The sequence below is a fragment of the Kribbella sp. VKM Ac-2569 genome (genome assembly GCF_004216905.1).
Taxonomy (GTDB): Bacteria; Actinomycetota; Actinomycetes; order Propionibacteriales; family Kribbellaceae; genus Kribbella.
Map to the genome: position 1 here is coordinate 917,876 of NZ_SGXJ01000001.1, position 112,770 is coordinate 1,030,645.

General features: G+C 68.0%; 112 protein-coding genes, 2 tRNA genes and 1 riboswitch. Of the genes, 56 read left to right on the forward strand and 58 right to left on the reverse strand.

The genetic code is table 11. The annotated features are described in order from the left end of the window. Positions 1-89: 89 nt before the first annotated feature. The 5 genes from EV649_RS04140 to EV649_RS04160 all read left to right on the forward strand — a co-directional run bounded on the left by EV649_RS04140 (position 90) and on the right by EV649_RS04160 (position 3,179). The gene (locus EV649_RS04140) at positions 90-974 is read left to right on the forward strand and encodes a sigma-70 family RNA polymerase sigma factor (protein WP_130380655.1); all 885 of its coding nucleotides are present in this window, start codon (positions 90-92) and stop codon (positions 972-974) included. A 72-nt stretch (positions 975-1,046) separates the two neighbouring features. Then, the gene (locus EV649_RS04145; RefSeq protein ID WP_130380657.1) at positions 1,047-1,586 is read left to right on the forward strand and encodes a hypothetical protein; all 540 of its coding nucleotides are present in this window, start codon (positions 1,047-1,049) and stop codon (positions 1,584-1,586) included. A gap of 94 nt (positions 1,587-1,680) precedes the next feature. Next, a tRNA-Asn gene (locus EV649_RS04150) sits at positions 1,681-1,753 on the forward strand. Positions 1,754-1,833: 80 nt separating this feature from the next. Beyond that, positions 1,834-2,409: a DUF4232 domain-containing protein gene (locus EV649_RS04155; RefSeq protein ID WP_130380659.1), complete on the forward strand. Its 576-nt coding sequence runs from the start codon at positions 1,834-1,836 to the stop codon at positions 2,407-2,409. A gap of 107 nt (positions 2,410-2,516) precedes the next feature. Continuing rightward, positions 2,517-3,179: a hypothetical protein gene (locus EV649_RS04160; RefSeq protein WP_130380661.1), complete on the forward strand. Its 663-nt coding sequence runs from the start codon at positions 2,517-2,519 to the stop codon at positions 3,177-3,179. Positions 3,180-3,254: 75 nt separating this feature from the next. Here the strand turns inward: EV649_RS04160 and EV649_RS41055 are convergent, their stop codons facing one another. Then, positions 3,255-3,392 carry a hypothetical protein gene (locus tag EV649_RS41055; protein WP_165546613.1) on the reverse strand — a complete coding sequence of 46 codons (138 nt, stop codon included), beginning with the start codon at positions 3,390-3,392 and terminating at the stop codon, positions 3,255-3,257. Positions 3,393-3,523: 131 nt separating this feature from the next. Here EV649_RS41055 and EV649_RS04165 point away from each other — a divergent pair. After that, a tRNA-Ile gene (locus tag EV649_RS04165) sits at positions 3,524-3,597 on the forward strand. A gap of 114 nt (positions 3,598-3,711) precedes the next feature. Beyond that, positions 3,712-4,650: an aldo/keto reductase gene (locus EV649_RS04170; protein WP_130380663.1), complete on the forward strand. Its 939-nt coding sequence runs from the start codon at positions 3,712-3,714 to the stop codon at positions 4,648-4,650. A gap of 68 nt (positions 4,651-4,718) precedes the next feature. Here EV649_RS04170 and EV649_RS04175 read toward each other — a convergent pair whose 3' ends face one another. Continuing rightward, a complete protein-coding gene (locus tag EV649_RS04175; RefSeq protein ID WP_130380665.1) occupies positions 4,719-4,994 on the reverse strand; it encodes a YggT family protein in 276 nt (91 codons plus the stop codon). Between the two features lie 151 nt (positions 4,995-5,145). Then, complete coding sequence (locus tag EV649_RS04180; protein WP_241997699.1) at positions 5,146-6,819, reverse strand: S8 family serine peptidase; 1,674 nt, start codon at positions 6,817-6,819, stop codon at positions 5,146-5,148. A 220-nt stretch (positions 6,820-7,039) separates the two neighbouring features. On the opposite strand from EV649_RS04180, the gene EV649_RS04185 reads away from it, so the two are divergent. Further along, positions 7,040-7,522, forward strand: coding sequence for a DUF664 domain-containing protein (locus tag EV649_RS04185; RefSeq protein WP_206751577.1), 483 nt, complete (start codon positions 7,040-7,042; stop codon positions 7,520-7,522). Positions 7,523-7,577: 55 nt separating this feature from the next. Then, on the forward strand, positions 7,578-8,522 hold the full coding sequence (locus tag EV649_RS04190) for a phosphotransferase (protein WP_277875650.1): 945 nt from the start codon (positions 7,578-7,580) through the stop codon (positions 8,520-8,522). On the opposite strand, the gene EV649_RS04195 is transcribed toward EV649_RS04190, so the two are convergent. Next, the gene (locus EV649_RS04195) at positions 8,506-9,618 is read right to left on the reverse strand and encodes an NAD(P)/FAD-dependent oxidoreductase (protein WP_130380673.1); all 1,113 of its coding nucleotides are present in this window, start codon (positions 9,616-9,618) and stop codon (positions 8,506-8,508) included. The two genes, EV649_RS04190 and EV649_RS04195, sit on opposite strands and share 17 nt — an antisense overlap. 91 nt (positions 9,619-9,709) lie before the next feature. Here EV649_RS04195 and EV649_RS04200 point away from each other — a divergent pair, with 91 nt between their 5' ends. Continuing rightward, on the forward strand, positions 9,710-10,318 hold the full coding sequence (locus EV649_RS04200) for a TetR family transcriptional regulator (protein ID WP_241997700.1): 609 nt from the start codon (positions 9,710-9,712) through the stop codon (positions 10,316-10,318). On the opposite strand, the gene dnaG is transcribed toward EV649_RS04200, so the two are convergent. Beyond that, complete coding sequence (gene dnaG, locus EV649_RS04205; RefSeq protein ID WP_130380677.1) at positions 10,315-12,216, reverse strand: DNA primase; 1,902 nt, start codon at positions 12,214-12,216, stop codon at positions 10,315-10,317. The two genes, EV649_RS04200 and dnaG, sit on opposite strands and share 4 nt — an antisense overlap. Before the next feature lie 40 nt (positions 12,217-12,256). Between dnaG and EV649_RS04210 the strand changes: the two genes are divergently transcribed. Continuing rightward, entirely contained in the window at positions 12,257-13,105 is an 849-nt protein-coding gene (locus tag EV649_RS04210) for a PD40 domain-containing protein (RefSeq protein ID WP_130380679.1), read from the forward strand. On the opposite strand, the gene EV649_RS04215 is transcribed toward EV649_RS04210, so the two are convergent. After that, positions 13,102-14,343: an FAD/NAD(P)-binding oxidoreductase gene (locus EV649_RS04215; RefSeq protein ID WP_130380681.1), complete on the reverse strand. Its 1,242-nt coding sequence runs from the start codon at positions 14,341-14,343 to the stop codon at positions 13,102-13,104. The genes EV649_RS04210 and EV649_RS04215 overlap by 4 nt on opposite strands. A gap of 98 nt (positions 14,344-14,441) precedes the next feature. Between EV649_RS04215 and EV649_RS04220 the strand changes: the two genes are divergently transcribed. Continuing rightward, a complete protein-coding gene (locus EV649_RS04220; RefSeq protein WP_198682293.1) occupies positions 14,442-16,331 on the forward strand; it encodes a sialidase family protein in 1,890 nt (629 codons plus the stop codon). On the opposite strand, the gene EV649_RS04225 is transcribed toward EV649_RS04220, so the two are convergent. Further along, entirely contained in the window at positions 16,287-17,522 is a 1,236-nt protein-coding gene (locus EV649_RS04225; protein ID WP_130380683.1) for a deoxyguanosinetriphosphate triphosphohydrolase, read from the reverse strand. The genes EV649_RS04220 and EV649_RS04225 overlap by 45 nt on opposite strands. Positions 17,523-17,565: 43 nt before the next feature. Further along, positions 17,566-18,162 carry a dihydrofolate reductase family protein gene (locus tag EV649_RS04230; RefSeq protein WP_130380685.1) on the reverse strand — a complete coding sequence of 199 codons (597 nt, stop codon included), beginning with the start codon at positions 18,160-18,162 and terminating at the stop codon, positions 17,566-17,568. Positions 18,163-18,234: 72 nt separating this feature from the next. Here EV649_RS04230 and EV649_RS04235 point away from each other — a divergent pair, with 72 nt between their 5' ends. Both EV649_RS04235 and EV649_RS04240 read left to right on the forward strand, forming a co-directional pair. Then, positions 18,235-18,777 (forward strand): winged helix-turn-helix domain-containing protein, encoded by a 543-nt coding sequence (locus EV649_RS04235; protein ID WP_130380687.1) that lies wholly within the window; start codon positions 18,235-18,237, stop codon positions 18,775-18,777. Then, positions 18,774-20,027, forward strand: coding sequence for an MFS transporter (locus EV649_RS04240; protein WP_130380689.1), 1,254 nt, complete (start codon positions 18,774-18,776; stop codon positions 20,025-20,027). The genes EV649_RS04235 and EV649_RS04240 overlap by 4 nt, the downstream gene beginning before the upstream one ends. Here EV649_RS04240 and EV649_RS04245 read toward each other — a convergent pair. Continuing rightward, positions 19,967-20,593 (reverse strand): TetR/AcrR family transcriptional regulator, encoded by a 627-nt coding sequence (locus tag EV649_RS04245; protein ID WP_241997701.1) that lies wholly within the window; start codon positions 20,591-20,593, stop codon positions 19,967-19,969. The two genes, EV649_RS04240 and EV649_RS04245, sit on opposite strands and share 61 nt — an antisense overlap. An 85-nt stretch (positions 20,594-20,678) precedes the next feature. On the opposite strand from EV649_RS04245, the gene EV649_RS04250 reads away from it, so the two are divergent. Beyond that, complete coding sequence (locus tag EV649_RS04250) at positions 20,679-21,542, forward strand: alpha/beta hydrolase (RefSeq protein WP_130380693.1); 864 nt, start codon at positions 20,679-20,681, stop codon at positions 21,540-21,542. On the opposite strand, the gene EV649_RS04255 is transcribed toward EV649_RS04250, so the two are convergent. Then, positions 21,507-23,033, reverse strand: coding sequence for a UDP-N-acetylglucosamine 1-carboxyvinyltransferase (locus EV649_RS04255; protein ID WP_130380695.1), 1,527 nt, complete (start codon positions 23,031-23,033; stop codon positions 21,507-21,509). The two genes, EV649_RS04250 and EV649_RS04255, sit on opposite strands and share 36 nt — an antisense overlap. A 173-nt stretch (positions 23,034-23,206) precedes the next feature. On the opposite strand from EV649_RS04255, the gene EV649_RS04260 reads away from it, so the two are divergent. Continuing rightward, positions 23,207-24,427, forward strand: a complete 1,221-nt coding sequence (locus tag EV649_RS04260; RefSeq protein WP_130380697.1) for a hypothetical protein — start codon at positions 23,207-23,209, stop codon at positions 24,425-24,427. 3 nt (positions 24,428-24,430) lie between these two features. Here EV649_RS04260 and EV649_RS04265 read toward each other — a convergent pair whose 3' ends face one another. From EV649_RS04265 to ppdK, 3 genes are all read right to left on the reverse strand, one after another. After that, entirely contained in the window at positions 24,431-24,709 is a 279-nt protein-coding gene (locus tag EV649_RS04265) for a muconolactone Delta-isomerase family protein (protein ID WP_130380699.1), read from the reverse strand. A 149-nt stretch (positions 24,710-24,858) separates the two neighbouring features. Next, positions 24,859-25,638, reverse strand: a complete 780-nt coding sequence (locus EV649_RS04270) for a class I SAM-dependent methyltransferase (RefSeq protein ID WP_198682294.1) — start codon at positions 25,636-25,638, stop codon at positions 24,859-24,861. Further along, positions 25,635-28,292, reverse strand: coding sequence for a pyruvate, phosphate dikinase (gene ppdK / locus EV649_RS04275; protein ID WP_130380703.1), 2,658 nt, complete (start codon positions 28,290-28,292; stop codon positions 25,635-25,637). Before ppdK ends, EV649_RS04270 begins: the two co-directional genes overlap by 4 nt. A gap of 287 nt (positions 28,293-28,579) precedes the next feature. Between ppdK and EV649_RS04280 the strand changes: the two genes are divergently transcribed. Both EV649_RS04280 and metE read left to right on the forward strand, forming a co-directional pair. Beyond that, on the forward strand, positions 28,580-29,434 hold the full coding sequence (locus EV649_RS04280; RefSeq protein ID WP_130380705.1) for a cobalamin-binding protein: 855 nt from the start codon (positions 28,580-28,582) through the stop codon (positions 29,432-29,434). 43 nt (positions 29,435-29,477) lie between these two features. Beyond that, a riboswitch (cobalamin riboswitch) is annotated at positions 29,478-29,707 on the forward strand. Positions 29,708-29,830: 123 nt separating this feature from the next. Then, positions 29,831-32,065, forward strand: a complete 2,235-nt coding sequence (metE, locus tag EV649_RS04285; protein WP_130380707.1) for a 5-methyltetrahydropteroyltriglutamate--homocysteine S-methyltransferase — start codon at positions 29,831-29,833, stop codon at positions 32,063-32,065. Between the two features lie 55 nt (positions 32,066-32,120). On the opposite strand, the gene EV649_RS04290 is transcribed toward metE, so the two are convergent. The 4 genes from EV649_RS04290 to EV649_RS04305 are packed head-to-tail and all read right to left on the reverse strand — an operon-like array spanning position 32,121 to position 37,527. Continuing rightward, positions 32,121-34,079 carry a VWA domain-containing protein gene (locus EV649_RS04290; protein WP_130380709.1) on the reverse strand — a complete coding sequence of 653 codons (1,959 nt, stop codon included), beginning with the start codon at positions 34,077-34,079 and terminating at the stop codon, positions 32,121-32,123. Position 34,080: 1 nt separating this feature from the next. Next, entirely contained in the window at positions 34,081-35,478 is a 1,398-nt protein-coding gene (locus EV649_RS04295; RefSeq protein WP_130380711.1) for an ATP-binding protein, read from the reverse strand. 45 nt (positions 35,479-35,523) lie between these two features. Further along, complete coding sequence (locus EV649_RS04300) at positions 35,524-36,801, reverse strand: serine hydrolase domain-containing protein (RefSeq protein ID WP_130380713.1); 1,278 nt, start codon at positions 36,799-36,801, stop codon at positions 35,524-35,526. A 9-nt stretch (positions 36,802-36,810) separates the two neighbouring features. Beyond that, positions 36,811-37,527 carry a Clp protease N-terminal domain-containing protein gene (locus EV649_RS04305; RefSeq protein ID WP_130380715.1) on the reverse strand — a complete coding sequence of 239 codons (717 nt, stop codon included), beginning with the start codon at positions 37,525-37,527 and terminating at the stop codon, positions 36,811-36,813. Positions 37,528-37,601: 74 nt separating this feature from the next. Between EV649_RS04305 and mug the strand changes: the two genes are divergently transcribed. Genes mug through EV649_RS04320 form a run of 3 tightly spaced genes read left to right on the forward strand, consistent with a single transcriptional unit; the run spans position 37,602 to position 41,955 of the window. After that, positions 37,602-38,108, forward strand: a complete 507-nt coding sequence (gene mug / locus EV649_RS04310; protein WP_198682295.1) for a G/U mismatch-specific DNA glycosylase — start codon at positions 37,602-37,604, stop codon at positions 38,106-38,108. A gap of 41 nt (positions 38,109-38,149) precedes the next feature. Next, positions 38,150-38,641 (forward strand): AAA family ATPase, encoded by a 492-nt coding sequence (locus tag EV649_RS04315; protein ID WP_130380717.1) that lies wholly within the window; start codon positions 38,150-38,152, stop codon positions 38,639-38,641. A 26-nt stretch (positions 38,642-38,667) separates the two neighbouring features. Next, on the forward strand, positions 38,668-41,955 hold the full coding sequence (locus EV649_RS04320) for a hypothetical protein (protein ID WP_130380719.1): 3,288 nt from the start codon (positions 38,668-38,670) through the stop codon (positions 41,953-41,955). 3 nt (positions 41,956-41,958) lie between these two features. On the opposite strand, the gene ligD is transcribed toward EV649_RS04320, so the two are convergent. The 9 genes from ligD to EV649_RS04365 all read right to left on the reverse strand — a co-directional run bounded on the left by ligD (position 41,959) and on the right by EV649_RS04365 (position 51,591). Next, the gene (gene ligD / locus EV649_RS04325) at positions 41,959-42,936 is read right to left on the reverse strand and encodes a non-homologous end-joining DNA ligase (protein WP_130380721.1); all 978 of its coding nucleotides are present in this window, start codon (positions 42,934-42,936) and stop codon (positions 41,959-41,961) included. A gap of 302 nt (positions 42,937-43,238) precedes the next feature. Continuing rightward, a complete protein-coding gene (locus EV649_RS04330) occupies positions 43,239-44,297 on the reverse strand; it encodes an aminotransferase class V-fold PLP-dependent enzyme (RefSeq protein ID WP_130380723.1) in 1,059 nt (352 codons plus the stop codon). After that, entirely contained in the window at positions 44,294-45,139 is an 846-nt protein-coding gene (locus EV649_RS04335) for an acetylxylan esterase (protein WP_130380725.1), read from the reverse strand. The genes EV649_RS04330 and EV649_RS04335 overlap by 4 nt, the downstream gene beginning before the upstream one ends. Before the next feature lie 4 nt (positions 45,140-45,143). Continuing rightward, positions 45,144-46,070, reverse strand: a complete 927-nt coding sequence (locus EV649_RS04340; protein ID WP_130380727.1) for an acetylxylan esterase — start codon at positions 46,068-46,070, stop codon at positions 45,144-45,146. Next, on the reverse strand, positions 46,067-47,164 hold the full coding sequence (locus EV649_RS04345) for an ABC transporter ATP-binding protein (protein WP_130380729.1): 1,098 nt from the start codon (positions 47,162-47,164) through the stop codon (positions 46,067-46,069). Before EV649_RS04345 ends, EV649_RS04340 begins: the two co-directional genes overlap by 4 nt. 5 nt (positions 47,165-47,169) lie before the next feature. Then, positions 47,170-48,063, reverse strand: a complete 894-nt coding sequence (locus EV649_RS04350; RefSeq protein WP_130380731.1) for a carbohydrate ABC transporter permease — start codon at positions 48,061-48,063, stop codon at positions 47,170-47,172. Further along, complete coding sequence (locus tag EV649_RS04355; protein ID WP_130380733.1) at positions 48,060-48,965, reverse strand: sugar ABC transporter permease; 906 nt, start codon at positions 48,963-48,965, stop codon at positions 48,060-48,062. The genes EV649_RS04350 and EV649_RS04355 overlap by 4 nt, the downstream gene beginning before the upstream one ends. 2 nt (positions 48,966-48,967) lie before the next feature. Next, positions 48,968-50,293 carry an extracellular solute-binding protein gene (locus EV649_RS04360; RefSeq protein ID WP_130380735.1) on the reverse strand — a complete coding sequence of 442 codons (1,326 nt, stop codon included), beginning with the start codon at positions 50,291-50,293 and terminating at the stop codon, positions 48,968-48,970. Then, a complete protein-coding gene (locus EV649_RS04365; protein ID WP_198682296.1) occupies positions 50,260-51,591 on the reverse strand; it encodes a hypothetical protein in 1,332 nt (443 codons plus the stop codon). Before EV649_RS04365 ends, EV649_RS04360 begins: the two co-directional genes overlap by 34 nt. A 141-nt stretch (positions 51,592-51,732) precedes the next feature. On the opposite strand from EV649_RS04365, the gene EV649_RS04370 reads away from it, so the two are divergent. Beyond that, the gene (locus EV649_RS04370; protein WP_130380737.1) at positions 51,733-52,614 is read left to right on the forward strand and encodes an NAD(P)-dependent oxidoreductase; all 882 of its coding nucleotides are present in this window, start codon (positions 51,733-51,735) and stop codon (positions 52,612-52,614) included. A gap of 13 nt (positions 52,615-52,627) precedes the next feature. Continuing rightward, entirely contained in the window at positions 52,628-53,146 is a 519-nt protein-coding gene (locus EV649_RS04375; protein ID WP_241997702.1) for an ATP-binding protein, read from the forward strand. A 12-nt stretch (positions 53,147-53,158) separates the two neighbouring features. Here the strand turns inward: EV649_RS04375 and dusB are convergent, their stop codons facing one another. From dusB to EV649_RS04395, 4 genes are all read right to left on the reverse strand, one after another. After that, positions 53,159-54,280, reverse strand: a complete 1,122-nt coding sequence (gene dusB, locus EV649_RS04380) for a tRNA dihydrouridine synthase DusB (RefSeq protein ID WP_130380739.1) — start codon at positions 54,278-54,280, stop codon at positions 53,159-53,161. A 2-nt stretch (positions 54,281-54,282) separates the two neighbouring features. After that, positions 54,283-54,963 carry a hypothetical protein gene (locus tag EV649_RS04385; protein WP_241997703.1) on the reverse strand — a complete coding sequence of 227 codons (681 nt, stop codon included), beginning with the start codon at positions 54,961-54,963 and terminating at the stop codon, positions 54,283-54,285. Between the two features lie 2 nt (positions 54,964-54,965). Then, on the reverse strand, positions 54,966-56,351 hold the full coding sequence (locus tag EV649_RS04390; RefSeq protein WP_130380741.1) for a glycine--tRNA ligase: 1,386 nt from the start codon (positions 56,349-56,351) through the stop codon (positions 54,966-54,968). A gap of 104 nt (positions 56,352-56,455) precedes the next feature. Continuing rightward, positions 56,456-56,737 (reverse strand): antibiotic biosynthesis monooxygenase, encoded by a 282-nt coding sequence (locus EV649_RS04395; RefSeq protein WP_198682298.1) that lies wholly within the window; start codon positions 56,735-56,737, stop codon positions 56,456-56,458. Between EV649_RS04395 and EV649_RS04400 the strand changes: the two genes are divergently transcribed. Then, the gene (locus EV649_RS04400) at positions 56,696-57,067 is read left to right on the forward strand and encodes a DUF6703 family protein (RefSeq protein WP_347233130.1); all 372 of its coding nucleotides are present in this window, start codon (positions 56,696-56,698) and stop codon (positions 57,065-57,067) included. The genes EV649_RS04395 and EV649_RS04400 overlap by 42 nt on opposite strands. Here EV649_RS04400 and EV649_RS04405 read toward each other — a convergent pair whose 3' ends face one another. Then, positions 57,068-57,610, reverse strand: a complete 543-nt coding sequence (locus EV649_RS04405) for a TetR/AcrR family transcriptional regulator (RefSeq protein ID WP_130380747.1) — start codon at positions 57,608-57,610, stop codon at positions 57,068-57,070. Positions 57,611-57,708: 98 nt separating this feature from the next. Between EV649_RS04405 and EV649_RS04410 the strand changes: the two genes are divergently transcribed. After that, positions 57,709-58,944, forward strand: a complete 1,236-nt coding sequence (locus EV649_RS04410; RefSeq protein WP_130380749.1) for an FAD-dependent monooxygenase — start codon at positions 57,709-57,711, stop codon at positions 58,942-58,944. On the opposite strand, the gene eboE is transcribed toward EV649_RS04410, so the two are convergent. Then, entirely contained in the window at positions 58,903-60,051 is a 1,149-nt protein-coding gene (eboE, locus tag EV649_RS04415) for a metabolite traffic protein EboE (protein ID WP_130380751.1), read from the reverse strand. The two genes, EV649_RS04410 and eboE, sit on opposite strands and share 42 nt — an antisense overlap. A 272-nt stretch (positions 60,052-60,323) precedes the next feature. Beyond that, a complete protein-coding gene (locus EV649_RS04420; protein WP_130380753.1) occupies positions 60,324-61,607 on the reverse strand; it encodes a YibE/F family protein in 1,284 nt (427 codons plus the stop codon). A 51-nt stretch (positions 61,608-61,658) separates the two neighbouring features. Between EV649_RS04420 and EV649_RS04425 the strand changes: the two genes are divergently transcribed. Genes EV649_RS04425 through EV649_RS04440 form a run of 4 tightly spaced genes read left to right on the forward strand, consistent with a single transcriptional unit; the run spans position 61,659 to position 64,807 of the window. Further along, positions 61,659-62,603 carry a metal ABC transporter substrate-binding protein gene (locus EV649_RS04425; RefSeq protein ID WP_130380755.1) on the forward strand — a complete coding sequence of 315 codons (945 nt, stop codon included), beginning with the start codon at positions 61,659-61,661 and terminating at the stop codon, positions 62,601-62,603. Next, positions 62,600-63,358, forward strand: coding sequence for a metal ABC transporter ATP-binding protein (locus tag EV649_RS04430; RefSeq protein WP_130380757.1), 759 nt, complete (start codon positions 62,600-62,602; stop codon positions 63,356-63,358). The genes EV649_RS04425 and EV649_RS04430 overlap by 4 nt, the downstream gene beginning before the upstream one ends. Then, entirely contained in the window at positions 63,355-64,359 is a 1,005-nt protein-coding gene (locus EV649_RS04435; RefSeq protein ID WP_130380759.1) for a metal ABC transporter permease, read from the forward strand. The genes EV649_RS04430 and EV649_RS04435 overlap by 4 nt, the downstream gene beginning before the upstream one ends. Positions 64,360-64,411: 52 nt before the next feature. After that, positions 64,412-64,807 carry a Fur family transcriptional regulator gene (locus EV649_RS04440; protein ID WP_277875613.1) on the forward strand — a complete coding sequence of 132 codons (396 nt, stop codon included), beginning with the start codon at positions 64,412-64,414 and terminating at the stop codon, positions 64,805-64,807. Here the strand turns inward: EV649_RS04440 and EV649_RS04445 are convergent. Further along, positions 64,804-65,460, reverse strand: coding sequence for a hemerythrin domain-containing protein (locus tag EV649_RS04445; RefSeq protein WP_130380763.1), 657 nt, complete (start codon positions 65,458-65,460; stop codon positions 64,804-64,806). The genes EV649_RS04440 and EV649_RS04445 overlap by 4 nt on opposite strands. Before the next feature lie 60 nt (positions 65,461-65,520). On the opposite strand from EV649_RS04445, the gene EV649_RS04450 reads away from it, so the two are divergent. From EV649_RS04450 to EV649_RS04465, 4 genes are all read left to right on the forward strand, one after another. Further along, the gene (locus tag EV649_RS04450) at positions 65,521-66,147 is read left to right on the forward strand and encodes a TetR/AcrR family transcriptional regulator (RefSeq protein ID WP_130380765.1); all 627 of its coding nucleotides are present in this window, start codon (positions 65,521-65,523) and stop codon (positions 66,145-66,147) included. Positions 66,148-66,203: 56 nt separating this feature from the next. Next, positions 66,204-66,683: a MerR family transcriptional regulator gene (locus EV649_RS04455; protein WP_130380767.1), complete on the forward strand. Its 480-nt coding sequence runs from the start codon at positions 66,204-66,206 to the stop codon at positions 66,681-66,683. A 74-nt stretch (positions 66,684-66,757) separates the two neighbouring features. Further along, positions 66,758-67,732, forward strand: a complete 975-nt coding sequence (locus tag EV649_RS04460; RefSeq protein ID WP_130380769.1) for an aldo/keto reductase — start codon at positions 66,758-66,760, stop codon at positions 67,730-67,732. 84 nt (positions 67,733-67,816) lie between these two features. After that, on the forward strand, positions 67,817-68,311 hold the full coding sequence (locus EV649_RS04465) for a GNAT family N-acetyltransferase (RefSeq protein WP_130380771.1): 495 nt from the start codon (positions 67,817-67,819) through the stop codon (positions 68,309-68,311). Here EV649_RS04465 and EV649_RS04470 read toward each other — a convergent pair. Further along, on the reverse strand, positions 68,297-69,238 hold the full coding sequence (locus tag EV649_RS04470; protein WP_130380773.1) for a sigma-70 family RNA polymerase sigma factor: 942 nt from the start codon (positions 69,236-69,238) through the stop codon (positions 68,297-68,299). The two genes, EV649_RS04465 and EV649_RS04470, sit on opposite strands and share 15 nt — an antisense overlap. Positions 69,239-69,375: 137 nt before the next feature. Between EV649_RS04470 and EV649_RS04475 the strand changes: the two genes are divergently transcribed. Continuing rightward, positions 69,376-70,755, forward strand: coding sequence for an MFS transporter (locus tag EV649_RS04475; protein ID WP_130380775.1), 1,380 nt, complete (start codon positions 69,376-69,378; stop codon positions 70,753-70,755). Here the strand turns inward: EV649_RS04475 and EV649_RS04480 are convergent. Further along, positions 70,706-71,800, reverse strand: coding sequence for an S-(hydroxymethyl)mycothiol dehydrogenase (locus tag EV649_RS04480; protein WP_130380777.1), 1,095 nt, complete (start codon positions 71,798-71,800; stop codon positions 70,706-70,708). The genes EV649_RS04475 and EV649_RS04480 overlap by 50 nt on opposite strands. A gap of 237 nt (positions 71,801-72,037) precedes the next feature. Here EV649_RS04480 and EV649_RS04485 point away from each other — a divergent pair, with 237 nt between their 5' ends. The 4 genes from EV649_RS04485 to EV649_RS04500 all read left to right on the forward strand — a co-directional run bounded on the left by EV649_RS04485 (position 72,038) and on the right by EV649_RS04500 (position 75,709). Then, entirely contained in the window at positions 72,038-72,925 is an 888-nt protein-coding gene (locus EV649_RS04485; RefSeq protein ID WP_130380779.1) for an ABC transporter ATP-binding protein, read from the forward strand. Continuing rightward, positions 72,925-73,743, forward strand: coding sequence for an ABC transporter permease (locus EV649_RS04490; protein ID WP_130380781.1), 819 nt, complete (start codon positions 72,925-72,927; stop codon positions 73,741-73,743). The genes EV649_RS04485 and EV649_RS04490 overlap by 1 nt, the downstream gene beginning before the upstream one ends. A 146-nt stretch (positions 73,744-73,889) precedes the next feature. Further along, positions 73,890-75,071 carry a sensor histidine kinase gene (locus tag EV649_RS04495; RefSeq protein WP_241997704.1) on the forward strand — a complete coding sequence of 394 codons (1,182 nt, stop codon included), beginning with the start codon at positions 73,890-73,892 and terminating at the stop codon, positions 75,069-75,071. Further along, positions 75,068-75,709 (forward strand): response regulator transcription factor, encoded by a 642-nt coding sequence (locus tag EV649_RS04500; RefSeq protein ID WP_130380783.1) that lies wholly within the window; start codon positions 75,068-75,070, stop codon positions 75,707-75,709. The genes EV649_RS04495 and EV649_RS04500 overlap by 4 nt, the downstream gene beginning before the upstream one ends. A 4-nt stretch (positions 75,710-75,713) precedes the next feature. On the opposite strand, the gene EV649_RS04505 is transcribed toward EV649_RS04500, so the two are convergent. Both EV649_RS04505 and EV649_RS04510 read right to left on the reverse strand, forming a co-directional pair. Beyond that, positions 75,714-76,607: a hypothetical protein gene (locus EV649_RS04505; RefSeq protein WP_130380785.1), complete on the reverse strand. Its 894-nt coding sequence runs from the start codon at positions 76,605-76,607 to the stop codon at positions 75,714-75,716. A 128-nt stretch (positions 76,608-76,735) separates the two neighbouring features. Next, positions 76,736-77,575, reverse strand: a complete 840-nt coding sequence (locus EV649_RS04510) for an isoprenyl transferase (RefSeq protein WP_277875615.1) — start codon at positions 77,573-77,575, stop codon at positions 76,736-76,738. 248 nt (positions 77,576-77,823) lie between these two features. Between EV649_RS04510 and EV649_RS04515 the strand changes: the two genes are divergently transcribed. The 10 genes from EV649_RS04515 to EV649_RS04560 all read left to right on the forward strand — a co-directional run bounded on the left by EV649_RS04515 (position 77,824) and on the right by EV649_RS04560 (position 85,265). Further along, on the forward strand, positions 77,824-78,435 hold the full coding sequence (locus EV649_RS04515) for a hypothetical protein (RefSeq protein WP_130380787.1): 612 nt from the start codon (positions 77,824-77,826) through the stop codon (positions 78,433-78,435). Beyond that, entirely contained in the window at positions 78,429-79,421 is a 993-nt protein-coding gene (locus EV649_RS04520; RefSeq protein ID WP_130380789.1) for a hypothetical protein, read from the forward strand. Before EV649_RS04515 ends, EV649_RS04520 begins: the two co-directional genes overlap by 7 nt. A gap of 330 nt (positions 79,422-79,751) precedes the next feature. Beyond that, complete coding sequence (locus EV649_RS04525; protein ID WP_130380791.1) at positions 79,752-80,168, forward strand: hypothetical protein; 417 nt, start codon at positions 79,752-79,754, stop codon at positions 80,166-80,168. Next, the gene (locus tag EV649_RS04530) at positions 80,165-80,929 is read left to right on the forward strand and encodes a PIN domain-containing protein (protein ID WP_130380793.1); all 765 of its coding nucleotides are present in this window, start codon (positions 80,165-80,167) and stop codon (positions 80,927-80,929) included. Before EV649_RS04525 ends, EV649_RS04530 begins: the two co-directional genes overlap by 4 nt. A gap of 107 nt (positions 80,930-81,036) precedes the next feature. Then, on the forward strand, positions 81,037-81,438 hold the full coding sequence (locus EV649_RS04535; protein ID WP_130380795.1) for an excisionase: 402 nt from the start codon (positions 81,037-81,039) through the stop codon (positions 81,436-81,438). A gap of 5 nt (positions 81,439-81,443) precedes the next feature. Next, positions 81,444-82,211, forward strand: coding sequence for a PIN domain-containing protein (locus tag EV649_RS04540; protein ID WP_130380797.1), 768 nt, complete (start codon positions 81,444-81,446; stop codon positions 82,209-82,211). 106 nt (positions 82,212-82,317) lie between these two features. Beyond that, entirely contained in the window at positions 82,318-82,731 is a 414-nt protein-coding gene (locus EV649_RS04545) for a hypothetical protein (RefSeq protein ID WP_130380799.1), read from the forward strand. Positions 82,732-82,736: 5 nt separating this feature from the next. Further along, positions 82,737-83,501 (forward strand): PIN domain-containing protein, encoded by a 765-nt coding sequence (locus EV649_RS04550; protein ID WP_130380801.1) that lies wholly within the window; start codon positions 82,737-82,739, stop codon positions 83,499-83,501. 656 nt (positions 83,502-84,157) lie between these two features. Beyond that, positions 84,158-84,544 carry a hypothetical protein gene (locus tag EV649_RS04555; RefSeq protein ID WP_130380803.1) on the forward strand — a complete coding sequence of 129 codons (387 nt, stop codon included), beginning with the start codon at positions 84,158-84,160 and terminating at the stop codon, positions 84,542-84,544. Further along, a complete protein-coding gene (locus EV649_RS04560) occupies positions 84,534-85,265 on the forward strand; it encodes a hypothetical protein (protein ID WP_130380805.1) in 732 nt (243 codons plus the stop codon). Before EV649_RS04555 ends, EV649_RS04560 begins: the two co-directional genes overlap by 11 nt. 4 nt (positions 85,266-85,269) lie before the next feature. Here the strand turns inward: EV649_RS04560 and recO are convergent, their stop codons facing one another. The 11 genes from recO to leuA form a co-directional block, all read right to left on the reverse strand. Then, complete coding sequence (gene recO, locus EV649_RS04565; protein WP_130380807.1) at positions 85,270-86,022, reverse strand: DNA repair protein RecO; 753 nt, start codon at positions 86,020-86,022, stop codon at positions 85,270-85,272. A gap of 12 nt (positions 86,023-86,034) precedes the next feature. Next, entirely contained in the window at positions 86,035-86,856 is an 822-nt protein-coding gene (locus tag EV649_RS04570) for an SDR family oxidoreductase (protein WP_130380809.1), read from the reverse strand. Next, entirely contained in the window at positions 86,853-87,842 is a 990-nt protein-coding gene (locus EV649_RS04575) for an aldo/keto reductase (protein ID WP_130380811.1), read from the reverse strand. The genes EV649_RS04570 and EV649_RS04575 overlap by 4 nt, the downstream gene beginning before the upstream one ends. Positions 87,843-87,897: 55 nt before the next feature. After that, positions 87,898-89,355, reverse strand: coding sequence for a GNAT family N-acetyltransferase (locus EV649_RS04580; RefSeq protein WP_130380813.1), 1,458 nt, complete (start codon positions 89,353-89,355; stop codon positions 87,898-87,900). A gap of 58 nt (positions 89,356-89,413) precedes the next feature. Continuing rightward, positions 89,414-91,279, reverse strand: a complete 1,866-nt coding sequence (locus EV649_RS04585; RefSeq protein ID WP_130380815.1) for an ABC transporter substrate-binding protein — start codon at positions 91,277-91,279, stop codon at positions 89,414-89,416. A gap of 61 nt (positions 91,280-91,340) precedes the next feature. Then, a complete protein-coding gene (locus EV649_RS04590) occupies positions 91,341-91,547 on the reverse strand; it encodes a hypothetical protein (protein WP_130380817.1) in 207 nt (68 codons plus the stop codon). Next, positions 91,547-92,608 (reverse strand): ABC transporter ATP-binding protein, encoded by a 1,062-nt coding sequence (locus EV649_RS04595; RefSeq protein WP_130380819.1) that lies wholly within the window; start codon positions 92,606-92,608, stop codon positions 91,547-91,549. Before EV649_RS04595 ends, EV649_RS04590 begins: the two co-directional genes overlap by 1 nt. After that, positions 92,605-93,684, reverse strand: a complete 1,080-nt coding sequence (locus tag EV649_RS04600; RefSeq protein WP_238175189.1) for an ABC transporter ATP-binding protein — start codon at positions 93,682-93,684, stop codon at positions 92,605-92,607. Before EV649_RS04600 ends, EV649_RS04595 begins: the two co-directional genes overlap by 4 nt. 5 nt (positions 93,685-93,689) lie before the next feature. Further along, the gene (locus EV649_RS04605) at positions 93,690-94,586 is read right to left on the reverse strand and encodes an ABC transporter permease (protein WP_130380821.1); all 897 of its coding nucleotides are present in this window, start codon (positions 94,584-94,586) and stop codon (positions 93,690-93,692) included. Between the two features lie 6 nt (positions 94,587-94,592). Further along, entirely contained in the window at positions 94,593-95,693 is a 1,101-nt protein-coding gene (locus EV649_RS04610; RefSeq protein WP_198682300.1) for an ABC transporter permease, read from the reverse strand. Between the two features lie 247 nt (positions 95,694-95,940). Beyond that, complete coding sequence (gene leuA, locus EV649_RS04615; protein ID WP_198682445.1) at positions 95,941-97,614, reverse strand: 2-isopropylmalate synthase; 1,674 nt, start codon at positions 97,612-97,614, stop codon at positions 95,941-95,943. Positions 97,615-97,949: 335 nt separating this feature from the next. Here leuA and EV649_RS04620 point away from each other — a divergent pair, with 335 nt between their 5' ends. Then, positions 97,950-98,612: a response regulator transcription factor gene (locus EV649_RS04620; protein WP_130380825.1), complete on the forward strand. Its 663-nt coding sequence runs from the start codon at positions 97,950-97,952 to the stop codon at positions 98,610-98,612. Next, complete coding sequence (locus EV649_RS04625; RefSeq protein ID WP_130380827.1) at positions 98,609-99,913, forward strand: HAMP domain-containing sensor histidine kinase; 1,305 nt, start codon at positions 98,609-98,611, stop codon at positions 99,911-99,913. The genes EV649_RS04620 and EV649_RS04625 overlap by 4 nt, the downstream gene beginning before the upstream one ends. A 136-nt stretch (positions 99,914-100,049) precedes the next feature. Here EV649_RS04625 and EV649_RS04630 read toward each other — a convergent pair whose 3' ends face one another. Then, positions 100,050-101,300 carry a DUF1501 domain-containing protein gene (locus EV649_RS04630; RefSeq protein WP_130380829.1) on the reverse strand — a complete coding sequence of 417 codons (1,251 nt, stop codon included), beginning with the start codon at positions 101,298-101,300 and terminating at the stop codon, positions 100,050-100,052. A 7-nt stretch (positions 101,301-101,307) separates the two neighbouring features. Then, positions 101,308-102,735: a DUF1800 domain-containing protein gene (locus tag EV649_RS04635; RefSeq protein WP_241997706.1), complete on the reverse strand. Its 1,428-nt coding sequence runs from the start codon at positions 102,733-102,735 to the stop codon at positions 101,308-101,310. A 47-nt stretch (positions 102,736-102,782) separates the two neighbouring features. Between EV649_RS04635 and EV649_RS40720 the strand changes: the two genes are divergently transcribed. From EV649_RS40720 to EV649_RS04650, 4 genes are read left to right on the forward strand one after another with little or no spacing between them, the layout of a single operon-like run. Beyond that, a complete protein-coding gene (locus tag EV649_RS40720; protein WP_157996169.1) occupies positions 102,783-103,559 on the forward strand; it encodes a hypothetical protein in 777 nt (258 codons plus the stop codon). An 11-nt stretch (positions 103,560-103,570) separates the two neighbouring features. Further along, positions 103,571-104,230: an alpha/beta fold hydrolase gene (locus EV649_RS40725; protein ID WP_157996170.1), complete on the forward strand. Its 660-nt coding sequence runs from the start codon at positions 103,571-103,573 to the stop codon at positions 104,228-104,230. An 18-nt stretch (positions 104,231-104,248) separates the two neighbouring features. Next, positions 104,249-104,470, forward strand: coding sequence for a hypothetical protein (locus EV649_RS04645; protein ID WP_130380831.1), 222 nt, complete (start codon positions 104,249-104,251; stop codon positions 104,468-104,470). Next, positions 104,467-104,889: a PPOX class F420-dependent oxidoreductase gene (locus EV649_RS04650; protein ID WP_130380833.1), complete on the forward strand. Its 423-nt coding sequence runs from the start codon at positions 104,467-104,469 to the stop codon at positions 104,887-104,889. Before EV649_RS04645 ends, EV649_RS04650 begins: the two co-directional genes overlap by 4 nt. Here the strand turns inward: EV649_RS04650 and EV649_RS04655 are convergent. Then, positions 104,879-105,856, reverse strand: a complete 978-nt coding sequence (locus EV649_RS04655; RefSeq protein ID WP_198682301.1) for an AraC family transcriptional regulator — start codon at positions 105,854-105,856, stop codon at positions 104,879-104,881. The genes EV649_RS04650 and EV649_RS04655 overlap by 11 nt on opposite strands. 74 nt (positions 105,857-105,930) lie before the next feature. Between EV649_RS04655 and EV649_RS04660 the strand changes: the two genes are divergently transcribed. Both EV649_RS04660 and EV649_RS04665 read left to right on the forward strand, forming a co-directional pair. Continuing rightward, the gene (locus tag EV649_RS04660; RefSeq protein ID WP_130380837.1) at positions 105,931-106,914 is read left to right on the forward strand and encodes an oxidoreductase; all 984 of its coding nucleotides are present in this window, start codon (positions 105,931-105,933) and stop codon (positions 106,912-106,914) included. A 34-nt stretch (positions 106,915-106,948) separates the two neighbouring features. Then, entirely contained in the window at positions 106,949-107,950 is a 1,002-nt protein-coding gene (locus tag EV649_RS04665; RefSeq protein WP_241997707.1) for a GNAT family N-acetyltransferase, read from the forward strand. A 164-nt stretch (positions 107,951-108,114) separates the two neighbouring features. On the opposite strand, the gene EV649_RS04670 is transcribed toward EV649_RS04665, so the two are convergent. The 6 genes from EV649_RS04670 to EV649_RS04695 are packed head-to-tail and all read right to left on the reverse strand — an operon-like array spanning position 108,115 to position 112,749. Then, positions 108,115-108,783, reverse strand: coding sequence for a GNAT family N-acetyltransferase (locus EV649_RS04670; protein ID WP_130380839.1), 669 nt, complete (start codon positions 108,781-108,783; stop codon positions 108,115-108,117). Further along, positions 108,783-109,712 (reverse strand): GTPase Era, encoded by a 930-nt coding sequence (era, locus tag EV649_RS04675; RefSeq protein ID WP_130380841.1) that lies wholly within the window; start codon positions 109,710-109,712, stop codon positions 108,783-108,785. Before era ends, EV649_RS04670 begins: the two co-directional genes overlap by 1 nt. Beyond that, the gene (locus tag EV649_RS04680) at positions 109,696-110,031 is read right to left on the reverse strand and encodes a cytidine deaminase (RefSeq protein WP_130380843.1); all 336 of its coding nucleotides are present in this window, start codon (positions 110,029-110,031) and stop codon (positions 109,696-109,698) included. The genes era and EV649_RS04680 overlap by 17 nt, the downstream gene beginning before the upstream one ends. Positions 110,032-110,037: 6 nt before the next feature. After that, on the reverse strand, positions 110,038-111,342 hold the full coding sequence (locus EV649_RS04685) for a hemolysin family protein (RefSeq protein WP_130380845.1): 1,305 nt from the start codon (positions 111,340-111,342) through the stop codon (positions 110,038-110,040). Positions 111,343-111,349: 7 nt separating this feature from the next. After that, positions 111,350-111,826: an rRNA maturation RNase YbeY gene (gene ybeY / locus EV649_RS04690; protein WP_130380847.1), complete on the reverse strand. Its 477-nt coding sequence runs from the start codon at positions 111,824-111,826 to the stop codon at positions 111,350-111,352. Further along, the gene (locus EV649_RS04695; RefSeq protein WP_238155408.1) at positions 111,823-112,749 is read right to left on the reverse strand and encodes a PhoH family protein; all 927 of its coding nucleotides are present in this window, start codon (positions 112,747-112,749) and stop codon (positions 111,823-111,825) included. The genes ybeY and EV649_RS04695 overlap by 4 nt, the downstream gene beginning before the upstream one ends. Between the last annotated feature and the right edge of the window lie 21 nt (positions 112,750-112,770).

Below are 112,770 nucleotides of genomic sequence, written 5' to 3' on the forward strand. Positions count from 1 at the left end.
AGTTATCCACATACTCGAAGTCACCGGTCCGGCGTGGGTCGATTCGCGGCACTCTCTTTGGCAAGGAGATCGGCGGCGAAGGGTCCGGAATGGGAGATCTCGACTGTGAACCGGCGGACATCACCGCGCTGGTGGCGTATTTGCGCGACATCGGGCAGCACGAACTACTGACCTTGGAGGAGGTGAACGAGCACTCGTACTGGATCGAGGCCGGCCTTCTGGCGGCGGAGCGACTAGCTGGCGATCCCGGGCGGCACGATCCCGGCGACCTGCAGAAGGTGGTCGCGCTCGGGCGGCACTCGTGGCAGCGGATGATCGAGGGCAACCTGCGACTGGTCGTGTCCCTCGCCCGGCGGTACGGCGGGAAGGGCATCTCGCTGCTCGACCTGATTCAGGAGGGCAACATCGGGCTGATGCGGGCGGTCGAGCGGTTCGACCACCGGCTCGGGCACCGGTTCTCGACGTACGCGATCTGGTGGATCCGGCAGTCGATCGGACGCGCGATCTCGGACCGTTCCCGCCTGGTGCGGATGCCCGCCCAGGCGTACGCCGACGCGTCCCGGGTGGCGTCGGCGCGCCACGACCTGACCCAGGAGCTGGGACGTGAACCCGGTACGCCGGAACTCGCGCGGGCGACCGGGCTGAGCATCGCGCGGATCGAGCGGGCGCAGGCGTGGCGGATGCAACCCGAGACGCTCGATGTCGAGGACACCGACCCGGTGATCGACGACGACCCGATCGTCCTGCGGGCCGCGCTGCGCCGGGACCTTGCCCATCACCTCCAGTTTCTCGACGACCTGCACCAGACCGTGCTCCACCGCCGGTACGGACTGCACGGCCATATCCCGTCCACTGCTGAGGAGATCGCGATGCAACTCGGTCTGAACACGGCGAAGGTTCGCGCGCTGGAGCGCGAAGCCCTGCGGCAGCTCCGGCGCCGGGCGCTGCCGCAACTCCGCGACTACGTCGCCTGACCGGCCGCCTGATCGACGGCCCCTGGTCGGGTGCGCTGATCGGCTTCTTGGTGCGGCTGGGATGATGTGGGTGTGAGACTTCTGCGTAATCCCTGGCCGCGCGAGCTGGGCGAGGCCGTGTCGGCCGCCGCCCGCGAGTCGACCGGGAGCAAGGAAGACGTCCTGGCCGCCGTCGAGTTGACCAACGGCCGCTGGGTCGCCGGCACCCGCGCCGCCGTCTACCTGCCGTCGGACGCCGCAGACGCCGACCGCCGGGTCGGGTGGGAGAAGATCGAGCGCGCCAACTGGGATTCCGAGGTGTCGGTCCTGCACGTCTACGAGACCACCGACTTCGGCACCCCCCTGCGCGCTACCGAGCTCAAGGTCGAGGACCCGGGCCGCTTCGGCCAGCTCCTCCGCGAGCGCGTCGACGCGAGCATCGTCGTACAGCGTCATGTCCCGTTGTCCGGCAAGCGCGGCGTACGCATTGTCGGCCGCCGCAACCCGGCTGCCACCGACGCGGCCGTCACCTGGAACTTCGTTCTGGACAAGGGATTGGAGCCCACCCAGCCCGGCGTCGTGGACGCGGCTGAGGCAGCCCTCCGGCAGGTCCGCGACGAGTTCGGAATCTGACCCGGCAGCGGCCCGAATCCCGTTTTTGTAGTTCGCCGCCCGCCTGCTAACCTACTCAGGTCCTCGGGGATCGAGGGCTTGAGCATCACCACGATCCCGCGTAGCTCAATTGGCAGAGCAGCCGGCTGTTAACCGGCAGGTTACTGGTTCGAGTCCAGTCGCGGGAGCAACACACCAGCCGGGCCTCCACAGGAGCCCGGCTTCTGCATTTTCCAGGCCTCAACCGCGGGGCAGGTAGGTTCGGGGAATGCATCGCCGGGGGTGGGTGGGATTGGTCGGTGGGCTCGTACTGCTGACGGGCTGCGGAACCGAGGCAGCGGGCTCCGAGCCGGCTGGAGGGCCGACATCAGCGAGGGTGAGTACGCCGACAACTGTGGCACCTACGCCTACTCCTCCCCCGCCAACCTGTCCTGCGTCAGGCGCAATGATCACCGTCGGGCCCGTTGAGCCGGCGCTCGGCCATCGAGCCGTCGTACTGAAACTGACGAACTGCCGCACCGCTCCGATCACCCTCAACGGATACCCGGACGTTGCCGTACTCAACGCTCGCCGACGAACGATGAACGTGACGATCACGCACGGTACGTCGTACATGGCAAGGGACCCGGGCCCGACCCAGATCCGCCTACGTAAAGGGGAATCGGCGCTCGCCGCCGTCTCCTGGTCCAGCACCGTGGAAGTTGCCGAGGACAAGGCCTCCGGCACCTATCTCGCCGTCGCGCGCCACCGCGGCGACCGCCCGGCGGTCTGGCCGGTCGACACCGACCTCGGTACGACGGCCAAGGTCACGCTCACCGCCTGGTGCCTGAAGTTCCCGAATTGATTCGCCACGAATCTATTTTCGCGTAGCTATTGGCCTAGACCGGGAACTGGGCTACTTTCCTCTGAGTATCCCGAGGGGGGCCTCGGGGATGGAGGGGAAGGAACCCTGTGAACATCAAGAAGGTTTTCAACACCAAAGGTGGCCGACTGCTGGTGGCCGCCGTACTGGGGGCCGGCGTGCTGGTCGGTGTCACGGTCGCGGCGAACGGCGCCGTACGACCGGACTGCAAAACCCTGTCGTACCCGCTCTGCCCGCGCTCGGTCGCAGCGTCGCAGGTCGTCGACAACAGCATCCCGGCCAGCAAGCTCGTGCCGGGCGATCGCGCAGCGTTCCTCAAGAACACGGACGTGTACGGCAAGGCCGGCGTGTCCGCCGACTTCAAGGCCGTGACCATCGACAAGATCGGCGGGTCGTTCAAGACCAACAAGACCAAGGTGGGCGAGTTCAAGCTCGAGCCCGGCACCTGGCTGCTGAACTCGACCGCGTTCTTCGCCCGCACCACCGCCGGCGCAGAAGGCACCCGGCCGCAGCTCGCCCTCCGCGTCGGTGCCTCGGACACTGCGTTCGGCACTGACTACGGCACCATCCTCGGCGCCGAGATCTCGCCCGCGAAGGACCGCGAACTGACCGGCTCGACGGTCAAGGTCGTGACCGTCGACAAGGCGACCACGGTCGAGGTCTTCGCCTTCGGCTACAACGACGACGCCGGCTCCGCCGGAAGCGGCGAGATCGCCGCCTCCGCGTCCGTCGTAGCGGTCCTGGTCGGCTGACCAGCCACCCACTCATCAAGGAGGCCCTGACCGCAACCTGCGGTCAGGGTCTCTTCGTGCTTCGGGAGGAAGTGTCTACTTCCCCTTCTTCCGGTCGATCGCTCGCTGGATACGTTGCTGCGGCTGACCGAGGATCTTCGCGAGCAGCGGCACGCGGTACTTGTACGCCGCGATGGCGCCCACCACGATCACCAGGAAAATGAACCAGCCCATAGGGTTCCCTTCGTCCGGACCTGCTGCCTCCATCATGCCCGGTCAGCGGTAACCACCCCCTCAGTCGAACCCCTGACCCACCCCTGGTTTCGCACCACACCCCCACCCACCAGATACGATCTCCCGCACACGGGGCGGTAGCTCAGCTGGTTAGAGCAGGGGACTCATAATCCCTGGGCCGCGGGTTCGAGTCCCGCCCGCCCTACTTTGTGTCTGTGTGAGCCCGGGTCATCCTTCACAGGTTGGCTCGGGCTCTTGCCAGCCAGAACCGGCCCGCGCGGGTTGACCTGGAGCGCGCTTCAGCAACGAGGCTGGGGCCATGAACACACCCACGATGGCCCTCGGGGCGATGTACTTCGGCACCAGGGTGGACGAACGGACCGCCTTCTCGATGCTCGACCGGTACGCCGAACTTGGCGGGGCCTTCATCGATACCTCAGACAACTACAGCTTCTGGACCTCCGAGACTGGCTTCGGCGGCCAGAGCGAGGCGCTGCTGGGCCGCTGGCTGGCGTCCAATCCGGGGGTCCGCGTCCGCCTCAGTACCAAAGTCGGCGCCCAGCCCACGCGGGTCGGCGGGTTTCCCGACCATCTCGAAGGGCTGCGCGAGGACGTCGTGCGGGGAGCCATGGCAAAGAGCTTGGAGAGGCTGGGCGTGGACGGTGTGGACCTGTACTGGGCGCACGTCGAAGACCCGACCGTTCCGGTGGAGGATCTGGTCGAGACGTTCGGCGGCTTGGTCCGTGACGGCCTGACCGCCCGCTGGGGCGTGTCGAACCACCCGTCCTGGCTGCTCGAGCGGATCCGGGCCACCGCCGAACGCGCCGGCCACCCGCAACCAGCCGCGTACCAGGAGCGCTACTCCTACCTTCAGCCCGCCGGCGGCATGGCCGTGGAGGGCCAGCCGATCCCGCTGGGAATGCTGTCACCGGACGGCCTCGACTTCCTCCGACGCAACCCGTCGTTCGACGGCTGGGTCTACACCGCCACCCTCCAGGGCCGGTACGACCGGAACGACCGCCCCCTCGAGACCGAGTACCGCCACCCCGGCACAGAACGACGGCTGGCCGCGCTGACCCGCGTCGCCACTGCGCGCGGACTCCGACCGGGCCAGGTGGTGCTCGCGTGGCTGGCCTCCGGGAGCCCGGCGCTGACCCCGATCGTCGGAGCCAGCAGCGTCGAACAGGTCGAGCAGGCCGTGGTAGGCGCGTCCACCATCCTCACCGAGGATGAACTGGCAGCGCTGGACGGCGCATAGGCGACGCACGGACAGCCCTAATGACGGAGTGGGTCAGGACGTCGCATCCCCCGTCCGGCCCGGGCGGCCTACAGGCTGAAGGCTATTGAGCGCAGGATCAGGGCGGCGAGGAAGACTGCTGTGAAGGCCAGGTCCAGGGACAGGCCGCCTACGCGGACCGGTTTCAGGACTTGGCGTACTCGGCTGATTACTGGCTCTGTCCAGGCGTGGGTCAGGGCGCGGGCTCGGGTTGCCCATTGAGGGCCGTTTGCGAGGACGCCTGTCCAGTCCAGGACCATCCGGGCGATCAATACCAGGATGTACGCCGTCAGGATGTACCCGACGAGACCTCCGATGAGGCTCATGAATGGACTCCTCCGTGATCGCCATGCTGACCGTCTTGTCAGTATCAACGGTGCAGGGCACGGAGGAATGTCCTCCTGGCCGTCTTCTTAGCGGACTATCAGGTGGTTGGGTTGCCCCTCCGGAGTTCGGAGGGGCAACCTCAGCGTGCGGCTAGTGGCGGGTTACGGCGGCGTAGGCGTCTACGATGCCGTGGCCGTAGAAGCCGTTGAAGTCTCGCGTTCCCTCGCAGAGGGCGTTGAACTCTTCGGAGCGGCCTTCGTTGATGTAGGTCTGGAGTGGCGGGGTCGGGCAGGCTCGGGGCTGCGCTGTGTTCATGAGGATCTGGCCGACCTTGTCCGGGTCCATCCCGAAGTCGCCGTGGCTCTTCTTACCGAACTGGCTGACGATCAGCGCGGCGACGCCGGTGGCATGCGGTGACGCCATCGACGTGCCCTGGAGCACGAAGTAGTACCCACACTTGGTGAAGTCCGTGACACCGGCCGGACATTGCTTCTGCGCTCCGGCCGTGACGCCGGCAGGCGTGATGTTTCCGGCAGCGTCGACCAGTCCGCCGGCCTGCAGCGTGTTCACCGGGTACGTCGACAGGATCAGGTTCTCGTTCGTCCGGAACTGCGGCGTCCCGAAGTAGTCGCGGAACCATCCGCCGGGCGCGGAGACCTCGGTCTGCTCGACGCCGTAGTTGGAGTAGTCGGCCTTCGTCGTCGACGGACCGAGCGCTGACACACCGATCACGTGCGGGCCCTCCACCGGCAGGTCGACGCAGGTCGCGTTGTCGATCACGCGCGGGTACGCCGTGTTGAGCGGGAAGTCCGGGCTGCTGATGTCGGTCCGCGGCTTGCCGAGATCCTCGTGGTTGTTGCCGAGCGAGCCGACGAGCGTGACGCCGTGGTTGTGCGCGTAGTTCAACGCCCGGTTCATCGCGCGGATGATGGTGCGCTGCTCAGCCTGCGCCTCCGGGCTGTCGGCCGGGTTGGCGGTGCAGTTGTACAGCCAGGGGTCGACGTAGAAGGACATGTTGACGACATCGAGTCCGACATCACCGGCGTACGTCAGTGCGTCCGTGACCGGGCCGAGGAACAGGAAGCCGCTGTCCTGGCCGCCGCGAATCTCCACCAGCGTCACGTTCGGCGCGACACCGGAGACGCCGACGCCGTTGGCCGCGGCACCGATCGTGCCTGCCACGTGGGTGCCGTGACCGCTGTCGTCCCAGCCAACCGGGTCGACACAGCCGCGGAACTCACACACGCCGTCGATCTCCGGGATGTCCGGCGCGAAGTTGCGGGACAGGTTCCAGTCGAAGTTCGGCGCGATGTCCGGGTTGCGGGCATCGATCCCTGAGTCGAGTACGCCGACCTTGACCGACTTCTTGCCCGGCTGGACCATCCGCGCCAGATCGGAGCGAACCATCTTCAGGCCCCACAGTTGCGCGTCGAGCGGGTCCATCCCGACCGTCTTCGTGGCCTCCGCCGCACCGGCCTTGCTGGTCGCGCCGTTCTCACTCTCGACGGTGCGCGGCTTCTGCTGCGGCACGGTGCCGATCGGCCGGCTGCGGGCCGCACCCTCGACCGCGCTCGACGCGGACACGCGGCTGACGAACCCCGACGCGGCCGCGCGCACGGTCAGGGTGCCCAGGTGCGCGTTTTCCTTGACCACTTCACCGCCGGCGGCCTTGACCGCCGCGATGGCCTGGTTACGGTCCGCGCCCGCCTCGAGCAGGACCAGATACTCGGTGTCTCCCCCGGCAACGCTCGTAGCTCCAGCGCCGGCTGTGACCGGTGCCGCGAGCGTGGCGGCGACCAGGGCGATAGCCCCGGTCACTGCCATCAGATTTCTCCGGACGTCCCTCATTGGTGGATCCCCTCCCCTGGAGAATGTGGTGACGGGGCTCACAGTAAGTCGGAGTGCCGCACCCGAGAAGGGGACGACGTTGTCAGTTCCGAAACGGCATGCTGGGTCGGCCTCACGGATTGGCATCCACGAAGGGGTGGTCATGGACTGGAGAGATCTGCCGAAGGAGCACTGTCCGCGGGGTGATGAGGTGGAGATGCTGCAGTTTGCGATGGACCGGGTGCGGCAGCAGTTTGCGTGGAAGACCGGCGGGCTCACCGCCGAGCAACTCCGACAGACGCATCCACCGTCGACCATGACGCTGGCGGGGCTGATCAAGCACCTCGCGTTCGTGGAGGACGGCTTCACCGCGCGGGCAGCCGAACAGCCGCTCGCCCCGCCGTGGGACACGCGCAACTGGGTCGAGAACGATCGCTGGGGTTGGGAATCCGCAGTCACCGACGACCCGGACGAGCTTTACGCGCTCTGGTACGACGCTGCCGCGCGCTCCCGCGCCGCCTGGCAGCAACTGAGTGCGAACGGCGGCCTGAACGCCCTGGTCGAGGACCCGGACCCTGCCTGGACCTCGAACCGCCGGCGCATCGCGATCGACCTGCTCGAGGAGTACCTCAAGCACACCGGTCATGCCGATGTCCTGCGCGAGGCCGTCGACGGCGTGAGGGGAAACGATCCTGACTGACATCGCGGACGCCCTGCGGGATTCGTACGGCGTCCACACGGCCGAACTGCACCGGATCCCCGCCGGCACCAACACGATCAACTACCGCGTCGTCGCCGACAACGGCCGGCGGTGGTTCGCCAAGCTCTACCGTGGCGACCTCGAGTGCGAACGCGCGGCGATCGAACTGACGGAGTTCGCCCGTCAAGGTGAAGTCCCGGTGCCGGCAGTACGGCGGACTCTCGACGGCAACCTGATCTGCGAACGAATGCCGGTGTCGTTGTGGGAGTTCGTCGACGGCGAGACGGCCGAGGGTGGGCTCACCGGTGCTCGCTGGCAGGCGGTCGGCACCGTGCTGGGCCGACTGCATCGACGGTTGGCCGAACATCCGGCGGCGACGCCGACGAGGCAACCGGCTGTCGGCGTGCGCGATGTCAGCAAGGCGCCGCGATCCTTCGATCGGGTGATCGACGGGTATGCGAACCGCTCGGGCCTCAGCCCGTTCGAGCAGTGGGCCTGGGAGGCCGCCAAGGAGCGCCGGGGACTGCTCGACCGGGCCGGCGCGATCCTGGCGGAGCTGCCGGACCTGACGGTGCAGATCGTTCATGGTGATCTCGCCTCTCCGAATCTGATGCTGCGCGACGACGAGGTCGCCGCCGTGATCGACTTCCAGCCACCGAGCCCGCGGTTCACCGCGTGGGAGATCGCCCGGATCGGCTGCGACCCACGCACCGTGATGCTCGGCGACGACTGGATCGACGGGCTCGCCGAACTGCTGCTCGCCTACCGCGACGAACATCCCGCGGCGCACGTCGACGACCTCGTGTCCTCGGTCGCCACGGGGTGCGCCTACACGCTCGCGTCGACGTACCCGCTCGCCGAACCGCTCGACGATCCCGCTGCCGTCACCCCGTCGCTCGAGCTCTACGCCCGGGCGCGTCACGAGGCCGCGCTCGTGATGCTCGAGCGGCTGCCCGACGTACAGGAAAGGTTGCGGGAGCAGCTCACACCGAGACCTTGAACATGCGCTCGGCGTTGTGGAGGGACTCGGTCACGATGGGCTGGGAGTTGGCGATCACCTCCTGCTGGTACGTCACGAGGTCCTGGTCCGAGGTCAGTGCGCGCGTCAATCGCGCGGCGTCCCAGAGGGCCGTGTTGGCGCCGGCGCCAGCGGCTGGGGTCATCGGGTGTACGGCGTCGCCGAGCAGGGTCACGCGCAACGAGGACCACGACGGGACGGTGATGCAGGTCCGCAGCGTGATCGGGAAGGCCGCACCGGGCTCCCCCGCATCGACCAGCTCGCGGACCGTCGGATGCCAGTCGGCCACGGACCGCTCCACGACCGCCCACAGCTCGGCCGGGCTCATCGCGAACAGTTCCTCGTCCGACGCACCGAGCACCGCGTTCGTCCCGGTCAGCACCGCCATCAGATAGTCGCCGTACTCCGCCGGCGGCTCCCGGAACACCACTGGTGCGAACGCCGCGCCAAGACCGGCTCCGTCGCTCGCGAAGCAGAACCCGCGAAGGAAGGCTTCCGGCGCGGTCTCCCGGACGGCCGGAGTCAACGGCACCTTCCCGTAGATGCAGCGCACCCCGATGTCCAGCACGTCGAGCTCCGGCACCAGCTGACCCCGCACGCGCGAACCGACACCGTCCGCGCCGACCAGCACGTCGGCGACCGCGGAAGTGCCGTCCGCGAAGGCGATCTCGACCCCGTCGGGTGTCTCGACGTACGACGCGAACTGCTTGCCGAACTGCAGTACGTCGTCGAGCCCGGTCATCAACGCGCGGCGAAACGCATACCGATCCACCGAGGTCACGGCATCCGGACCGGCCACCGGGTATACCTGCTCGAACTGCTGGTTCAGCTGGGCGTCGAAGCCCGCCACCAGGTCACCGGGCTGCGTCGCCGTGGCGATCACCCGACGCCGCACCGCGTCCGGAAGCATCGCGGCCAGCGCCTCTTCGCCGACCGGGCTGATGTGGATCCGGTAGCCCTGCTTGCGGTACTGCGGGGAGGGATCGCGCTCGAACACCGTGACGTCCACACCCGTCTTGAGCAACCCCTGCGCCAGCGCCAGCCCACCGATCCCGGCACCCATGATCGCGACCTTCATCTCCGACTCCAATCATCCGCTTGGCAAACCTTGTCATCCGTCTGGTTGATTAAGTTAGCACGCCGGATGGAAGTCCGCTAGGATGATTTCCGTGCGGAGATCACCGGACCCTGAGCAGCGGCAACGCGACCCCGAGCGCAGCAAGCAGCAGTTGCTGGACGCGGCGGTGGTCGAGTTCGGCGCGCACGGGTTCAGCGGGGCGCGGGTGAGCGAGATCGCCGCCCGGGCAGGCGTCAACAAGCAACTGATCTCGTACTACTTCGGTGGCAAGGAGGGCCTGTACCGGGCGGTCGCCGAGCGCTGGCGGGCCGGCGAGCCGGAGCTCGCAGCGGACGCGGAGTCCCTCGGCGAGGTGGTCGGGGCGTATGCGAGTGCCGCGATCGCACAGCCGGACCTGCTCCGGCTGCTCGTCCGCGAGGCCGTCGAGCGGGACACCAGCAACCTGGATCGGGAGGGACAACGCGCCCGCTTCCGGGCGATGGTCGAGGACTTCAAGCGCCGTCAGGACGAGGGTGAGCTCGCGCCCGACCTGGATCCGCGGCACACCGCACTCGCACTGTTCGGCCTCGCGGCCGCGCCGGTGGTGTTCCCACAGATCGCCCAGGCGCTGGGCCTGGACGCTGGGAGTGAGGAGTTCGCCGCCGAGTACGCCGACCAGACGGCGAAGCTCGTCTCACACCTCAAAACGGACGAGAGCTAGATCGCCCCGGAGATGGCGCGGTTGCGGAGTTCGGACTTGTAGGCCTCGAGCGCGATGAGTTCGCCGAACATCCGGTTGTACTCGTCCGCGCGCTCGATCGGGTTCGTCCGCTGCAGCTTCGACTTCAGGTCCTGGATGCGGCGCGCGCACGTCAGCTCCTGCAGCCGCGCCAGCAACGCGAGCGCATACGGCTCGTCGGGCTCCCGCCCCAACCGCAGCGGATCCACAGCCAGCGCACCGACCACCGCGGCCGCCGGGTCGTTCCCGATGGCATCCCGTACGGCGACCACCCAGGCCTCGCCGGGTGGCGCGGCGGACGGCCCGCCGATCTTCGCCATCGCGGCCCGGATCGCGCCGAGCCACGGATGCGTGAAGTCGTGGTCGTCGAGCTCGTCGAACGCGACCCCGACCAGCGCTGGATGCTGCATCGCGACCTTCAGCACGTCCCACTCGATCACGAACCGCTGATCCCGCGGCGACGGGATATCCACCCGCGGCCGGGCGGGCTCAACGGTCCCAACCGTCTGCTGCTTGACGTGCACCTGTCCCGAAGTCGAAGGCTGCCGAGACGCCGCTTTGTACACCTCGGATCGGACCTGGTCCTCGTCCATCCCCAGATGCCCGGCGAGCTCGCGCGTGAAGGCGTCCACCTTCGACCGGTCACGGATGCTGATCACCAGCCGCGCCGCATCCCGCAGCGCGTCGATCCGGGTGTCGGCCCGGTCCAAGTCGTACTTCGACAGCACGTTCCCCAGCACGAACCGGTACAGCGGGACGCGCCGCCCGATCAGCTCGCGGACCGCGGCGTCCCCCTTCTGCAGCCGCAGGTCGCACGGGTCCAGCCCGTCCGGCTCGACCGCGACGTACGTCTGCGCGGCGAACGCCTGGTCGCCCTCGAAGGCCTTGACCGCCGCGCGCTGACCGGCTGCGTCGCCATCGAAGGTGAAGATCACCTCGCCGCGGAACTGGTCGTGGTCGAGCAGGAGCTGCCGCAGCACCCGCGCGTGGTCGTCGCCGAACGACGTACCGCAGGTGGCGACCGCGGTCTGCACGCCCGCGAGATGACACGCCATCACGTCGGTGTAGCCCTCGACGACCACGGCCTGCCGGCCCTTCGCGATCTCCCGGCGGGCGAGGTCCACGCCGTACAGGACCTTGGACTTCTTGTAGATCGGCGTCTCGGGGGTGTTCAGGTACTTCGCTTCGATCCGGTCGTCGTCGAACAGCCGGCGCGCGCCGAACCCGATCACGTCGGACGACGCGTCCCGGATCGGCCACATCAGCCGGCCGCGGAACCGGTCGTACAGCCCGCGCTGCCCGTCGGCGCACAGACCGGATGCGACCAGCTCGGCGTTCGTGAAGCCGCGGCCGCGGAGGTGGCTGGTGAGCGCCTCGCCGCCGCGCGGCGAGAACCCGACCCCGAAGTGCACCGCGGCGTCCTTGTCGAAGCCGCGCTTGTCCAGGAACTGCCGCCCGATCGAGGCCTCGGCCGCGCCGAACAGGTTGTCGACGTAGAACTCGGCCGCGACCTTGTGCGCCTCGACGAGCCGCGGCCGCTGGTTGCCCGGGCCGCGCTGCACCGGCGCTCCGGAGTCCTCGTACCGCAGCTGGATGCCGACCTTCGAGGCCAGCGTCTCGACCGCCTCGGAGAAGGTGATCTGGTCGACCTTCTGGATGAAGTCGATGACGTCGCCGCCCTCTTGGCAGCCGAAGCAGTAGAAGAAACCGCGGGACGGGGTGACGTTGAACGACGGCGACTTCTCGTCATGGAACGGGCAGAGGCCCTTCAGGTTGCCCCCGCCGGCGTTCTTCAAGGTCACGTACGAGCCGACGACGTCGTCGATCCGGGCGCGCTCGCGCACCAGCGCGATGTCCTCTTCCTTGATCCGGCCTGCCACCCCGCGAGTCTAGCCGGGCGGATCACGTAGGTTTGCGGGTATGCCACGTACTCTTCGCCCAGGTCAGCGGTCCGAGCTGTACGTCGTCGACGTCGCGACCAACACCCACCGGCTGGTGTTCAGCTCGGACGAGGTGCTGTTCGAGGCGCCGAACTGGCTCCCCGACGGCACTCTGGTTGTCAACGGCAACGGGCTGCTGTTCCGGGTGGCGGACGGACTCGAGGAGATCGAGCTCGGTGGCGTACCGGCGATCAACAACGACCACGTCGTGAGTCCGGACGGGCGGACGGTCTACGTGTCGGCGAACGACGGCCACGTGTACGCCGTACCGATCGAAGGCGGACCCGGCCGCCGGGTGACGAACGATCGCGGACCGGGCTTCCATCACTACCTGCACGGCGTTTCGCCCGACGGTACGACGCTCGCGTACATCGGGCTGGAGTGGGTCGGCGAGCAGCGGATCACCAACGTGTGGACGATCCCGACCGCGGGCGGCGCCGACGTACCGGTGACCGATGACAAGTTCGCAGACGACGGGTCGGAGTTCAGCCCGGACGGGCGGTGGATCTACTTCAACTCCGAGCGGTCCGGGCATGCCCAGCTGTTCCGGGTCATGGTCGAGGGCAGTGCGATCGAGCAGCTGACGAGCGACGAGCGGGTCAACTGGTTCCCGCACCCGGCGCCGGACTGGTCGGCGGTCGCGTACGTCAGCTTCCCGCCCGGCACCGAGGGGCATCCGGCCGACATCGAGGACGTCCGCCTGCGCCTCCTGACGAACGACGGTGAGATCCGCGAACTGACGAGCCTGTTCGGCGGCCAGGGCACGATGAACGTGCCGAGCTGGTCGCCGGACAGCGCGTCGTTCGCCTACGTCACCTACCCGCTCTAGACCTCGGCGAGGTCGATCGAGGTGTCGGCCAGGCGGGCCGGGTCGACCTCCTTGCCGGAGCGGATGAGGCTCTGGACCGCGTCGATGGCGCCCCACGTGTTGACGTGCATGCCGGCCAGGACGTGGTGGTCGTCGTCGAGCCAGAACGCCACGTAGGCCCCGGACTTCGGGTCGCCGCGGAGGACGACCTGGTACGACGTTCCGCGCGGGAGGTCCCCGGCGTACTCCATCCCGAGGTCGAACTGGTCGGTGAAGAAGAACGGGATCGCGTCGTGCGCCACGTCCTGCCCGAGCATCGCCTTCGCGGCCGAGGCGCCGGTGTCCTTCGCGTTCTGCCAGTGCTCGACTCGGACGAACCGCCCGAACAGCGGGTGGTCCCAGCGGACCACGTCACCGGCGGCGTACACGTCCGCGACCGAAGTCTGCAGGTCCGCACCCGCGACTATGCCCGAACCGTTCTCCCGTGTCGCGACCTCGATACCGGCCGCCTCGGCCAGCTCGGTGTTCGGCTGTACGCCGACTCCGACCACCACCAGACCCGCCGGAATCACCTCACCGCCGTTCACGCGCACCCCGGTGACCTTGTCCGTCCCCTCGAACCCTTCCACCCCGGTCCCGAACCGGAACTGAACCCCGTGCTGCCGGTGGAACTCCGCGAACAGCTCACCGATCTCTTCACCAAGTACGGCGGCCAGGGCAGTGGACTGCGGCTCGACGACCGTCACCTCGCACCCACGCTCGCGAGCAGCCGACGCCGCCTCGAGCCCGATCCATCCGGCGCCCACCACGACGACGCGCGGCTTCGCGGCGTACGCGTCGGTCAGCGCCTGCGCCTCCTCGGCCGTCCGCAGGTAGTGCACGCCCGGCAGATCTGCACCCGGTACGTCGAGCTTGCGGACGCGGCTGCCCGTCGCGATCAGGAGCTTGGCGTAGGACACCTGCGAGCCATCGTCGAGCGTGACCGAGTGCGCGGCCGGATCGAGCGCTGTGACCGTGGCACCGAGGCGCAGGTCGATGTTGTTGTCGTCGTACCACTGCTGATCGTGCAGCTGCGCCGATTCGGTTTGTTCCTTGCCGAGCAGGACGCCCTTCGACAGCGGAGGTCGCTCGTACGGCAGTGACTGCTCACTGCCGATCAGGACGATGCCACCGCTCCAGCCGTCCTTCCGAAGGGCCTCGGCCGCGGTCGCTCCCGCAAGACTCGCACCGACGATCACGATCTGCTCTGCATCAGCCATGACAGAACGATAGTCCTCCGCGACCCCTTGTCGCCGACCGCGCCGATGACTACGTTGTCGCAGGACATCAGACGTCCTATGTCCTTCCTGGGAGAGTCATGCGCGTACTCGCACCAGGCCGTCTAGCGGCCGCCGCCCTACTGGTCTTCACAACCCTCACCGCGCCGCCTGCCCAAGCCGGCCAAGACGACACAGCGCCCTTCGTCGACGACAGCGTGCTGTTCCAGCAGAAAACCGAGGGCTACTCGTGCTTCCGAATCCCAGCCGTCGTGCACGCGACGAACGGCGACGTACTCGCATTCGCCGAGGGCCGGGTCGCGGACTGCGGTGACGACGGCGACATCGACATCGTGCTGCGCCGATCGACCGACGGCGGCAAGACCTGGGGCCCGCTGCAGGTGGTGTCGGACGGCAACGGCAGTACGCACGGCAACCCGGTCCCAATCGTGGACCGGAAGACCGGGCGGATCGTGCTCGTCACGACGCACAACGGCCCGCAGCCGTGCACGAACGGCTGCGACCGTGACCCGTACGTCCAGACCAGCGACGACTTCGGCGCGACCTGGACCGCGCCCCGCGAGCTGATCGACGCGAAGCTGCCGAGCTGGAACTTCTGGTACGCGACCGGCCCGATGCACGGCATCCAGCTCGAACACGGACCGCACGCCGGCCGGCTGATCGTCGGCGCCAGCTTCGAGACGTACGACGGCGTCGGGCCGCACGTCTACGGCACGCATTTGCTGTACTCCGACGACGCGGGCGAGACGTGGCACATCGGCGCGACGACCTCGCGGGACGACGGTTCGGTGATCGCGCAGGAGGTCACCGTGGTCGAGCTGACCGACGGCCGGATCTACGCGCTGGCCCGCGAACGCGGCACCGATCCGGGCAATCGCGCGTACGCGATCAGCAGCGACGGCGGGGACAGCTTCGACGCGCCGTTCAGGACCATCCCGAAGTTGGTGATGCCCGACGTGCAGGGCTCGTTGCTACGGTTCAGTGCGCACAACGAGGGCGATCGGCGGAACCGGATTCTGTTCTCGGCGCCGGCACATCCGGCCGCGCGCGAGGTGATGACCGTGCGGTCGTCGTACGACGAGGCGCGATCGTTCGGCACGTGGCAGCAGGGGAAAGTCTTCTACTGGGGCCCGTCGGCGTACTCCGACATGGTCCGGCTGGATGGTGACGAGGCCGGGTTGCTGTACGAGGCAGGCGTCGCGAACCCGTACGAGTCGATCCGCTGGGCTCGGTTCAACGAGGCGTACCTCTCGTCGCCGAATGGGACGCCGCCGGGCATCCCCGGTCCGCCCGCGCCCGGGCCGCTGACGCCTGACGTCGGGCCGGCGCGCAATCCGGCGTACGTGCGGGGCGGGGTGACTGTTGCCGCAGGCAAGTTCGGGAACGGGCTCGCGCTGGACGGGGTCGACGATTACGTCGAGGTGCCGTACGACCGGTCGATCGATCTGGGCGCGGACGACTTCACGATGATGGCGTGGATCAGGTACGGCGCGACGACCGGGACGCACGCGATCCTGTGGGCGTACCGGACCGGTTCGGGCAGTACGCCGCAGGTGTGGTTGCGGGCGGAGCCGGAGAGCAAGCGGATCCGCGCGTTGTTGTCCGTCGACCGTTTCAACGTGACGGTCCAGTCGGCGTCGGCGTACAACGACGACCAGTGGCATCACGTCGTACTGCAGCGGGTCGGCGGGAAGTTGCGGCTGCTGGTCGACGGTGCCGAGGTCGGCTCGGCGACGGCGCCCGCCGGGTCGGTGACAGCGGGCAAGGAGTTCGGCGTGCAGGGCATCCACGTCGGCCAGCGCGTCGACGGCGTCAACCGTTTCCACGGTGCACTCGACGAGGTCCGCGTCTATCGCCGAGCACTCACCGACAGCGAACTGCAGCAGATCCGCGAGCAGAACAAGCCGATCACCGACAGGCTGGGCCTAGACCTGCCCTTCGACAAGGTGGGCGTGCCAGGCGAGGGCTGAGGGGTCGGTGAGGGAGGCGACTTGGTCGACGATGACGCGGAGTCGGGCGTTGTCGTCGGTCGCCTCCGCGAAGTCGGACCGGAACGGGACGTCCAGGTGCCGCGGGGCCGTTTTCCACAGGGCTTCCACGAGTTCGGTGAGGAGCTCGCGCTGGGTGGCCCGGCGGGCCTGGCGTTCCGGTGAGTTGAGGACGTGGAACATGCCGACGCCCTTGAGCAGCCCGATCTCGGTGCGGGTGCCGTCCGGAACGACCAGGTCGGCCTCGTACCGGATCAGGCGGGACCGGCCGAAGACGGCGTGCGTGGTCTGCTCGGCGGCGGTCGCGAACCGGCCGATGAGCTGGCTGGTGACGTCCTTGAGTGCGCCCAGTGCCTGCCTGCTGTCGTCGAACGCGGCACGCGGCCAGTAGTTCAGCGCCTTCAGCCGCGCCCAGCCCTCGTCCAGCTCGGCGTCGGTTGCCTCCGGCAAGTACATCTGCCGGACCGTCTCCCAGTACGGCGCCGGCTCGGCGTCGACCGCGGCGAGATCGATGTGGTGCGCGACGATCCCGTCCTCGACGTCGTGCACGGAGTACGCCACGTCGTCGGCGAAGTCCATCACCTGCGCCTCCAGGCAGCGACGCTCCCCCACGCCCTGGCGCAACCAGGTGAAGACTGCGAGATCGTCGTCGTACACGCCGAACTTGTTCTCGTCCGGCCGGCGGGGCCACGGGTACTTCGTCGCGGCGTCGAGTGTCGCGCGACTCAGATTGAGGCCGACGCTGCGCCCTTCGGCGTCGAACGTCTTCGACTCCAGCCGGGTCAGCAGCCGCAGCGTCTGCGCGTTCCCCTCGAAGCCGCCGATCTCCGCGGCGACCTGGTCCAGCGCGCGCTCGCCGTTGTGCCCGAACGGCGGATGCCCGAGATCGTGCGCCAGGCAGGCCGCGTCCACGATGTCCGGATCGCAGCCGAGCGTCGACGCCAGCTCGCGGCCGATCTGCGCGACCTCGAGGCTGTGCGTCAACCGGTTCCGCACGAAGTCGTCGCTACCGGCCGTCACGACCTGCGTCTTGGCCGCCAGCCGTCGCAACGCCGCACTGTGCAGCACGCGCGCACGATCACGAGCGAACGCGGTCCGCCCCGGCCGCTTGACCGGCTCGGCAACCCACCGCTCGGCGTCGTGCTCGTCGTACCACTCATGCTGCTTCCTCATCACCGCTCACACTAGCGGCGACCACCGACAGTTTGCGGGCCCTTCAGGAAACGCAGTACCGGATCCAGATGACGCCGTCCTTGAATACTTCGGTGCCGGCGTGCTGGAGGTTGAGGCGGTGGATGTCGTGCCATGGTTCGCCTCCGATGAGCACCGGGTGGACAAGGAGGGCCAACTCATCGACCAGGTCGAGGCTCAGACAGGTGCGGAGCACTGCGTGCGCATCGACGCGGACGGTCTGTACGCCGCGGCGGCCCAGGGCGTCGAGCACTTCGACGAGGTCGACCTGGTCGTAGCCGGTGATCAGCTCGCGGGTCGTCGCGTCCGGCGGGCGCTCCGGCGTCTGCTCGGCGTACAACGCGAGGACTCCGGACCAGTAGCCCAGCTCCCGCAACGAGTCCCAGCTGCGGACCCGCGCCCGCTCATCCACCACCGCGAGCAGCGGACCCTCCGCCCGCGGACCGCGCCGAGGAGCCGCGAGTACGGCGTTCTCTTGGGCGAGGATCGTGCCGGCGTCGATCAGCGTCACATCCTCCTGCCACAGCGACGCCAGCGCATAGAACCGCGCGAGGTCGACGTCGAATCCCGACGTCACCCCGTCCAGCGAGACCGCCAGCTGAGCCACCACATGAGGCCGCATGCCCCAAACCTAGGGACGGCCACCGACAAATCCTGGTTGCAGAGACTCCTTTGCAGAGACTACTCTGCATTCATGCGACGCATCGATGCCCGGAGTCTCCGCGGACTCGCCCACCCGCTCCGGATGCGCATTCTGGAGGCGATCGAGCTCGACGGACCCGCGACGTCGAGCACTCTGGCGACGCGGCTCGGCGAGAACACCGGGACGATCAGCTGGCACCTGCGGCTGCTCGCTGAGCACGGGTACCTCGAGGACGACACCGACCGCGGCACGAAGCGCGAGCGCTGGTGGCGGCTCCCCCACGGGCCGACCGTCCTCGACCCGGCCGAGTTCCTCGACGACCCGGAGACACGGCGGGCGCTCGACGTGTACCTGCGCGATCTCGTGGAGCGCTACTACGACCGCGTCCGGGCGTACGTCGACGAAGACTGGCCGGCCGACTGGCAACACGCGGCCGGGCTCTCGGACTGGCGCGACCTGCGGCTGACTCCGGAGCAGCTGCACAAGCTCAACGAGGAGCTCGCGGCCGTCATCGACCGCTATACCGGCAGCGAACCGGCCGAGGGGTCCGAGCGCGTGATCGTCCAACTGCAGTCGTTCCCTCGGCGCTCATGAGCCTGCTGCGGACGCACCGCGACTTCCGGCTGTTCTGGATCGGCGAGACGATCAACCGCTTCGGCAGTGCGACGTCGTCGGTGGCGCTCCCGCTGGTCGCGATTTCGATGCTCGACGCAACGACCTTCGAGGTCGGCCTGCTCACCGCGGCCGCCTGGGCACCATGGCTCCTGATCGGCCTGCCCACCGGCGCCTGGATCGATCGGGTACGTCGACGCCCGCTCATGCTCGCTTCCTCGGCAATTTCCGGCCTCCTGCTCGCCGTGGTTCCACTGGCCCGCGACCTGCTGACGATCGAGTTCTTGCTTGTCATCGCAGGTCTCGTCGGCGCCGCGTCGGTCGTCTTCCAGACGGCGTACACCGCTTATCTCCCGACTCTTCTGGACCCGTCCGATCACGCCGAGGGCAATGCGAAACTCCACGGCAGCGCGTCCGCTGCGCAGATCGCGGGACTCGGATGTGGTGGGCTCCTGGTCCAGTTCGCGGGCGCGGCCAATGCGCTGTTCGTCGACGCGGCCAGCTTCGTGGTCGCGCTCGGTTGTCTCGCCGCGATCCGCTTCCGGGAACGCCGTACGAACGCGCCTCGGCAGGCGGGTGCGATCCGGGAGGGCATCAGGCTGGTCGCGCACGACGTCTGGCTGCGTACGTTGACGATCTTCGGCGCGGTCTCGAACCTCGCCCTGATGGGCTATCAGGCGATCGTCGTCGTGTTTCTGGTCCGCGAGGCCGGGCTGACCGCCGGCACGGTCGGTGCCCTGATCGCGGCGGCCTCCAGCGGCGGTGTACTCGGCGCGCTCCTCGGCCGCAAGATGATGCGGTTCGGTACGGCGCGTGCGCTGCTGCTGTGCGAGCTCGGCCTGCCGACGCTGGCGTTGCTGATCCCGTTGGGTGGCGCGAGCCCGTGGTTCTACGTGGTCGGCGCGTTCGGCGTGAGCCTGGGAGTGGTCGGTGGAAATGTCGTGAAGGCGACGTTCCTCCAGTCCTACTGTCCACCTGACCTGTTCGGCCGGCTGACCGCGACGAACGCCTTCGTCAACTACGGCACCATCCCGCTCGGCGCGCTGCTCGGCGGAACGCTCGGCCAGACCCTGGGCCTCACTCCTGCCCTCTGGATCACGACGGCCGGCGTACCGCTGGCCGGTCTGGTCCTGCTCGCGTCACCGATCCGTGGGCGCCGCGACCTGCCGACTCACCAAGGCACCGGCGTACCTGGGACGACCGCCGACTCCAACCGGATCCGCACCGCCTGACGCGCGCGCTCGTACCCCGTCTCGTCGTTGTGCAGGATCGAGGCGAGGTTCGCGGCCTCGTAGTACGCGTTCAGGTCGAACGCGAGCTGCACCGGATCCGCCGCGAGCTCACCCCGTTCGACAGCCTCGGCGACCGCGGTCTCGATCAGGTCCATCCACTCGTGATGGACGGACGCGAGGTACTCGTGCACTGCGCCGCCACGCGCGGAGAACTCGTGCGAGACCTTCTGAAAGAAGCATCCGCCCGGGAACACGCGACTCCGCGAGTAGTCCAGCCAGTGCCTGCTCAGCGCCCACACCCGCCCGAGACCGGGCTCCACCTCGTACGCCGGAATCACGACGTTGTCGGCGTAGATCCGGCGCGCGGCCCGGACTGTCGCCAACTGCAGCTCCTCCTTGGAGCCGAAATGCGCGAACAGCCCGCTCTTGCTGATCCCGAGCTCGGTCGCGAGCCGCCCGATCGACAGCCCTTCGAGCCCGTCGACCGACGCGATGTCGACCGCGCGGCGCAGGACGGCGCGGCGGGTCTGGTCACCCCGCGCCAGCCGTCCGTCGACCTTCTCCACGATTCCCGATCCTAAGTCCCGTTGACTGCTAGCCTGTGCGAAACTAATAATACGACCGTTCGTATAGTTTGACGGAGGGGATCTCATGCAGAAGCTGGTCAGTGTCGGATTGCAGACAATCGGAGTGTTGTCACCGCGACTCGGCGGGCGGCTCGCGTTCAACCTGTGGCGGCGTCCGCTCGCCCGCGGTCGGGTCCGTCCGGATGAGCAGATTGTTCACAATGCCGCACGGGTCGAGATTGTCGACAATGTGAAGACCTACAACTGGGGCGACGGCAACCGCCCGGTGCTCCTCGTCCATGGCTGGCGTTCCCGCGCCTCGCGGTACGCCGGATTCATCACGCGCCTGCTCGAGCTCGGGTACAGCCCAGTGTCGTACGACGCTCCCGCGCACGGGGACTCGGACGGCGACGTCGTGTCGATCCTCGGCCACCAGCGGATCATCCGCGCACTGGAGGAACGCCACGGCCCGTTCGAGGGCGTGATCGCGCACTCGCTCGGCGTACCGTTCGCGCTGTACGCCGTCCGCGAGGGCGTCGCGGCCAAACGGCTGGTGATGATCAGCGGCGTCGCGGACTTCGCGTACCTGGCCGACACGTTCTGCGCCCAGCTCGGCCTGGGGCCGAAGATCAATCAGCAACTGCGGCGACAGATCGAGCGCGGGTACTTCGACGGCGACGACCAGATCTGGACGCGCTTCTCGGTGACGGCCGGAAAGCTCGAGCTCCTGGTGATCCACAACGACGAGGACGAGATCGTCGACCCGGCGCAGGCCCAGGTGCTGCTACGCAACTACGGCGACCGCGCGCACTTCCTGCCGACGACCGGCCTCGGCCACCGCCGGATCCTCTCGGACCCGGCAGTGATCACCGAAGCCGTCGCATTCCTGCAAGACCCAGATTCAGAGCAGAACTCAGATGTCCCGGAAGGTCTCGATCTGAGCGCCTAGCGAGTTCAGCCGGGTCGCCAGGTCCTCGTAGCCGCGGTTGATCACGTAGACGCTGCGCAGGACCGACGTACCCTTCGCGGCCATCATCGCGATCAGCGTCACGACGGCCGGGCGGAGCGCCGGCGGGCACATGATCTCGGCGCCGGAGAAGTGCGTCGGCCCCTCGACCATCACGCGGTGCGGGTCGAGCAGCTTGACCCGGCCGCCGAGCTTGTTCAGGTCGGTCAGGTAGATCGCGCGGTTCTCGTAGACCCAGTCGTGGATCAGCGTCTGCCCGGTGGCGGTCGCCGCGATCACCGCGAAGAACGGCAGGTTGTCGATGTTCAGGCCCGGGAACGGCATCGGGTGGATCTTGTCGATCGGCGCGTGCAGCTTCGACGGCCGGGTGGTGAGGTCGACGAGCCGGGTACGGCCGTTCTCGGCGAGGTACTCCGTACTGCGGTCGTAGTCGAGCCCCATCTCCTCCAGCAGCGCGAGCTCGATCTCCAGGAACTCCACCGGCGCGCGCCGGATGGTGATCTCGGACTTCGTGACGATCGCCGCGGTCAGCAGGCTCATCGCCTCGATCGGGTCCTCGGACGGCGCGTAGTCGACGTCCACGTCGATGTCGGCCTTGCCGTGCACGGTCAGCGTCGTGGTGCCGATGCCGTCGATCTTCACGCCGAGCAGGTCGAGGTAGAAGCACAGGTCCTGGACCATGTAGTTCGGGCTGGCGTTGCGGATCACCGTGACACCGTCGTACCGGGCTGCGGCCATGATCGCGTTCTCGGTCACGGTGTCGCCGCGCTCGGTCAGCACGATCGGCTTGCCCGGGGCGATTGCCCGGTTCACCAGGGCGTGGTACTGCCCGCCGGTCGCCTTCACCTCGAGACCGAACGGCCGCAGCGCGGTCAGGTGCGGCTCGACGGTGCGGGTGCCGAGATCGCAGCCGCCGGCGTACGGCAGCTCGAACGCGTCCTCGCGGTGCAGCAGCGGACCGAGGAACATGATGATGGAGCGGGTACGACGGGCCGCCTCGGCATCCATCGCACTGAGGTCGAGGTGCGTCGGCGGGATGATCTCCAGGTCGCCGGCGTCGTTCAGCCAGGTGGTCTTGACGCCGATCGAGTTCAGCACCTCGAGCAGGCGGTTGACCTCCTCGATGCGCGCGACCTTGCGCAACGTCGTACGGCCCTTGTTCAGCAGCGATGCGCAGAGCAGCGCGACGCCCGCGTTCTTGCTCGACTTCACGTCGATGGCGCCGGACAATCTCCGGCCGCCGGCGACACGGAGGTGGACCGGGCCGCCGCCGAGAGAGACAATTTCGGAGTCGAGCGCCTCGCCGATCCGGGCGAGCATCTCGAGGGTGAGGTTCTGATGACCCTTCTCGATCCTGTTCACCGCACTCTGGCTGGTGTTCAGTACTTCCGCGAGCTGCGTCTGCGTCCAGCCGCGATGCTTACGGGCGTCCCGGATGAGATTTCCGATCCGGCTCAGGTAGTCATCGGTCATGCGCGGGACCTTATCTCATATATGAGATACGTCTGCACCGACCCGCCGGTGTCAGCGTATCCAACGTCACGTCGACTCCTGTACCCACCCTCGACAGGCCCCGCACGGTCTGTTGATACAGCCGCCGCCTAGAGTTATCAAAACTCCCGCCGCCACTCGGAGAGGACCAGCAGATGCCCGAGGACACCTCCGCCGCGGTGGTCAACGAGTTCGAGGCGGAGTCGTGGCCGCTGGAGGCTGCCGCGGACAGCCTGCACCAGGTCATCGAAGGCTTCCACAACGGGGACACCCGGCCGCTGGTGATCGGCGACGGCGACCAGCCAGTGCTCGTGGTGCTGGCGATCGCCGACCTGGCCGACTTCCGGGCCCGGATCGCGGACCTGCTCGGCAACCCGGTCGACGCCGGCTGGCTGCGGTACTACCTGCGCTCCAACTTCGACATGAGCTCCGAGCGGCTGGTCGAGCTGCTCGGAGTGGACACGGATCATGGGCTGTCCTCGCTGGCCAGTCAGGTGAACGTCGAGCAGGCCGCGACGCTGATGTCCGACCACGTACGCCGTACCGAGGCCGGCGGCAACCCGCTGATGCTGATCGGCGACGGGACGATGGCGACCGCCGCGCTGCTGTCCTTCCAGGCGTTCCAGGTGCTGCTCGCGATGGAAGGTGACGGGAAGGGCGAGGACGACTCCTGCGCGCACGACGACGAGGAGAAGCCCACCACGCCGCTGGAGGTGCTCGCCGAGCGGATCGGGCCGGTGTCGACGCAGCTGGTCGCGCAGATCAACGCCGGCCGCGAGCCGGGCCTCCCGCGGTACGAGCTGCACTTCGAGGACGAGCTGATCGAGCACCTGCGTGACCTGGAGGCGCGTGCGCAGAAGGCGCCGGGCGGTGGCGCGTACGACGAGTTGAACGCGCTGCTGCACCAGTTCGACCAGATGCGCAGCGGGCTGATCGAGGCGGAGGCCGACGAGGAGCCGGACGAGGCGCCGTACCTCGAGGCGTCCGATCTCAAGGCGGCGCTGCCGGACATCCGGGACGCGTTCCGCGACGGCGCCGACGACCCGTACCTGGTCGGTCTGGACGGGCGGCCGCTCGCGGGGCTGATCTCGTTCGACCTGTACGAGGAGCTGCAGAAGGTCTCGGTCGAGCTGGACGGGACGGACGAGGCACCGGTCCTGCCGCTGCCCGAGCCGCGCTGGGAGAACGGCCCGCGGCTGGTGCCGTTCGAGGTCGCGCTCGAGATGTGCGAGGCGGTCATCGAGGACCTCACCAACGGCGAGGCGTCGATGCTGTTCATCGCCGACGATGACAACGAGCCCGAACTGGTCCTCGCTCCCCTGGTCTGGCTCTGGGCGTACGTCGACCACCTGAACATGGAAGGCGCCGACGCCTGACCGTCAGCTGAACGGGAAGAGCGGCTGCCATTCGGCGAGGGTGGCGATCTCGTAGACGTCGGCCGGGGTGTACGGGTCCTTGGCGAGGATGTCGCGGAGCTCTGCCTCGTCGGCGACGTCGTACACGAGCAGCGCACCGGTCTGGTCGGCGAACGGTCCGGCGGCGACGAGCTTGCCGTCGGCCTTCAGCGCGGTGAGGTACTCGCGGTGCGCCGGACGGACCTCCATCCGGCGGTCGGTCCGGTCAACGTCGAAGCGCAGCTGAACGACATATTGGGCCATGCCCCGAACTCTACAATGCCCTTGGAAACAAGGAGATTTGGTGCGGGAAAGGGAGTCACGAGCCGCCACAGCGGCTGGTTCAGGTCAGACCCGAAAGTCGACGAGTGATCTCCCTTCCCGCCCGGATATTCTCACCAGCCGATGGCCCCCTACGCAAGGGGTTGGTTAAGGGAAATTCCTACAGACAGTTGATTGAGATAACGCTTCGTGATCGAACCCCCGGCCGCATCGATGAACACGCCGATGCACTCGTACAGTCGGTCACGCCGGTCCGTTGTCAAGGCCCGATGACCCGAATACGAGGACAGAAGTTCGAGGTACTCGGCCGTCGAATAGACCGCATCCCACGCATAGCTGCGGAACTCCACGGTCCCGAAAAGCTGCGTCTCCCCGAGCCCTGCCGGATCCACCGGTACGTCGTCCGCGGCCGGCAAACCGCCCTTCACCGCATCGTCGGTGAACCGGTCGTAGCAGGACTGCACGTCGACGAAGAACTGCTCGGAGCCGCCCGCGACGTGATGCGTCGACACGACCGCCAGCGCGCCACCCGGCCGCAGCACGTCCACACAGCGCTGGACGCGCGTCGCCGGATCGAGCCAGTGGAACGCGGTCGCCGAGATGACCAGGTCGAACTCCGCCGACGGCAGCTCCCAGGTGTCGAAGTCCGCGACGATGACCTCGACCTCGGGAAGCTTCCGCTGCAGTACGCCCGCGAGCTCCGGACTCAGCTCGACCGCGGTGACCGACCAGCCACGCTGCACCATGGCAGCAGTCGCCTGGCCGGTCCCGGGCCCGATCTCCAGCACCTTCGGCCGATCCCCGGCGATCCGCGCGAGCTCGTCGAAGAGCTCGCGCGGATAGGCCGGCCGAACGCGGTCGTACAGCTCCGCGTCTTCTCCGAAGGTCTGCCGAAGGTTCTGTCTGCTCACCCGGCCAATGCTGCCCGGCCTGCCTCCAGGCGTGCTACTGGAATACGGAACGGCGAGCAGGAGACGTAGTCGAGGCCGACCTCGTGGAAGAAGTGGATGCTGTCGGGGTCGCCTCCGTGCTCGCCGCAGATGCCGAGCTTGAGGTCCGGCTTGGTCGCTCGCCCGCGGTCCACACCGGTCCGCACCAGCGCGCCGACGCCTTCCCGGTCGATCGACTCGAACGGCGACACCGCGAAGATGCCCTTCTCCAGGTACCGCGAGAAGAACGCACCCTCGACGTCGTCACGGCTGAAGCCCCACGTGGTCTGGGTCAGGTCGTTGGTGCCGAACGAGAAGAAGTCGGCCGCCTCGGCGATCTGGTCCGCGATCACCGCGGCCCGCGGCAGCTCGATCATCGTGCCGATCGGGATCTCGGTGCCGCCAGGGTAGTCAGCCAGCACGCGTTCCACCTCGTCGCGGGCCAAATGCAGCTCCTGTACGGCGCCGACCAGCGGGATCATGATCTCCGGCCGCGGATCCTTGCCCTGGGCCCGCAACTCGGCGGTCGCCGACGCGATCGCCCGGACCTGCATCGCGAACAAACCGGGGATCACCAGCCCGAGCCTTACCCCGCGGAGGCCGAGCATCGGGTTCTCCTCGTGCAGCCGCTCGACCGCCGCGAGCAGCTTCACATCGTGCTCCGACTCCTCGCCCCGCTCGCGCGCCACCGCGACCTTGACCGCCAGCTCCTCCATCGACGGCAGGAACTCGTGCAGCGGCGGGTCGATCAGCCGGATCGTCACCGGCAGCCCGTCCATCGCGCCGAGCAGCTCCAGGAAGTCCCCGCGCTGCAAGGGTTCCAGCTCGGCCAGCGCGGCCTCGCGATCCGCGTCGTTGTCCGCGAGGATCAGCCGCTCCACGGATTCGCGCCGCTCCCCCAGGAACATGTGCTCGGTCCGGCACAGCCCGATCCCCGACGCCCCGAACCGCCGCGCCCGCGCCGCGTCGTCCGCGGTGTCCGCATTGGTCCGTACGCCGAGTCGCCGTACGTCGTCCGCGTGCGTGATCAACCGGTGCACCGACGCGACCAGCTCGTCGCCCGCGTCCGGGGCCAGCGTGCCCTCGAAGTACTGCACGACCGGGGACGGTACGACCGGGACCTCGCCGCGGAACACCTCACCCGTGGTTCCGTCGATCGAGATCAACTCGCCGGCCTCGAGCACGGTGCCGTTCACCTTGATGGTGCCCTGGGCAACGTTCACGTCGAGCTCCTCGGCGCCGCAGACACAGGTCTTGCCCATGCCGCGCGCGACCACGGCCGCGTGCGAGGTCTTGCCGCCGCGGCTGGTCAGGATGCCCTGCGCCGCGATCATGCCGTGCAGGTCGTCGGGGTTGGTCTCGCGCCGGACCAGGATGACCTTCTCGCCGCGCTCCGCGGCCTCGACTGCGGCCGCCGACGTGAACACGACCTTGCCCGAGGCCGCACCCGGCGACGCACCGATCGCCTTGGTGATCAGGTCCGTCGCGGCGTCCGCGTCGAACCGCGGGAACATCAGCTGCGCGAGCTGCGCGCCCTTCACCCGCTTGAGTGCCTCGTCGGTGTCGATCACGCCTTCGTCGATCAGGCTGGTCGCGATCCGGAACGCCGCCGCCGCGGTCCGCTTGCCGACACGGGTCTGCAGCATCCACAGCTTGCCGCGCTCGACGGTGAACTCGATGTCGCACAGGTCGCGGTAGTGGCCTTCGAGCTTCGCCATGATCTCCATCAGGTCGTCGTACGACGCCTTGTCGATCTGCTCGAGGTCCGCGAGCGGGACGGTGTTGCGGATGCCCGCGACGACATCCTCGCCCTGGGCGTTCTGCAGGTAGTCGCCGTACACGCCGGGCTGCCCGCTCGACGGGTCGCGGGTGAACGCGACGCCGGTGCCGGAGTCCATGCCGAGGTTGCCGAACACCATCGAGCAGATGTTCACCGCCGTGCCGAGGTCGGTGGGGATGCGCTCCTGGCGGCGGTAGAGGATCGCGCGGTCCGAGTTCCAGGAGCGGAAGACTGCCTCGGTCGCGAGGTCCATCTGGGTCCGCGGGTCCTGAGGGAACTCGCGGTCGGTGTGCTCGTGCACGGCCTGCTTGAACGTCTCGACGAGGCGCTTCAGATCGGCGGCGTCCAGGTCCAGGTCGTTGCGCGTGCCCTTCGCCTGCTTGGCTTGTTCGATCGCGTCCTCGAATACGTCGCCTTCCATACCGAGCACGGTCTTGCCGAACATCTGGATCAGCCGGCGGTACGCGTCCCAGGCGAACCGGGGGTTGCCGGAGTGGTGCGCGAGCCCGTTCACCGAGTCGTCGTTGAGGCCGACGTTCAGGACCGTTTCCATCATGCCTGGCATCGAGACGGCGGCACCGGAGCGGACCGAGACCAGCAGCGGATCGTCAGCCTGGCCGAGCTTCTTGCCCATCTTCTGCTCGAGCAGCGCCACATGGTGGTCGATCTCGTCGGCCAGGTCGGCCGGGACCGCGCCGGTCTCCAGGTACGCGCGGCAGGCGTCCGCGGTGATGGTGAAACCGGGGGGCACCGGCAGGCCGAGGTTGGTCATCTCGGCCAGGTTCGCTCCCTTGCCGCCGAGGAGCTGCTTCATATCTTTGTTGCCTTCGGCGAAGTCGTAGACGAGTTTCGGCACGGTCACTCCCTGGGTTGCAGGCGGGTGTTTTCAGGCGCGGGAAGATGGCCCGCTGGCCCGTCGACTCCGGCGGCGGGGGCGTACTTTCAGGGTAAGCCCAAAAACCAGTCCAGTTGAACACTGGTCTCACGATGCTGACGTGACCCTCCCCACAGGTCGAAGGTCGGAAAACCCTTCCCTGATTGACAACGCGAGACATTCGGCGTCTTCACCGATGAAACCTTCGAGACGGGCGCTGAGGCGGTTTCGTCGGTGGTGGGGTGGGTAGGCGGGCTAGAGTCTGCGGGGTGCGTATCGTCTCGTTGCTCCCGTCGGCGACCGAGATCTGTTTCGCGCTCGGGGCCGGTGAGGATGTGGTCGGTGTCACCTTCGAGTGCGACTACCCGGCGGCTGCGCGTGCCCGGCGGATCGTGTCGACGACCGCGCTTCCCGAGGGTCTGACACCGGGCGAGATCGACGCCGTCGTACGGCGGAAGGTCGCGGCTGGGGAGGATCTGTATCACCTGGACGCGGGTGCACTGCGCGAGCTCGAACCGGATGTGGTGATCACCCAGGACCTGTGCGCGGTGTGCGCGATCGACGTGACAGACGTCGACGAGGCGCTCGCCTACCTGGGGTGCAGTGCGGAGGTGGTGAGCACGGATCCGCACAACCTGATCGAGGTGCTCGAGTCGATCGAGACCATCGGAAAGGCAATCGGCCGAGACGCCACACAGTTGGTGGACAGCCTCCGCACGCGCCTGGGGATGCTGGCAGGTGGGGGTGGGCGGGTTGCGTTGTTGGAGTGGACGGATCCGCCGTTTGCGCCGGGGCATTGGTTGCCGGAGATGGTGACGCTGGCGGGTGGGGTGAATGTGCTGGGTGCGGCCGGCGAGCGGTCGAAGGCGATCAACTGGCGAGAGGTCGCGGCCGCGAAGCCTGAGGTGGTGGTGTCGGCGCCGTGCGGGTTCGGGCTTGACGGGGCTACCGAGTTGACGGAGCTTCTGATGGGCGAACTGCCGGCCGGCATTCCGGTGTGGGCGGTCGACGCCAACGGGTACTTCGCGCGGCCAGGCCCTCGCCTGGTCGATGGTGTCGAGGTGCTGGCTGCCATCCTCCAGGGCAAGGCCCCGGACCCGGCCATCGCGCGGCGCGTGCGGTAGTGGCGTTGGTCTCGCCGTACGCCGAACCGCGTCCGGCGCGCGTACGCTCGACAGTGCCGACGGTTCGCGTGGTCACGCAGGATGTGGCTGGGCGAGGCAAGAGGGAACCCGGTGGGAATCCGGGACTGCCCCGCAGCGGTGAACGGGAACGACCGCCGTCACGAGCACTGGACTAGCGTCCGGGAAGCGACGGCCAGTAGGTCCACCGGTCATGTCATGGCACAGCCGGTTTGCCCGTGAGTCCGAAGACCTGCCGCCGGCCCGCACACCCAGCCGGGTGCGCGGGGGATCGGTGGTCTCGTGGGAGGACCCGCCCGGACTCACGGCGCACCCGTGGTCCCTGCGTTTCCCGCGAGCGATCCGCCGATCCATCGGCACGCTCGCGAGGAGAGAGACGTGAACACCAGCACCACCATCCTGGGCTACCCCCGGATCGGCCCCAGCCGCGAACTCAAGCACGCGCTGGAACAGTACTGGGCCGACGGCAACGCGACGCAACTCGAAACAACAGCCCGCCGGCTCCGCGCGGAGACCTGGCTCGACCTGAAGTCCCGCGGTCTCGGCACCATCCCCGGCAACACCTTCTCGAACTACGACCAGATGCTCGACCACGTCCAGCTGTTCGGCGTCGCCCCGGACCGCTTCCGTGGACTCGGCGACCTCGACCAGTACTTCGCGATGGCCCGTGGCCGCGACGGCGTCGCCCCGCTAGAGCTCACCAAATGGTTCGACACGAACTACCACTACCTGGTGCCCGAGCTAGACCGCGAGACCCGCTTCACCCTGAACCCAGCCAAGATCCTGACCGAACTGGCCGAAGCCCGCGAGCACGACATCAACCTCCGCCCGGTCCTGATCGGACCACTCACCTTCCTGCTGCTCTCAAAGTCCAACGACGTCCAGCCGCTGACCTTGCTGGACCAACTCGTCGACGTGTACGCCGAATTGCTCACCCACCTCGACACCGACTGGGTGCAGCTCGACGAACCCGCGCTCGTTCAGGACCGCACCCCGGCGGAACTCGACGCTCTGCACCGCGCGTACACCAAGCTCGCCGACCTGACAGACCGGCCACGCCTGCTGGTCGCGACGTACTTCGGCGACCCCGCCCCCGCGCTACCCGTGCTGACCTCGACCGGTGTCGACGGCCTGGCCCTCGATCTTGTCTCCTCCCCTGGCCTCGTCGAACAGATCGCCGGACTGCGATCACTCCGCCACAAGACGGTCGTGGCCGGCGTCATCGACGGCCGGAACGTCTGGCGAACCGCGCTGAGTGACGCGCTCTCCACCTGCGCCACGCTCGCCGGTTCCGTCGGTCGGCTGGAGGTGTCGACGTCCTGCTCACTCCTCCACGTCCCGTACGACGTCGACGTCGAGGAGGACCTCGATCCACAGGTCCGTGCCCGGCTCGCCTTCGCCCGTCAGAAGGTGGACGAGGTCGTCCTGCTCGGTCGCGCGTTGAACGAGGACGCCGGCGTCGTAGTGGATGCCGTGAACCCGGCTGGCGGTCCGCTCAAGGAGTCCGACCTGGCCCGTGAGCAGGCCGTCCGCGACCGGGTCGCCACGATCCGGCCCGAGGACCGACAGCGTCCGCCGTACGACGACCGCCGTACCGCGCAGGAATCACTCGACCTGCCGAAGCTCGCCACCACCACGATCGGCTCGTTCCCGCAGACCGGGGAGATCCGTCGTACCCGAGCCGACCTCAGCAAGGGCAGGATCGATCAGGCGGCGTACGACGAGCGGATGCGGTCCGAGATCGCACAGGTCATCGCGCTGCAGGAGGACCTCGGGCTGGACGTGCTTGTCCATGGCGAGCCCGAGCGCAACGACATGGTCCAGTACTTCGCTGAGCAGTTGGACGGATTCGCGACCACGAAGTACGGCTGGGTGCAGTCGTACGGCAGCCGCTGCGTCCGGCCGCCGATCCTGTACGGCGATGTGTCGCGGCCCGTTCCGATGACGGTGCAGTGGTCGTCGTACGCGCAGTCGCTGACCGCGCGGCCGGTGAAGGGCATGCTGACCGGGCCTGTGACGATCCTGGCCTGGTCGTTCGTGCGTGACGACCAGCCGCTGCAGGTGACGGCGGATCAGGTCGCGCTGGCGATCCGGGACGAGGTCGCCGATCTCGGCGCGGCCGGGATCCGGATCATCCAGGTGGACGAACCCGCGCTCCGCGAACTCCTGCCGCTCCGCAACGCCGAGCGGAAGGCGTACCTGGAGTGGGCGGTCGGCGCGTTCCGGCTAGCGACCGGTGGAGCGCCTGCGGAGATTCAGGTACATACGCATCTGTGCTACTCGGAGTTCGGCGCGGTCATCTCCGGGATCGACGGTCTGGATGCCGACGTCACCACGATCGAGGCGGCGCGCTCGCGGATGGAGGTGTTGGCGGATCTCGCCGCCGCCGGTTTCCGGCGCGGGGTCGGCCCGGGGGTCTACGACATCCATTCGCCCCGGATCCCGACCATTGAAGAACTCACTGCCCTGATCCAAGCGGCTCTCGCCACGACCTCCGCTGACCAGCTCTGGATCAATCCCGACTGCGGCCTGAAAACCCGCACCTACGCAGAGATCGCCCCCGCCCTACGCAACCTCACAACAGCAATCCAGCAACTCCGCACAACGCTCTGAACTAGGGCCCTGGGACATGTCATTCCATGTCCCAGGGCCCCGTGCGGTGGTCGGCCTACAGCTTGCGGCGGGTTCGGAGGTAGTCGCCTACTACGGCTGCGCCTAGGCCGTCAGCGTCGGGGGCCAGGACTCGGCCGCCGCTGCGGCGGGCCAGTAGGTCGACGAACGCGTTCAGGCGCGGGTCGTCACCAAGGCGGAAGACGGTCAGCGAGGCGCCGAGCTTGGCCAGTCGGTCGACCTCGAAGATCGTCTTGCGGAGCGTGGCTGCCTCGGGTGGGTACGAGAACTCGGCCGTGCCGTCGGGCTCGAGGTGGGCGGTCGGTTCCCCGTCTGTCACCATCAGTACGACGGGCTGCGCGTCCGGGTGCCGCCGCAGATGACGACCGGCGAGGAGCAGCGCGTGGTGCGCGTTCGTGCCCTGTTCCCAGGTGCCTTCCATCCCGATCAGCTGGGGCAGCTCGACAACCCCGGCGTACCGGCCGAACGTGATCAGCTGCAACGCGTCGTTCCGGTACCGCGTCGAGATGAGCTGATGCAACGCGAGCGCCGTCCGCTTCATCGGCAGCCAGCGACCCTCCTGCACCATCGACCACGACGTGTCGACCAGCAACGCCACCGCGGCCCGGGCCCGATGCTCGGTCTCCGCGATCTCCACGTCCGCCACATCAAGCTTGACGGACCCATCGAGCGTCGCACTCCGCAGTACGGCGTTCCGCACCGTCCGCGGCACGTCCCACGGCTGGGTATCCCCGAACTCCCACCGACGCGACGATCCACTCAGCTCACCGGCCGCGCCCGCGTTGGCCGCGTCCCGTTCACCTGATCCCCGAGCGGTCCGCAGTACGTCGGCCAACGCTGTCTGACCGAGCTGACGCAACGCCTTCGGCGACAACCGCAGCGAACCGTCGGGTGCCCGCTCGATCAGACCCTGATCACGCAACTGCCGTTCCAGCTCACTCAGCCGACGCGCGTCGACCGTCGCCTCGTCACCCAGCTGACGGGTGAGCGCCTCGAGATCGATGTCCTCGAGCCGGGCCCCCGGATACGACTGCGCCAACTGCTCCGCCAACGCGTCCAGTTCCGCGAGGTCGGACATCGCCTGCGCGCCCTCGGCGAGGCCGAGCGGATCGTCACCACGCATCTGCTCCGACCCGTACCAGTCCTCCCCCGGCCGCAACGACTGCAGCTGGGCGTCCAGCTGCGCCAACTGCTGCGCGAGTTGCGGACTGCCGAACGCCTGCTGCGAAAGCTCCGCCAGCTCGGCGCGCTGTTCGGGTGTCATCGAGTTCATCATCCGTTGCGCGGCGGCCGCCCGCTGCGCGAGTACGTCGATCAGCTCGTCGACGTTCCGCGGATTCTCCGGGAAGAACTCGCCGTGGTTGGCCATGAACTCCTCGAAGAGTTCCGGTACCTCGGGCCGGCCCTGCGCGTGGGCCGCCAGCAGGGCGTTGAGGTCGGCGAGCATCTCGTTGATCGCCTCGACATCCTCGGGTGTGGTCTGCTGCAGCGCCTCCTTCATGCCCTCGAACCGCGAACCGAGCAGCTCCCGTCCGAGCAGCTCACGGATCTGCTCGTACTTCTCCCGAGCCTCCGACGACTCCCACTGGTAGTTCGCCAACTCCCGTACGGCGGCCGCCGTACCAGAGGGAAGCGCGTCGAGCTCGGCCTCCTTGAACCGCGCGTCGTCGGACGGATTCGGGAACAGCTCGCGCCGCTCCGCTTCCAGCGCCTCGTTCAGCAGCCGCTGGACGTCCCGCAGCGTGCCGTCGAGGTTGTGCCGCCGCTCGATCTCGCGGCGGCGCTCCCACAACCGGCGGCTCAGGTCGTCCAGGCCCTGGGTGTTCCGGGTGCCGCGCCGGAGCAGTTCCTCCAGCGCGGACCGTGGCGACGACCCGTTCATCACGTCCCGGCCGATCTCGTCCAGCGCATCCCGCAGATCCGCCGGCGCCTTCAGAGGATCCGGCCCGTCGTGCCACGGCCCGTAGGACCAGCCTTCCGGAATCGAAGCCGACATGTCAGGCCCCGTAGACGGTCGTGTCGTCGTCGGCGTCCTTGGCGACGCGTTTGGACAGGTACAGCATCTCCAGGGCGAGTTCGATCGCGGCGGCGATCCGTCCGGACGAGTCGTCCGGCTCGACGCCGGCGCGGGCGGCGACATCGTGCAGGACAGGCAGCTCCGGCAGCGCGGCCAAGACGTCCCGGCCGGGCACCCGCTCCCCCGTCGTCACAAGGTTGCCGTCGGCAATGGCGTGGGCGAGCGGCGTGAGGTCGAGACCGGCGAACCGCTCGCGTGCGGTGTCCGCCACCGACCGGCGCAGGAGGTACTCAAGCAGTTCGATCTCGCGCCCCTCTTCACCCGGCTCGAACTCGAGCTTGCCCCGCAGTACGGCGGGAACTGCCTCGAGGTCCACCGGGCGGGCCACCGCGGGCTCCTCGCCCGTGATCGCCGAGCGGCGCAGCGCGGCGGCGGCGATCGTCTCGGCCGCGGCGACCGCGAACCGGGCGGACACCCCGGACCGCTGGTCGATCGACGTCGACTCGCGCAGGTGCCGCACGAACCGGGCCAGCACCTCCAGCAACGGCTCGCCGACCTCGGCGGTGAACTCGGCCTCCTGCCGGATCACGTCCACCTCGGCGTCGATGTCGAGCGGGTAGTGGGTCCGGACCTCGGCGCCGAAACGGTCCTTCAGCGGCGTGATGATCCGGCCGCGGTTGGTGTAGTCCTCGGGGTTGGCCGTTGCCACCAGCAACACGTCGAGCGGCAGCCGCAGCGTGTACCCGCGGACCTGGATATCGCGCTCCTCCATCACGTTCAGCAGCGCGACCTGGATGCGCTCGGCGAGGTCGGGCAGCTCGTTGATCGCGACGATGCCGCGGTGCGCCCGCGGGACCAGTCCGAAGTGGATGGTCTCCGGGTCGCCGAGACTGCGGCCCTCGGCAACCTTCACCGGATCCACGTCACCGATCAGGTCGCCGACCGAGGTGTCGGGGGTGGCGAGCTTCTCGGCGTACCGCAGATCGCGGTGCAGCCAGGCGACCGGCAGGTCGTCGCCGAGTTCGGCGGCGCGGCGGCGCGAGGCGGGCGTGATCGGGTCGAGCGGATGCTCGGGCAGCTCGGCGCCCTCGATGACCGGGGTCCATTCGTCGAGCAGCCCGACCAGCGTGCGCAGCAGGCGCGTCTTGCCCTGGCCCCGCTCACCGAGCAGTACGACGTCGTGCCCGGCGATCAGGGCGCGTTCGAGTTGGGGAATCACCGTGCGGCCGAAGCCGACGATGCCGGGCCAGGGATCACGCCCGGCCCGGAGCTGTTTCAGGAGGTTGTCACGGATCTCGGCCTTGATCGACCGAGGAAGATACCCGGCGGCCCGGAGGTCACCGGCTTTACGAGGGAGTTCAGCAGGTGCACTAGTCACCCTGACGACGTTAGCTCGCCGCACCCAAAGCGCACCTCAAATATCTCACCGCCTGGGCGTGACACGTCCGCCAGTGAAGACATGCGTGGGGGTGAACGTGACCGGCACCCACGGGTGCGCCGGCGACTCGCGGGTGACGAAATGGTTGCCGTCGGCCGGTTCCGTCGGGCGCAACTCGTACTCGTGCACCGGGTCCTCCGAGAACAGCAGGCGATCGCCCGTCGCGGAATAGACCATTACCAGCTCGTCGTCACGCTTCGCGACATCGAGCCGGACGCTGGCGCGCTCGTACCGGCCCGCGTGGCGGTCGTCGACCGGTACGTCGATCGGCTGCGGCGCGGGCGGATGCGCGACACCGGCGTACTCCGTGAACACCTCGGAGGCGAGCGGCTCGAAGAGGCGGGTGCCGTTGCCGGAGTTGGTCAGCAGGCACATGGCCAGCCGCGCCTCCGGATCGATCCGCAGGAAGGCGAGCTGGGAGATCGTCGACCCGTCGTGACCGAACAGGCGCCGGCCGCCCCAGTCGTAGATGCGCCAGGTCAGACCGAGGTCGATGAAGCCACCGATGCCGGCCGCGAACGGAACCTGCGGCTCCTGCATGGCGGCGTACCGCCCGTCGGCCAGGTGCATCCGGGCGAACTCGAGCAGGTCGCCGGCGCTCGCAGTGATCGTCCCGGCGGGGCCGATGCTGCGCGGGAGTTGCCACGTCTTCACGCGCGAGCCGTCCGTCGCCAGGTGACCGACCGCGGCGCGTTCCAGGATCGCCTCCTCCGGCAGGGTGACGGTGTGGGTCAGGCCGAGCGGCTCGACCAGACGGGCCTTCAGTGACTCGTCCCAGGTCCCGCCGTCGAGGACCTCGATCAACCGGCCGAGCAGCACGAATCCGGCATTGCAGTACGAATACGCCGTACCGGGCTCGAAGAGCTGGTCCACGTCCGCGAGCAGAGCGACGTACCGCTGCAGGCAGTCGTCACCGCGACCCGTATCGGTGAACAGGTCGCCGTCGATGCCACTGGTATGGGTCAGCAGGTGACGGACCGTGATCCGCGGGTCAACAGGTGCCTCGGGCAACAACTTGACGATCGGGTCGTCCAGGCCGAACCGGTCCTCGGCGGCGAGCTGGACGATCATCGACGCGGTCCACGGCTTGCTGATCGAGCCGATCTGGAGGAGCGAGTCGGCGGTGGTCTCGACGCCGGTCGTGGCGTTCAGGACGCCGTACGGCGCTATGGTCGTCTCGCCGTCGTGCCAGATCCCGAGCACCGCACCGGTGACCTCGGCCGCCACCGCCAACTCGTTCAACCGCGCAGACCAGTCAGGCATGCGCCCAACTTACTTCGTGAACCCTTCGAGGGCGGCACGGATATCGGTCCAGGCAGCTGACTCCTCCAGGCCCTGCTCGAGCAGGATCTTCGTGGCGATGCCCGCCTGGTCCCGGTAGAACGCGAGCAGCAGATGCTCGGTACCCACGTAGTTGTGGCCGAGTGTCACCGCCTCACCGACCGCTCCTTGGAGAACGTGCGCCGCGCGGCGCGTGTACGGCGGATTCTCGGCGTCGAGGCTCTTCGGCTGGTCGCTCGGCTGCCCCGCCGGGCTCTGGACATCGACCGCCGTGCGGACCGAGTCCTCGGTGATGCCGTGCTGGACGAGGACCTTTGCCGCGATCGCGCCGGGCTCCTTGTACATCGCGAGCAGCAGGTGCTCGGTGCCGATGAAATCGTGGTTGCGTTCGCGGGCGATACCGCCGGCCGCCCCGACGACGGCGCGGGCTCGCTGGGTGTAGCGCTCGAACGCCGGGCGGGCGGTCCACGAGTCGGCGAAGCGTTTGTGGGCGGCTTGTTTGCTGACGCCGAGCACGGTGCTGATCTCGACCCAGGACTTCCCCGCGCCGCGGGCCCGGTCGACGAAGAAGCCGAGGGCGGCGTCGCTGGTGGCGGTCAGTTCGTTGATCGTCGCCGCCGCGGTCCCGAGCTGCTCCAGCTCGTCGTCGCTACCGGCGTCGGCCTTGATCGTGTTGATGAGCTGCTGCAGATCAGGTCCGGGAGTCATGCCGTCAACCCTAGGTTGACAACCTTGCTCCGTCAACCCTGGGTTGACGAAGGCCTCGGTCTAGGGTTTGGGGCGTGGAGGGGATACCGGATGTCGTCGGTGACGGGTTGCGAGTGTTGTTCTGTGGGATCAATCCCGGGCTGATGTCGGCGGAGACCGGGCATCACTTCGCGCGGCCGGGGAACCGGTTCTGGCCGGCGTTGCACCTGAGCGGATTCACGCCCCGCCAACTGCAGCCGGTCGAGCAGCAGGAGTTGCTGACCTACCGGCTCGGGATCACCAACGTGGTCGACCGGCCGTCGGCGAAGGCCGCGGAGTTGACGCGCGCCGAGTTCGTGGCGGGAGGCGAGAACCTGGTGAAGAAGGTGCTCGACGTCCAGCCCGAGTGGCTGGCGGTGCTCGGTGTCACGGCGTACCGCGACGCTTTTGGGGACCGTACGGCGGCAGTGGGCAAGCAGGATCGGATGATCGGCGCCACCCGGGTCTGGATCCTGCCGAATCCGAGCGGCCTGAATGCCCACTACACGTTGCCGAAACTGGCCGCGGCGTTCGCCGAGCTGCGGCTGGCCGCCGGCCATTAATTCACATTCCTTCGACGGTGCTTCTGACTACCCTGAAGCCCATGGCAAAACGCAATTACCTTGTCGAGGGCGGTTCCGGCACCGGCAAGAGTTCGGTGTGCCGCGAGCTTCGGAAGCGCGGTTACACAGCCGTTGACGGCGACGACGAACTCGCCTATCCGGGCGATCCGGAAACCGGAGAACGCGACGAGGTCCACGGCTACTACAACCACATCTGGGACGTCGCCAAGGTCCGCGAGATCGCCGCGAGTACGACCGAAGAGATCGCCTTCTTCTGTGGCGGTTCGAGGAACTTCACCAAATTCCTGGACGTGTTCGACAAGGTCATCGTGCTGGACGTGGACGCCGAAACCCTCAAGCGGAGGCTGGCAAATCGCGAGGCCGACGACTGGGGCGGGGACGACGAACAGAAGGAATTCATCGTCCGCCTGCACGCCACCAGAGAAGGCGTACCCGAGGGCACAATCATCGACACCGCGCGCCCTCTCGACGAGGTTGTCGACGCGATCCTGGACGCCTCGCTGAGGAGCTGACACCACCCATTGGGCAGGATGGGCGCATGCGTCTGCCCGAGCTGCTGCGATCGATCGACGGACTTTCGTACGGACAGCGCGTACGCCTGCTCGCCGACCAGGCGCCGCAGCTGGTGAGTCTCCTCGACGAGTTGGGCCGAGGTACCTCGTTCGAGCGCGTCCTCGGTCTCCAGATTGCCGAGGTCACCCGCGAGGCGTCGTACGTCGGCCGGATGCTTCGGGACCCGGATCCGGCCGTGCAGACCCGGGCGCTCGCCGCGGTCCGTCGCGGGGTTCCGGTCGCGGACGACGACCTGCGGATCGTGTACGACGACGCGCCCGCGGCACTGCGCTCGAAGCTGGTGGCCCTGGTACGTCGGCAGCGCCGCGAGCATCTCGCCGTACGGCTGATCGACGAGCACCGGGCGCGCTGGGGTGACGTGGCGGCGACCGGTCTGCTGGACGCAACCGATCACGCGACCGTGGCGCGGCTGCTGCCCGAGCTGGCGTACTGCGTGACGCCTGGCGGCTGGCGTCAGCTCGCGAAGCATCATCCGGACGAAGTACTCGCGTTTGCTCGTCAGACGCTCCCGGCCAATGACGAGTGGTGGCAGAGCGTCGGCCACGGCGTCACCGCGTCACTAGAGCACGCACCGGACGCGGTACTGGAGCTGATCAAGCAGGCGGTACCTGCGCACGACCTGCCCGTCGCAGTGCTCGACATCATCGGTCCGCTCACGGACCGGGACCCGGCAGGGGTGCTGGAGCTGCTGCTCGCACCTGACCGGCGCGGCGTGGCGACGCGGGCGCTTACTCCGGCGTTCCTGCGTCGCCTGCACAGGTACTCCGACGACGAGCTCATCACCCTCGGACGGATCCTGTGGCCGCAGCTGGCCACCTTCCTCGAGACACTGGAGCCGTCGCGGCGGGCGGTGATCTTTGCGGCTGTGACGCAGTACGTCGACCTCGGGCAGGCGCAGCTGAGTACGGAGCTTCTCCAGGCGCTGCCGCATGCTGTGCGCGCGGAGCAGACACGTCGGATGCTGGCGCTACCTGCCATCAGTGAAGACGGGTGGTGGCGGCGCAGCATCGCTGGTCACCTTCCGTTCGACGAGGCCTTCGCACTCCTCGAACCGGACGTCAGCGATCCAGACGCCGCGGTACGCAGCTCGGTCTACCAAGGGGTCATCCGGTCGGCCGGGTACGGCAGGCGGCCGGAGCAGGTCTTGCAGGCTGTCACGTGGGTAGCCGGGAGGATCCGCAACGACCAGGACACCGCGCGGCTCAACGCCGTACAGGCTGTCGCGGAGCTGCCGCCGACACTGCTGACCGATGCACTGACCGAGTCGTTGGACACGCTGCTCACTGATGCGCTGGCAGCGCGAGACATGTCGTGGGCGACGCGGCATGCGTTGACGCAACTGGCCGAGAATGCCGTTGTACAAGGCGCATTGGGCAACCGGACCGCCCTGCTGGACTGGGGTTTGCAGGCGCACGCGCGGCTCTCGGAGAACCGCGGCCGGATCGACTTGGATCCGCTGGTCGACAGGCTGCCGCGCGGACGGGAAGCCGACGTGTACGAGGCACTCCGGCCCGCGATCGAGGCCGCGGCCAAGCGCGAGGAATTCTCGCTGGCGTTCACGGTGGCCGCGGCACTGGGCCGCCGCGACTGGACGTCGGATCACCTCGAGAGTGTGCTCGAGCAGGCGGTCTGGTCGGACCAGGAGTACACGTCCGACCAGGCCTGCAGATACTGGTTGGAACCGCCCCGGACCCGGTACGACCGCCTCCGTCAGATCGTCGAGCGGGACGTCACGATGGCCCGCTGGCAGCCGGTGTGGTGGCTGGTCACCGAGCACCACACCGACCTGCTCGACCCGGTCCTCGCCGCGGCGGATCGGATTCGCCGCTTCGATCGCAGCAGCACGTCCTGGCAGGTGCCCGACTACGCCCTTCGCCGCTGGTTGCCCCGACAGCAGGCTCGGTACGCCGATCTGCTCGTCCAAGCTGCCCGTGACGACCGAATGCACACGTGGTACCGGGCGTTGGCGGTAAGGACACTTGGACGCGTGCCGGTTGCTGGCAGGGCCGCGTTGGACGAGTTCCTCGGGAGTTCCGACGTACTGCTGCAGGAGGCCGCGCTGGCGGCGTTGGCGTGGACAGAGCGACCTGACCTTGCCATGCCGTTGCTGCTCGCGCATGCGGGTGACGACCGGGCACGAGTCGCTGTGTACGCAGCTAGCCGGGCGGCGCGGTTCGTTCGGCCCAGTCTGCTGCCGGGGCTGCTGCAGCCGGTGCTGACTGGCGACCGCGTGAAGGTCACGTCGCGGAAGGAGGCGGTGCGGCTGCTTGGCGAGCTACGGGCGCCTGGAGCTAGCGCCGTACTGACGGAGGCGTGGGCTGGTGCGCATCGGGACGTGCGGGCCGCTATTGCGCGGACTGTGTCGCAGTACCTGCTGTACGACCCTGCTGCGTGGGCGGTGCTTGAGCAGGCAGTGCACGACTCTCCGGCTACTGCGACGGCGTTGACGGTACGGCGCGCGTACGACGTACCTGTGGGGTACAGGGCGCGGTACGCCGACCTGTTGATCGCTGTGACGACTCGCAGCGAGCCGGAGGTTGTGGGGCCGGCGTTGCTCGCGTTGCGGGGGTGGGCGCGGTACAACCCGGCTGCTACTCGGGTCTGCGCGGACTTCATCAGTCGGCTGTCGCTGCGGAGTCGGGTGTGGCGGGACGCGATCACTGCGCTCGTCTCGTTCGTCGCGACGGATGCGCCGGCGGGGCTGGAAGACGTGGCGGACGTCGCTCGGCTGCTGGTGCGGTCGGAGGCGAATCCTGAGCTGCCTAACGCGTTGCCGGATCGGGATCATCCGGCTCGGCAGCGGCTCACGTATCTGGTGAGTCAGCTGTCTGCACAGTTCAGCAGGCGCTCGGCGGAGGACCGCCGGCACCTGCGCGTGGTGGCCGACGAGCTGGTTGGGGCCGACTTCCTTGAGTTGCGGCTGCAACTGCTGGTGCATTCGCAGTCGGCGGTCGAGCTCCGCGATCTGGTCGATGATGATCCGTTGGCCGCCTTGAGGGCCGCTGACCTCGTCTCCGCCCGGTTGTCCGCGACCGAGTCGACCTGGACGCCTGCAGAATTGCTGCCAGTTGCTGATTCGCTGGTCCAGTCCCCTGACTTGGCATCCGGGTTGCTGGCTCACGTGCTCGTGAGCGCGGCTGCGCCCCGAGCCGGGTGGTCCGCCGAGTGGCGCGAGCTGCTGGTTGCCCTCCGCAACCACCCGTCTCCGGCCGTCCGCCGCCGAGGCCTCGACCTGACAACCGCTACGGAGTAGGAGCTAGTCGGCGCGCTTCTGTTCTTCGGCTTCGCGGGCGCGTTTGCGGCGTTTGCCTTCGTGCATGGCCGCGACGCGGGCGACCGGGATGGCGCGGCCTTCGAGGAGGACGTCCTCTGGGATCTCCTGCGGCGCGGGCAGTTGCTCGGCCCACGGGTCGCGATCGCCGAGGAGCGCCGGGGCGGTGCGGACCGTGAAGTCGCGCGGCGTCACGCTCTCCAAGTCGTCCCAGCCGACCGGGAACGAGACCGTCGTACCGGGCCGGACGCGCGGGCTGTACGCCGCGACGACCGTCGCACCGCCGGACCGTGTGGAGTCGACGAAGACCTTCCCGTGCCGATCGTCCTTGATGTACGCCGTGGTCGCGACCGACGGATCGATCTTCTCGGCCCGCGCAGCGATCGCCCGCGTCGCGGCCGCGGCGTCCTCGATCGACACCGTGTCGACAATCGGCACGATCACGTGCACGCCCTTCGCGCCGCTCGTCTTGACCGCGCCGGACAGCCCGCAGTCGGTCAACGCCTGCCGCACCAGCAGGGCGGCCTGCACCGCCATCGAGAACGTCTCGCCCTCCGGTGGGTCGAGGTCGAGCACGAGATGCGTGACGCGGTCCCAGCGATCGGCGCGCATCAAGGTCGGGTGGTACTCCACCGCGCGCTGGTTCGCGAACCACAGCAGCGTCCGCCGGTCGTCGCACAACGCGTACGACACCTCGCGTTTCGACGCCTCCGCCCAGACCTGCACGGTCTTCACCCAGTCCGGCGTGTACTTCGGGACGTTCTTCTGCATGAACTTGGGCTGCCCCGGCCGGATCCGCACGACCGACAACGGCCGCTCCCGCAGCTCCGGCACGATCCGCTCATGCACCGCGTCGAGGTAGTCGACGAGATCCCGCTTCCTCGCGTCAGCCCCGTCGAACAACGGCTGATCCAGATTGGTCAGGTCAACGCCATCCCGCGTCTCATCCGGCTTGCTCGCCATTCCCCGAGCTTAGACCCGGGCGGATAGCGGGTTGTTTCACCGCTGGCGTGAAGCAATCCTCCAGCCGTCACATAACCCGCCACCGGCCGGACGTTACTGGGGCTAACCAATCCCTGAGCTCGCCCGCCACGAGACCCGCCGCCCGCTCGGGTCTGATCGCCGGACTGGCTCGCTTGAGTGGAGCGCTTTCAGCACATCAGTGGAAGGTTTCTGGCGCTATCGCAGGAAATCCCTCCTACCAATCACCAGCCGACGACGCCGCAGCTCGCTGCGGAGCCCCCGGGCGTCAGGGACTTCGGGGACTACGGTGCCAAGATCTTGAGGAGGGCGTCGAGAACTAGCTTGTCCTCGCCGGGTTGGAGGGTTTGGGGGTTGAGGGCGATGGCGTCGTCGGGTACGCCGAAGGTGCCGACCGCGATGCGCGGGTCGCCGTCCCACAGCGCCTTGATCACCTCGTCGCGGTCGCGGGTGAGGCGGAGTACGGCACGGCTGTGGGGTTGGCCGGCCTCGCTCGGGTACCCGCGCTCGACGGCCACGATCCCCTGCAGTCCTACGATCCAATTGTCAACAATCCGCTCGTAGGACGCCAACAACTCGTCCTCGTCCTGCGCGAGCGTCCACTCGACCGCGGCGAGCAGCCCCATCAACTCCTCCTTCCCCACCTTCATCCCGCGCCCGAGCTCCTGCTTCGGCGACGTGTGCGCCCGCACCCGATCCACGAGCCACCGCTTCCCCAGCACCAACCCACTCGCCTGCGGCCCTCGCAGGCCCTTCCCGCCGCTCACCAGCACCGCGTCCGCACCGACGTCCCGCGTGAACCGCCAGAGCGACGCAACCGGCGGGATCTGCGCCGCCGCATCCACAATCACCGGTACGCCGAACTCGCGCGCACCCCGCACCACTTCCTCCACCGGCAATGCACCCGTCGCGTAGTGCGCTCCCGCGAACCACAACACGCACGCCGGCTTGCGTGCGAGCGCCGTACGGAACTCGTCGTACGACGGTCCGATCTCGACGATGCGGGCGCCCGTGAGTCGAGCCGAGTAGTCGTAGCCGTTGCGCTGGCTCGCGAACATCACTACCTCGGCGTCGGTCGGAAACACCTGCGATTCGGTGGATATACAGGCGGCAACCGTCAGCGAGATAGCGGCCGCGGCGCCGGATGTCACGTACGCGGCCTCGTTGTGGGTCAGCTCCGCGAGCCGCGCCCCCACCCGTTCGTTCAGCTCGGGCAGGTCGACGAACTGCGCCGCCGCGTCGTTCATCGCCTTCAGGACCGGGGCCGGCATCAACGATCCACCGAGCACCGTGACTGTGGCGTTGGCGTTGATGACCGGCCGCACACCTAGTGGTGCGGTCATGCGACGAACTTCGACATGGCCGGTACGCCGAACCGTTGGGCCAGCCACGCGTCGAGGAAGTCGTTGTCGGTGCCGTCGAGGTGGGTGACCTGGTAGACCTCCGGATCCGGCAATGCCGACAGCAGCGACCCGCACCAGTCAGCGTCGTCGACGGCAAGCAGCGTCCGACCGGCAACTGCGGGAGCGTGCTGCGACGGATCGAAGTACGACAGGGTTGTCGACAATGCGCTAGTCGACGATCCACCGCGCAGATGGTCGTTCAGCTCCTCCAACGGGTACATGCACGACTTCAGCCGCGCCTCCATCGCGCGGTAGAACAACAGGTCTGTCACGCGCACCGTGCTGAACCCCGGCCGCCGCGCCGCCGTCAGCACCGCGAGATCGTCACCGGTCACCGCGACCCGCGCCGGATCGACCTCCGCCAGTCCCATCAGGAACTCCGCCGCTCGTAGACAATCTGCGGCGATCCCCCGATAGATGTACGTCGACGGGTCGTCGATCCCCATTGTCAACAATCCCGGGTAGGCCGCCGCGAACCCCTCGTCGGCGAGCCGCTGACCGCGGTGCATCAGCCCGAGGACGACGTACCGGCTCCGGTCGTTCGGGTGCGGGATGTTGTTGACACTTCCGTACCGCGGCGTGATGAGCAGCCCGGGGAACGGGCCGTCGCCCTTCGGGATGCTGAGGTTGCCGTACACGCGGTACGGCCCGGTGCTGGTGGTCCGTACTGTGTAGAACGTCGCCTCGTCGGTCGTCCGCGCGGGCACCACGTCCAGCACCGGCCGGCCGGGGATCGCCGCGAGCTCGTCGTCGACCGCGGCCCAGTAGGCATCGAAGGTCATCAGGTCACCGTCCCGGGGTGAGGTGCTCGGCAAGGAAGTCCTCCACGACGCGCATGACGTCCGGCAGGCCGGCGTGGTGCGCGCAATGCGGATAGGTGTGCAGCGTCTTCTCGCACGTCAGCGTGCGGTGCAACGCGAACCCGGTCTCCGGCGGGCAGACGTCGTCCTCGAGCCCGAGGTAGATCAGCGTCGGCGCCTGCACCTTCGGGGCGAAGTTCAGCCCGTCGTAGTACGCGACCGTCTCCCGCACCCGGTCGACGTCCTTCGGATGGATCCGCAGGTACTCGTTGATCTCCTCGTACGGGTACGACCGGGTCAGCGTCGGCGCGGTCATGATCCCGCAGAGGTACGGCGCTCCCGCCGCAACGCACCGGATCACATCCGGGAGCAACGCGGCCGTGGAGATCCCGAGCCCACCGCCCTGGCTCGACCCCTGCAATCCGATCCGCAGATTGTCGACATCTGGACGATCAAGCAGCACTTCGACCGCGCGCACCACGTCGAGGTAGAACCCGCGGTACCCGTACGTGTTGGGGTCGACGATGTTGTGCGTCAGCAGGCCCGGGTACCCGGGGTTGAACACGTCGTTCGAGCGGAGCTTTCCGCGCGGCGCGATCGCGAGCGCGGCGTACCCGAGTTCGGCCCACTCCTTCGGGATCGTCGGCTCGGAGATGTACCCGGGGATCGTCACCAGGCCCGGGTACGGCGCGTTGCCCGCGCGCGGGACGGCGTACCAGCCGGCGATCCGCAGACCGCCGTAGCTGGTGAAGCGCAGATCGTAGACAATCACATTGTCCGTGGAGAGCGTCGGCATCTCGGTGAGCACCGGGTCCAGCGGGTACGACGCGCAGTCCGCGAGGCCGGCCGCCCAGAAGTCGTCGAAGTCGGTGGGCAGTTCGACCTCGACAGTCGCGTTCTCGGGGTCTCTCAAGAGTGTTCCTCTCGTTCGGGCGCGTGGAGTGCGGTGCCGTCGGCGGCGGCGAACAGGTGCAGGCGGTTCGCGTTGAAGCCGACGTACACCGTGCTGTCGTGACCGAGGCGGAAGGGAGTCGGGACGCGGGCCTTGATGAGCTCGCCCTCGATCCGGACAGTGACGAGGACGTCGGGGCCGAGCGGTTCGGAGACGAAGACCTTGCCGGGGTGATGGCCGGCGACGGGGGTTGTCGACAAGGTGATGTCCTCGGGGCGGATCCCCAGGACCACGGCCGGGTCGGCCGGCTCGACCTCGAGCTGGATGGGCTGGTTGAACGCGGGGGCGCGAAAGGTGCGCACCCCGTCGACATCGGCGAGTTCACCGGTGACGAAGTTCATCGGCGGGGAACCCATGAACGACGCCACGAAGCGGTTCGCCGGGCGCTCGTAGATCTCCTCCGGTGTCGCGCACTGCTGGACGACGCCGTCGCGCATCACCGCGATCCGGTCCGACATCGTCATCGCCTCGACCTGGTCGTGCGTGACGTAGATGAACGTCCGCGCCACGTCGACGTGCAGCCGCTTGATCTCCGCGCGCATCAGCACCCGGAGCTGGGCATCGAGATTGGACAGCGGCTCGTCGAGCAGGTAGGCGCCGGCCTCGCGGACGATCGCCCGCCCGAGTGCGACCCGTTGCCGCTGGCCGCCGGACAGTTCCCGCGGCTTGCGGTCCAGCAGGTCCTCGATGTCCAGCGTCCGCGCCGCCTGCAGGACCTGTTCGGAGATCGTTGCCTTCGGCACCCGCATCATCTTCAGCGCGAACCCGATGTTCTGCCGCACGGTCTTGTGCGGGTAGAGCGCGTAGCTCTGGAACACCATCGACACGTCCCGCTTGTTCGCCGGCAGCCAGCTGACCGGCTTGCCGTCGAAGAAGATGTGCCCCTCGGTGGCCCGCTCCAGCCCGCAGATCATTCGTAGGGTTGTCGACTTTCCACAACCGGACGGTCCGACGAGCGTCAGGAACTCGCGGTCCTCGACGGTCAGGTTGAGATCGCGGACGGCGGTCTTGCCGCCGAACGACTTGGTGACGCCTTCCAAACGCACTTCAGCCATCTGTCTCAGCCCTTCACGGATCCGGCGGCCATGCCCTGCACCAACTTGCGCTGGAAGAGCAGGGCGAGTAGCAGGGGTGGAACGACCGCGAGCACACCGGCCGCGGCCATCACGGTGAACTGGGTGTTGAAATCGGTGGCGAAGTTCGCCGCCACCACCGGGATCGTCTTCGCCGCCTTCGTACTGGTCAGGAACAGCGCGAACATGAATTCGTTCCACGCAGTCATGAATGCGAACACCGCGGCCGCGACCAGCCCCGGCGCCGCGACCGGCAGGAACACCGTCCACATCGTCCGGAACCATCCGCACCGGTCGACGCGCGCCGCCTCCTCCAGTTCGCGCGGCACCGACCGGAAGAAATCCTTCAGGATCCAGATCGTGATCGGCAACGCGAACGTCGTGTACGACAGGATCAGCGCGAGATACGTGTCCAGCAGCCCGAACGACCGCATCAGCAAGTAGAACGGGATGATGATCGCGATTCCCGGCACCATCCGGGTCAGCAGGTACAGCACGAGCAGCACCTGACTCCCCCGGAACTTCAACCGCGAGAACGAGTACGCCGCGAACGTCGCCAGCGCCAGGTTCAGTACGGCGGTCGCGGTCGCCACGACCAGGCTGTTCCGGAGCGAGTACGGCGTCTCCGACACAGCCCGCCCACCGACGAGCTCCTGCGCCGCGTTCGGACGGACGAACCCGAGATAGTTCTCCAGCGTCGGATGCGTGGGAACCCAGTGCGGAGGCACCGAGATCGCGTCCACCTCATGCATGAAACTCATCGCGACAATCCAGTAGAACGGCAACACCAGATAGAGCGCGAAGCCGACCGCCAGCACGTAGAGCACGATCTTCTTCCACGGAATCCGGTAACTCAGGGGAATGCGTACGTCAGTGCTCATACCTCAAAATTCCCCTTTCGATATAGGAGACCGATGTAGCCGACTGAGATCAGCAATGTGATGGCGGTGATCACCCAGGCGTAGGCGCTGCCCAGGCCGAAGTCGGTGAAGGTGAGGACGGTCTGCACGTCGAGGAGGGCGATCGTGGTGGTCGCGTCGCCGGGGCCGCCGCCGGTCAGGACGTAGATGGTGTCGAACGCGCGGAACGCGTTCATCGTCTCGAGGATGAGGACGATCAGGAGTGGATGGAGAAGCCACGGCACGGTGACCTCCGTGAACCGTCGCCAGGCGCCCGCGCGGTCCACGGTCGCGGCGTCGTACAGCTCCGAGGGGATTGTCGACAATCCGGCGAGCAGAATGATGACCGAGAACGGGAGCGTGTTCCAGACCTGCGCCAGCGCCGTGAACAGGAACGCGCCCGTGCCGGACGTCAGCCACGCGTGGTAGCTCTCGATCAGCCCGAGTTGCTGCAGCAGACCGTTCAGCGCGCCGGTCTTCGCGTCGAAGATCGTCCGCCACATCAGACCGTTCACCACCCCGGGCATTGCCCAGGGCAACAAAGCGAGGCTGAGCAGCAGACCGCGGCCCCGGAACCGTTCGTTCAGCACCAGCGCCAGGATCAGCGCGAGTACGACGGTCAGCCCGAGCACCACCAGCACGAACAACGCCGAAACCTTCAGCGCGGACAGGAACGCCTGGTCGCTGAGCAGTGCCTTGTAGTTGTCGAAACCGATGAATCGCTTGGCCCGTGGGCGTTTCAGGTTGTTCTTCTGCAGGCTGACGTAGAACGAGTACCCGATCGGATAGGCGACCAGTAGGGCGATCACCGCGATCGCCGGAGCATTGAGAGCCCAGGCTTTCGCGTTGTCGCCCAGCGGCCGCCGTTCGGCGAACGCAACCATCGTCAGGAGTACTTCTTCTTGAGCGTCTCGGCCGACTTCGCAAGCGCTGCGACTGCTGCCGATGGCTGGGTCTGGTTACTGAGCACGCCCTGCACGACCTTGTGCATCTCGGTCTCGAACTCGGTGTACCAGGGCACCCCGAGAACGTTGCGCGGCTTGGCGATCTCCGCCAAGTGCGTGTAGATCTTCGGATCGGCGAACTTCTTCAGCGCCGCGGTGATCGTCGGATCGTTGACCATCGCTTTGTAGGCAAACCCCAGTCCGCGCTGCAGGAACCAGAACTTCGCGGTGTACGGCTGCTTCTGGTCGTCGTACCCGCCGAGGTACGTGAGCAGCTTGAACGCGTTGTCCTTGACCTCGGTGTCCTTCGCCAGGCCGTACATCCGGGTGTTGCTGACGGTCCCGTGCTCTTTGCCGTCCAGGCTCGGCACGAGCCCCATCCGGATCTTGCCCGCGGCCTTGGACTTGGCCGGGTCGTTGTAGTCGCGGCTCGCGTAGCGGGCGCCGATCGTGTATGCGTACCGGTTCGCCTTCATCGCGTTGTCGACCGGCACCGGCAGCAGTTGCAGCGACGCCGGGTCGATCACCTTCGACTTGGTCGCGGCCTGCTGCAGCCAGGCGAACACGTCCTTCGTCACGGTGTCAGATGTATTCATGATCGGGTTCTGCTGGTCGTCGAACATGTTCCCGCCGCTGCCGAACAGCAGCGCCCACACCCAGGACCACCAGGTGTCGGACAACTGCGCGGGCAGACCGATCGGGTACTCCAGCAGACCGGCCTTCTTGATCTTCAACGCCTGCGCCTCGAGCTCCTCGAGACTGGCCGGCGGCTTCGAGATCCCTGCTTGGGCAAGGATTCCGGCGTTGTACGTCAGGCAGGTCGCGTCGGTGTAGTACGGGAGGCCGTACCGCTTCCCGTCGTACGTCATCGCCTGGGCGTTGCCGGGATAGATCGCGTTGTAGACCTCGTCGACACCGGCCATCCCGTCGAGAGGTTGCAGGTAGTCGCCCTCGACCCAGGCCGCGAGCGAGTCGTCGTACACGTAGAGCGCGTCGGCCCCGCCGCCGCCGGTGAACTCGGCGACGACCTTCTGGACGTACTGCGCACTCGTGATCGGGGTGTAGTTGACCTTGACGTTGCTGTTCTTGGTGAAGCGATCGAGATTCTGCTGGACCAGCGCTGCCTCGTAGTCCCAGCCCTCGAACTTCACGCTGCCGTCGCCGGAACCACCTCCCGAGGAGGAGTCGTTCGAGCAGGCGGACAGCAGGGTGGGGCCGGCCAGTCCGAGACCGGTCAGCTTGAGGATGTGGCGGCGGGTGAGCTCCATGGTTGTGCCTCCAACGCTTGGGCGATGCGCAGTCGGTACAGACGCGTCGGGCGTCCTTTGGCGTGGTGCTGGGCAGTTCCCTCGACGCTCACCAGGCCGCCTGCGTCGAGAGTCCGGATCAGGCGGCGTCCGCTCTGGTCCGTGATGCCGAGATGACCGGCAAGCTCTCCAGGCGAGAGCGTGCGGCCTTGCAGTTCCTGGTCCAGCGCGGCCAGCCGGGAGACGGTGGTCGCGCTCAGACCGACGTACTTCGCGAGTTGTTCGACCTCGTCGCCGTGCTCGCGGTATGAGAACCGCAGTGCTTCGCCGGCCGGCCCCATCGGGCCGATCACGACACCGCTGTCCTCGAACAGGTACGCGCACGGTTCGTCGGCGAGCTCGGCGCGTGCGGCCGCCTGCTCGGCGAGCAGGACGCAGTTGCGGGCCGACACACCGACACCGAAGCCGGCCGAGATCTGTGCGCCGAGCGCCACGGCGGCCTCGGCCAATGCCGGTACGGCGACCCAGTTGCGAGTGATGCGCTCGAACAACGCCTTGTGGGCGAAGACGACGACACCGCGGCGCCCGCGGTTCTCGATCCAGGCGCCGGCGAACTCGGGGGTGTTGAGCAGGTGGTTCATCAGACCGATCCGGGCCCGTTCCTCGTCCGCGGACGCCTCGATCAGGAAGACTCCGGCGGCGAAGCGTTGCGCACTGGCCCGCTCGGACTCGATCCGCAGCGCGAGCTCGTGCAGCTCGGTGCGGATCGTGGCCGGCACCGGCATACCGCTCATGATCTGGATCCGACCGGCGAGCTGTTCCCGTACGGCGGCGCGCACGCTGATCACGTAGCTACGCTCGCCGAACCTCCGGTACGCGGCCTGGTGGAACGCGACGATCTCGTCGACGCTCTGGGTCGGTGCGTAGGGCAAGCAGTCGATCTGGTCCTGATCGAGGTCCAGCGCGGTAGCCACCGCTTCGACCGCTTCGGCGGGGAACGTGTCGATGCTGACCGGCGTACGGCCCCAGCCGCGTTCCTGCGCACGGTAGAGCGCGAGCGTCAGGTCGAGCGCCGACGAGCGGATCACGCCGACCGGCAGGCCGGGTGGGAGGAGTTCCTGGCTCGCGGTGTACGGCACCGGGCCGGCCAGGAAGCCGTCGAGTCGCGTCGTACTCAGGAACTCGGCGACCTTGTCGCGGATCTCGTCCTCGTGGTCGTAGCTGACCCACTCGAGATCCACCCCGCCCAGCGTGCGCGCGGCGTCGTGGAACAACTCGTGGTGGGTCACATGGGTGACGACCCCGATCACGATGTCCACGGCACTCCTTTACGAACCAGGTTCGGAAGTGACTCGTAAATCCAATGCCGTCAAAGATCGCGTGATTCCGGCCGTCAGGTCAAGGGATCGTGCGGGATTCGTTCAAGACGCGGACGCCGTACGGCTCGTAGCGTCGCGGGCATGATTCTCGTCACCGGCGGGCTCGGAATGATCGGCGCCCACACCGCCCGCGCTCTTGTCGACCTCGGACAGGAGGTCGTCGTCACGTCGTACCGGCGTACCGATCCCCCGTCGTTCCTCGACAGCAAGGTCACCGTGGAACAGCTCGACGTCACCGACCGGGACGCGTTCCTCGCGCTCGGGGAGCGGTACGACGTCAGCGACATCGTCCACCTTGCGGGCACCATCCCGGGCGACGATCCGGTCGCGTACTTCCGCCGCGACACCGCTGGACTGCTCAACGCGCTGGATGCGGCGCGGGCGTGGAAGGTACGGCGGTTCGCGGTCGCCAGCAGCATCGGGGTGTACATCGGACAGGACGAATCACCGTGGCACGAGGACCTTCCGCTGCCGACCGCCGACCTCCCGCACTTGATCGTCGCCTTCAAGAAGGCCGTCGAACCGGTGACGACGCACAGCCTGGCCGGAACCGGCGTCCAGCCGATCGTGCTCCGGATCGGCTCGACCTGGGGCCCGCTGATGGACCCGGAGTCGATCTTCAGCCCGATCCCGCCGTACGTCAGCGCCGTACTCCGCGGCGAAACTCCCACTCCCCTGCCGGCTGACGCCGGTGGCGACTGGTGCTATGCGCCTGACATGGGCCGCGCGATCGCCTCCCTCGTCAGCGCGGACACCCTCAACCACACCACCTACAACGTCTCCAGCGGCAGCCCCTTCGTGTACAGCGAAGCGGCCGGCCAGCTGACAGTCGAGCCCGGTGGCCAGTCAAGCCCGCACCTCGACATCACCCGCCTGACCAATGAGACCGGCTTCACCCCCACCTTCTCTTTCTCCGAAGCCGTCGCCGACTACATCACCTGGCGCACTACCAACGCGCGCTGAAGCGGATCCGTCGGTGTGGTTGGATGCGGACATGCCGGCGGTCACCAGACTCGTTCTGTTGTGTGGGACGTCGTTCTCCGGGAAGAGCACGGTGGCGCGAATCCTGGCGCCGAGCCTGTCGGCGAGCATCGTGAGTCTGGACGAGATCAACGAGCGCCGCGGGTTGTGGGGCGGTGACGGGATCCCGGTCGAAGAGTGGATGCGGACCCACGAACTGGCGTCCGGCGAGGTTCGCGGACTACTCGCCTCGGGTGCGTCCGTTGTTGTCGACGACACCAGTTCGCCGCGGTTCCTGCGCGACGGCTGGCGTTCGCTGGCCGCGGCTGCCGGTACCCGCTTCACCTTGATCTACGTCGATGTCGACCATGCGACGATTCGCCGTCGCCGGGCCGCGAATCGGCTCGATCCGCGCAGGCGGGATGTCTCCGACGCGGTCCTCGATCAGCACCTCGCCGACTTCGAACCACCGGCACCCGACGAGGACGCCGTACGATTGACGTCTGTCGACGACCTCCAGTACCTGGCGCTCTGAGTCACCGCGGCTTCAGCCGCCGGAGACTCCTATTTCGGCGTCGGCGAGGTCCGCGGTTAGGCCGTCGGTGTCGTCCAGCCAGCCTTGCGGGAGGACGATGTGGTCTCGGGGGCTGCCTTGGCGGCCTCGGGGGGCGCCTAGTTCGGCGACCGGGAAGGGGACGGTGCGGTCCAGTTCGGCGAGGAGTTCGTCCAAGCGGGCCAGTGAGTCGACCATGCCCAGGGCGGCGCGGAGTTCGCCGCCGGCCGGGAAGCCCTTCAGGTACCACGGGACGTGTTTGCGGAAGTCGCGCAGGCCGCGCTGCTCCCCCATCAGCTCCGCGAGCAGCTCACCGTGCCGCCGCATCACGTCGGCAACCTCGCCGAGCGTCGGCAGGTTCAACGCCTCGCCCCCGGCGAACGCGACCGCGAGATCGCGGAACAACCACGGCCGCCCCAGGCACCCACGCCCGACGATCACACCGGCGCACCCAGTCTCGGCGACCATCCGCAAAGCGTCGCCGGCTTCCCAGATGTCGCCGTTCCCCAGCACCGGGATCGAGACGTGCTCCACCAGCGCAGCGATCGTGGTCCAGTCGGCCTGACCGGAGTACGCCTGCGAAGCCGTCCGCCCGTGCAACCCGATCGCCGCAGCGCCGGAGTCTGAAGCGATCCGGCCCGCGTCGAGATACGTCTGATGACCGGCGTCGATCCCGATCCGGGTCTTCATCGTCACCGGTACGCCGTACGGCGTCGCGGCCTGCACCGCCGACCGCAGGATCGCGCCGAGCAGATTGCGCTTCCACGGCAGCGCGGCGCCACCGCCCTTGCGCGTCACCTTCGGCACCGGGCACCCGAAGTTCAGGTCGATGTGCGCAACGCCGTACTGATCACAGAGGATCTGCACCGCGCGCCCGATGTACGTCGGGTCGACGCCGTACAACTGCACCGACCGAACCGTCTCGCGGGCGTCGAACGTCAGCATGTCGAGCGACTTCTGATCACCCTCGACGATGCCGCGCGACGTGATCATCTCGCACACGTACAGACCGGCGCCCTGCTCGGCGCACAGCCGTCGGTACGCCGCGTTGGTGATGCCGGCCATCGGCGCCAGCACCACCGGCGTCTCGATCGTGAGATTACCCAAATGAAGCATGGTCAGGCCTTCGCCACCAGCACCTGTCCGTTACCGGAAACCTGTGCTTTGTAAGGCTGTACGGCGTTCGCCGTCGTCGTCACGTCACACGCGATACCAGCATCGGAATGCTTGACCACGGCAACATCATCCATCGTGCAGGTCACCTTCGCGGCGTCGGTGACGGTCCGCAGTACGGCGTCGACCACCTTCGGCTTGACGATCGCGACCGACTCCGAGGTGAACCTGTACGACGCCGTGTACTGCTTGGCGTCGACCGTCAGCGTGCCGGTGTACGGCTTCCCGGCGTACGTCACCGTGCAGGTCAGCTCGTGCTTGCCGGCGGTCTCGACCTTGTCGATGCCCGGGCACTTCACGGTCGTTGTCGCGGCCTTGCCGGCGGCGATCTGCGCCTGCTTCGAGATCGCGAACGTGATCCGGTCGGCGAGCGGCGCGTCGTTCTCCGGCTCACCGGTGACCTTCGGCGTCGGCCAGGGCTTCGACGGTGTCGGCAACGCGGTCAGCGTCGGCGTTGACGCGGTCGGGATCGGCGCACTCGACGTACCGGACGACGGCGTACCGGACGCGGTCGTCGTCGGCGTCGGAATGCCTTCCGGCTTGCTGTCCGAGCAGGACGACAGCACGAGCACCGCCAGCGCGGACAGCCCTAAGACGGCCGGCCCCCGACCCCGTGACAGCTTCATCGTCAGCAACCCACCAGGTGCTGGGCGAGGTAGCCGGTGACCTCGGTGAGGGCGACCCTCTCCTGCTTCATCGAGTCCCGCTCGCGAATCGTCACCGCGTGGTCCTCGAGGGTGTCGAAGTCGACGGTGATGCAGTACGGCGTACCGATCTCGTCCTGGCGGCGGTACCGGCGGCCGATCGCACCGGCGTCGTCGAAGTCGACGTTCCAGTTCTTCCGCAGCTCGCCGGCCAGGTCGCGGGCCTTCGGCGACAGGTCGGCGTTGCGGGACAGCGGCAGCACGGCCGCCTTGACCGGGGCGAGCCGCGGGTCGAAGCGCAGTACCGTCCGCTTGTCGACACCGCCCTTGGCGTTCGGCGCCTCGTCCTCGGTGTACGCGTCGAGCAGGAACGCGAGCACGTTGCGGGTCAGGCCGGCCGCGGGCTCGATGACGTACGGCGTCCAGCGCTCGCCCTTCTCCTGGTCGAAGTACGACAGGTCGGCGCCGGAGTGCTTGGAGTGCGTGGACAGGTCGAAGTCGGTGCGGTTCGCGATGCCCTCGAGCTCGTCGAACTCCTTGCCGCCGAAGTTGAACCGGTATTCGATGTCGACGGTGCGCTTCGAGTAGTGGCTCAGCTTCTCCTTCGGGTGCTCGTAGAACCGCATGTTGTCCGGGTTCAGCCCGAGGCCGGTGTACCAGTCCCAGCGCGCCTTCAGCCAGTACTCGTGCCAGTCCTCGTCGGAGCCCGGCTCGACGAAGAACTCCATCTCCATCTGCTCGAACTCGCGGGTCCGGAAGATGAAGTTGCCCGGGGTGATCTCGTTGCGGAAGCTCTTGCCGACCTGGGCGATGCCGAACGGCGGCTTCTTCCGGGCGGTGCCCATCACGTTCGCGAAGTTGATGAAGATACCCTGCGCGGTCTCCGGGCGGAGGTAGTGCAGGCCCTCCTCGGACTCGACCGGGCCGAGGTAGGTCTTCAGCAGGCCGTTGAACATCCGCGGCTCGGTGAAGGTGCCCTTGTTGCCGCAGTTCGGGCAGGCGATCTCGGCGAGCTTGACGTCGTCGACGTCCTTGTTCTTCCGGCGGGCGAAGTCCTCGCGGAGGTGGTCGTCGCGGAACCGCTTGTGGCAGGACTGGCACTCGGTGAGCGGGTCGACGAACTCGGACAGGTGGCCGGAGGCCTCCCATACCTTGGTCGGCAGGATCACCGAGGAGTCCAGGCCGACGATGTCGTCGCGGCCGGTCACCATCGTCCGCCACCACTGGGTGCGGACGTTGTTCTTCAGCTCGACGCCGAGCGGTCCGTAGTCCCAGGCCGACTTGGTACCGCCGTAGATCTCGCCGCACGGGTACACGAAGCCCCTCCGCTTACTGAGGCTGACGACGGCATCGACGGTTTCCACGGGCACTTTTCGACTCCAGAACGGGCACAGAAATGGATACTGGCGAATCTACGGAAGAGACCAGGCTATCGGTCCCGGGCGTCGCGGATCGAATCCGTGCCGCCTGGATGTCAGCTCAGGAAATCCTCGTACGCCGTCGGCTCGTCGAGAGCCTCCGACAACAGCGGCACGGCGGCCAGTTTCACCTCGTACGGCGACAGCGCCCGGCGGTAACTGCCGATGTTCTCGAAGTCCAGTGTCAGCGCCAGCAACTCCGGGTCGTCCACGTTCCGCCCCACCCGCGCCGAGACGAACCCCTTCTGCCGCCCCAGCACCTCGACCGCGCCCCGCATCCGCTCCGCGAACCCGGCCTGCGCGCTCTCCCCCACCCGAAACCTGATCACGACGAACACGGGCTCAACCATAGGACCTGGAACAATGGGCGCATGAGTACCCCCAGCAGCCCGTTGCGGCAGCGGATCACCAAGGTGAGTTACCCGTACGTCGCGAAGCTGCATGCCGCGCCGAAGCTGACCCTGCCGGGCATCACGCTCTTCCTGGCTTTGGTCGGAGTGTTCGCTCCGGTGCCGGTGGGGATTCCGGCGTTGGTGCTGCTGGCGTTGCTGCTGGGATGGCTGGCGTTCCTGTCGTGGCCGGCGGTGACGACCGGGCCGCGGTTCCTGCGGATCTTCTCGATCCTCGTCATCCTGCTGTTCGCGGTCTCCCGCATCGCCACCGGCTGATCAGGGCCGTCCAAGACTGTCGTACGCCGCTTCAACCGCCGCCTCACGCAGTTCGGCGACGGGCTCGTGGTCGATCATCACCGCGCAGTCCGACAGTCCGCCGAGCGCGACCATGCAGCGAACCACGTCGGACAGCGACGGGCTGGTGCCGATCAGCAGCTCCGCGAGCGTGCCGCGCCATTCGATGAAGCGGTCGGCCAGCTTCAGTTCGTGCAGCACCGAGAGGTCGCGAATAGCGAGCTGGATCAGCGCGCGGTGCTTGTAGGCGACGTCGAAGTACGAACCGAGCAGTTCGCGCGGTGCGACCGGGGCGGCCTCCCGTTGCGCCGCGGCGTACGCCTCGAACTCGGCGATCATCGGCTCGACCAGGCTGTTCAGCAGGTCCTCGCGGGACGCGAAGTGGTAGTACAGCGCCGGCTTGGTGACGCCGAGGCGGTCGGCGATGTCGCGCAGGCTGGTCTGCTGCATCCCGCGCTCGGCGAACAGCTCCAGCGCGGCCTGCTGGATCCGCGCCCGGGTGTCGCCGGTCCGTTGTCTCGGCATACCCGGAAGATTAGCTGACCTTCCGGTAAGTAAGCCATTGACAAGTCCGCCCTCGTCTACTTACCTTCCGATAAGTAAGCAAACGCGAGGGAGTTGCCATGAAGGTCCTGATCTCGGGTGCGAGCGTGGCCGGCCCGGTCCTCGCCCACTGGTTGCACCGGTACGGCTTCGAGCCGACGCTCGTCGAGCGCACGCCGGCGCTGCGACACGGACTCGGCGGTCACGCCATCGACCTGTTCAGCTCGGCTGCCGACGTCACGCGGCGGATGGGCTGCTGGGACGCGATCGAGGCCGCCCGCACCCAGCTCGACGCGATGACCGTCGAGCGGTTCGGCAAGCGCCCGGTCGAGGTCGACCTCAGCCGGATGTACGCCGGGATCTCGAGCCGGCACGTGGAGATCCTCCGCGGCGAGCTGACCAGGATCCTGTACGGCGCCACGCGCGACACCGCGGAGTACGTGTTCGGCGACTCGATCGCGAGCCTGCACGACGACGGCACCGGAGTCGACGTGGTTTTCGACTCGGGTACGCAACGCCGCTTCGACCTGGTGATCGGCGCGGACGGCCTGCACTCGAACGTGCGCCGGCTCGCCTTCGGCCCCGAGGAGCCACTGCGCCGGCCACTCGGCGGGTACCTCGGGGTGTTCTCGATGCCGGACGTCTTCGGCCTGGGCAGCCACACGCTGTCCCACTTCTCCGTCGACAAGCTGGTCGGCATCTACGGCGTACACCAGACCGGTCAGGTCCGGGCGGGGTTCCTGTTCCGCGCACCTGAGCTGCAGTACGACTACCGCGACAAGGACGAGCAGAAAGCCCTGCTGGCCAAGGAGTTCCGGCACTACGGCTGGAAGGTGCCTCAGCTGCTGGAGCACCTGGAGCAGGCAGAGGACTTCTACTTCGACTCGATCGCGCAGATCACGTTGGACACCTGGCACCGCGGCCGGATCGGACTGGTCGGAGACGCGGGCTACTGCCCCGGCCCGGCAGTCGGTGGCGGCACGAGCCTCGCTGTCGTGGCGGCGTACATCCTGGCCGGTGAGCTGGCTGCGGCACGCAGCGACCTGCCGTCCGGACTGCGCAACTACGAGCGGATGATCCGGCCAGTGGTAGAGCCGACCCGGCGGCTCGCACCGAAGGTGATGCGCACCATCATCCCGGGCAGCCCGCTGGCGTTGCGGCTGATGCCTGCCGCAGCTGCCGGGCTGGCAAAGCTGCCGACAGCGGTCCAGCGGTTCATCTGGTCGCAGAACGCAGTAGGTAAGGCCCTCAGCTCTGTCCCGCTGCCTGACTACTCAGACCTCATCCAACCCCAGCGCGGTCAGGCGGTCGCGTAGCCACGTCAGCTCCTTGGCGATCCGTTTAGCCAACGCCTGCTGGGTTCTGGCCGCACGAGGCCACACGTACACCTCTGACTCCAGGTGGTGCGTGAGTGGATGCCCACCACCGACCAGTCTGGTCAGACAGTCGTCCAGTACGCCGGTTGTCGCGCTCAACGGATCTGGTGGCGCAGCGTGGGCCGCCAGGTGAGCGTGCATCCGCCAGGCGGCGTGACCGGACAGTTCGTAGGCCTGTGCCACGTCGTCCACCCCAGGCCCGCCCCACTCACGCACCTGACGCAGGTACTTCGGTGTGCCGAGCTGACCGAGCACGTACCGACCGGACGCGTCTCCCGGGTCCACGAGTGTCGGAGCCAAGGACAGCTGCGCCTTGACCACGTCCACGCCCGCTCGCCACAGCAGCTCGAACGACTCGGCCGGGTCCTCGAACTGCACAGCCAGATGACAGGTGTCGAGTCCCAGGCCGATGCGCGACGTACCGCCGTACGGGCTGGAGTAGCGGTCCAGCCACGCGGCGGCCTGGCCGATCATCTCGAGGACGCAGCCCGGCTCGGTCTCGACGGCGATCCGGATCCTCCGGCCGGTCCTGGCCTCGGTCCGGGCCAGGTGCTGTTCGACGCGGTCGATCGCCTCACGCGCAGCCTGGTTCCGCGCCTTCGACCACGGCACCCGCCAGCCGAGCGGCACGGTCGAGACCGATCCGTACGCGACGTCCGACGGGAGCAGTTCGGCCAGCACGTCGACCAGGTCGAGGGTGTAGCGGAGCCGCTCGGGGTCGGTCCAGTCGGGGCAGTACAGCTTGGCGCCGACGACCTTGTCGGCGAACTGCGCGTGCGGTGTGCCGTTCAGCGTGACGACCTCGAGCCGGTTGCGCTGCAACGCCCGGCGGAGCTTGCTGAGCGCGGCCGGCGAGTTCGCCAGACGATCGGCGAGCCGATGCGGAAACCACAGACCGACCCCGAGGACGGGTACGCCGAGTGCCGAGCGGACCGTGCCCGCACAGGTGTCGAGCCCGGCGATCAGCTCGTCGAGCTCCGCGGCCGGATGCACCGTCGCGCAGTACCCCAGATGAACGGTCGACCCGTCCCGATGACAGAACCTCATCAGCGCTCCTCACCCCGTTGGGTGTGTCTCCCGGTCCCACGCCGTAGCGAGCAGGTGCTCGGCGGAGTGCCTCGGCGAGCTGGAGCGGAGGGGTCGATGTGGTTTCATCGTTCCCTTCGCTCCAGCTCGGCGAGGTGCCCGCCGAGTGCCGCGCAGTAGGCGTGGGGCCGGGAGACGCACCCCAGGTCGCCGAAGGTAGTCGTGGACGGACTCTCCGTGACCTAATTGCACTGTAGAAGCCTGGGCGCTCGGGCGGAAGAGCTGATTTTCGGTTAGAGCCGTTCGGCGTCGGCGACCAGTTCGCGGGAGCGGTCGGCGACCGCCATCGCGGCGAGCGCGGTGGTGAGCGGCACGGCCGCGATGATCCCGAGGCTTCCGATCAGGCCGCGGACGACCTCCATCGCGACCGACTCGGTGGAGATCACGGACAGCGTGGGCAGGTCCTGGATCGCGAACACGATCAGCACCGGCATCGCGGCACCGGCGTACGCGAGAACCAGCGTGTTGACCACCGAGGCGACGTGGGTCCGGCCGATCCGCAGGCCCGCGGACATCAGCTCACGCCGGCTCGCCGAGGGGTTCGCGGCGGACAACTCCCACACGGCGGCCGCCTGAGTGACCGTGACGTCGTCGAGGACCCCCAACGCCCCGATCACCATTCCCGCCACCAGCAGGCCGGTCAGGTCGAGGTTGGGCGCGAACGACTTGGCCGCGGACGCCCCGTCGGCGGCCAGCCCGCTCAACTGCGAGAACTTGGCGAAGAACCAGCCGAGCAGCACGGTCAGTCCGAGCGCGGCGATCGTCCCGGCCAGCGCGATCGACGACTCCGCATTGATCCCGTGCGTGAGGAACACCGCGATCGTCATGATCACGGCACCGCCGACGACGGCGACCACCAGCGGATTCGAGCCCTTCAGGATCGCCGGCAGGATGAACTGGGTGAGCATCACGGCGGTCACCGCCAGCGCGATCAGAGCCGCGAATCCCCGCCATCGCGACAGCGCGACCACCGCGATCGCGAAGATCACCGCGAGGATCAGCAGCGGTCTCGACCGGTCGTGGTCGACGTACTGGTAGCGCTGGTCCAGCGGCGCGCCGTCCTGGATGCCGAGCATCACCGACTGACCGGCCTTGATCGCGAACGGGGTCTGGCCGGCGCTCGGCACCTCGACCGGCACCGCCTTCCCCTTGTCCGGGCCGTTGCTCACCTTGACCGTGGCCAGGTCGCACTTGTCCTTCGGGTCCGGGCACGCCTTGATCGCGGTGACCTCGCCGCGAGCGGTGCTGGTCTGGTACGAGTCGACCTTCACTCCCCCACCCGGCCACAGCGCGATCATCAGCACCACGGCCGCGGTGATCAGCGGGATCAGGATCGCGGCGACGACGATCCGGACGCGCCGGGCGACGACCGCATCGGAGTTCACCACCGAGGTGTCGACCACGTGATCGCCGTGGCCGTGACCGTGTCCGTGACCGTGACCCTGCGGAATATCGAGTGCCCGGCGGCGGTTGCCCTTCGGGTCGGCACGTCGTCGCCCGACGTTGCGGCTGGCCATCGTGAACTCCCTGTTTTGACAATCAGTTCCAATTAAATGAAAATGATTGTCATGAAATCTGGTCTTCGAGCTGTCCTCGCCGGCGCCACCGCCCTGGCCGCCCTCACCCTGGCCGGGTGTGGTGACTCCTCCGCCAACGGCAGCGGTGGCGGAAAGCTCGACGTCGTGACTTCGTTTTACCCGCTCGAGTTCATCGCCCGCACAGTGGGGGGCGACGCGGTCGACGTCACCACTCTGACAGCCCCCGGCGTCGAGCCCCACGACCTCGAGCTCACGCCCAAGCAGGTCGGCGAGATCGCGGAGGCGAAGCTGGTCGTCTTCGAGAAGGAGCTGCAGCCGGCCGTCGACGAGGCCGTCGAGCAGAACGCGAAGGACTCGGGATTCGACATCACCCCGGCCGCCCAGCTGGAGGCCACCGGCGCGGACTTCGAGGAGCACGAGGAAGGTGCCAAGGAGGCCGCCCACAAGGACGATGCCCTCGACCCGCACTTCTGGCTCGACCCGGTGCGGTACGCCGCGGTCGTCAAGGCGGTCGAGGACAAGCTTGTGAGCGTCGACAGCGCCAACGCCGCCGGGTACCACGAGCGCGCGAAAGCGCTGCTCGACCAGATCGGCAAGCTCGATACGGAGTACAAGACCGGTCTGGCGACCTGCAAGCTGAAGACGTTCGTGACCAGCCACGAGGCGTTCGCGTACCTCGCGAAGCGGTACGGTCTGACGATGGTCGGGATCGCCGGGTTCACGCCGGACGCGGAGCCGGCACCGGCCCGGATCAAGGAGGTCCAGGACATCGTGAAGGCCCAGCACGTGACGACCATCTTCTACGAGGAGCTGGTCAGTCCGAAGGTGGCCGAGACGATCGCGAAGGACGTCGGCGTCCAGACCGCCGTACTGAGCCCGATCGAGGGCCTGTCGGACGCGAACTCCAAGGAAACGTACCTGACCTTGATGCAGGAGAACCTGCAGGAGCTGCGAAAGGCGAACGGCTGCTCGTGACATCCGAGAACGACTCCGCCAGGGCCGTCCAGGTCGACGATCTCTCCGTCGATCTGGGCGGCCGTCTGGTGCTTCGGGGCATCGACCTGCGGATCCGCCAGGGCGAGGTGGTCGCCGTGCTCGGCACCAACGGCTCCGGCAAGTCCACGCTGATCAAGACCGTCGTCGGGCTGCTGCCGGCGGCCCGTGGCGAGGTCCGGTTGTTCGGGACGCCGGTCCCCCGGTTCCGCGAGTGGCGGCGGGTCGGGTACGTGCCGCAGCGCATCACCGCGGCCGGCGGCGTACCGGCGACCGTGTACGAGGTGGTGTCGTCCGGTCTGCTCTCGAAACGGCGGATGTTCGCGCCGCTCGGTGCCGCCGGCAAGCAGGCGATCGAGGACGCGCTGGAGGTCGTCGACATGGCCGACCGGCGCAAGGATGCGGTCGCGGAGCTGTCCGGCGGGCAGCAGCAGCGGGTGCTGATCGCGCGGGCCCTGGTGTCCGACCCGGAGCTGCTGATCCTCGACGAGCCGACCGCCGGCGTGGACCTGGCCAGCCAGCAGATCTTCGCCGACGCGATCCGGGAGCGGGTCGCCGGCGGCACGACCGTGGTGATGGTGAGCCACGACCTCGGCCCGATGGACGCCCTGATCGACCGCTCGGTCGTGATGCGCCGCGGCCGAATCGTGTACGACGGCCCGCCGCACGCCTCCCAGACCCACGCCCACGTCCACCACTCCCACACCGACGACGACCCGGGGTGGCTGACGTCATGACGATGTTCCAACTCGAGTTCATGCAGCGGGCCCTGATCGCCGGCCTGCTGACCGGGCTCTCCGCGCCTGCCATCGGGACGTACCTGGTGCAGCGGCGGCTGTCGCTGATGGGTGACGGCATCGGCCACATCGCGATCACCGGTGTGGCGCTCGGTCTGCTCACCGGCAGCGCACCTGTGCTGACCGCCATCATCGTCTCGATCGCCGGTGCCACCGCGATAGAGCTGGTCCGCGCCCGCGGCAAGGCCACTGGCGACGTGGCACTCGCCCTCCTGTTCTACGGCGGTATCGCAGGCGGTGTGCTGCTCATCGGACTCGCAGGTCAAGGCGCAGCCACGCTGAACACCTACCTGTTCGGTTCACTCACCACGGTCTCCCAGAGCGACCTGTACGTCGTCGTAGGCCTCGCAGTCGCCGTACTGGTCGTAGCGATCGGTCTGGGCCCACAACTGTTCGCGGTGTGCCAGGACGAGGAGTTCGCCCGTACGACGGGACTCCGGGTCCAGCTGCTCAACCTGGTGATCGCTGTGATGGCTGCGGTCACCGTGACGGTCGCGATGCGCACGGTGGGGCTGTTGCTGGTCAGTGCGCTCATGGTCGTCCCGGTGGCGACAGCGCAGCAGGTGACTCGGTCGTTCCGCAGTACGTTCATCACCGCGTGTGTCATCGGTGTGCTGGCGTGTCTGGCTGGCATCGTCACGTCGTACAACGCGAATGTGGCGCCCGGTGCGACCATCGTGGTGCTGGCACTGGCAGGGTTCGTGGTGGCGGCGACGGTCGGGACGCTGCTGCGGCGGCGGGCCGGGCGGGCGCGTCCGCTGGCGGATGAGGAGCCGGAGGTCGGCGTACCGGCACCGGAGCCACATGTGGTGAGTGCCGGACACCCGCACGCGCACAGCCAGGCCTGCGGCCACAAGAAGGTCGAGCACGGGGACCATGTCGACTACGTCCACGACGGTCACCTGCACGCGGCGCACGGGGATCACTGGGACGAGCACTGAGTTGCTGACTTCTGAGAGACTGGACGGCGGTAAAGAGATGACAGGAGGAACGGTGGCTATCGGAACACGCTCGACCCGTCAGCGCGCGGCGGTCGCGCTCGCGCTAGACAACATCGACGACTTCCGGACCGCCCAGGAGATCCACCAGGAGCTCCGGTCCGCCGGTGAGGCCGTCGGTCTGACCACTGTCTACCGCACCCTGCAGGCGCTCGCGGACTCCCGCGAGGTCGACGTACTGCGCACCGCCGACGGCGAAACGGCGTACCGGCGCTGCTCGAAGGGTCACCACCACCACCTGGTCTGCCGCAGCTGCGGTCGCACCGTCGAGGTCGAGGGACCGGCCGTGGAGCGCTGGGCCGACAAGGTCGCGGCCGAGCACGGGTACGCCGACATCAGCCACACGCTGGAGATCTTCGGCACCTGCGCCGAATGCCAGCAGACTGCCTAGCCTTCGACGGACTTCATGGATCGCTGGTAGTTGCGCTGCCCGAACAACCGCCAGATGACCCGGACGGGCGCGGGTAGGCCGGCCAGCATTCGTGCGGCTTCCTCGGGGCGGGCGGTCGCGAGCAGTTCGCCCATCGCGGTGAACCGCTGGTTCGACTTGAACTTACTGAACGCGACTTTCCCGAGGTGATCCCACTCGGCCTGGGTGATATGCGTCGCGATCAGCGGTACGACGTCGCGCTCCTCCTCGCCCAGGTGTTCGGCAAGTCGCGCGGACACGGTCTCGAGCGCGGTGCTGAGCGAGTCCGCACCAGCAGCGGTCGGCGTCGTACGCCAGGCTGTGACGGCATCGCGGGCCGAGTCCACGGCCTCGTGGACAGCGGCGTGCTGCTGCTCCATCCGATGGATCAGCCCTGCCGACAGTTCGGCGCGCTCGAGCAGCAGGGGCCAGAGCAATTCGTCCTCGCTCGAGTGGTGCGCGTACAGACCGTCGAGCTGGAAGTCGACGTACGCCGCCACCGCCGCGGCCCGTGACTCTGCCCCCGCGGCCAGCACATGCGCCCTGGCCTGCTCGAACCCCCGCCGGATCACCCGGTGGATCAGAGCCATCTCCCACGGATCAGATGCCTTCACGGCGTTGACCGGTGTCGCCATGTCCCTCCCCCTTTCACTAGTGGCCGCCACTAGTGAACGACTACTGCTAGCGTGGGACCGGTGGAGAAGCCTGTCAAGACGCCGAAGCGCACTCGCCGCGAACGGGCGGCGGCGACCCGGGAACGGATGATCCACGCCGCGATCGAGGTCTTCGCCGAGGCCGGGTACGTCGGCGCGCGGATGACCGACATCGCCGCCCGGGCCGATGTCGCCGTACAGACCGTGTACTTCGTCTTTCACACCAAGGCCGAACTCCTGCAAGCCTGCTTCGACCACGCCGTCCTCGGGCCGGACCGGCTTCCGCCTCAGCAGCAGCCCTTCTTCGCCGAGATCTCCGCGGCGGAGTCCGGCCGGGCGGCACTGGCCGCCTTCGTTCGCGGCAACACGGCAATCCTGACGCGGGTCGCGGTGATCAAGGAGGTCGCCGAATCGGCGTCCCACGAGCCCGATGCGGTGGCCGTGGTCGAGCGCAGCGAGCAGCTGCGCCGCGACGGCCTGGGCCAGGTGGTGGATCAGATCGCCGGCCGCTGGGGGCTGCGTCCGGGTCTCGACGCAGCCGACGCGGTCGACCTGCTGCTGATGCTGTCCACTTCCGGCCCGTTCCTGGAGCTGCGCCGCTACGGCTGGAGCGACACGAAGTACGCCGAATGGCTGACCGACGCGCTGACCCGGGAGCTCCTCGGCTAACTGTGACCGAGGCCACCTTTGCCTTTGAGCGCGCTCTAAGGCATACGGTCGTAGACATGAACGCGACCGAACTGCTCGCCACGGACCGTCGGGCTGCCATCGCGGCGCACCGCCCGGAGCTGGAGCCGATCGATCCGGACCTGCTGTGCCTGCTGGAGCTGCCGGACGACCTGCCCGAGCACCTGTCGATCGCCGAGGCCTCCGAGCTCACCGGCCTGACCGCGCACACCCTGCGGTACTACGAGCGCATCGGTCTGGTCGACGTACGCCGGGACGCCGCCGGGTACCGCAGCTACGACCTGCGGGCGATGGCGCGGATCGTGTTCATCAGCAGGCTTCGTGCCTCCGGCATGCCGATCGGTACGATCAGCCACTATCTGGAGCTGGTGCTCGAGGGCGACCACACTGCACCCCAGCGGCTCACCCTGATGCAGGAGCACCGTGACCGGATCCAGCGGCAGCTGCGCGATCTGCAGCTCGCCCTCGCGGTGACCGACTACAAGATCACCTTGTACGGCGGCACCGCCGCTCCGTAACAAACCACATGAGAGCTCAGCCGACCGTTGCGCACGTTCGGCCGGCGGAGCCATGCCTTCAGATGGGAGAAATCATGAGACTGGGTAGCCAAGGCGCCGAGGTCAGCCGGCTCGGACTCGGCTGTATGGGGATGAGCTTCGCGTACGGCGCAGCCGACGAGAACGAGTCGACCGCGACGCTGCACCGGGCGCTCGACCTCGGCATCACGTTCCTCGACACCGCCGACATGTACGGGTTCGGCGCCAACGAGGAGCTCGTCGGCCGGACCATCGCCGAGCGCCGCGACGAGGTGTTCCTCGCGACGAAGTTCGGCATCACCGGCGATGGGCGGAACTCGGCGGCGCGGGGTGTGAACGGGTCGCCGGCGTACGTCCGGTCCTCGATCGACGCGTCCCTCCAGCGGCTCGGCGTCGACCACGTCGACCTCTACTACCAGCACCGGATGGATCCCGACGTCCCCGTCGAGGAGACGGTCGGGGCGATGGCATCGCTGGTGGAGGCCGGGAAGGTCCGGTACCTCGGGCTGTCCGAGGCGTCGGCGGAGACGATCCGGAGGGCGCACGCCGTACATCCGATCACCGCGGTGCAGAGCGAGTGGTCGCTGTTCAGCCGGGACATCGAGGAGTCGGTGCTGCCGGCCTGCCGCGAGCTCGGCATCGGGATCGTGCCGTACTCGCCGCTCGGGCGCGGCATGCTCACCGGCGCCCTGCCCACGGACCTCGCGGCCGACGACTTCCGCCGTACCCTCCCCCGCTTCTCCGGCGACAACCTGGAGACGAACCTCGCCCTGGTCGAGGAGATCCGCGCGGTGGCAGCACGGTACGACGCGACACCCGGACAGGTCGCGTTGGCCTGGGTGCTTGCGCAGGGCAACGACGTCGCGCCGATCCCGGGGACGAAGCGGCGCAAGTACCTGGAGGAGAACGTCGGGGCGCTCGACCTCGCGCTGTCCGCTGCCGACGTCGAGGCGCTGTCGAAGCTGACGCCGGTCGGCACCCGCTACCCCGACATGAGCTGGGTCGCCGGGCAGACCGCCGCACAGGGCTGATAAACTGACCGCAGTAAGCCTTCCGTACCGGACTCTTCCGGCGGGAGGCTTTTCTGCGTTCTCAAACAAGTCCTGAGGAGACCCATGTCTGATCTCGTGGTGCGCCGTGTCCAGCCGTCCGACCGACCGTTGATGGAGCGGCTGTGGCTGATGTTCCGCCACGACATGTCCGAGTTCCAGGGCCAGCTACCGCGCCCCGACGGCAGTTTCCGCACCGAGTGGCTGGAGAAGGTCCTGACCGGCGATCCCGAGTGGGCCGGGTATGTGATCTCGTTGGGCGAGAACCCGGTCGGCTTCTGCTTCATGCGAGCGCTGCAGCAGCCGGTGCACGTGCTGAACGCGTTCTTCATGGTGCGTCCGGTACGGCGCAGCGGACACGGACTGCGCGCGGTCCAGGAAGTGCTGTCGCATCACCCCGGTCCGTGCGAGGTCGCGTTCCAGGGCAACAACGAGAAGGCAGTCAGGTTCTGGCAGCGGGTCGCGACCGAGATGTCCGGCGACGTGTGGACCCAGGAGGCCCGCCCGATCGCCGGCAAGCCGGACGCGACCCCCGACCTGTGGATCTCATTCAAGGTCTGACGGGAGGCCGAAGTACTCGAAGAGGTCCTGGTCGAAGAAGACCACGTTGTGCGTGATGCCGGCCTTGGCGACCGTGAACACCTGCAGGCTGTGCGCGTGGAAACGACCGTCGTCCCCGCGCACGTAGGCGCCGATGGCGGGCTGGTCGTTGGCGACCGTGGGCAGCAGTCGCCAGGCCGGGCCGCGCATCGCGTACACGCGGGCCATGAACTCGCCGTACGCGTCGCGGCCGACATACCAGAGCGGGGCCGGCGGCATCTCGAGGACGACCTGGTCAGTGAGCAGCCGGGTCAGGCCGTCGACGTCGGCGGCCTCGAACGCCCGGATGTAGTCGTCGATGACGGACTTGACCTCCCGGTCGGCAGGCTCGTCGACGTCGTCCTCGGTGATGTCGATCTCGGCGAGCTTGGCCCGCGCCCGCTGCAGCGCGCTGTTCACGCTCGCGGACGTCGTCTCCAGCGCCTCGGCGATGTCCGCGACCGGCCAGTCGAGCACGTCCCGCAGTACCAGGACCGCGCGCTGCCGGGCCGGCAGGTACTGCATGGCGGCGATCAGGGCCAGCCGCAGGCTCCCCCGCGCGACCATCGCCGCCGCGGGATCGGTCGGGAACGGCTGCAGCCATGAGACGTCCGTCGACAGCTCGATCGGCGCCTGGGCGTCCTCGGTCGCACTCACCAGCCCCGAGGGCAGCGCGCGGCGACCTCTGCCTTTGAGCGCGGTCAGGCAGGCGTTCGTGGCGATTCGGTACAGCCACGTCCGCAGCGAGGCCCGCTGCTCGTCGTACGTGCCGGAGGCCCGCCACGCCCGCAACAGAGTCTCCTGCACCAGGTCTTCCGCGTCGTGTATCGATCCGAGCATGCGATAGCAGTGCACCAGCAGTTCGTGCCGGTACGGCTCGGCCCTCCGGTCGAAGTCGTCACGGTCCATCGAGGTCAGCCTCCCACAGTCCGGTTGCGGGAGTACGTACTGCGCAACCGCCGGAAAATCATCGGTCCGCCGCCGATGAATCCGGCCGCCGCGCCAGGTATACACCCACGTCCCGTGCAGACGAGGGAGAAAACCTGATGACCGTTCTAACCACCGATCGCGCTGTGGATGCCGGCACCCGGCGCGGACTGATGCTCGCCGTACTGCTGCTCGGCCAGTTCATGGCGCTGCTCGACACGTCCATCGTGAACGTCGCGATGCCTGCCATCGGCTCCGGCTTCCACGCCTCCGGCGCCTGGCTGCAACTGGTCGTCGGCGGCTACCTGGTGGCGTACGCGATGACGCTGATCACCGGCGCCCGGCTCGGCGACCTCTTCGGCCGCCGCCGGATGTACCTGACCGGAGCGATCCTCTTCACGCTCGCGTCGCTCGCGTGCGGACTGGCCCCCGCGGTCCTGCCGCTGGTGCTGTTCCGGTTCGTCCAGGGCGTCGCCGCCGCGGTCATGGTGCCGCAGATCATGAGCCTGATCCAGGCCCACTTCGCCGGGCCGGCCCGCGCCAAGGCGCTGTCGGCGTACGGCGTGACGCTGTCCGCCGGCCAGATCGCCGGGCTGATCGCAGGCGGCCTCCTGGTAGGCGCGAACATTCTCGGCTCCGGCTGGCGCCCGGTGTTCCTGGTCAACGTCCCGGTCGGCATCTGCCTGGCGATCCTGGTGCCGCGGTCGATCCCGGCGGACCGGCCGACCGCGACGCGTCGCCTCGACGTGACCGGGCTGGCCTTGTCGACCTGCGCCGTACTGCTGATGGTGCTGCCGGCGGTGGTCGGGCACGAGCTCGGGTGGCCGGTGTGGACCTTCGGCTGCATCGCCGCCGGTGTGGTTGTCGCGGCGGTGTTCGTCCGGTTCGAGCGCCGTACAGCCGACCCGTTGCTCAACCTCGAGGTCTTGCGCGCCCGCGGTTTGCCGGCCGGTCTCCTGACGATGGTGTGCATGCTGCTGGCGATGGGCGGGTTCCTGTTCGCATTCACCCTTCATCTGCAGACCGAGCTCGGTGAATCAGCCATGCGGGCCGGGCTGACCTGGCTCCCGTTCGCCGTCACCTTCGGTCTGGTCGGCTACTTCTGGCGCCTGGTCCCGAGCCGGCTGCACCACCTCGTCGTACCGGTCGGCCTCGCGCTCTGCACCCTCGGCTACGCGGGCATCGGGTCGTTCCAGTGGCCGGCTCTGCTCCTGGCCGGAGCCGGCATGGGTCTGTCCGCGAGCCCGCTCGTCACCCAGTCCCTGGCGCATGTCCCGCTGCCGCGCGCGGCCGACGCGAGCGGCATCCTCACCACCGCCATGCAGCTGAGCCAGGTCGGCGGAGTCACGATCTTCGGAACCCTGTACCTGTCGACGCACTCGTTCCCGGCCACGAGTCGGGCGGTCGCCCTGGCGGCGGCGATCGGCATCGTCGCCGCCGGGTTCCTCGCTAGAACAGGACGACCGACCGCAGGACGTCGCCGTGGTGCATCTTCGTGAACGCGTCCTCGACCTCGTCCAGCGTGATCGTCTCGGACACGAAACGGTCCAGGGGCAGGCGGCCCTGGAGATGGAGGTCGATCAGCAGCGGGAAGTCGCGGGTCGGGAGGCAGTCGCCGTACCAGCTCGACTTCAGGGAGCCGCCGCGGCCGAAGAAGTCCAGGAGCGGCATGTCGAGGCGCATGTCCGGCGTCGGTACGCCGACCAGCACCACGGTGCCGGCCAGATCACGCGCGTAGAACGCCTGCTTCCAGGTCTCCGGACGACCGACCGCGTCGATCACCACATCGGCGCCGAACCCGCCGGTCAGTTCTTGCACCGCCGCGACGACCCCGTCGTGGTCGAGGCCCTTCGAGTTGATCGTGTGCGTCGCGCCGAGTTCCTGCGCGGTGGTGAGCTTGCGCTCGTCGAGGTCGATCGCGATCACCTTCGCCGCTCCGGCGAGGCGGGCACCAACCACAGCCGCCGTACCGACGCCGCCCGAGCCGATCACGGCGACGGTGTCTCCGCGGCCGACGTTGCCCGTGTTGATCGCGGCGCCGAGACCCGCCATCACGCCGCAGCCGAGCAGGCCCGCGACCTCCGGCTTGGCAGCCGGATCCACCTTCGTGCACTGCCCTGCCGCGACCAGGGTCTTCTCCGCGAACGCTCCGATGCCGAGCGCTGGGCTCAGCTCGGTGCCGTCCGCGAGCGTCATCTTCTGCTTGGCGTTGTGTGTGTTGAAGCAGTACCAGGGCCGGCCGCGCAGGCAGGCGCGGCAGTTGCCGCAGACGGCCCGCCAGTTCAGTACGACGAAGTCACCCGGCTGTACGTCGGTCACGCCGTCGCCGACCGACTCCACGATCCCCGCCGCCTCATGCCCTAAGAGGAACGGGAACTCGTCGTTGATACCGCCCTCGCGGTAGTGCAGATCCGTGTGGCAGACCCCGCACGCCTGCACCTTCACGACCGCTTCCCCGGGACCCGGGTCAGGGACCGTGATCTCCTCGATCGACACCGGCGCACCCTTACCCGCCGCCACCACACCACGCACCGTCTGAGCCATTCCCCGAACCTAACCGCCCTACCCCGTCCACGTCAGCCTCCCCGGCGTGTGGGTGTGCCGCAAGAACAGGACGTAGTCGTCTACCTACACGGCTCCTCCCGCCTGGACCCGTCCGCCGACGACCCGGTTGACCCCACCACCTCCTGTTCTTACGTACACCTCTGTCCACCGGTCGGGGGACAGTGAGTCCGTCGGGCGGTGCTCCCGGGGACGGTGGTTGGCCGCGAGAGTTGAGGCATGGAGAACGACAACGCAGTGAGGGTGCGCGGCCTGGTCAAGCGGTACCCGGACAAGGTCGCGGTCGACGGCGTCGATCTGGACATCCACCGGGGCGAGGTGTTCGCCCTGCTCGGCCCGAACGGGGCCGGCAAGACCACGACCACGGAGATCCTGGAGGGGTATCGCCGGGCCGACGAGGGAGAGGTCAGCGTCCTGGGCACGGACCCGGCACACGGCGACCGCCGGTGGCGCAGCCGACTCGGGATCGTGCTGCAGACGTCCCGCGACGAGGCCGAGTCGACCGTCCTCGAACTGGTCAGCCACTACGCCGGCTACTACCCGAACCCGCGCGACCCGGACGAGGTGATCGCCGCCGTCGGGCTCGAGGAGAAGCGCAAGACCCGGCCGCGCAAGCTGTCCGGCGGTCAGCGCCGTCGGCTCGACGTGGCCCTCGGCGTGATCGGCAACCCGGAACTGCTGTTCCTGGACGAGCCCACGACCGGGTTTGACCCCGAGGCGCGCCGGCAGTTCTGGACCCTGATCGAGAACCTGCGGACCAGCGGTACGACGATCCTGCTGACCACCCACTACCTGGACGAGGCCGAGCACCTCGCCGACAGGGTCGGGGTGATCGCCGACGGCCGGATGATCGAGATCGGTACGCCGGAGACGCTCGGCGGGCGTGGCGCCCGGACGGCGCGGGTCTCATGGAGCGACGCCGACGGACCGCACGAACTGCGCACCGACCGACCGACCGCCGAGGTCGCGGCGCTGATGCAGCGCTTCGACGGCGAGGTACCCGAGCTCGAGGTCCGCCGCCCGAGTCTGGAAGACATCTACCTGGACCTGATCGGCAAGGCCAACGCCGCCGACGCCGCTGTCGCGATCGAAGCTGGAGCACTCTGATGGCCGACACCACCACGAAGCCGCTGCCGTCCACGCTGTCAGTGGGCCTGGCCCGGACCAAGCTCGAGGTCCGCGAGTTCTTCCGCGAGAAGGAGGCTCTGATCTTCACCTTCTTCTTCCCGATCATCTTCCTCGGCATCTTCTCGGCCGTCTTCGGCAGCACCGACTTCAACGGCGTCAACGCCGCGACCTACTTCACCCCCGGGATGATTGCCTCCGGCATCTTCCTGAGCAGCTTCCAGTCACTCGCAATCAGCATCGCGCTCGAGCGCGACGAGGGCCTGCTCAAGCGGCTCCGCGGTACGCCGATGCCCCCGCAGTCGTACTTCATCGGCAAGATCGGCCAGGTGCTGGTCACCTCGATCGCACAGTTCGCGCTGCTGCTGGTGATCGCCGGGCTGGTGCTCGGGGTGGACATCCCGACCGAGCCGTCGAAGTGGCTGGACTTCGCCTGGATCTTCATCCTCGGCGCGGCGTCGGGGTCGGTGCTGGGGATCGCGTTCAGCGTCGTACCGAAGTCCGGCAAGGCCGCGTCCGCGGTGATCACGCCGGTCGTCCTGCTGCTGCAGTTCATGTCCGGTGTGTACTTCGTCTACAGCAGCCTGCCGGCCTGGATGCGTGACGTCGCCTCGGTCTTCCCGCTCAAGTGGCTCGCCCAGGGGATGCGGTCGGTGTTCCTGCCGGACGGGTTCCAGGTGAACGAGCCGGGCGGTTCCTGGCAGCTCGGCACCGGCGCGATCGTGCTCACCGTCTGGCTGATCCTCGGCCTGTTCCTCGCCCAGCGGGTGTTCCGCTGGACCCGCCGGGACGCGGGCTGATGAACCAACTCTCCGGTACGACGTCCTCCCTTCCGGAGCGGCGTCGTACCGAGCTGTCACCGGCGTGGACCGGTCCTCGTGTGTGGATCCGCCTGTGGAGGAAGATGGGGTCCGTGCAGAGCTCTCGCGGTGGCGCCGGACAGCCCGTGTGGACACGGACACTGATCGGTTGGCACATCGTGTTCTGGGTGCTGCTCGGGATGACGCTGGCGCTGTCGTTCCTCGGGGACCTCGGGGCGGTGCGGCAGGCCCTGTTCGCCGGCACGGTGGTGGTTCTCGGGGCGGCGTACCAGTTCATCGGGCTGCGCGCGATCCGGTCCCGGCGGGCGCTCCCGTCGTACGCCTATCGGCTGGTGCTGATCGCCTGCCTGATGGTGCTGATCGGGATCTATCCGCAGTCGGTGTTCCTGATGTTCATCGCGTCGGCGCAGATATGGCTGCTGTGCGCGGACATTCGCGAAGGGGTCGGGCTCAGCCTGCTGCTGGTGATCGGCGTCGGTACGGCGCAGTTGTGGAGCGCCGGGTGGGGTTGGGACGCGTTCTGGAGCATCCTGCCGTGGATGCTGGTCAGTCTCGTGGTCAGTCTGCTGTTCGGGATCTGGATCGAGAAGGTGATCACCCAGAGCCAGCAGCGTGCCGAGCTGATCGAGCAGCTCGAGTCGGCGCGGGACGAACTCGCCGAGGCGCACCACAGCGCCGGCGTGATGGCCGAGCGCGAGCGGATGGCGCGGGAGATCCACGACACGCTCGCACAGGGGATGACTTCGATCGTGATGCTCGCGCAGGCCGCCGCCGTCGAACTTTCCCGGGGTGGGGCTGACGGCGCAGCAGCCAGGCTCGCGGCGATCGAGGATACTGCGCGGGAGAACCTGGCCGAGGCGCGTGCGTTGGTTGCCGCGTTCACCCCGGTTGCGTTGTCGGAGGCAACGTTGACCGAGGTACTGCGTCGGCAGGCGGAGCGGTTCGCGGCCGAGACCGGTGTCGACGTACAGGTCTCGCTGGACCTGCCGGATGACGAGGTCACGGCGTTGCCGCAGGCGCAGCAGGTGGTCTTGCTGCGGTCGGCTCAGGAGGCGTTGGCCAACGTACGCAAGCATGCGGCGGCCACGCAGGTGCTGATCACGCTGGGGTTGTCGGACGGTCGGGTGTGGATCGAGATCCGCGACGACGGGACCGGATTCACGCCGGGGTCGGTGTCGGGCGGCTTCGGGCTGAACGCGATGCGCGGCCGGGTCGAGGAGTCCGGCGGCACCGTCGAGGTGGAGAGTACGCCGGGTCGCGGCACCCGGGTCCAGGTCCTGATTCCGGCTGTACAGGAGGATGTGTGATTCGGGTTCTGGTGGTCGACGATCACCCGGTGGTGCGCTCAGGACTGAGCGGGATGCTGTCGGTGACCGACGACATCGAGGTGGTCGGCGAGGCCGGCGACGGGGCCGAGGCGCTCGCGCTGGTGGAGTCGACCAAGCCGGACGTCGTACTGATGGATCTGCGGATGCCGCGGATGGACGGGGTCGCTGCAACCGGAGCGATCGTTTCCGGGTACGCGGCGACGCGGGTACTGGTGCTGACGACGTACGACACCGACACGGAGATCCTGCGCGCGGTCGAGGCCGGCGCCGCCGGGTACCTGCTGAAGGACACCCCGCATGCCGAACTGCTGAACGGGATCCGGGCCGCCGCCCGCGGTGAAACCGTGCTCGCCCCGCCGGTCGCGGCGCGGCTGATGTCACGTCTTCGTACGCCGGCCGCACCCGCCGCCGCGCAACCCTCGCCGCGCGAGCTCGAGGTGCTGGCCGCTGTCGCCCGCGGTCTCAGCAACGCGGAGATCGGGCGCGAACTGTTCATCGGCGAGGCCACCGTGAAGACGCATCTCCAGCGCCTGTTCGCCAAGCTCGACGTCGACGACCGCACCCGCGCCGTGACCGTGGCGATCGAACGCGGCCTACTCCCCTCGCCCGGACGGTGACCGGCTAGCGACCTTGTCCCCGGTCCTTCGACTGTCCGTCCGTGTCGGGACGGTACTCCTGCGCGCCCATGGAGTAGGCGATCCGCGGATCCACCGCGGGCTGCGGCGTGAAGCCTGCCCGCGCAGCGTCGGCCAGCTGGGCCTTCTCAACGTCCGCTTGCTGCTTCTCGGCCGACGCCTGGTTGGCGACGTCGACAGCGAACTGACCGATCCTCCGGAATCCCGCACTGTTCTTGTCGAGTTCCGTCCGCAGGTTGCCGACCTGTCCTTGTGCCTGAGAGATCGCGCCTCCGATCTCACGGGTCGCGGAGCCGATCTCGGCGGAGTGGCTGCGCGTGCCGTCGATCCTGGCGGCGGAGTTCTCGAGGCTGTTGGCCGATGACCGCGCCTGGGACAGTTCGCCCATCATCTGCTCGACCCGCTGGTCGACGACGTCGACAACAGTGTTCAGGTACTCGACGCCCCCGCGGAGCTTCGCCACGTCGTCGGTTGCACGGTCCGGCAGTTGCTCGATGCGCTCCAGATCCCGGAGGGCGTTCTTGAGGGCCCCACCTCTCTGATGCAGGGACTCGCGGAGACCGTCGAGGTCCCGCTGGGCCGCTCCGATCCGGCTGGACAGGTTCCCGGCCTCGACCTGGTACGACCGAAAGGTGGAGACAAGAGCCTGTTTCGCCGGCTCCACGGCCGCGCCCTCGGCGTTGTCGATCCCCTGCTCGAGCGCGCGGACGCTGTCGACGCCCGGTCTCAGCATCTGGACTTCTTCCATCCGCCGGCCCAGCATCCGGCCGATGTGCTCGTCACTGAGCTCGTTGGCCACTGACTGCAGCGTTCCCTGCGTCTGGGTCACGGCCGTCGCGATCCGGTCGGTCAGGCCGGCGAATTCCTCTTCGTCAGCCATCAGCTCTCACCCTTCGTCCGCCGCACGCTCCTGCTCCCGTCACGATCGATGCCTCGCACAACGAGCGTAGACGCTCGTGGGTCTGTCTCCGGTTCCCACCCCCAGGGCGAGCCCGCCGTACTGCGGGGTCAGCGCTCGGTGGCGACCTCGTTCGGTACGGCGCCGCCGTACCGCCGGTCCCGCTGCGCGTAGATCTCGATCGCCCGCCACAGGTCCCGACGGTCGAAATCCGGCCAGAGCGTGTCCAGGAACACCATCTCGGCGTACGCGAGCTGCCAGACCAGGAAGTTGCTCGTCCGCTGCTCCCCGGACGACCGGACGAACAGGTCGACCTCGGGGATGTCGGGCGCGTAGAGATGCCGGGCGATCGTCTTCTCGGTGATCCGGTCCGGCTTCAGCTTGCCGGCGGCAACTTCTTTGGCGATCTCCCGCATGGCGTCGGCGATCTCCGCCTGGCCGCCGTAGTTCACGCAGAACTGCAAGGTGATGGTGTCGTTGTCCTTGGTCCGCTCCTGCGCGTACTCCAGCTCGTCGATCACGCTCTTCCACAACCGCGGCCGCCGCCCGGACCACACCACCCGGACCCCCATCGCGTCCAGCTCGTCGCGCCGCCGATGGATCACCTCACGGTTGAACCCCATCAGGAACCGCACCTCTTCGGGCGACCGGGCCCAGTTCTCAGTCGAGAACGCGTACGCCGAGATGTACTTCACCCCGATCTCGATGCCGCCCTTGATCACGTCCAGCAACGAAGCCTCACCGGCCTTGTGCCCCTCGGTCCGAGGCAGCCCCCGCTGCTTCGCCCACCGCCCGTTCCCATCCATCACGATCGCCACATGCCTCGGCACCAGTTCCTTAGGCACGTCAGGCACCCGAGCCCCCGAAGGATGCGGCTCCGGCGCCACCACCACCTTCTCCGCTCCCCGAGCCCCCACCAACCCACGACCCCGCCGACGACCAATAGGCATACCCCGCAGTCTCCCACCCCGCCCCCAGCCCTCCACCCCCACCTCACGCCTTCACCGGACTGCTTTGTGCACCGAATCCGTATCCGCAGGCCCGCGCCGTACGGACTGGATGCACAAAGCCGCCCTCCTCAACCACCGTCCACCACACCTCATTGCAGCAACCTGCAACCTGTGGACAACCCACCCCGCCGAACACCCTCCGTATGCCACCCTTACACCAACAGCACTCAAGAACGGAGCCCCACCACATGCCCCGCCGACCGCTACTCGCCGCCGTCGCCACGCTCAGCACCCTCACCCTGCTGACCGCCTGCAACGGCTCCCCCGAAGCCGGCCGGCCCAACACAACCCCCACCACAACCTCGGCTGCAGCCACCCCGACGCCAACCGCACCATCCACCCCGACCTGGACGCCAGCGGAGCAGACGGCGATCGCAGCAGCGAAGAAGCAGTACACAGTGGCCCGCGCTGCGATCGACACCGCCTTGGCATCACCGGCCAAGGCAGACCAGGCCAAGCTGGCGAGCGCCGGCAACGGAGGCGCGTGGATGACCACGGTGCTGGAGGACCTCACCACCTTCCAGGAGTACGGCTGGTACGAATCCGGCCGTACGAAGATCACGACCCTCCAGGTGTCGTCCGTCAACCTCAAATTGGAGCAACCAGAGGTCCGGCTCATCAATTGCATCGACAGCTCTGCAGTCGTCATCCGCTCCCAGGCAGACAACAAACCGGTGTCAGCCGGCACCGGGACCAAGAAACCCAAGAAGGTCTCGTCCAGCGTCGTCTACGCACCGTCTGCGACGGGCGGCGCGAAACGTTGGTGGTTGATCGCCGAGCAGGAGTTGGGCGCATGCTGAAGTCCGCATCCAAGCTGCTTCTCACGCTGACCATAACGGTTGCGACGATTGCTCAGCCGTTGCAAGCAGACGCCGGCGAAACGCGTGCCCCCAAGCCGGGACCAAATTACGTCTGGAAATGCATCAAGGCTTTGGCCATTTGTGACTGGTTCGTCAAGACGACCAGCCACAAGCCAGGCTCCGTCAAGACCGGCGGCAAGAAACCTGTCAAGTCGATCACGAAGCGGCCGGAACGAATCTGTTTGCAGGGCGGCGCCGCGCATACGTGTACGTCGGTCTTGGGCAACTGGTCGAACAGCCGGCAATGCTACTTGCGGCGACTCGATCCTCAGCCTCCGCGCAGCGACCCCGCGTGGCAGGGCCACACCGACGGCGCAATATGGACCTGTGTCAGTGAGTACGACGATCGCTTCGTCACCAAGTGGGTATGGATACCTGGCAAGCCCGACACAGTAGTTGTCGATCCGGTGACGTTGGTCTATGAGGCGATTGCAGACATGCATCTGGCTGCACCTCTCATCAACACGGCGCCAGGCTCGGGGCAGATCGGGCTGGTGAACATGCCGGTTTGGTTGTGGGTTAGGAAGACGGAGAACACCTGGGGGCCGATCGTGCGGTCGGCGAGTGTGCCGGGGTTGTCGGTTACGGCTACTGCTCAGGTCAAGGCGATCAACTGGTCTATGGGCGACGGTAAGACGGTTCGATGTGAGGGGCCAGGGACGCCGTACGACAAGTCGATGGGCGTGAAGGCCTCGCCTACCTGCGGGCATCGGTATGTGAAGACGTCGCGGAAGCTGCCGAACTGCAAGTACCCGGTGACCGCGGTAGCGCAGTGGGACATCACCTGGCAGAGCACCCTCGGCGACACCGGGCAGATCTCGATGACTCAGCAAGCCGAGACCCAGCTGCGTATTGGCGAAGCTGTCCCAGTACTCGTTGATCCGGACGGTGGCGATGCTGTCGCGCCGGCGGCGGGTGGATGCTGACGGGGACATTGGATGCGGGTGCCGCGGGTTGTGCCTGAGCGCCTGCGGCGGTGGAGCCGAGTCGGTGCGGGAGGAGTTCCCGCCCGGAGCTGCCGATCGACGAGGCAGTTAGCGCGAAGGATCGGACGCGTTGTCCTGCGGAAGATGTTGCCGAAGCGGATGTCCCGTTCCGATCGTCGGGCGGGCCAGCTGCCCGACGCCGTCAACCCTGGACGTTGCCCTCCGCAAGCGACGCCGCGTCGTTCTCGGCACTATCTCTGCCCTCGGGAGTTATCCACAAGGGACGAGCGGCCTGCGCCGGACCGCGCCGCCGGCGACTAAAATCCATTCATGTTTGAGCCGACGATGGACGCGCGGATCTACCTGCTGGACGAGGACGAACGGCACACCTCGCCGGACGGGCCTGCGGTCATCCGGCCGGACGGGGTGCGGGAGGAAATTCCGCCGCAGGTGTATCGGGCGGTGGAGCACGTACTCGACGCGATGCGGGCCGGGAGAGCGGTGAAGGTCAGTCCGTTCCGGACAGAGCTGCCGATCGACGAGGCGGCTGCCGCGATTGGGATGCGGCGGGACGACCTGAGGAAGAACGTGGCGAAGGGCGCAGTCCCGTTCCGGTCGAGCGAGTACGTCGATTGGGTACGGCTGGCAGACGTCATCGAATGGGACAACAGGCGTTACTCGGAGCAGCAGGCCGCACTGGATGAGCTGATGGGGGGCGACCCCGCGGACGACGACGGCACGTCATGACCGAGAGGGAAGGGCCGGAATCGCCCAATGTCGAGCGAGCCTTTCTCGACGCCAATGTGATCCGTGGGCAGCAGACCACCGACGTTCTGCTGTCGTTGGCGAACCGCCGCGTGTTCGAGCCGCGATGGACTCAGCACGTCATCGACGAGATGCGTCGTAACCGTCCGCCCGGGTTGCCCGAGGCGGACATCGACAGGCGTATCAGGACGATGAACCGTGCGTTCCCAGACGCGTTCACGGAGGCTCCTCCGCAGGGTCTGCAAGACCGGATGCGGGCCGATTCCAAGGACAAGCACGTGCTGGCGGGTGCCGTGTACAGCGAATCGGAAGTTCTCGTCACCGACAACCTCAAAGACTTCGATCCGCCGTCGAGCGGACCTGACGCGATGCGGGTCGAGAACCTGAACCAGTTCCTCAACCGGAAACTCCGCGAGAACCCCGACCGAGTTCAGGGTGCGCTGCGGGACATGTTGAGTCGCTACAAGCGGGATCCGCGGACGATGCCGGCTCTGATTGATGCGATGGCTGAAGGGCAGGAGCTTCGAGAGTTTGCTCAGAAGCTGGATACTGTGGTGCCGATTGAGCAGCGTGGGAGTTCGCCGGTTTTGGCGGCCAGCCAGCGGGGGTCGGCGCAGTACGCCGCATTTGAGGGCATGGTTGAGCCTGGTGTGCCAGCGGCCCCTTCGACGGCTCCGGAGGCACGGAAAGCCGGTGGCAAACACGGCGTGGAGAAGGCCAAGGGCGCCGAGCAGGACCATTAGCCGCGCTCCCGCGGACCGTCGTACGTCCCGTGCTCGGGTTGTCCACACAGGCTTGCGCGGATCGCCGAGCGCGGAGCTGGGACCCGGGTGGCGGTTAGGATCTGGGTATGGCTGGGCCGACTACTGATGCGCGGATCTATCTGTTGGACGAGGACGAGCGGCGGATCGTGCCTGGTGGGCCTGCGGTGATCGGGCCGGACGGCACGCGAGAGGAGATTCCGCCGGCGGTGTATCGGGCGGTGCAGCATGCGCTCGAGGCGATGCGGGCCGGACAGGCGGTCAAGGTCGTTCCGCTCCGCACGGAGTTGCCGGTCGACGAGGCAGCCGATGCGCTCGGTGTCGGGCGTGACGTCCTCCGCAAGCACGTCGCCAAAGGTGACATTCCGTTCCGGTCCTCTGAGTACGTCGACTGGGTTCGACTGGCTGACGTCATCAACTGGGACAACGCGCGCCGCGAACGCAGGAGTGCGATTCTCGACGAGATGTTCGCTGACGACGAGGAGGAGTAGGCCGCGTGACGGAGTCAGCGTATTCGCCCAACTCCGGGATGCCCGAGCGGGCGTTCCTGGACGCGAACGTGATTCGCGGGCAGCAGACCACCGACGTACTGCTGTCGTTGGCCGACAATGATGTCTTCGAGCCCCGCTGGACTCAGCACGTGATGGACGAGATGCGCCGCAACCGGCCGCCAGGGCTGTCGGAGAAGGCCATCGACCGGCGGATCGGGATGATGAACGGCGCCTTCGAGGATGCGATGACCGAGACTCCGCCGCAGGAGCTGCAGGATCAGATGCAGGCCGATCCGAAGGACAAGCACGTTCTGGCGGGAGCCGTGCACAGCGAGTCGCAGGTGCTGGTCACCGACAACCTCAAGGACTTCCACCCACCGTCGACCGGGCCGAACGCGATGCGTGTCGAGGGTCTCAACCAGTTCCTCAACCGCAAGCTCGACGAGGACCCCCAGCGAGTTCAACAGGGCCTGCAGAAGATGCTGGACCGCAGCCGACGGGAACCAAAGACGATGTCGGCTCTCATCGACAACATGGCTGAGGGGCAGCAGCTTCGGGGGTTTGCGCAGCAGCTCAACACCGTGGTGCCGCCGGAGCAGCGTGGGACCTCGCCGGTGTTGACGGCGAACCAGCGAGGGTCGGCCCAGTACGCCGCGTTCGAGGGTGTGCCTGGGCCTGGCACGCCGAAGGCACCGGATGCGGCTCCTGAGGCGCGGAAGGCCGGCGATTCGAAGTCCGCCGAGCGCGCGAAGGGCGCCGAGCAGGACAAGTAGGTGAAGAAGGCGGTTATCACGCCAGGAACTGTGCTTCCTCGCTCGTGTTATCCACAATGGCGAAGATCCAGCGTCGTGGGGATTGTGGGCGACTAGAATTTCGCACATGTTTCGGCCCGAGATGGACTCGCGAATCTACCTCCTGGACGAGGACGACCGGGGCACCATCCCTGACGGGCTGGCGGTGATCGGGCCCGATGGGGTGCGGGAGGAGATCCCGCAGCTGGCTTATCGGGCGGTCCAGCATGTGCTCGAGGCGATGCGGGCCGGCCGGGCGGTGAAGATCGTGCCGTTGCGGACGGAGCTCCCGATCGACGAGGCCGCTGATGCGATCGGTATGGCGCGGGACGAACTGCGGGAGTACGTCGCGGAAGGCGCCGTACCGTTCAGGTCCACGCAGTACGTCGACTGGGTGAATCTCGCAGAGGTCATCGAGTGGAACAATCAGCGTTACGAGGAGCAGGGCGCCGCACTCGACGCGATGATGGCCGACGACGATTCGCGGAATGACGAGGAGTAGTCGGCATGACGGAGTCCGGCACGCCGGAGTCGACAGCGCCGGAGCGTGCGTTCCTCGATGCCAACGTGGTCCGCGGTCAGCTGACCACCGACGTACTGCTGTCTGTCGCACGACGCGGCGCTTTCGCGCCGCGGTGGACTCAGCATGTCATCGATGAGATGCGGCGAAACCGGCCGCCGGGGCTGCCCGAGGCAGCCATCGACAGGCGCATCGCCAACATGAACAAGGCATTCCCACGGGCTATGAGGTCGGCTCCCCCGCGGGATTTGCAGGATCAGATGCGGGCTGATCCCAAGGACAAACACGTGTTGGCGGGGGCTGTCCATAGTGGGTCGCATGTGCTTGTCACGGACAACTTGAAGGACTTCGATCCGCCTTCTTCCGGGCCACATGCGATGCGGGTCGAGAGTTTGAATCAGTTCCTGGTTCGCAAACTCGAGGAAGATCCGGGGCCGGTGCAGGCGGGGTTGCAGGACATGCTGGACCGGAATCGGCGGGAGCCGCAGACGATGTCGGCGTTGATTGACACGATGGCTGAGGGGCAGGAGCTTCGGGGGTTTGCTCAGAAGCTCAACACCGTGGTGCCGCCGGAGCAGCGTGGGAGTTCGCCGGTGTTGACGGCTAACCAGCGAGGGTCGGCCCAGTACGCCGCGTTCGAGGGTGTGCCTGGGCCTGGCACGCCGAAGGCACCGGATGCGGCTCCTGAGGCGCGGAAGGCCGGCGATTCGAAGTCGGCCGAGCGCGCGAAGGGCGCCGAGCAGGACAAGTAAGTCAGCTTGCTCCGGTCGCGCAGAATACCTCCGAGGTACTGCGGCTGCGTTGACCGAGGTCCGTTGCGCCGGGCAGCCGTGGTTGCCTTCCGATCCGGGGCGTCGAGTCGTGTGAGTCGGCGGACGAAATGCCGCCTGGAGTTCGACGGGTGGTGTCTTCGCCCGGCGGCGGGTCGGCGCGCCAATGTCGTCTCCTCCCCCGTGACGCTGCCCGCTGGCGGGTTGTTTGATCGCTGGTGCGCTACAACCCGGCAGCGGCACAACAACCTGCCAGCGGCACAACGCCCGGTAGGCTCGCCCGCCGGGCGCGTGCCGGACCGGCGCGGTACGACGACCGAGACGCTCCGAGGCAGACCGTTCTCACCAGGTGGCTCGAAGGCGCTGTGGGCGGTGATTGCGGAGCTGGAGACCCCTGCACCTGGCAGGCGCAGGTGCTCCGGGTGCCGGGCGGTGGCCCCTCTTCCAGGTACGCAGGCGGGTGCCGAGGGTGGGGTTGTGGATAAGTTCCGCGGGGTGGGCGCGGCAGGCAATAGATTCGGGGTATGACGAGTTGGGCTTCTGTTGATGAGGTTCGGGCGGACCTGGCGGGGGTGCTTGCGCGGTTTCGGGCGGGTGCATGGGCGTTCAGTTTTGGGGACGGGGTTCCTGAGGCGGTCATGCTCACGTACGACCAGTTCGAAGACCTCGGCGGGGAAGGCAAGTTCGCGGTCGCGGACGAGGTGATCGAGCCAGCGGTGCTTGCGCAACAGCTGCCGCAGCTCGTGGCGGCCGCGCGGGTCGGTGCCGGTGGTCCGGTGGTGTGGGGTGAGGACGGTGAGCCGGAGGCCGTGGTGATGTCGACGGCGCAGTACCGCGACCTTCGCGGCGACGATCACCCACCGGCCGGTGTCGTGGACGACCCGACTGTGCGGAGGTACGCGACGGAGCCACTTCCCGGCAGCCGGCCCCTGGACCTGGACGAATGGGCTGCCAACGATCCCCTGACCCGCGAGCTTCTCGACGAGATACGTGCCGAGGAGAGGTCAGAGGGCGATGACCGATGACACCAGATACCTGATCGTCGGAATCGAGAAGGCCCATCAGGATGTGCACTTCCTGCGCCGGCAGGCCAGAGCGTCGTCGGCTGCCCGCCAGCTGTACCGCGAGGTCCTGCGGGAGATCGAGAGACTTCGGACCGGGGCGACCGACGGACACCATGCGCTCGGCTGCGAGCCGGGAAAGGGCGATCTCCGCGATTGTGTGACGGCGTACGTCCGATCAGATCCTGCCCGCAAGGCTGACTACCGGTTGGTGTTTCGCGAGATGGGACCGGCGGCTCCCGGCGAACGGCCTCGGCGGGAGATACTCGCGGTCAAACCCCGCCGCGGCCCGAACGACGTCTACGCACATGTTTGTGCTCGGCTCAGCCGTCATCCGGACGACCAGCAGCCCGGGCTCAACCGCTTCGGGGACCGTCGACCCGACGCCAGAGGCAGCCAAGTCGCCCGTCAGGCAGAGCTGGACACCAAGAGAGCGATCGCGCACGCCTGGTCCGGCCAACAGCCGTTGAGCTCAACCCGCGCGCTTCTACCCGCCGGTGCCTCGCGAGGCATCCCCGAGGACCAGGCCCGAGCCGCGGCAGTAGCCCAGTACGCGGAGCCGCGTCGCAGCCTGCAATGGTCCGGCTCAGACCCGACGCCCGGACGCCCGCAGCCGGCGACCGGGTATCCGCGCCCAGCCCGCAGGACATCAGGCCCGACCGGTTGGCCGACGCGTGAGCGGTGAGGGGTTAGCCGGTTTGGTGGGAGTTGGGGGTTAGGTCTAGGTGGGGTAGGGAGCGGAGTTGGTTTTCTTGGTGGTAGGTGAAGAAGGCGGCTATCAGGCCGGTGGATTCTCTACGGGTTCGGGGGTCGGCTTGTAGGGCGGTGGGCCAGTCGCCGGTGAGGAGGGCGGCCAGGTGGGCGACGGTGGCGAGGGACGGCATGGCTGAGGCGGGTGGGCGGCAGGTGGTGCAGACCATGCCGCCGGCGGCGGGGTTGAAGGCGCGGTGGGGGCCGGGTTCGCCGCAGCGGGCGCAGTCGTCGAAGGACGGGGCGTAGCCGGAGATCGCGAGGGAGCGCAGCAGGAACGAGTCGAGGACCAGGGCCGGTTCGCGTTCGCCGGTGGAGAGGACGCGCAGGGCGCCGGCCAGGAGCAGGTGATGCTGGGTGGCGGGTTCCTTCTCCTCGACGACGAGGCGGTCGGCGGTCTCGAGGAGGACGGTGCCGGTGGTGTAGCGGGCGTAGTCGTTGACGATGCCTTCGCCGTACGCCGAGATCGATTCGGCCTGTGTGACGACGTCGAGGGTGCGGCCGGTGGCGAGCTGCAGGTCGACGTGGCTGAACGGCTCGAGCCGCGCGCCGAAGCGTGACGACGTACGCCGGACGCCCTTGGCGACCGCGCGAACCTTGCCGTTGGCGCGGGTCAGCAGCGTGGCGATCCGGTCCGCCTCACCCAGTTTCTGGGTGCGCAGCACGATCGCCTGATCCCGGTAGAGCGGCACGACGTCAGTGTCTCACCCGCGACCGACATACTCCTCGAGGCCGATCGGCTGGCGCCCGGTGATGTCGGCGACAGCGGTCGAGACGTTCCCCATCTCGCCGCTGGCGATGGCCGCGTACGACGTGACCCACCCGGCGACCTCCCACGGGGCGGCGCCGTACGACTCGCGGGACCGGTAGGCCTCGTCGAGCGTCTCGGCCTCGTACCGCACCTTGCGGCCCCAAGCCTCCGTCAACACCGCCGCCGCCTCGGCCAGCGTGAACGCTGACGGCCCGGTCAGGTCGTAGGTGGCGCCGTCGTGACCGGACCCCGTGAGGACCTGCGCCGCCACCGCGGCCACGTCGTCGCGAGCGACCGCGGCGACCCGCCCGTCCCCCGCCGGCCCGCGGATCACGTCGTCCGAACCCACGAACCCGGGCACGAAGTCGAGATACAGGTTGTCCCGCAGGAACGTGAAGTCGACCCCGGTCGATCGGATGTGCTCCTCGGTGTGCCAATGATCCCGGGCGAAGGTGAACGTCGCACCCGCAGCCGCTCCGACGAACGACGTGTACACGATCCGCTGCACACCCGCTGCCACCGCCGCGTCGACCGTTGCCTTGTGCAACGCCACCCGATCCGCCGACTCCGTTGCGCTCAGCAACATCAGTACGTCGACCCCGTCGAGCGCCGACAGCAACGCTGCGTGTTCGCCGTACGCCGCCTGCGCGACGGAGGCACCCGGCACCGACGGAGCCCGCGCCGGATCCCGCACGATCAACCGCAGCGGTACGTCGGTCAACCGTGCGACGATCCGCGACCCGAGCTGTCCGGTCGAACCGGTGACGGCGATCACTTGCCCACCAGGTCCATCCCGCCCTGGGTGTACCGCTGCCCCGACACCGCGTCCGGCGGAAACGCCTCGTCGAGCGCAGCCAACTCGGAAGCCGACAACGTGACATCCAGGGCACCGAGGTTCTCCGAGAGGTAGGTGCGCCGCTTCGTCCCCGGGATCGGGGCCACGTCATTGCCCTGCGCAAGCAACCAGGCGAGCGCCAACTGCCCTGGGGTCACACCCTTGTCGGCGGCCAGCGACTGCACCTGCGCGACCAGGTCCAGGTTCCGCTGGAAGTTCTCGCCCTGGAAGCGCGGCAACCCCCGCCGCATGTCATCTGAAGGGAAGTCCGCCTCCGACTTGATCTGCCCGGTGAGGAACCCGCGCCCGAGCGGGCTGAACGGCACGAACCCGATCCCGAGCTCACGCAGCGTCGGCAGGACGACGGTCTCCGGGTCCCGCGTCCACAGCGACCACTCGCTCTGGACGGCGGCGATCGGGTGTACGGCGTGGGCCGCGCGCACCGTCTCGCCGTTCACCTCGGACAGCCCGAGGTACCGCACCTTGCCGGCCTCCACCATCGAGGCCATCGCGCCGACCGTCTCCTCGATCGGCACCTGCGGGTCGCGGCGGTGCAGGTACCAGAGGTCGACGTGGTCCACGCCAAGCCGTCGCAGCGACGCGTCGATGGCCTCGCGTGCGTAGGCAGGCGAGCCGTCGACGACGGACGGCAGCGCCGAGGCCGACGCCGGACGCTTGAAGCCGAACTTCGTCGCGAGTACCACCTGGTCACGGCGGCCGGCCAGCCCGCGGCCGACGAGCTCCTCGTTCTCGCCGTCGCCGTACACGTCGGCGGTGTCGAGGAAGGTGCAGCCCGCGTCGATCGCCGCGTGCAGCGTCGCGATGGACTCGGAGTCGTCGGCGCGTACGCCGTACGACTGGGACATCCCCATGCAGCCGAGGCCGAGGGCCGAGACGGTCAGGTCACCGAGCTGGGATTCACGCATACCCCGAACCTACCGCCGCGGCCCGCTCAGCGGGCAAGGGGCCCAAATCTGCAGCTCAGATCCCCAGTCGGGCCGGCATGCTCGGCGGACCCGACTCGAGCAATCTGCGGACCAGCGCGGGGAGCTCTCGCGGGGCGAACCGTCCCGCGTGCGCTTCCAGCTCGGCCAGCGTCCACCACTGCATGCCGTGAACGTTCTCGGCGCGGAGCTCTTCGGCGGTCAGCGAGCCGGCTGGTGTGAAGTGGTCCGTGCGGATCAGGAAGTAGTCGTTGAGGACACCGTCGTACCCGGTGGCGTGGCCGTCGGCAACTACTTCCTGGTGCCAGAGGTGCGGCGGGTCGGCGAAGTCCCGGAGGCCGACCTCCTCGACGAGTTCGCGTCGCAGACCCTCGACCACGGTTTCGCCGGCCTCCAGACCGCCGCCGGGTGTCGCCCACAGCGGCCCGTCGCCGAACTCGAAGCGGACCAGCAGGATGCGGTCGTCAGGATCGAGGATCACGCCGCGCGCCGCCGGGCGAAGGCTGGGCAGGCGGAGCTCCAGTTCGCGGTGCTGCTCGACCGCGCGGAAACCGAAGCGGGTGTTGACCTTGCGCATCGGGGCGTTGGTCAGCGCGGTCCACGTGTGCAGGAAGCGTTGCGTCGTACGGTGCTTGGCCAGTTGGTCGAGATTCGCCAGCTTCAGGTGGGTCCCGAGGTTGTGGCCGCGGTGCTCCCGCAGGACCAGCGTGTCGTCCTGCTGGGCGTTCTCGGCATCCCCGCGTGACAGGTAGATCAGCGTGTACCCGGCCGGCTCACCGGCGAGAGTGTGCGCCATCGTCACCAGGGCAAGGTAGCTCCGGTTGATCCGCGCCTCGCTCGCCTCCAGTTTCTCGACCGTCCACGGCACGACCTCGCGCGTCATGCCACCGGTCGGTACGTCGAGATCCATCGCGGTGTGCAGGTCGGCGTACGCCTGCTGATGTTCCGGCGGGCACAGTCCCGCCCACGATGTCAGCCGGTACCCGTCGAGCCGGCCCGCGGAAGAGCGCAGGTCCTCCAGCCGCAGGTCGTCGTACGGCAGCGGTACGACGAGATGCTCCTCGACATGCTCCACCTGGAACCCGAGCCGCTCCGCGAACGCGGCCCCCGGTGAATCGTCAGCCGGTACGCCGAGCTCGGTCTGGACGATCGTCCTACCGAGCTGGGCCGCTCGGGTGACGGCCCACTGCCACAGCGCCGTACCGATCCCCCGCCGCCGATGCGCCGGCGGTACGTCGATCTCGACCTCGACCGTGTCGAGATTGTCGTTCAGGCGGTACCCGAACAGCAACGTGGCGAGCACCCGGTCGTCCTCGAACGCGCCGACCGCGATCCGCCGTTTCAGCGGGCTCGGATTGCGCAGCGGATACCCGAGCGCCTCGCGGGCGGCCACCAGCGCGGCCTCCCGTCCGGCGACCGCGCCGGCCCGGAAGGCGTCGTACCACTCGTCGAACAGGGCCAGGTCGGCCGGGTCGATCTCGCGAATGCTGATCACCCGGCCGACCCAACCAAACAATCGGGTCAGAACGCCAATCTTTAAATAGGACGCAGCTTTAGACCGGCGCGACCGTGCCCTTGTACATGCCCATGATCACGAAGTTGTCCGCGTACGGCGCGTTCTTCAGGATCGGGTCGTCGTCGGCCGGGAACTTCGCCACCCGGGTGCCCTCGAGCGCGGGGTTGTTACCGTAGCGCTCCCAGAGCGGGATGATCGGCAGCAGTTCGTTGAACGCCATCGCCGCGGCGGTGATGTTCTTCTTCTGCTCGTCGACGTTCAGGCCCTGTGCCGACTTGTCCACGACCTGCTGGAGGTCGATCGGACCGGCCGAAGTGGTCTGCTTCAGCGGGAAGTTCATGCCCTTGCCGCCGGAGTTCGCCGCGATCACGTAGTTGAACGTGTACAGGTCTTGGACGAACGCGAAGTACGGGTGCGGGTGGCTCGACGCGCCCCAGCCCTGGATGGCGATGTCGAACTTGCCGGCCAGGACGTCCGGGTTGAGCTGGGTGAACGTGATCCCCCGCTTGGTGATGTTGAACCCGAACTTGGTCAGCTGGTCGGCCGCGTTGGTGGCGGCCGGGTTCCAGTCGGCGAACTCGGTCGGGAACTTGATGTCGTAGGCGGCCGGCTTGCCGTTCGGCAGCGTCCACTTGCCGCCGTTCTTCTTCCACCCGGCCGCGGTCAGCAGCGAGGTGGCCTTGGCCTCGTCCTTCTCGTACGCCTGCAGCTTCTTCTGGTCGGCGTCCGAGACCCAGTCGGGCACCAGGATGTCGGAGAAGCCCGCCATGAACTTGCAGGGCTTGCCCGAGTCGCCGAGTGCGACGGTTCCGTTCTCGTTGCGGTCCAGGACGTAGGCGATCGCCTGCCGCACCCGGGCGTCGGCCAGCTCCGGGTGGGCGGTGTAGTTGAACACCAGCGCCGGGCCCGAGTACACCGGCGGCCGGAGGATCCGGAAACCGCTGGACTGCAGGGTCTTCTCGGTGGCCACCGCGAAACCGTGGGTGGCGTAGTCGACGTCCTTGTTCAGCACGACCGGGGAGATGTCCGAGGTCTCACCGTTGTACAGCACGACCTTGGTGAAGCCGATCTTGTCGGCGAACAGGCCCTTGTCGTTCTTGACCAGCGACATCTGCGCGTTGGTCATGCTCTTCACGTCGAAGTTGAACGGGCCCGAGACGACCGGGTTCTCCGGACGGAACTTCTGGAAGTCGCCGTTCAGCTTCTTGCCCTCGGCGCTGTCCAGGCTGGTCTTGGCCTTCCGCATGGTCTCGGCCTTGGTCGCCCACTCACCGTAGACCGAGTCCGGCAGGATGCCGGCGCGGAGGATGTAGCGCTCCAGCACGGTGGACGGCGTACCGATGGTGAACAGCACGGTGGTGTCGTCCTTGGCGCTGACGTCGGACAGGAACGTCCAGTCCTGCTGGCGCAGCAGCCAGCGCAGGTTGAACGTCGACACGACGTCCTTCGCGGTCACCGGCTTGCCGTCGCTCCAGGTCAGCCCGGAGCGCAGCTTCAGGGTGTAGGTCTTGGTCGCCTCGTCCAGCGTGCCGGACTCGGCCATCATCCATTCCCACTTCTTGTCGGCCCAGTAGTACATGCCGGCGCTCGGGTAGACGAGGTCGAAGTACGGGCTGTTGCTGGCCTGGATGCCGTCGGTGACACCGGCGACCAGGTTGAAGTGGCCCTTGGGCGGCAACTGGTACGGGTACGCCCCGTGGAACTCCTTGTTGCCGGACTTGCCGCTGTCACCTCCGCTGGCGTTCGGCTTGCTCGGCGAACACGCCGTCACAGACCCGATGCCGGCCACGCCGACACCGGCGATACCGAAGATCTGGAGCACGTGCCGGCGGGAAATCGCGTTGGTCAGGGCGCTCGCGCCCGTCCCGTTGGTGCCGGAATCGTTGGTGCCGGTGGGACTCATCCTTCGTCCTTTCTGGACTGACCACACACCTATGTGGGTCAGTTACTACTTACTGGTGGGACTAACTACCGCCCTCGCGTTTTTCCCGGCGCCGGGTGATGACCACCCCGACGACGACCACCAGGCCCAGTAGCAGGCCCAAACACAAGGTGAACAAGGTGACGACGAACTCCGGGGTGCCCGGCGTCAGGGTGAGCAACAGGACTCCGCTGGCCAGCACCAGGAACGCCGACCAGCTGAGCGCCATCCGGCCGATCTGCGACGACATCAGGCCCTCGGTTCATCCGACCGTGCCTCGTCGTCGAGAGCGGCCACGCCGTCCCGCGCGACTACGTGGCACGCGGCGGACTGGCCGGACCGGATCGTGACCAACTCGGGGACCGCCCCGTCGCACAGCCCGTCCTCGAACAGCGGGCAGCGCGGATGGAACGTGCATCCGGACGGCAGGTGCGCCAGGCTCGGAATCTCCAGGCTGCGCAGGGACTCGCGGCCCTTGGTCTTGGTCAGGTCCGGGTCGGGCTCGGGGATCGCGTCGATCAGCGCCCGGGTGTACGGGTGCGTCGGCGCGTTGATGATCTTCGGCGTCGGCCCGAACTCCACGATCCGGCCGAGATACATCACCGCGGTCTTGCCGTGCCAGCCGAAGTACTTCGCGATCGCCAGGTCGTGGGTGATGAACAGGAACCCGACGCCGAGGTCGTCGCGCAGCCGGCCGAGCATCGCGAGCACGCTGATCCGGATCGAGACGTCCAGCATCGACGTCGACTCGTCGGCGATGATCAGCTTGGGGTCCAGCGTCAGCGCCCGGGCGACGGCGACCCGCTGCCGCTGACCGCCGGACAGCTGGTGCGGGTACTTCGACAGGTAGTTCTCGGGCGGCGTCAGGTCGACCTTGGCGAGCAGCTCGGTCGCTCTCTCGACGGCTGCCTTCTTGGTCTTCACCACGCCGTGCTTGAGGAGCGGGGCGGTGATCGTCTGCTGGATCGTCCGGGTCGGGTTGAGCGAGGCATATGGGTCCTGGTGGACGTACTGCACGCTGCGCCGGAACGTGGTGAAGTCGTCCCGCTTCAACGCCCAGATGTCGGTGCCGTCGAACGCGACCTCACCGCTGCTCGGCCTGGCGAGACCGGCCGCCATCCGGGCCGCCGTCGTCTTCCCGGAACCGCTCTCGCCGACCAGACACAGAACCTCGCCGGGGTTGACCGACAGGTTGATGTTGTCGACCGCCCGGATCGGACCGGCCTTGGTGTGGAACACCTGGCTGACCCCGCCGAGCGTCATCAACGGCGCCCGGCCCGCGGTCTCGGGGGATTTCTCCAACGCGCTCATGATGCGTTCCCCAAGTCGCTCGGCACCTCGCGCTGGAGGTGCACGTCCTTCCAATGGATGCAGGCCGCCTCGTGCGCGTCGCCCGGCTCGTCGGTGATCGGGAGCAACGGCGGGTCCTCTTCCTTGCACTCCTCGGTCGCGTACTTGCATCGGGGATTGAACGTACAACCCGGCGGGAGCGCGGCGAGGCTCGGCGGTCCGCCCGGGATCGACTCCATGTCCGGCAGGTCGCCGACGATCGGCGGCACGGCCTTGATCAGCCCGAGCGTGTACGGGTGCCGCGGCCGGTAGAACATGTCCCGGACACCGCCGGTCTCGATGATGCGACCGGCGTACATGGTGGCGACCCGGTCCGCGAGCTCGGCGGCCAGCGACAGGTCGTGGGAGATGAAGATCATCGAGAACCCGAGCCGCTCGCGGACCTCGTGCAGGACGTCGACGACGGACCGCTGGGTGAGGATGTCGAGCGCGGTGGTCGGCTCGTCGAGGATCAGTACTTCGGGTTCGAGCAGCAGGCTCATCGCGATCAGCACGCGCTGCCGCATACCGCCGGACAGCTCGTGCGGGTAGCTGTCCATCACCCGGGACGGCTCGAGCCGCACCAGCCGGAGCAGCTCGCCGGCCCGGTCCTCGATCTCCTGCTTGGTGAACTTGGTGTGCGCGCGCATCGTGTCGTGCATGTGCGCGCGGATCTTCAGCACCGGGTTGAACGCGTTCATCGCGCCCTGGAACACCATCGCCGCGTCCCGCCAGCGGAACTGCCGCAGGTCCCGGCCGTCCAGGCCGAGAATGTCGATCTCGGTGCCGTCGCCGCGGTTGAAGGTCACCTGGCCGCTGGCGTGCCCGAGCCGCGGCAGCAACCGCAGCAGGCCGAGCCCGAGCGTCGTCTTGCCACAGCCGCTCTCGCCGACGAGTGCGACGCTCTCACCCGGAAACAGGTCGAGGTCGACACCGCGGACCGCCTGCACCGTCGCACCGGAACCGGTCCGGTACTCGACCTTGAAGTCGCGGATGGACAGCAGCGGCTTGCCCTCGCCGCCGCGCTTCGCACGGGTACTCGAAGAAGTAGTCGTCACAGTGCTCACCGGTCCCGGAGCCGCGGGTTGAGGATCTCTTCGAGGGATCTCGTCATCATCACCAGTCCGAGCTGCAGCAGGATGATCGCGACGATCGGGCTGAGGATCCAGGCCAGGCTCGCGTCGTTGAAGATGGCGCCGGCGATCCAGGCACGGTTGAGCATGATGCCCCAGTTCGCCCCACTCAGCGGCGCCAGCCCGAGCAGGTAGAAGCCGACCAGCTGGTAGATCGCGTTCGTCACGCCGATCATGAAGTTCATCAGGATGAAGCTGGCCATGTTCGGCAGGATCTCGACGAACACCACCCGCACTGTCCCGAGGTCGAGCAGCCTGGCCGCCTCGACGAACTCTCGCTCCTTGAGGGAGAGGACCTGCGCCCGCACCGCCCGGGTCAGCACCGGCCAGGACAGGACGCCGACCAGCAACGCGAGCAGGATCGGCGAATCGAGCTTGAAGAACGCGCCGAGTACCGCGAGCAGGATGATCGGGGGGACCGTCAGGAAGACGTCGGCCACGGTGACCACCGCGGAGTCGACCCATCCGCCCAGATAGGCGGCCAGCGATCCGAGCACGATCGCGATGGCCGTCGAGATCGCCGCGGCGAAGAATCCGACGAAGATGACGGTGCGGCCGCCGCCGATCATCTGGGCCAGGACGTCCTTGCCCTCGTTGTCGGTACCGAGCAGGTGGCCCGGGGAGCCGGCCGGGAGCAGGATCTCCTTGACGTTCGGCGCGATGTCGGGCGCGAAGAAGGGCCCGATCGCGGAGACCAGCACCAGCAGCAGCACCACCACGAAGCCGATGAAACCCGCTGGACTGCGGCGCAGTGAGCTGAGGATGCCGGCGAACCGTGAGACGCCGGTCGTGCCGATCGAGGTGACCGGAATCGATGCTTCTGTCATCTCAGCTCACCCCTTGGCCTTGCCGCCGACCCGGATCCGCGGATCCAGGCGGCTGTAGAGGACGTCCGCGAGCAGGTTGGCCGCGACCACCGAGATCGTGACGACCAGGAAGATCCCCTGCAGCACCGGGTAGTCGCGGCCGTTGACCGCGTTGAAGAGGCTGAAGCCGATGCCCTGGTAGCCGAAGATCTTCTCCACGAAGATCGCGCCGCCGACCACGAATCCCAGCGACACCGCGAGCTGGCTGAACAGGGGCAGTACGGCGTTGCGTCCGACGTACCCGGACCGGATCCGGTTGTCCGACAGACCGCGCGCCCGGGCGACCGTCACGTAGTCCTCGCCGAGGGTCTCCACCGTGGACGACTTCATCACCAGCGCCCAGGAGCCGACCGTGGTCAGCGCGTAGGCGAGGATCGGCAGGAACGCGTGGTAGAAGATGTCGTTCAGGAAGCTCAGGCTGAACGACGGCTCCACTCCTGCGGTGTACGAGCCGCGGGCCTCGGTCAGGTTGAACAGCTGCAACTTCACGCCGAGGAAGACCACGATCAGGATCGCCAGGATGTAGTTCGGGATCGCGTGCAGCAACGAGCCGATCGACGTCAGCAGGTGGTCCAACCAGCTCTCCCGCCGGTAGGCCATGATCATGCCGGCCACGATGCCGACGATGAAGCTGATAACCGTCGCGACACCGACCGAGAACAGCGTCCACGGCAGGTAGGTCTTGATCACCTGCGCGACTGTGGTGCCCGGCGACAGCGTCGAGTTGCCGAAGTCGCCGTGCAGCAGGTTGACCATGTAGGTCGCGTACTGCGAGATCACCGGGGCGTCCGGGTCGAGCGAGAACAGGTTCTTCGCCTGTGCGGCGGCTGCCTCGTACGAGATACCGGTCTGCGCGATCTGCGTCTGGATATAGGTGTCGACCGGGTTACCGGGCAACAATCTGACCAGGAAGAACGTACCGGTGGTGACGATGAAGACCGTCAGGACCGCCTTGAAGAGTCTTCGGACCAGCCAGGCGTTGACAAAACGCCGAGCAGCCGAGGGTCTCGGTTCGACGACCGGTCCTTCGATCAGCTTCGTCGCGGACGTGTCGACCGCACCACTCACTGCTCACCTCCACGCGACTACCAGGGAAAGTCGGTGGCGCAGACCCTGATCAGCTCGACTTAGTAACACTGTCTTGCAAGGATCTGCGCATAGTGACGACAGTGTGCGCAACCTCGGTCACCGAGTCAACGACTTGAGGCAACGTTGAGACAACGTTGCGGACTGTGACGCAACGGTACCGGGGCGTGCAGGAATTGCCCGCCTCCGACACGGAGACGGGCAACTCGGAGTGAAGATTCGAACGCTGTCAGCGCGTGGCGCGATTGACAGCAGACACCACGGCCTTCAACGACGCAGTGAGAATGTTGGCGTCCCTGCCGACGCCCCAGAACACGTCGTCGCCGACCTCGCACTCGACGTACGCAGCGGCCAGCGCGTCACCGCCCGCGGAAAGCGCGTGCTCGTGGTAGTCCAGCACCCGTACGTCGTACTTCAGCGGCTTGATCGCGTCCACGAACGCCGACACCGGACCGTTGCCTTCGCCAACCAACTCGTGCGGCACGCCGTTGGCATAGACCTGAACCCGGAGCTGGTCGCCCTGGCCCTCACCGGACGTCGAGTTGACGCTGAGCAGCGACAGCGCGCCCGGCGCCAGGTACTCGGCCGCGAAGATGTCCCACATCTGCTGCGGGCCGACCTCGCCGCCCTCGTTGTCGGTGTGCTGCTGGATCACCCGGCTGAACTCGATCTGCAGCCGGCGCGGCAGGTCGAGCCGGTGCTCGGACTTCATGATGTACGCGACGCCGCCCTTGCCGGACTGCGAGTTCACCCGGATCACGGCCTCGTAGCTGCGGCCGACGTCCTTCGGGTCGATCGGCAGGTACGGCGCCTCCCAGGTGATGTCGCCGACCGGCTTGCCCTCGGCAGCGGCCCGCTTGTCCAGCGCCTCCAGACCCTTCTTGATCGCGTCCTGGTGCGAGCCCGAGAAGGCGGTGTAGACCAGGTCACCGGCGTACGGCTGACGCTCGGGGACGCGCATCTGCGTGCAGTACTCGACCGTACGGCGGATCTCGTCGATGTCGGCGAAGTCGATCTGCGGGTCGATGCCCTGGCTGAACAGGTTCATCCCCAGCGTCACCAGGTCGACGTTGCCGGTCCGCTCACCGTGGCCGAACAGGCAGCCCTCGACACGGTCCGCGCCGGCCATCAGCGCCAGCTCGGTGGCGGCCACCGCCGTACCGCGGTCGTTGTGCGGGTGCAGGCTGATCGTGCTGTGCTCGCGCCGGGTCAGGTTGCGGCCGAACCACTCGATCTGGTCGGCGTACACGTTCGGGGTGCACATCTCGACGGTGGCCGGCAGGTTCAGGATGATCTCGCGGCCCTCGGCGGGCTGCCAGACGTCGCTGACCGCCTCGCACACCTCGAGCGCGAACTCCATCTCGGTGCCGGTGAAGATCTCCGGGCTGTACTGGTACCCGAACTCGCAGTCGCCCAGGATCTCGTCGGCGTACTTCATCACGGTCTCGGTGCCGCGGACCGCGATCGTGCGGCACTCGGCCTTGTCGACGTTGAACACCACCCGGCGGAACAGCGGCGCGGTCGCGTTGTAGAGGTGGATGGTGGCCTTCGGCGAGCCCTGCAGGGACTGCACGGTGCGCTCGATCAGCTCCTCGCGCGCCTGGGTCAGCACCGAGATCGTCACGTCGTCCGGGATCACGTCGTCCTCGATCAGGCTCCGGACGAAGTCGAAGTCGTACTGGCTGGCGCTCGGGAAACCGACCTCGATCTCCTTGTAGCCCATCTTCACCAGCAGGTCGAACATCCGCCGCTTGCGGGCCGGGGACATCGGCTCGACCAGCGCCTGGTTGCCGTCGCGGAGGTCGGTGGACAGCCAGCGCGGGGTGCGGTCGACGGACTTGGCCGGCCACGTGCGGTCGGGCAGGTCGATCGGCGGGAACGCGCGGTAGCGGTGGGTCGGCATACCGGACGGCTGCTGAACAGGCTTGGGCTGGTTCTTCGGTGCCACGGGGGTTCTCCTCGAGAAGCTGTCTACTGCACAGGGTCGCTTGGACGACCGGCGAACGACAGAACTCCGCGGCGAGGGAACCGGCCTTAACAGGCCTCGCCGCGGCAGCGAAGGAGGAGAAGCTGGTGCCGCATGATGCCAGCGAGTCTATGCACAACTCCCCCGGCCCGTCGAACCGGGGGTCTCGAGCGGCGAGACACGGAGAGTGATCAGGGTGTTCGCTGAGGATGTGCTGAGGATCCGCGTTGCGGGGTCGCGGGACAGCTCGCGACCGGTGCGAGGATGGGCGGATGACGGCGCGAGTACTCGTGGTGGAGGACGCGGAACCGATCCGGACCGCCGTCGGGATCGCGCTGACCGAGGCCGGGTACGACGTACGGACGCGGCCGGACGGTGACGGGTTCGAACGGGAGCTGGCGACGTACCGGCCCGATCTGGTCCTGCTCGACGTGATGCTGCCGGGTCGGGACGGGTTCGAGCTGCTGACGCTCGCTCGTGAGACGTCGAACGCGGGCGTGATCCTGCTGACCGCCCGCGACGCCGTCGGGGACCGTCTGCACGGGTTGCGGACCGGCGCGGACGACTACGTGGTCAAGCCGTTCGTCCTGGCGGAGCTCATCGCCCGCGTGGAGGCGGTGCTGCGCCGGATGGGACGGCTGCGGACCGTGCTGACGGTGGGCGACCTCGAGGTGGACGTCGAGGCGCGAGCGGTACGCCGGGCCGGGACGGCGATCGAACTGACGGCGACCGAGTTCAAGCTGCTCGCATTCCTGGCCGGACGGGACGGGAAGGTGGTCGGCAAGACGCAACTGCTGACCGCGGTCTGGGGGTACGACGACTACGCGGACAACCTGGTCGAGGTCTACGTCAGCGGCCTCCGCCGCAAACTGGAGGCGCACGGCCCGCGCCTGCTGCACACAGTCCGCGGCTCGGGGTATGTGTTGCGCTCATGAACCTGTCGCTGCGGGTGCGGGTGACGTTGACTGCTATCGCCGTACTGCTCGTGGTGCTGCCGATCACCGGGCTGACGGTGAAGGCGGTGTTCGACGCGCAGGCGGAGCGCAGTCTCGACTCGCTGCTCACCGGGCGTGCGCAACTTGCGCAGCAGCTCGCGCGGCAGAACGTTGCACCAGGCAACTTGGTACGGCGGGTGGACGCCGACGGGGTCCGGGTGACGCTGATCCTGCGCAACGGGCGGCAGCTCGGTGCTCCGCCGATCGATCCGGGTGGGACCGTCCGGCAGGTGAAGGCCACACTTCAGGCCGGCCAGCAGACGAAGGGCGCGACGCTGTTGCTGTCCGCCGACACCGGGTTGCTGGCCGATGCGAGTGCCCGGCTGCGGAACGTCCTGTTGATCTCCGGCGGGCTGGCGATTCTGATCACCGCGCTCGCGTTGGTGATCGGGATGCGATTCGCGTTGGCGCCGTTGGATGCGATGACCGGTTTGGCGCGGTCGATCGCGGCCGGACGGCGGGGCGGGCGGCTGCAACCCTCGCGCGCTGACACCGAACTCGGTCGCACAGCAACCGCCTTCGACGAAATGCTCGACGCCCTCGAAGGCGCTGAGGGCGCGGCGCGGCGATCGGAAGACCGGATGCGGGAGTTCGTCGCCGATGCCGCACACGAACTGCGTACTCCGGTCGCAGGTCTGCAAACCGCTGCCGAGACCCTGATCCAGCTCGGTCCGGAGGCGTCGGCCGCGCAACGTGAGGAGCTTGAGTTGTTGTTGGTTCGCGAGTCCCGCCGCGCCGGCACGCTGGTCTCCGACCTCCTCGAACTCAGCCGGATCGACGCCGGCCTCCAGCTACATCTGGCGCCCGTGGACCTCGGCGATCTCGCCGAGACGCAGGCCGCTCGCCTTCGCTTAGTTGCACCCGACGTTCGCGTGGAGATCGTCGGCTCGGCGACGGTCATCGCCGACGCCGACCGGCTCACGCAGGTCCTCACCAACCTCGTCGACAACGCCCGCCAGGCCGGCGCCCACACACTGCGCATCACGGTTGCTCCCACCGGCGTACGTGTCGAGGACGACGGTCCCGGCGTACCCCCACCCGCCCGCGACCGCATCTTCGCCCGCCTCGTCCACGGCCCCCACAGCAAAGGCGCCGGCCTCGGCCTCGCGATCGCCCGCGGCGTAGCCCAGGCTCACGGCGGCGACCTAACCGTCACCGACCGCCCAGACGGCCACCGAGGCGCCGCCTTCCACCTCCACCTCCCACCCCTCGCCCCGCCACCTGACCCACCCCAAACCTGACCCGCCGCGGCCGCATTTGCCTGGCTGACCAGCCAAATCGGGGGTTCCACACCCTGATTCCGGGTCAGGAACCCCCAACTTGCTGGGTCAGCCAGGCAAATGCGGTGCGGGCGGGGGCGCTGGGGTCGGGCGGGGGTCAGGTTCGGAGGAGGTTGTTGATGGTGGTGGTGTGGTTGGCGAGGATTCGGGCGGGGTCGGCGCCCAGGACGTGCTGGAGGACTGTGGCGTAGACGTCGCGGAAGTCGGTGGTGGACTTCAGGTCGCCGTTCGACAGGTCCGTCAGGCTGGGCTGTTCGCCGTAGAAGCCTCCGGTCACCTTCTCGCCGAGGACGAAGACCGGGCCGGCCGTGCCGTGGTCGGTGCCGTCGCTGCCGTTCGCCTGCACGCGGCGGCCGAACTCGGAGTACACGAGGACGACGGCGTTCTTCCCGCGGTCTGTCCGCTGTAGCCGTTGCACGAACGGCGTCAGCGCACCGTCGAGCTCGGTCAGCAACCGCTGTTGGGTCCCGCGTTCGTCCGCATGCGTGTCGAAGCCGCCGAGGGAAGCGGAGTACGCCCGCGTCGGTACGCCGGCCTCGATCAGCCCGGCGATCAGTTCGAGTTGCGCGCCGAGCTGCGAGGCACCGCCCGCGGACGCGCCTTTCGTGCGCTCCTCGTCGTCCTCGTCCTCCTGCTCATGACCACTCCGAACCGCCTTCCCCAACACCTGCGCCGCGTTCTGCAGATCCTGCACCGACTTGGCTGCCCGCGCCTGCCAGGGCCCCTCCCCCGGACTCGGCTTACCCAGCGCCGCGTACGCCGTACCTAAGGCGCCGCCAGGCAAAGCCAACCCGCGCAACGGCAGCGATGCTGCGGCCGTGGTCTCGCCGGCGAGCAACGGCGGCAAGGTCGGCTCGACGGAGACCGCCCGCAGCGGGTCCGCACCGGTCGCGTCCAGCCAGCGGCCGAGCCACCCGGTCGGTACCGGCGACTTCGGCGACGCCGTCTGCCAGATCGCCATCGACCGGAAGTGACTGCGATCGGGCTCCGGATAGCCGACGCCGCGCACGATCGCGAGCCGCTTGCTGTCCCACAACCCCTTCAGGCCCTTCATCCCCGGGTTCAGCCCGAGCCCATCGCCGAGGTCCAGCACGTCGTCGCCCGCGTACGCCAAGTCCGGCCGAGCCTTCTGGTACGCCGGATCCGCCGCCGGGACGACTGTGTTGAGTCCGTCGTTCCCGCCGTACAACGTGATCACGACCAGCACCGACTGATCGGTCGGCAGCGGATCGTCGACGGCCGCGGCCATCAGGTCGGACCAGTTCACCTGGGTCGCCCCAGCGGCCAGCGCACCAGCCGCGGTCACCCCGCTGAGCGTCAGGAACCGTCGTCTCGTCAGATTGTCCACAATTCTCCTATCCGCTCACGACGTACTCGGGTGCGCACGCCGCGACCGCAGTCAGCTGCGCTGGATCCTTCACACCGGCCAGCGCCGACCGGGTCCGCTCGGACCAGCTGTCGACACCGAGCAGTGCGCCGACCGCGCTCACTCGATCCGTTGCGTTGTCGACAATCGACAGGTCGGCCTTCTTCGCCAACTGCTGCGCGAGTTGCAGCCGCGTCACACCGGCAGACGTGGTCAGCCAGCTCGCACCGGCCGGCCAACCACCGACGCTCGGCGGGCGATACGGCAACTGGCCCATCCCCCGCAGCCCCGCGAGCAACTTGGTCTGTTCCTTCTCGGCCAGCTTCCCCGGCCGCACTCCCAGCGCCCGCAGCAAACCGACCGCCCACTCCACCGGCTGCTTCACCAGACTCGCCGCTGGATCGCGGAACCCCGCCTCACCAACCATTGCCGTCAGCAACGACCTCACATCCCGGCTGCTACCGTACGCCGTATTCAGCCGGGCAACCGTGGCCGCATCGGGCGGCGTCGCCGACACCAACCGGAACCACAACCGCCCGATCACGAACCCGGCCGACGCGGGATGTGCCAACGCGAGCCCCGCGAAGTCCTTCGCGTCGAAGTCGCCGGTCTTGCCGAGCACCGCCTTCGTCCCGGAGTCGAACCGCCGGCGCTGGAACGTCGCGCCGTCTTCCCGCAGCACCCACCCGGTCAGGCAGCGAGCGCCCTGTGCAACATCCGCCTCCTGGTAGTGGCCGATGCCGAGCGTGAACAGCTCCATGAACTCGCGGGCCAGGTTCTCGTTCGGCGAACCCTTGCGATTTCGTTGACCATCCAGCCATCGGATCGTGGCATTGTCGACAATCATCGCCTGCGCGAGGTCGCCGAACCGGCCGAGGGCGAGCCGGCGCTGGGTCTGGTTCTGCGCCAGCATCCAGGCCGCGTTGCGGACCTTCTGGTTGCTGGTTGCGAAGTGCCCGTGCCAGAACCAGGTCAGCCGCTCCCCTGCGGTCCGGCTCACCACCATCCGGTCGAGCCACCAGATCGTCAGCTTGCGTTCCTGCGCGGCCCGCTGCCGATTGGCAGCCTTCTTCGCGTCCCGATCCTTCTCCGCGTCCGGGCTCTTCTCCGCGTCCGGGCTCCTCTCCGCATCCTGGCCTGGCTTCTTCGCGTCCCGGTCCTGCTTGTTCGGCTTCGCCGGCGGCTCGAGCCCGGTCGGTACGGCGATCGCCGCCGCGGCCGCATCCGCACCCGGACCGAGCAGGCGCCGTACGGTCGCGTCGACGCCGGCCTCTAGGTCGCCCGGCGCGGGCCCGAAGCCCAGCCGATCGTTCAGCCGCCGCACGACGGCTCTCTCGCTGATCCCGGTCATGCTCCCGATCGTGTCCAGCGCACGGCCGCCGGGCCAGGATCCGGCGGCCTTCTTCAGCGGATCCACAGGTTCGAGTAGACAGCGTCTATCGGATTCCTGTAGACACTGTCTACGTGATCGCCTTGGGCCTGCTGACGGCCTCCGCCTGCTGCCACGCGGCCTGGAACCTGCTGCTCAAGCGCAGCGGCCTGGGCGGTCCGGCGTTCGTCTGGCTGTGCGGCCTGCTGACGCTGCCCGTCTCGATCGTCCTGCTCGTTCGCGGCTCACTCCAGACGGTCTGGTGGGCTGGGTTGGTGAGCATGGCGCTGCACACGACGTACGCCGTCACGCTGCAGAAGGCGTATGCGCTCGGGGAGTTCTCTACGGTGTACCCGGTCAGCCGGGGTACGGCGCCGGCGCTGGTGACGGTCGCCGCGATGCCGCCGCATCCTCAGGTGTACGTCGGCGCCGCCCTGGTGCTGGCCGGCGTACTGATCCTCGATCCACCGCATTCACAGCGGCGCAACGTCGCGCTCGGGTTGGCGGTGGCGGGGTGTACGGCGGCGTACACGTTGTGGGATGCGTTCGCGGTCGACGCGTTGCAGGTCGACGTGCTCTCGTATCTGGCGGTCGCGAACGTGGCGCAGATCGTCGTGTTGTCGACAATCGTCCGCGACTTCCGCGGCGCGGTCCGGCCATGGCGGGCCGCCGTACCGATCGCGGTGTTGATGCCGGCCAGCTACGGGCTGGTGTTGCTGGCGTTGTCGTTCGCCTCGGTCGGCACGGTTGCGGTCGGTCGGACGCTGAACGTCGTCCTCGGCGCACTGCTCGGCGCAGTCGTGCTCCGCGAGCGGCCACGTGTCGCCGGGCTGGTCGTGGTGGTGGCCGGCGTATTTCTAGTGAGTGTGTGAGAGGAGCTCCAATGCGGGATCTGGTGTGTTTGCACGCAGGTACGAGCGGACCGTCGACCTGGGACCGCTTCGTGCCCGAGTTCGAGGCGTTGGGCTATCGGGTGCACCGTCCGACGCTGCTGGGCCACGGGAGCGCTCCACGACGCCGCCCGTACCGCCTCGACGACTTCCGGGACCAGGTACTGCGTGAACTCGACGGCTTGGACCGCGTGACCTTTGTCGGCAACTCACTCGGAGCCTTCGTGGCGAGCGCAGTTGCCGTCGCCGAGCCCGAGCGAGTCGACCGCCTGGTCCTCGAGGAACTGCCGGTTCCGCCACGCGATGCCGCGGACACCGCACCAACCACGCGCCCGATGCCCGCGCTAGCACTGCTAGCGGCCGGCTGGCTGACCCGACGCAAAAGCGATCCCCTCCTCCTACGAGACGTCATCGCAGACCTCCGCCGCCCGCGGCCCAGTTGGTGGGCCGGACTGCCGACCGTGCAAGCACCGACCTTGCTGCTCGCGGGCGGGCCCAAGAGCCACCTGGACCAGACCCGCTTCCCCCTCGTCGCGGAAACGATGCCGACGGCAACCGTCACCACGATCGACGCCGGCCACCGGATCCACAGCAAGGCGCCGGATCGCTGGCTGGACATCGTTCGCGGTTTCCTTGCATTCAAGGGCGCTTGAGCTTTTAGGGTTCTTGGCATGACTCAGATGAGGATCGCCCGGCCCAGCACCGACCTCGCGGCGATCGAGCGGTTCTACCTCGACGGCCCGGAGCCGGACGACCTGGTCGAGCGGCTCGTCGCGGCCGGCGGAACCGTCGTACCGTCGCGCAACCCGTACTGGGACACTTGGGGTGTGACAATCGTGGATCCAGATTCGTACCGGTTGGTTCTGTGCACCCGCTCCTGGAGCAACCGATGAGCCGGGCGGAAACTCTCCTCGAGCGGATCGGGACCCACGGGCTCGGCGTGCTGGTCACGATCAAGCGGGACGGCCGGCCGCAGCTGTCCAACGTGACGTACGTGTTCGACGGGACGCGTGTGCGCGTGTCGCTCACCGACGGGCGGGCGAAGACCAGGAACCTGCGCCGCGACCCCCGCGCCAGCCTGTACGTCGACGGTCCCCGCGGCCGCTCGTACGTCGTACTCGAGGGCAAGGCCGACCTCAGCCCGGTCGCCGCCGAGCCGTACGACGCGGTGGTCGAGGACCTCGTCGACTACTACCGGACCGCGTCCGGCGAGCACCCGGACTGGGACGAGTACCGCGCGGTGATGGTGCAGGACAAGCGGTTGATGTTCTCGATGACCGTCGAGCACGCGTACGGCATGCCTAAGCCGTGACTGCCTCGTCCGGATCGTCGGTGACGCGCGTTGCCCGAACGGCCTCCCGGTAGCGCCGAGGGGCAACGCCGTTGACGCGTTTGAACGCGTTGCTGAACGCGCTGTCAGAGGTATAACCGAGCGAGCGCGCTAGGGCGGACAGTGGCTGGTCGTCGTCGCGAAGGGCCCGCTCGGCGAGGCGCATCCGCCAATTGAGTAGGTACGTCAGCGGCGGGACGCCGGCGACGGAGCGGAAGCGTTCGGCGAACGTCGTACGCGACATCGCCGCCGCCTGGGCCAGTTCCTCGAGCTGCCAGGCGCGACCGGGTCGCTCGTGCATCAACTGAAGCGCCGGCGCGATCCGTTCGTCGGCGATCGCGCGGAGCCAGCCGACCGGCAGCGACTCGGCCTCGGCCAGGCAGGCGCGCAATGCCTCGAGGAAGAGCAGGTGGGCGAGGTCGTCGGCGGCCAGGCTCGCACCGGGCGCCGTGGTCGATGCCTCGCGCAACAACCTGTCGAGCAACCAGCGGAACGTCGCGGCGCGTTCGTCGGTGGCGCGGAGGTGGATGACCGGCGGGAGGGCGCGCATCAGGACCTCCTCGCCGGTGCGGTTCAGGGACACGTGACCGCCGATGCCGACCACCTTCGGACCGACGCCGGTGTCGACGCCGCTGCCGAACCGCGCGATCGGACCGTCTGCGGCACCGAACGCCTCGACCGCGTCCCCGACCGGGACGGTGTCCGAGTTGCCCTTCACGAACTCGTGCCGCCCGTCGAAGAGAACGACATCGCCCGGCTCCAGTTCGATCCGGCCGGTCCGCAGCTCCGCGCCGAAGTCGATCCAGCAGGTGCCCTCGACCGCTGCGGTGAACTTGAGGCGCCCAGTGGCCGGGTACCGCAGAGCCCACTCGCCGATTGCCTCGAAGCCGAGGGAGACATGGCAGTGCGCCTCGGTGAGCGCGAGGGTGTCGGCGAGCGGATCGACCATCTCCGTACTATCGCGCAAGTATTCGGCACTCTCAAGCATTCTGCGTCCGGATCAACGCTCGTAGCGTCGGAGACATGCAAACACCAATGGGATCCGGATTCACCGCGGCGTCGACGACGGACGACGTACTCGACGGCATCGACCTGAACGGGAAAGTCGCGATCGTCACCGGCGGATACTCCGGTCTGGGCAAGGAGACGGTCCGCGCCTTCCGGGCGGCCGGGGCCGAGGTCGTCGTCCCCGCGCGGGACGTCGCACGCGCCACCGGGGAGCTGTCCGATGTCGAAGGAGTGGTCGTCGACGAGCTCGATCTGCTCGATCCGGCGAGCATCGACGCGTTCGCGGACAGGTTCCTGGCCAGCGGGCGGGCGCTGCACGTGCTGGTGAACAGCGCGGGGATCATGGCGAACCCCCTGACCCGGGACGCGCGCGGGTACGAGTCGCAGTTCGCGACGAACCATCTCGGGCATTTCCAGCTGACCACGCGGCTCCTGCCGGCGTTGCGGCAGGCCGATGGGGCGCGGGTGGTGGCGGTGTCGTCGCGCGGACACCGGTACGGCGCGGTCGACTTCGACGACCCGAACTTCCGGCACCGGACGTACGCGCCGTACCTGGCGTACGGGCAGTCGAAGACGGCGAACGTCCTGTTCGCGGTCGAACTGGACGAGCGCGAACGGGCCAACGGGATCCGCGCGTTCGCGGTGCATCCCGGCAGCATCATCACGCACCTGGCGCGGTACTCGAACCGCGAGACGTTGCGGCAGGGCGGGTTCCTGGACGAGAACTACGAGCCGATCATCGACCCGGCGCGCGGGCTGAAGACGGTAGAGCAGGGCGCAGCGACGCAGGTGTGGTGCGCGGTGAGTCCACAGCTCGACGGGTACGGCGGGGTGTACTGCGAGGACGTCGACATCGCGGCAGTGCACACGTCCGACGTACCGGACACCGACGTGCTGGCGGTGACTCCCGGCCCGTTCGGCGTACTCCCCTATGCCATCGACCGGGACAACGCCGCGCGGCTGTGGGCACTGAGTGAGGAACTTCTCGACCTCGGATAACCAGGTGCGGTAACCGGCCGTCACGGTGGACGCTGTGGACGTGGACATCATCAAGCTGTCACCCGACGACGAGGCCGGCTGCATCGAGGCCGTCGCCGTACAGAATGCTGCCGTGAAGCAGGACTGCCCGGAGATGCTCGTGGCGACCCCACGAGGGTTCGCGGACATGCTGCGGTACGGCTGGGACATGGATCCCCAGCAGGCCTTCCTGGCGCGGGACGACGACGGCACGGCTGTCGGGCTGCTCGTCGTGTCGCAGCCGACGTACGACAACACGAACCAGGTGTGGTTCGACCTGGCGGTCCATCCGGACCATCGTGACGGCGCGGTCGAGGCGGCGCTGATCGAGCACGTCGAGCAGCTCGGCCGCGACAACGGACGCACCGTCATCGGGTACGGCGGCTTCGACCTGCCCGAGGCGATCGCGCTGGCGGACAAGCACGGGTACGAGCGGAAGGCCGTCGAGGTGAACCGCCGCCAGGAGCTGACCGGTCTCGACTGGTCGATCGTGCAGTCGCTGTACGACGAGGCGGTCGCGGCGTCGACGGCGTACGAGCTGGTCACGCTCACCGGAGCGCTGCCGGACGACATGCTCGACGGGATGATCGCGGTCGCCGCGTCCATCAACGACGCCCCGAAGGACGACCTGGACATCGAGGACGACGTCTACAGCACGGAGCGGTTGCGCGCGTACGAAGAGGCGCAGGCGAAGAGCGACCACACGCTCCACCGCATCGTCGCGCGGGAGAAGGCCACTGGCGCGCTCGCCGGTCACACCGTCGTTGCGGTCGAGCGCGAGCGTCCGCACATCGGCCACCAGCACGACACCGCAGTCGCCCGCGATCACCGCGGTCACCGGCTGGGCGCCCTGCTGAAGTCCGCGATGCTCCTGAAGCTCCGCGACGCCGAGCCGGCACTGGCCCAGATCGACACCTGGAACGCCGAGTCCAACGACCACATGATCAGCATCAACGAACAACTCAACTACAAGATCGTCGCCCGATTCCTGGCCTACCAGAAGACAATCCAGCCGTAGCGGCCAGATCCCCATTTGCTGGGTGGGACCAGCGAATTTGCTGGGTGGACCAGCGAAATGCGGGGTTCTCCACCGTGAACCAGGGTGCAGAACCCCGCATATGCCTGGCTTACCCAGCAAATTGGGGATGGCCGGCGCGCCGCGAGGCACGGCGGCTGGTGCTGCTAGACCGGCTCGACGATGGTGACCTTCATTTCGTTGGAGAGCTCGAAACCCAGCCCTTTGTAGAGGCGGATCGCGTTGGTGTTGTCGCCGCCGGTGTGGAGGAACGGGGTCTGGCCGGCTGCGGTGATGTGCGCGGCCACCGCGCGGATCAGCCGACTGGCGAGGCCTTGGCCCTGGTACGACGGATGCGTGCAGACCGCACTGATCTCGGTGAGCCCGGGTAGCGCGAACCGCGTACCGGCCATCGCGATCAGCTCGCCGTCGCGGCGTACACCGACGTACGTGCCGAGCTCGATCGTGCGGCTCCGGAACGGGCCCGGGTCGGTCAAGGCGACGAGGGCGAGCATGTCCGGCACGTCGTCGAGGCCGAGGACGACCGCTTCGGGGTCCTCTGCCGGAAGAGAAGCCGGCGCCACGAACTGCACCAGGTCGATATGCCGGTCCAGCTTGAAGGTGTCCGGGACCGGAAACTCGGGGCGCATCAGTGCGACCACGGTGCCAGGTCCGGCGAGCTCGGCCGCGTCGGTCCAGTCCTGCTCGGTCGGTACGTCGGGCAGGGCAAGGAACGGCGCGATCGCCGACGGGTAGCGGCGGGCGTTGCCGCGGACCTCGGCGAACGACGCGTGCGGCCCGGTCAAGGCGGCGTACACGGGATTGCGCAGGTTCATCAGAAGCCCAGTTTGCGCAGGTTCTTCGCGTCTGTCTGCCAGTTTTTCGCGATCTTGACGTGCAGGTCGAGGTACACCGGCGTACCGAGCAGGGCCTCGATCTGGTGGCGGGCGGCCGCGCCGACCTCGCGCAGGCGCGCGCCCTTGTGGCCGATCACGATGCCCTTCTGACTCTCCCGCTCGAGGAAGATGTTCGCGTAGATGTCGAGCAGCGGCTTGTCCTCGGGGCGGTCCTCGCGCAGGTTCATCTCGTCGATCGTCACCGCGATCGAGTGCGGGAGCTCGTCCCGGACACCCTCCAGCGCCGCCTCGCGGATCAGCTCCGCGACCAGCGTCTCCTCGGGCTCGTCGGTGATGTCACCGTCCGGGTAGAGCGGAAAACCGGAAGGCAACAGCTTCACGAGCTCGTCGGCGACCAGATCGACCTGGTACCCGGACGTCGCGGACACCGGCACGATCGACGCCCACTCGATGCCGGCGGACTCACCGAGCGCCTGGATGTCGGCCAGGTGCTCGACCATCCGCTCGGGTTCGACAAGGTCGGCCTTGGTGGCGAGCGCGACCTTCGGCGTCTTCGCGACCTTCGCCGCCTCGGCCGCCAGGAAGCGGTCGCCCGGGCCGATCTTGTCGCTGGCCGGCAGGCAGACCGCGATCACGTCGACCTCGGCCCAGGTGGTCTTCACGAGGTCGTTCAGCCGCTCACCGAGCAGCGTGCGGGGTTTGTGCAGACCGGGTGTGTCCACCAGGATCAGCTGCGCGTCCGGCCGGTGCACGATCCCGCGGACCGCGTGCCGCGTGGTCTGCGGCTTCGACGACGTGATGACGATCTTCTTCCCCACCAGGGCGTTGGTGAGGGTGGACTTGCCCGCGTTCGGCCGGCCGACGAAGCAGGCGAACCCTGCTTTGAAGTTCTCAGGTGTGGACGACATCGCGGACCTCTCCAGTGCCAAGGGCAAGTACTACGGGAATGTTGGCGCCGGCGAAGTGCCGTACGACGCCCACATCGGCGGATTCGGACTCGGTGACCACCGCGGCCGCCTCGAGACCCTTCACCCCGGACGCGAGCGCCATCGCCACCGCCAGCTGCAGCGCGGTCAGCTCGACCGTGTCGAGCGCGACCGTGCAGGCGGCGTACGTCCGCCCGTCGGAGTCCCGTACGGCGGCACCCTCGGCGGCCCGGGTCCGCGCACGGGCAGCGCGGGCGAGCGTGACGAGTTTGGCGTCCTCAGCGGAGAGGTCTGACAACAAAAGCTCCTAGGCGTGTTGGTGGTTCTGGTCCTGGGGCGCGGGAGTCGGCTCCTCGCGCCGTACGAGAACCGTACCTACCTGGTTGCGGCGGCCGGACGGCCGCTCCGCGGTCAGCGAGAGACCTTCGATCCCCACCTCGGCGCCGGGGATCGGCACCTTGCCCAGCAGCTTGGCCATCAGACCGCCGACGGTGTCGACGTCGTCATCGTCCAGCGGTACGCCGAACAGCTCGCCCAGCTCGTCGATCGGCAACCGGCTCGACACCCGGTACGCGCCGTCGGACAGCTGCAGCACCGAGTCCGGGTCCTCGTCGTACTCGTCGGTGATCTCGCCGACGATCTCCTCGAGGATGTCCTCGATGGTGACCAGGCCGGCCGTTCCGCCGTACTCGTCGACGACGATCGCGACGTGCATCCGGGCCGCCTGCATCTCCCGGAGCAGCTCGTCGACCGGCTTGGAGTCCGGGATGTACATGCATCGCCGCATCACCGACTCGACCCGCTCGGTCGACTCGGCCTGGGCGTTGTCGTACACCCGGCGCATCACGTCCTTGAGGTAGACGACGCCGACGATGTCGTCGAGCGACTCGCCGATCACCGGAATCCGCGAGTACCCGGAGCGCAGCGCCAGCGACGTGAGCTGGCGGAGCTTCTTGTGCCGCTCGATGTAGACCATGTCGGTCCGCGGCACCATCACCTCGCGGACGATGGTGTCGCCGAGCTCGAACACCGAGTGGATCATCTGCCGCTCGCCGGACTCGATCACCGCGGACTTCTCCGCGTAGTCGACCAGCGCCCGCAGCTCGGCCTCGGTCGCGAACGGGCCCTCGGCGAATCCCTTGCCCGGGGTCAGCGCGTTACCGATCAGGATCAGGAACTTCGGCAGCGGCCCGAGGATCCGGGTCAGTGCCATCACCGGGCCGGCCGACACGATCGCGAACCGGTCCGAGTGCTGCCGGCCGAGCGTCCGCGGCGCGACCCCGATGATCACGTACGAGATCAGCACCATCACCACGGCCGTGATCAGCACGTGCTGCCAGGTGATCTCGAGAATGCCGGACAGCGCCTGGGTGACCAGCACGATCGCGGTGATCTCGCAGATCAGCCGGAGCAGGAGCAGCGAGTTCAGGTACCGCGGGGCGTCGGACAGCAGGTCACGCAGCCGGATCGCCCGCAGGTTGCCCAGCTCGACCTGCTCGTTCGCCCGCACCTTCGAGTACGACGACAGTGCCGCCTCGGCCCCGGCGAGCAGCCCGGCCAGCAGAACGAGCACCGCAGCCACAACCAGGAGAACAAGGTCGTGGGAAGTCATCTCGGTATCACGCCTCTAGCCGGTTTCCAGGGGCTCGCCATGCTTCCAGAAGGCGGCCCTGGACGTCCCACATCTCCGCCTTTTCGGCGGGTTCGGCATGGTCGTACCCGAGCAGGTGCAGGATGCCGTGCACCGTCAGCAGCTCGAGCTCCGCCCACGTGCCGTGACCGGCCTTCGCGCCCTGCGCGGCGGCGACCGTCGGGCACAGCGCGATGTCGCCGAGGTGCCCGAGCGGCAGGTCCTCGTCGGCGTCGCCGTCGGAACCCGGCCGCAGCTCGTCCATCGGCCACGACATCACGTCGGTCGGACCCGGCAGGTCCAGGAACTCGACGTGATATCGCGCCATGGTGTCCTCGTCGACCAGCTTGATCGACAGTTCACACTCCGGGTGCAGCCGCAGCGACGACAGCACGAAACGGCTGAGCCGCATCAGTCCGTGTGCGTCGATCTCGACCCCGGACTCGTTGTTGACCTCGACGTTCATCGGTGGTTGTCAGCACTACCTTCATAGTTTTCGTACGCCGAGACGATCCGGCCGACCAGCTTGTGCCGGACCACGTCGTGCGAGGTGAGCCGGCAGAACGTCAGGTCCTGGACGCCTTCGAGGATGTCCTGCACGACCCGCAGACCCGAGTGCATCCCGTTCGGCAGGTCGACCTGGGTGACGTCACCGGTGACGACCATCCTCGAACCGAACCCGAGCCGGGTGAGGAACATCTTCATCTGCTCCGGCGAGGTGTTCTGCGCCTCGTCCAGGATGATGAAGGCGTCGTTCAGCGTCCGGCCGCGCATGTAGGCCAGCGGCGCGATCTCGATCGTGCCGGCGGTCATCAGCCGCGGGATGGACTCCGGGTCGAGCATGTCGTGCAGGGCGTCGTACAGCGGCCGCAGGTACGGGTCGATCTTCTCCGACAGGGTGCCGGGCAGGAACCCCAGCCGCTCGCCGGCCTCGACGGCCGGCCGGGTCAGGATGATCCGGTTGACCTCCTTGGCCTGCAGCGCCTGGACCGCCTTGGCGACCGCTAGGTAGGTCTTGCCGGTACCGGCCGGGCCGATGCCGAACACGATGGTGTTCTTGTCGATGGCGTCGACGTACCGCTTCTGGTTCAGCGTCTTCGGCCGGATCGTGCGGCCGCGGCTGGACAGGATGTTCTGCGTCAGCACGTCGGCCGGGCTCTCGGCCGTGGCCTGCTTGATCATCGCGATACTGCGCTCGACCGAGTCGGCGGTCAGCCCGTGCCCGGTCCGGATCACGGCGATCAGCTCGTCGATCAGCCGCTCGGCCAGGGCCAGCTCGGCCGGCTCGCCGTTCAGCGTGATCTCGTTGCCGCGGACCATGATGTCGGCGGCGAACTCCTTCTCGACGATGCGGAGGAACTCGTCCCGGGCTCCGAGCAGGGCCACCATGTCGATGCTGTTCGGCACGAC

Excerpts from the sequence above, each read along its gene's own strand:
- EV649_RS04140 (WP_130380655.1), top strand. The coding sequence starts at position 90 with ATGGGAGATCTCGACTGTGAACCGGCGGACATCACCGCGCTGGTGGCG.
- EV649_RS04155 (WP_130380659.1), top strand. The coding sequence starts at position 1,834 with ATGCATCGCCGGGGGTGGGTGGGATTGGTCGGTGGGCTCGTACTGCTG.
- EV649_RS41055 (WP_165546613.1), bottom strand. The coding sequence starts at position 3,392 with ATGGGCTGGTTCATTTTCCTGGTGATCGTGGTGGGCGCCATCGCGGCG.
- EV649_RS04170 (WP_130380663.1), top strand. The coding sequence starts at position 3,712 with ATGAACACACCCACGATGGCCCTCGGGGCGATGTACTTCGGCACCAGG.
- EV649_RS04175 (WP_130380665.1), bottom strand. The coding sequence starts at position 4,994 with ATGAGCCTCATCGGAGGTCTCGTCGGGTACATCCTGACGGCGTACATC.
- EV649_RS04180 (WP_241997699.1), bottom strand. The coding sequence starts at position 6,819 with ATGGCAGTGACCGGGGCTATCGCCCTGGTCGCCGCCACGCTCGCGGCA.
- EV649_RS04185 (WP_206751577.1), top strand. The coding sequence starts at position 7,040 with ATGCTGCAGTTTGCGATGGACCGGGTGCGGCAGCAGTTTGCGTGGAAG.
- EV649_RS04195 (WP_130380673.1), bottom strand. The coding sequence starts at position 9,618 with ATGAAGGTCGCGATCATGGGTGCCGGGATCGGTGGGCTGGCGCTGGCG.
- EV649_RS04210 (WP_130380679.1), top strand. The coding sequence starts at position 12,257 with ATGCCACGTACTCTTCGCCCAGGTCAGCGGTCCGAGCTGTACGTCGTC.
- EV649_RS04215 (WP_130380681.1), bottom strand. The coding sequence starts at position 14,343 with ATGGCTGATGCAGAGCAGATCGTGATCGTCGGTGCGAGTCTTGCGGGA.
- EV649_RS04220 (WP_198682293.1), top strand. The coding sequence starts at position 14,442 with ATGCGCGTACTCGCACCAGGCCGTCTAGCGGCCGCCGCCCTACTGGTC.
- EV649_RS04225 (WP_130380683.1), bottom strand. The coding sequence starts at position 17,522 with ATGAGGAAGCAGCATGAGTGGTACGACGAGCACGACGCCGAGCGGTGG.
- EV649_RS04230 (WP_130380685.1), bottom strand. The coding sequence starts at position 18,162 with ATGCGGCCTCATGTGGTGGCTCAGCTGGCGGTCTCGCTGGACGGGGTG.
- EV649_RS04235 (WP_130380687.1), top strand. The coding sequence starts at position 18,235 with ATGCGACGCATCGATGCCCGGAGTCTCCGCGGACTCGCCCACCCGCTC.
- EV649_RS04240 (WP_130380689.1), top strand. The coding sequence starts at position 18,774 with ATGAGCCTGCTGCGGACGCACCGCGACTTCCGGCTGTTCTGGATCGGC.
- EV649_RS04250 (WP_130380693.1), top strand. The coding sequence starts at position 20,679 with ATGCAGAAGCTGGTCAGTGTCGGATTGCAGACAATCGGAGTGTTGTCA.
- EV649_RS04255 (WP_130380695.1), bottom strand. The coding sequence starts at position 23,033 with ATGACCGATGACTACCTGAGCCGGATCGGAAATCTCATCCGGGACGCC.
- EV649_RS04260 (WP_130380697.1), top strand. The coding sequence starts at position 23,207 with ATGCCCGAGGACACCTCCGCCGCGGTGGTCAACGAGTTCGAGGCGGAG.
- EV649_RS04265 (WP_130380699.1), bottom strand. The coding sequence starts at position 24,709 with ATGGCCCAATATGTCGTTCAGCTGCGCTTCGACGTTGACCGGACCGAC.
- EV649_RS04290 (WP_130380709.1), bottom strand. The coding sequence starts at position 34,079 with ATGTCGGCTTCGATTCCGGAAGGCTGGTCCTACGGGCCGTGGCACGAC.
- EV649_RS04300 (WP_130380713.1), bottom strand. The coding sequence starts at position 36,801 with ATGCCTGACTGGTCTGCGCGGTTGAACGAGTTGGCGGTGGCGGCCGAG.
- EV649_RS04305 (WP_130380715.1), bottom strand. The coding sequence starts at position 37,527 with ATGACTCCCGGACCTGATCTGCAGCAGCTCATCAACACGATCAAGGCC.
- EV649_RS04315 (WP_130380717.1), top strand. The coding sequence starts at position 38,150 with ATGGCAAAACGCAATTACCTTGTCGAGGGCGGTTCCGGCACCGGCAAG.
- EV649_RS04320 (WP_130380719.1), top strand. The coding sequence starts at position 38,668 with ATGCGTCTGCCCGAGCTGCTGCGATCGATCGACGGACTTTCGTACGGA.
- ligD (WP_130380721.1), bottom strand. The coding sequence starts at position 42,936 with ATGGCGAGCAAGCCGGATGAGACGCGGGATGGCGTTGACCTGACCAAT.
- EV649_RS04330 (WP_130380723.1), bottom strand. The coding sequence starts at position 44,297 with ATGACCGCACCACTAGGTGTGCGGCCGGTCATCAACGCCAACGCCACA.
- EV649_RS04335 (WP_130380725.1), bottom strand. The coding sequence starts at position 45,139 with ATGACCTTCGATGCCTACTGGGCCGCGGTCGACGACGAGCTCGCGGCG.
- EV649_RS04345 (WP_130380729.1), bottom strand. The coding sequence starts at position 47,164 with ATGGCTGAAGTGCGTTTGGAAGGCGTCACCAAGTCGTTCGGCGGCAAG.
- EV649_RS04350 (WP_130380731.1), bottom strand. The coding sequence starts at position 48,063 with ATGAGCACTGACGTACGCATTCCCCTGAGTTACCGGATTCCGTGGAAG.
- EV649_RS04355 (WP_130380733.1), bottom strand. The coding sequence starts at position 48,965 with ATGGTTGCGTTCGCCGAACGGCGGCCGCTGGGCGACAACGCGAAAGCC.
- EV649_RS04360 (WP_130380735.1), bottom strand. The coding sequence starts at position 50,293 with ATGGAGCTCACCCGCCGCCACATCCTCAAGCTGACCGGTCTCGGACTG.
- EV649_RS04370 (WP_130380737.1), top strand. The coding sequence starts at position 51,733 with ATGATTCTCGTCACCGGCGGGCTCGGAATGATCGGCGCCCACACCGCC.
- dusB (WP_130380739.1), bottom strand. The coding sequence starts at position 54,280 with ATGCTTCATTTGGGTAATCTCACGATCGAGACGCCGGTGGTGCTGGCG.
- EV649_RS04385 (WP_241997703.1), bottom strand. The coding sequence starts at position 54,963 with ATGAAGCTGTCACGGGGTCGGGGGCCGGCCGTCTTAGGGCTGTCCGCG.
- EV649_RS04405 (WP_130380747.1), bottom strand. The coding sequence starts at position 57,610 with ATGCCGAGACAACGGACCGGCGACACCCGGGCGCGGATCCAGCAGGCC.
- EV649_RS04410 (WP_130380749.1), top strand. The coding sequence starts at position 57,709 with ATGAAGGTCCTGATCTCGGGTGCGAGCGTGGCCGGCCCGGTCCTCGCC.
- eboE (WP_130380751.1), bottom strand. The coding sequence starts at position 60,051 with ATGAGGTTCTGTCATCGGGACGGGTCGACCGTTCATCTGGGGTACTGC.
- EV649_RS04420 (WP_130380753.1), bottom strand. The coding sequence starts at position 61,607 with ATGGCCAGCCGCAACGTCGGGCGACGACGTGCCGACCCGAAGGGCAAC.
- EV649_RS04425 (WP_130380755.1), top strand. The coding sequence starts at position 61,659 with ATGAAATCTGGTCTTCGAGCTGTCCTCGCCGGCGCCACCGCCCTGGCC.
- EV649_RS04435 (WP_130380759.1), top strand. The coding sequence starts at position 63,355 with ATGACGATGTTCCAACTCGAGTTCATGCAGCGGGCCCTGATCGCCGGC.
- EV649_RS04445 (WP_130380763.1), bottom strand. The coding sequence starts at position 65,460 with ATGGCGACACCGGTCAACGCCGTGAAGGCATCTGATCCGTGGGAGATG.
- EV649_RS04455 (WP_130380767.1), top strand. The coding sequence starts at position 66,204 with ATGAACGCGACCGAACTGCTCGCCACGGACCGTCGGGCTGCCATCGCG.
- EV649_RS04460 (WP_130380769.1), top strand. The coding sequence starts at position 66,758 with ATGAGACTGGGTAGCCAAGGCGCCGAGGTCAGCCGGCTCGGACTCGGC.
- EV649_RS04465 (WP_130380771.1), top strand. The coding sequence starts at position 67,817 with ATGTCTGATCTCGTGGTGCGCCGTGTCCAGCCGTCCGACCGACCGTTG.
- EV649_RS04470 (WP_130380773.1), bottom strand. The coding sequence starts at position 69,238 with ATGGACCGTGACGACTTCGACCGGAGGGCCGAGCCGTACCGGCACGAA.
- EV649_RS04475 (WP_130380775.1), top strand. The coding sequence starts at position 69,376 with ATGACCGTTCTAACCACCGATCGCGCTGTGGATGCCGGCACCCGGCGC.
- EV649_RS04480 (WP_130380777.1), bottom strand. The coding sequence starts at position 71,800 with ATGGCTCAGACGGTGCGTGGTGTGGTGGCGGCGGGTAAGGGTGCGCCG.
- EV649_RS04485 (WP_130380779.1), top strand. The coding sequence starts at position 72,038 with ATGGAGAACGACAACGCAGTGAGGGTGCGCGGCCTGGTCAAGCGGTAC.
- EV649_RS04490 (WP_130380781.1), top strand. The coding sequence starts at position 72,925 with ATGGCCGACACCACCACGAAGCCGCTGCCGTCCACGCTGTCAGTGGGC.
- EV649_RS04505 (WP_130380785.1), bottom strand. The coding sequence starts at position 76,607 with ATGGCTGACGAAGAGGAATTCGCCGGCCTGACCGACCGGATCGCGACG.
- EV649_RS04510 (WP_277875615.1), bottom strand. The coding sequence starts at position 77,575 with ATGCCTATTGGTCGTCGGCGGGGTCGTGGGTTGGTGGGGGCTCGGGGA.
- EV649_RS04515 (WP_130380787.1), top strand. The coding sequence starts at position 77,824 with ATGCCCCGCCGACCGCTACTCGCCGCCGTCGCCACGCTCAGCACCCTC.
- EV649_RS04520 (WP_130380789.1), top strand. The coding sequence starts at position 78,429 with ATGCTGAAGTCCGCATCCAAGCTGCTTCTCACGCTGACCATAACGGTT.
- EV649_RS04525 (WP_130380791.1), top strand. The coding sequence starts at position 79,752 with ATGTTTGAGCCGACGATGGACGCGCGGATCTACCTGCTGGACGAGGAC.
- EV649_RS04530 (WP_130380793.1), top strand. The coding sequence starts at position 80,165 with ATGACCGAGAGGGAAGGGCCGGAATCGCCCAATGTCGAGCGAGCCTTT.
- EV649_RS04535 (WP_130380795.1), top strand. The coding sequence starts at position 81,037 with ATGGCTGGGCCGACTACTGATGCGCGGATCTATCTGTTGGACGAGGAC.
- EV649_RS04545 (WP_130380799.1), top strand. The coding sequence starts at position 82,318 with ATGTTTCGGCCCGAGATGGACTCGCGAATCTACCTCCTGGACGAGGAC.
- EV649_RS04550 (WP_130380801.1), top strand. The coding sequence starts at position 82,737 with ATGACGGAGTCCGGCACGCCGGAGTCGACAGCGCCGGAGCGTGCGTTC.
- EV649_RS04555 (WP_130380803.1), top strand. The coding sequence starts at position 84,158 with ATGCTCACGTACGACCAGTTCGAAGACCTCGGCGGGGAAGGCAAGTTC.
- EV649_RS04560 (WP_130380805.1), top strand. The coding sequence starts at position 84,534 with ATGACCGATGACACCAGATACCTGATCGTCGGAATCGAGAAGGCCCAT.
- EV649_RS04575 (WP_130380811.1), bottom strand. The coding sequence starts at position 87,842 with ATGCGTGAATCCCAGCTCGGTGACCTGACCGTCTCGGCCCTCGGCCTC.
- EV649_RS04585 (WP_130380815.1), bottom strand. The coding sequence starts at position 91,279 with ATGAGTCCCACCGGCACCAACGATTCCGGCACCAACGGGACGGGCGCG.
- EV649_RS04590 (WP_130380817.1), bottom strand. The coding sequence starts at position 91,547 with ATGTCGTCGCAGATCGGCCGGATGGCGCTCAGCTGGTCGGCGTTCCTG.
- EV649_RS04595 (WP_130380819.1), bottom strand. The coding sequence starts at position 92,608 with ATGAGCGCGTTGGAGAAATCCCCCGAGACCGCGGGCCGGGCGCCGTTG.
- EV649_RS04605 (WP_130380821.1), bottom strand. The coding sequence starts at position 94,586 with ATGACAGAAGCATCGATTCCGGTCACCTCGATCGGCACGACCGGCGTC.
- leuA (WP_198682445.1), bottom strand. The coding sequence starts at position 97,614 with ATGCCGACCCACCGCTACCGCGCGTTCCCGCCGATCGACCTGCCCGAC.
- EV649_RS04620 (WP_130380825.1), top strand. The coding sequence starts at position 97,950 with ATGACGGCGCGAGTACTCGTGGTGGAGGACGCGGAACCGATCCGGACC.
- EV649_RS04625 (WP_130380827.1), top strand. The coding sequence starts at position 98,609 with ATGAACCTGTCGCTGCGGGTGCGGGTGACGTTGACTGCTATCGCCGTA.
- EV649_RS40725 (WP_157996170.1), top strand. The coding sequence starts at position 103,571 with ATGCGGGATCTGGTGTGTTTGCACGCAGGTACGAGCGGACCGTCGACC.
- EV649_RS04645 (WP_130380831.1), top strand. The coding sequence starts at position 104,249 with ATGACTCAGATGAGGATCGCCCGGCCCAGCACCGACCTCGCGGCGATC.
- EV649_RS04650 (WP_130380833.1), top strand. The coding sequence starts at position 104,467 with ATGAGCCGGGCGGAAACTCTCCTCGAGCGGATCGGGACCCACGGGCTC.
- EV649_RS04655 (WP_198682301.1), bottom strand. The coding sequence starts at position 105,856 with ATGGTCGATCCGCTCGCCGACACCCTCGCGCTCACCGAGGCGCACTGC.
- EV649_RS04660 (WP_130380837.1), top strand. The coding sequence starts at position 105,931 with ATGCAAACACCAATGGGATCCGGATTCACCGCGGCGTCGACGACGGAC.
- EV649_RS04670 (WP_130380839.1), bottom strand. The coding sequence starts at position 108,783 with ATGAACCTGCGCAATCCCGTGTACGCCGCCTTGACCGGGCCGCACGCG.
- era (WP_130380841.1), bottom strand. The coding sequence starts at position 109,712 with ATGTCGTCCACACCTGAGAACTTCAAAGCAGGGTTCGCCTGCTTCGTC.
- EV649_RS04685 (WP_130380845.1), bottom strand. The coding sequence starts at position 111,342 with ATGACTTCCCACGACCTTGTTCTCCTGGTTGTGGCTGCGGTGCTCGTT.
- ybeY (WP_130380847.1), bottom strand. The coding sequence starts at position 111,826 with ATGAACGTCGAGGTCAACAACGAGTCCGGGGTCGAGATCGACGCACAC.
- EV649_RS04695 (WP_238155408.1), bottom strand. The coding sequence starts at position 112,749 with ATGGTGGCCCTGCTCGGAGCCCGGGACGAGTTCCTCCGCATCGTCGAG.